The sequence below is a fragment of the Kineobactrum sediminis genome (assembly GCF_002868715.1).
Lineage (GTDB): Bacteria > Pseudomonadota > Gammaproteobacteria > Pseudomonadales > Halieaceae > Kineobactrum > Kineobactrum sediminis.
Genome location: NZ_PKLZ01000001.1, coordinates 57,672 through 173,014, shown reverse-complemented (window position 1 = coordinate 173,014; position 115,343 = coordinate 57,672). Strand labels below are relative to the sequence as shown.

The 115,343-nt window shown below is 57.7% G+C and carries 103 protein-coding genes and 2 tRNA genes (2 of these 105 cut by a window edge); 68 read left to right on the top strand and 37 right to left on the bottom strand.

Annotation, left to right across the window (positions count from 1 at the left end; translation table 11 throughout):
• From secG to CWI75_RS00695, 11 genes are all read left to right on the top strand, one after another.
• On the top strand, positions 1-218 hold the 3' portion of the coding sequence (gene secG, locus CWI75_RS00750) for a preprotein translocase subunit SecG (protein WP_101519558.1). It extends 154 nt beyond the left edge of the window; the window shows 218 of its 372 coding nt (coding positions 155-372); its start codon lies beyond the left edge, outside the window; it ends in the stop codon at positions 216-218.
• Between the two features lie 9 nt (positions 219-227).
• Positions 228-313 (top strand) — tRNA-Leu (locus tag CWI75_RS00745).
• A gap of 289 nt (positions 314-602) precedes the next feature.
• On the top strand, positions 603-1,154 hold the full coding sequence (locus CWI75_RS00740) for a GNAT family N-acetyltransferase (protein ID WP_101519557.1): 552 nt from the start codon (positions 603-605) through the stop codon (positions 1,152-1,154).
• 180 nt (positions 1,155-1,334) lie between these two features.
• Positions 1,335-2,348 carry a virulence RhuM family protein/type II toxin-antitoxin system death-on-curing family toxin gene (locus CWI75_RS00735; protein ID WP_101519556.1) on the top strand — a complete coding sequence of 338 codons (1,014 nt, stop codon included), beginning with the start codon at positions 1,335-1,337 and terminating at the stop codon, positions 2,346-2,348.
• A 546-nt stretch (positions 2,349-2,894) separates the two neighbouring features.
• Positions 2,895-3,851 (top strand): phage integrase N-terminal domain-containing protein, encoded by a 957-nt coding sequence (locus tag CWI75_RS00725; RefSeq protein ID WP_241521025.1) that lies wholly within the window; start codon positions 2,895-2,897, stop codon positions 3,849-3,851.
• Positions 3,852-3,923: 72 nt separating this feature from the next.
• Positions 3,924-4,148 (top strand): helix-turn-helix transcriptional regulator, encoded by a 225-nt coding sequence (locus CWI75_RS00720; RefSeq protein WP_101519554.1) that lies wholly within the window; start codon positions 3,924-3,926, stop codon positions 4,146-4,148.
• An 85-nt stretch (positions 4,149-4,233) separates the two neighbouring features.
• A complete protein-coding gene (locus tag CWI75_RS00715; protein WP_101519553.1) occupies positions 4,234-5,130 on the top strand; it encodes a pentapeptide repeat-containing protein in 897 nt (298 codons plus the stop codon).
• A complete protein-coding gene (locus CWI75_RS00710; RefSeq protein ID WP_101519552.1) occupies positions 5,127-5,798 on the top strand; it encodes a nucleotidyltransferase domain-containing protein in 672 nt (223 codons plus the stop codon). Before CWI75_RS00715 ends, CWI75_RS00710 begins: the two co-directional genes overlap by 4 nt.
• Before the next feature lie 803 nt (positions 5,799-6,601).
• Positions 6,602-6,856 carry a type II toxin-antitoxin system Phd/YefM family antitoxin gene (locus tag CWI75_RS00705; protein ID WP_101519551.1) on the top strand — a complete coding sequence of 85 codons (255 nt, stop codon included), beginning with the start codon at positions 6,602-6,604 and terminating at the stop codon, positions 6,854-6,856.
• Positions 6,849-7,115 (top strand): Txe/YoeB family addiction module toxin, encoded by a 267-nt coding sequence (locus CWI75_RS00700; protein ID WP_101519550.1) that lies wholly within the window; start codon positions 6,849-6,851, stop codon positions 7,113-7,115. Before CWI75_RS00705 ends, CWI75_RS00700 begins: the two co-directional genes overlap by 8 nt.
• A gap of 80 nt (positions 7,116-7,195) precedes the next feature.
• Positions 7,196-8,467 carry an OmpA family protein gene (locus CWI75_RS00695; RefSeq protein ID WP_101519549.1) on the top strand — a complete coding sequence of 424 codons (1,272 nt, stop codon included), beginning with the start codon at positions 7,196-7,198 and terminating at the stop codon, positions 8,465-8,467.
• Between the two features lie 182 nt (positions 8,468-8,649).
• Here the strand turns inward: CWI75_RS00695 and CWI75_RS00690 are convergent, their stop codons facing one another.
• Together CWI75_RS00690 and CWI75_RS00685 are read right to left on the bottom strand one after the other, a co-directional pair.
• Positions 8,650-9,795, bottom strand: coding sequence for an aminotransferase class V-fold PLP-dependent enzyme (locus CWI75_RS00690; protein ID WP_162299958.1), 1,146 nt, complete (start codon positions 9,793-9,795; stop codon positions 8,650-8,652).
• 20 nt (positions 9,796-9,815) lie between these two features.
• Complete coding sequence (locus CWI75_RS00685) at positions 9,816-11,102, bottom strand: sodium-dependent transporter (protein WP_101519547.1); 1,287 nt, start codon at positions 11,100-11,102, stop codon at positions 9,816-9,818.
• Between the two features lie 218 nt (positions 11,103-11,320).
• Here CWI75_RS00685 and CWI75_RS00680 point away from each other — a divergent pair, with 218 nt between their 5' ends.
• Together CWI75_RS00680 and CWI75_RS00675 are read left to right on the top strand one after the other, a co-directional pair.
• The gene (locus CWI75_RS00680) at positions 11,321-12,385 is read left to right on the top strand and encodes a CDGSH iron-sulfur domain-containing protein (protein WP_101519546.1); all 1,065 of its coding nucleotides are present in this window, start codon (positions 11,321-11,323) and stop codon (positions 12,383-12,385) included.
• Between the two features lie 43 nt (positions 12,386-12,428).
• A complete protein-coding gene (locus CWI75_RS00675) occupies positions 12,429-14,702 on the top strand; it encodes a TonB-dependent receptor (protein WP_101519545.1) in 2,274 nt (757 codons plus the stop codon).
• Positions 14,703-14,726: 24 nt separating this feature from the next.
• On the opposite strand, the gene CWI75_RS00670 is transcribed toward CWI75_RS00675, so the two are convergent.
• Positions 14,727-15,386 carry a TetR/AcrR family transcriptional regulator gene (locus CWI75_RS00670; RefSeq protein ID WP_101519544.1) on the bottom strand — a complete coding sequence of 220 codons (660 nt, stop codon included), beginning with the start codon at positions 15,384-15,386 and terminating at the stop codon, positions 14,727-14,729.
• Positions 15,387-15,649: 263 nt separating this feature from the next.
• On the opposite strand from CWI75_RS00670, the gene hppD reads away from it, so the two are divergent.
• From hppD to CWI75_RS00615, 11 genes are all read left to right on the top strand, one after another.
• Positions 15,650-16,732, top strand: coding sequence for a 4-hydroxyphenylpyruvate dioxygenase (gene hppD, locus CWI75_RS00665; RefSeq protein ID WP_101519543.1), 1,083 nt, complete (start codon positions 15,650-15,652; stop codon positions 16,730-16,732).
• 16 nt (positions 16,733-16,748) lie between these two features.
• Complete coding sequence (locus CWI75_RS00660; RefSeq protein ID WP_101519542.1) at positions 16,749-17,744, top strand: fumarylacetoacetate hydrolase family protein; 996 nt, start codon at positions 16,749-16,751, stop codon at positions 17,742-17,744.
• 161 nt (positions 17,745-17,905) lie between these two features.
• Positions 17,906-17,982, top strand: a tRNA-Met gene (locus CWI75_RS00655).
• Between the two features lie 101 nt (positions 17,983-18,083).
• Entirely contained in the window at positions 18,084-18,569 is a 486-nt protein-coding gene (gene rimP, locus CWI75_RS00650) for a ribosome maturation factor RimP (RefSeq protein ID WP_101519541.1), read from the top strand.
• On the top strand, positions 18,570-20,063 hold the full coding sequence (gene nusA / locus CWI75_RS00645) for a transcription termination factor NusA (protein WP_101519540.1): 1,494 nt from the start codon (positions 18,570-18,572) through the stop codon (positions 20,061-20,063).
• Between the two features lie 66 nt (positions 20,064-20,129).
• On the top strand, positions 20,130-22,856 hold the full coding sequence (infB, locus tag CWI75_RS00640) for a translation initiation factor IF-2 (RefSeq protein WP_101519539.1): 2,727 nt from the start codon (positions 20,130-20,132) through the stop codon (positions 22,854-22,856).
• A 15-nt stretch (positions 22,857-22,871) separates the two neighbouring features.
• Positions 22,872-23,273: a 30S ribosome-binding factor RbfA gene (gene rbfA, locus CWI75_RS00635; protein WP_101519538.1), complete on the top strand. Its 402-nt coding sequence runs from the start codon at positions 22,872-22,874 to the stop codon at positions 23,271-23,273.
• The gene (gene truB / locus CWI75_RS00630; RefSeq protein ID WP_101519537.1) at positions 23,273-24,202 is read left to right on the top strand and encodes a tRNA pseudouridine(55) synthase TruB; all 930 of its coding nucleotides are present in this window, start codon (positions 23,273-23,275) and stop codon (positions 24,200-24,202) included. The genes rbfA and truB overlap by 1 nt, the downstream gene beginning before the upstream one ends.
• A 103-nt stretch (positions 24,203-24,305) precedes the next feature.
• A complete protein-coding gene (gene rpsO / locus CWI75_RS00625) occupies positions 24,306-24,575 on the top strand; it encodes a 30S ribosomal protein S15 (RefSeq protein ID WP_101519536.1) in 270 nt (89 codons plus the stop codon).
• Positions 24,576-24,635: 60 nt separating this feature from the next.
• Positions 24,636-26,765 (top strand): polyribonucleotide nucleotidyltransferase, encoded by a 2,130-nt coding sequence (pnp, locus tag CWI75_RS00620; RefSeq protein ID WP_101519535.1) that lies wholly within the window; start codon positions 24,636-24,638, stop codon positions 26,763-26,765.
• Positions 26,766-27,030: 265 nt separating this feature from the next.
• Positions 27,031-28,596, top strand: coding sequence for an acetolactate synthase large subunit (locus tag CWI75_RS00615; RefSeq protein ID WP_101519534.1), 1,566 nt, complete (start codon positions 27,031-27,033; stop codon positions 28,594-28,596).
• Here CWI75_RS00615 and acs read toward each other — a convergent pair.
• From acs to dksA, 11 genes are all read right to left on the bottom strand, one after another.
• Positions 28,593-30,533, bottom strand: coding sequence for an acetate--CoA ligase (acs, locus tag CWI75_RS00610; protein ID WP_101519533.1), 1,941 nt, complete (start codon positions 30,531-30,533; stop codon positions 28,593-28,595). The genes CWI75_RS00615 and acs overlap by 4 nt on opposite strands.
• Positions 30,534-30,613: 80 nt before the next feature.
• Positions 30,614-31,498: a pantoate--beta-alanine ligase gene (panC, locus tag CWI75_RS00605; RefSeq protein WP_101519532.1), complete on the bottom strand. Its 885-nt coding sequence runs from the start codon at positions 31,496-31,498 to the stop codon at positions 30,614-30,616.
• Positions 31,499-31,728: 230 nt separating this feature from the next.
• On the bottom strand, positions 31,729-32,520 hold the full coding sequence (gene panB / locus CWI75_RS00600; protein ID WP_101519531.1) for a 3-methyl-2-oxobutanoate hydroxymethyltransferase: 792 nt from the start codon (positions 32,518-32,520) through the stop codon (positions 31,729-31,731).
• A gap of 8 nt (positions 32,521-32,528) precedes the next feature.
• A complete protein-coding gene (locus CWI75_RS00595; protein WP_101519530.1) occupies positions 32,529-33,212 on the bottom strand; it encodes a deoxynucleoside kinase in 684 nt (227 codons plus the stop codon).
• Positions 33,209-33,736: a 2-amino-4-hydroxy-6-hydroxymethyldihydropteridine diphosphokinase gene (gene folK / locus CWI75_RS00590; protein ID WP_101519529.1), complete on the bottom strand. Its 528-nt coding sequence runs from the start codon at positions 33,734-33,736 to the stop codon at positions 33,209-33,211. Before folK ends, CWI75_RS00595 begins: the two co-directional genes overlap by 4 nt.
• Positions 33,736-34,872, bottom strand: coding sequence for a polynucleotide adenylyltransferase PcnB (pcnB, locus tag CWI75_RS00585; RefSeq protein WP_241521063.1), 1,137 nt, complete (start codon positions 34,870-34,872; stop codon positions 33,736-33,738). Before pcnB ends, folK begins: the two co-directional genes overlap by 1 nt.
• A 607-nt stretch (positions 34,873-35,479) precedes the next feature.
• Positions 35,480-36,910: a sigma-54-dependent transcriptional regulator gene (locus CWI75_RS00580; RefSeq protein WP_101519528.1), complete on the bottom strand. Its 1,431-nt coding sequence runs from the start codon at positions 36,908-36,910 to the stop codon at positions 35,480-35,482.
• A 90-nt stretch (positions 36,911-37,000) separates the two neighbouring features.
• Positions 37,001-39,976, bottom strand: coding sequence for an ATP-binding protein (locus CWI75_RS00575; protein ID WP_101519527.1), 2,976 nt, complete (start codon positions 39,974-39,976; stop codon positions 37,001-37,003).
• The gene (locus tag CWI75_RS18470; protein WP_175580178.1) at positions 39,966-40,142 is read right to left on the bottom strand and encodes a hypothetical protein; all 177 of its coding nucleotides are present in this window, start codon (positions 40,140-40,142) and stop codon (positions 39,966-39,968) included. Before CWI75_RS18470 ends, CWI75_RS00575 begins: the two co-directional genes overlap by 11 nt.
• A gap of 64 nt (positions 40,143-40,206) precedes the next feature.
• The gene (gene gluQRS / locus CWI75_RS00570; RefSeq protein WP_101519526.1) at positions 40,207-41,097 is read right to left on the bottom strand and encodes a tRNA glutamyl-Q(34) synthetase GluQRS; all 891 of its coding nucleotides are present in this window, start codon (positions 41,095-41,097) and stop codon (positions 40,207-40,209) included.
• A gap of 40 nt (positions 41,098-41,137) precedes the next feature.
• Positions 41,138-41,614 carry an RNA polymerase-binding protein DksA gene (gene dksA / locus CWI75_RS00565; protein WP_101520066.1) on the bottom strand — a complete coding sequence of 159 codons (477 nt, stop codon included), beginning with the start codon at positions 41,612-41,614 and terminating at the stop codon, positions 41,138-41,140.
• Between the two features lie 205 nt (positions 41,615-41,819).
• Between dksA and CWI75_RS00560 the strand changes: the two genes are divergently transcribed.
• From CWI75_RS00560 to CWI75_RS00550, 3 genes are read left to right on the top strand one after another with little or no spacing between them, the layout of a single operon-like run.
• Positions 41,820-42,995, top strand: a complete 1,176-nt coding sequence (locus CWI75_RS00560) for a pyridoxal phosphate-dependent aminotransferase (RefSeq protein ID WP_101519525.1) — start codon at positions 41,820-41,822, stop codon at positions 42,993-42,995.
• Entirely contained in the window at positions 42,995-43,723 is a 729-nt protein-coding gene (gene sfsA, locus CWI75_RS00555) for a DNA/RNA nuclease SfsA (RefSeq protein WP_101519524.1), read from the top strand. Before CWI75_RS00560 ends, sfsA begins: the two co-directional genes overlap by 1 nt.
• Complete coding sequence (locus CWI75_RS00550; protein WP_101519523.1) at positions 43,717-44,430, top strand: M15 family metallopeptidase; 714 nt, start codon at positions 43,717-43,719, stop codon at positions 44,428-44,430. Before sfsA ends, CWI75_RS00550 begins: the two co-directional genes overlap by 7 nt.
• On the opposite strand, the gene ppa is transcribed toward CWI75_RS00550, so the two are convergent.
• Entirely contained in the window at positions 44,427-44,972 is a 546-nt protein-coding gene (gene ppa, locus CWI75_RS00545) for an inorganic diphosphatase (RefSeq protein ID WP_101519522.1), read from the bottom strand. The genes CWI75_RS00550 and ppa overlap by 4 nt on opposite strands.
• Before the next feature lie 57 nt (positions 44,973-45,029).
• Entirely contained in the window at positions 45,030-46,292 is a 1,263-nt protein-coding gene (locus CWI75_RS00540) for a 6-phosphofructokinase (RefSeq protein ID WP_101519521.1), read from the bottom strand.
• Between the two features lie 173 nt (positions 46,293-46,465).
• On the opposite strand from CWI75_RS00540, the gene mpl reads away from it, so the two are divergent.
• From mpl to CWI75_RS00490, 10 genes are all read left to right on the top strand, one after another.
• Positions 46,466-47,839, top strand: a complete 1,374-nt coding sequence (mpl, locus tag CWI75_RS00535; RefSeq protein WP_101519520.1) for a UDP-N-acetylmuramate:L-alanyl-gamma-D-glutamyl-meso-diaminopimelate ligase — start codon at positions 46,466-46,468, stop codon at positions 47,837-47,839.
• Positions 47,839-50,457 carry an efflux RND transporter permease subunit gene (locus CWI75_RS00530; RefSeq protein WP_101519519.1) on the top strand — a complete coding sequence of 873 codons (2,619 nt, stop codon included), beginning with the start codon at positions 47,839-47,841 and terminating at the stop codon, positions 50,455-50,457. Before mpl ends, CWI75_RS00530 begins: the two co-directional genes overlap by 1 nt.
• On the top strand, positions 50,457-50,714 hold the full coding sequence (locus CWI75_RS00525; protein WP_101519518.1) for a YkgJ family cysteine cluster protein: 258 nt from the start codon (positions 50,457-50,459) through the stop codon (positions 50,712-50,714). Before CWI75_RS00530 ends, CWI75_RS00525 begins: the two co-directional genes overlap by 1 nt.
• A gap of 14 nt (positions 50,715-50,728) precedes the next feature.
• Positions 50,729-51,331 (top strand): LON peptidase substrate-binding domain-containing protein, encoded by a 603-nt coding sequence (locus CWI75_RS00520; RefSeq protein ID WP_101519517.1) that lies wholly within the window; start codon positions 50,729-50,731, stop codon positions 51,329-51,331.
• A 140-nt stretch (positions 51,332-51,471) separates the two neighbouring features.
• Entirely contained in the window at positions 51,472-53,280 is a 1,809-nt protein-coding gene (gene pdxR, locus CWI75_RS00515; RefSeq protein WP_101519516.1) for a MocR-like pyridoxine biosynthesis transcription factor PdxR, read from the top strand.
• A gap of 119 nt (positions 53,281-53,399) precedes the next feature.
• The gene (locus tag CWI75_RS00510; protein WP_101519515.1) at positions 53,400-54,266 is read left to right on the top strand and encodes a carbon-nitrogen hydrolase family protein; all 867 of its coding nucleotides are present in this window, start codon (positions 53,400-53,402) and stop codon (positions 54,264-54,266) included.
• Between the two features lie 122 nt (positions 54,267-54,388).
• Positions 54,389-56,746, top strand: a complete 2,358-nt coding sequence (locus CWI75_RS00505; protein ID WP_101519514.1) for a TonB-dependent receptor — start codon at positions 54,389-54,391, stop codon at positions 56,744-56,746.
• A 47-nt stretch (positions 56,747-56,793) separates the two neighbouring features.
• Positions 56,794-58,359 (top strand): tetratricopeptide repeat-containing sulfotransferase family protein, encoded by a 1,566-nt coding sequence (locus CWI75_RS00500; protein ID WP_101519513.1) that lies wholly within the window; start codon positions 56,794-56,796, stop codon positions 58,357-58,359.
• Positions 58,360-58,427: 68 nt separating this feature from the next.
• Positions 58,428-59,996 carry a serine hydrolase domain-containing protein gene (locus CWI75_RS00495; protein ID WP_101519512.1) on the top strand — a complete coding sequence of 523 codons (1,569 nt, stop codon included), beginning with the start codon at positions 58,428-58,430 and terminating at the stop codon, positions 59,994-59,996.
• 16 nt (positions 59,997-60,012) lie between these two features.
• Complete coding sequence (locus CWI75_RS00490) at positions 60,013-61,194, top strand: MFS transporter (protein WP_101519511.1); 1,182 nt, start codon at positions 60,013-60,015, stop codon at positions 61,192-61,194.
• Between the two features lie 29 nt (positions 61,195-61,223).
• Here CWI75_RS00490 and CWI75_RS00485 read toward each other — a convergent pair whose 3' ends face one another.
• Positions 61,224-63,194, bottom strand: coding sequence for a tetratricopeptide repeat-containing sulfotransferase family protein (locus tag CWI75_RS00485; protein WP_101519510.1), 1,971 nt, complete (start codon positions 63,192-63,194; stop codon positions 61,224-61,226).
• Positions 63,195-63,271: 77 nt separating this feature from the next.
• A complete protein-coding gene (locus CWI75_RS00480; RefSeq protein ID WP_101519509.1) occupies positions 63,272-65,887 on the bottom strand; it encodes a TonB-dependent receptor in 2,616 nt (871 codons plus the stop codon).
• 322 nt (positions 65,888-66,209) lie between these two features.
• On the opposite strand from CWI75_RS00480, the gene CWI75_RS00475 reads away from it, so the two are divergent.
• Positions 66,210-68,189: a BCCT family transporter gene (locus CWI75_RS00475; protein WP_101519508.1), complete on the top strand. Its 1,980-nt coding sequence runs from the start codon at positions 66,210-66,212 to the stop codon at positions 68,187-68,189.
• Positions 68,190-68,208: 19 nt separating this feature from the next.
• Here the strand turns inward: CWI75_RS00475 and CWI75_RS00470 are convergent, their stop codons facing one another.
• The 9 genes from CWI75_RS00470 to CWI75_RS00430 all read right to left on the bottom strand — a co-directional run bounded on the left by CWI75_RS00470 (position 68,209) and on the right by CWI75_RS00430 (position 79,794).
• On the bottom strand, positions 68,209-69,222 hold the full coding sequence (locus tag CWI75_RS00470) for a dihydroorotate dehydrogenase-like protein (protein WP_101519507.1): 1,014 nt from the start codon (positions 69,220-69,222) through the stop codon (positions 68,209-68,211).
• A 2-nt stretch (positions 69,223-69,224) separates the two neighbouring features.
• A complete protein-coding gene (gene nifJ, locus CWI75_RS00465; protein ID WP_101519506.1) occupies positions 69,225-72,872 on the bottom strand; it encodes a pyruvate:ferredoxin (flavodoxin) oxidoreductase in 3,648 nt (1,215 codons plus the stop codon).
• Positions 72,873-72,899: 27 nt separating this feature from the next.
• Positions 72,900-73,406, bottom strand: a complete 507-nt coding sequence (locus tag CWI75_RS00460) for a DUF1269 domain-containing protein (protein WP_101519505.1) — start codon at positions 73,404-73,406, stop codon at positions 72,900-72,902.
• A 259-nt stretch (positions 73,407-73,665) separates the two neighbouring features.
• A complete protein-coding gene (locus CWI75_RS00455) occupies positions 73,666-74,874 on the bottom strand; it encodes an ABC transporter permease (RefSeq protein ID WP_101519504.1) in 1,209 nt (402 codons plus the stop codon).
• Positions 74,871-75,605, bottom strand: a complete 735-nt coding sequence (locus CWI75_RS00450; protein ID WP_101519503.1) for an ABC transporter ATP-binding protein — start codon at positions 75,603-75,605, stop codon at positions 74,871-74,873. The genes CWI75_RS00455 and CWI75_RS00450 overlap by 4 nt, the downstream gene beginning before the upstream one ends.
• 10 nt (positions 75,606-75,615) lie before the next feature.
• Positions 75,616-76,911, bottom strand: coding sequence for an efflux RND transporter periplasmic adaptor subunit (locus CWI75_RS00445; RefSeq protein WP_101519502.1), 1,296 nt, complete (start codon positions 76,909-76,911; stop codon positions 75,616-75,618).
• A gap of 103 nt (positions 76,912-77,014) precedes the next feature.
• A complete protein-coding gene (gene rnt, locus CWI75_RS00440) occupies positions 77,015-77,650 on the bottom strand; it encodes a ribonuclease T (RefSeq protein WP_101519501.1) in 636 nt (211 codons plus the stop codon).
• Positions 77,647-78,699: a dihydroorotase gene (gene pyrC / locus CWI75_RS00435; protein ID WP_101520065.1), complete on the bottom strand. Its 1,053-nt coding sequence runs from the start codon at positions 78,697-78,699 to the stop codon at positions 77,647-77,649. Before pyrC ends, rnt begins: the two co-directional genes overlap by 4 nt.
• 132 nt (positions 78,700-78,831) lie before the next feature.
• On the bottom strand, positions 78,832-79,794 hold the full coding sequence (locus CWI75_RS00430) for a GGDEF domain-containing protein (RefSeq protein WP_101519500.1): 963 nt from the start codon (positions 79,792-79,794) through the stop codon (positions 78,832-78,834).
• Positions 79,795-80,053: 259 nt separating this feature from the next.
• Here CWI75_RS00430 and CWI75_RS00425 point away from each other — a divergent pair, with 259 nt between their 5' ends.
• Positions 80,054-81,274 (top strand): argininosuccinate synthase, encoded by a 1,221-nt coding sequence (locus tag CWI75_RS00425; protein WP_101519499.1) that lies wholly within the window; start codon positions 80,054-80,056, stop codon positions 81,272-81,274.
• A gap of 79 nt (positions 81,275-81,353) precedes the next feature.
• Here the strand turns inward: CWI75_RS00425 and CWI75_RS00420 are convergent, their stop codons facing one another.
• Positions 81,354-82,616 (bottom strand): cytochrome P450, encoded by a 1,263-nt coding sequence (locus CWI75_RS00420; protein WP_241521024.1) that lies wholly within the window; start codon positions 82,614-82,616, stop codon positions 81,354-81,356.
• Between the two features lie 164 nt (positions 82,617-82,780).
• Positions 82,781-85,909: an error-prone DNA polymerase gene (locus CWI75_RS00415; RefSeq protein WP_101519498.1), complete on the bottom strand. Its 3,129-nt coding sequence runs from the start codon at positions 85,907-85,909 to the stop codon at positions 82,781-82,783.
• Positions 85,910-86,305: 396 nt separating this feature from the next.
• Between CWI75_RS00415 and CWI75_RS00410 the strand changes: the two genes are divergently transcribed.
• Positions 86,306-86,710 carry a DUF2784 domain-containing protein gene (locus CWI75_RS00410; protein ID WP_101519497.1) on the top strand — a complete coding sequence of 135 codons (405 nt, stop codon included), beginning with the start codon at positions 86,306-86,308 and terminating at the stop codon, positions 86,708-86,710.
• Between the two features lie 33 nt (positions 86,711-86,743).
• On the opposite strand, the gene CWI75_RS00405 is transcribed toward CWI75_RS00410, so the two are convergent.
• Entirely contained in the window at positions 86,744-87,013 is a 270-nt protein-coding gene (locus CWI75_RS00405) for a hypothetical protein (RefSeq protein ID WP_101519496.1), read from the bottom strand.
• Between the two features lie 228 nt (positions 87,014-87,241).
• On the opposite strand from CWI75_RS00405, the gene CWI75_RS00400 reads away from it, so the two are divergent.
• Positions 87,242-88,246: a TauD/TfdA dioxygenase family protein gene (locus CWI75_RS00400; protein ID WP_101519495.1), complete on the top strand. Its 1,005-nt coding sequence runs from the start codon at positions 87,242-87,244 to the stop codon at positions 88,244-88,246.
• 30 nt (positions 88,247-88,276) lie between these two features.
• Here the strand turns inward: CWI75_RS00400 and CWI75_RS00395 are convergent, their stop codons facing one another.
• The gene (locus CWI75_RS00395; protein WP_101519494.1) at positions 88,277-88,933 is read right to left on the bottom strand and encodes an NUDIX domain-containing protein; all 657 of its coding nucleotides are present in this window, start codon (positions 88,931-88,933) and stop codon (positions 88,277-88,279) included.
• A gap of 123 nt (positions 88,934-89,056) precedes the next feature.
• On the opposite strand from CWI75_RS00395, the gene CWI75_RS00390 reads away from it, so the two are divergent.
• Positions 89,057-89,959 (top strand): sulfotransferase domain-containing protein, encoded by a 903-nt coding sequence (locus tag CWI75_RS00390; RefSeq protein ID WP_101519493.1) that lies wholly within the window; start codon positions 89,057-89,059, stop codon positions 89,957-89,959.
• Here the strand turns inward: CWI75_RS00390 and CWI75_RS00385 are convergent.
• Positions 89,956-90,150 carry a hypothetical protein gene (locus CWI75_RS00385; protein ID WP_146003521.1) on the bottom strand — a complete coding sequence of 65 codons (195 nt, stop codon included), beginning with the start codon at positions 90,148-90,150 and terminating at the stop codon, positions 89,956-89,958. The genes CWI75_RS00390 and CWI75_RS00385 overlap by 4 nt on opposite strands.
• Before the next feature lie 1,000 nt (positions 90,151-91,150).
• On the opposite strand from CWI75_RS00385, the gene CWI75_RS00370 reads away from it, so the two are divergent.
• The 6 genes from CWI75_RS00370 (at position 91,151) to mscL (ending at position 94,027) form a co-directional block, all read left to right on the top strand.
• Complete coding sequence (locus CWI75_RS00370; RefSeq protein ID WP_101519490.1) at positions 91,151-91,537, top strand: cupin domain-containing protein; 387 nt, start codon at positions 91,151-91,153, stop codon at positions 91,535-91,537.
• Positions 91,538-91,666: 129 nt separating this feature from the next.
• On the top strand, positions 91,667-91,864 hold the full coding sequence (locus CWI75_RS00365) for a CPXCG motif-containing cysteine-rich protein (protein ID WP_101519489.1): 198 nt from the start codon (positions 91,667-91,669) through the stop codon (positions 91,862-91,864).
• 51 nt (positions 91,865-91,915) lie between these two features.
• Positions 91,916-92,308, top strand: a complete 393-nt coding sequence (locus CWI75_RS00360; protein ID WP_101519488.1) for a splicing factor U2AF large subunit — start codon at positions 91,916-91,918, stop codon at positions 92,306-92,308.
• A gap of 17 nt (positions 92,309-92,325) precedes the next feature.
• Positions 92,326-92,577 (top strand): GlsB/YeaQ/YmgE family stress response membrane protein, encoded by a 252-nt coding sequence (locus tag CWI75_RS00355; RefSeq protein WP_101519487.1) that lies wholly within the window; start codon positions 92,326-92,328, stop codon positions 92,575-92,577.
• 39 nt (positions 92,578-92,616) lie between these two features.
• Complete coding sequence (locus CWI75_RS00350) at positions 92,617-93,399, top strand: pseudouridine synthase (RefSeq protein WP_101520063.1); 783 nt, start codon at positions 92,617-92,619, stop codon at positions 93,397-93,399.
• A 223-nt stretch (positions 93,400-93,622) separates the two neighbouring features.
• Complete coding sequence (gene mscL / locus CWI75_RS00345) at positions 93,623-94,027, top strand: large-conductance mechanosensitive channel protein MscL (RefSeq protein ID WP_101519486.1); 405 nt, start codon at positions 93,623-93,625, stop codon at positions 94,025-94,027.
• Between the two features lie 154 nt (positions 94,028-94,181).
• Here mscL and CWI75_RS00340 read toward each other — a convergent pair whose 3' ends face one another.
• Positions 94,182-97,337, bottom strand: coding sequence for an efflux RND transporter permease subunit (locus CWI75_RS00340; protein WP_101519485.1), 3,156 nt, complete (start codon positions 97,335-97,337; stop codon positions 94,182-94,184).
• Entirely contained in the window at positions 97,334-98,452 is a 1,119-nt protein-coding gene (locus tag CWI75_RS00335; protein WP_101519484.1) for an efflux RND transporter periplasmic adaptor subunit, read from the bottom strand. Before CWI75_RS00335 ends, CWI75_RS00340 begins: the two co-directional genes overlap by 4 nt.
• Positions 98,453-98,915: 463 nt before the next feature.
• Here CWI75_RS00335 and CWI75_RS00330 point away from each other — a divergent pair, with 463 nt between their 5' ends.
• The 9 genes from CWI75_RS00330 (at position 98,916) to CWI75_RS00290 (ending at position 105,363) form a co-directional block, all read left to right on the top strand.
• The gene (locus CWI75_RS00330; protein ID WP_101519483.1) at positions 98,916-99,188 is read left to right on the top strand and encodes a TMEM165/GDT1 family protein; all 273 of its coding nucleotides are present in this window, start codon (positions 98,916-98,918) and stop codon (positions 99,186-99,188) included.
• 108 nt (positions 99,189-99,296) lie between these two features.
• The gene (locus CWI75_RS00325) at positions 99,297-100,400 is read left to right on the top strand and encodes an alkene reductase (RefSeq protein WP_101519482.1); all 1,104 of its coding nucleotides are present in this window, start codon (positions 99,297-99,299) and stop codon (positions 100,398-100,400) included.
• 221 nt (positions 100,401-100,621) lie between these two features.
• Positions 100,622-100,930 carry a putative signal transducing protein gene (locus tag CWI75_RS00320; RefSeq protein WP_206604590.1) on the top strand — a complete coding sequence of 103 codons (309 nt, stop codon included), beginning with the start codon at positions 100,622-100,624 and terminating at the stop codon, positions 100,928-100,930.
• Between the two features lie 53 nt (positions 100,931-100,983).
• The gene (locus CWI75_RS00315) at positions 100,984-101,946 is read left to right on the top strand and encodes a calcium/sodium antiporter (protein WP_101519481.1); all 963 of its coding nucleotides are present in this window, start codon (positions 100,984-100,986) and stop codon (positions 101,944-101,946) included.
• 154 nt (positions 101,947-102,100) lie between these two features.
• Entirely contained in the window at positions 102,101-102,340 is a 240-nt protein-coding gene (locus CWI75_RS00310; RefSeq protein ID WP_146003520.1) for a hypothetical protein, read from the top strand.
• Between the two features lie 150 nt (positions 102,341-102,490).
• On the top strand, positions 102,491-103,030 hold the full coding sequence (locus tag CWI75_RS00305) for a DUF305 domain-containing protein (protein WP_101519479.1): 540 nt from the start codon (positions 102,491-102,493) through the stop codon (positions 103,028-103,030).
• 27 nt (positions 103,031-103,057) lie between these two features.
• A complete protein-coding gene (locus tag CWI75_RS00300; RefSeq protein ID WP_101520061.1) occupies positions 103,058-103,594 on the top strand; it encodes a DUF924 family protein in 537 nt (178 codons plus the stop codon).
• 166 nt (positions 103,595-103,760) lie between these two features.
• Positions 103,761-104,405: a class I SAM-dependent methyltransferase gene (locus tag CWI75_RS00295; protein ID WP_101519478.1), complete on the top strand. Its 645-nt coding sequence runs from the start codon at positions 103,761-103,763 to the stop codon at positions 104,403-104,405.
• 154 nt (positions 104,406-104,559) lie between these two features.
• Positions 104,560-105,363 (top strand): amidohydrolase family protein, encoded by an 804-nt coding sequence (locus CWI75_RS00290; RefSeq protein WP_101519477.1) that lies wholly within the window; start codon positions 104,560-104,562, stop codon positions 105,361-105,363.
• Positions 105,364-105,456: 93 nt separating this feature from the next.
• Here CWI75_RS00290 and CWI75_RS00285 read toward each other — a convergent pair whose 3' ends face one another.
• Positions 105,457-105,996, bottom strand: a complete 540-nt coding sequence (locus CWI75_RS00285) for a ferritin-like domain-containing protein (protein WP_101519476.1) — start codon at positions 105,994-105,996, stop codon at positions 105,457-105,459.
• A 223-nt stretch (positions 105,997-106,219) separates the two neighbouring features.
• Between CWI75_RS00285 and egtB the strand changes: the two genes are divergently transcribed.
• From egtB to CWI75_RS00230, 11 genes are all read left to right on the top strand, one after another.
• The gene (egtB, locus tag CWI75_RS00280) at positions 106,220-107,479 is read left to right on the top strand and encodes an ergothioneine biosynthesis protein EgtB (protein WP_101519475.1); all 1,260 of its coding nucleotides are present in this window, start codon (positions 106,220-106,222) and stop codon (positions 107,477-107,479) included.
• A gap of 39 nt (positions 107,480-107,518) precedes the next feature.
• Positions 107,519-108,520 (top strand): L-histidine N(alpha)-methyltransferase, encoded by a 1,002-nt coding sequence (gene egtD / locus CWI75_RS00275; protein WP_206604588.1) that lies wholly within the window; start codon positions 107,519-107,521, stop codon positions 108,518-108,520.
• An 82-nt stretch (positions 108,521-108,602) separates the two neighbouring features.
• Positions 108,603-109,445: a putative RNA methyltransferase gene (locus tag CWI75_RS00270; RefSeq protein WP_101519474.1), complete on the top strand. Its 843-nt coding sequence runs from the start codon at positions 108,603-108,605 to the stop codon at positions 109,443-109,445.
• 59 nt (positions 109,446-109,504) lie between these two features.
• The gene (locus tag CWI75_RS00265; protein WP_101519473.1) at positions 109,505-109,759 is read left to right on the top strand and encodes a DUF2164 domain-containing protein; all 255 of its coding nucleotides are present in this window, start codon (positions 109,505-109,507) and stop codon (positions 109,757-109,759) included.
• A gap of 111 nt (positions 109,760-109,870) precedes the next feature.
• Complete coding sequence (locus CWI75_RS00260) at positions 109,871-110,338, top strand: TM2 domain-containing protein (RefSeq protein ID WP_101519472.1); 468 nt, start codon at positions 109,871-109,873, stop codon at positions 110,336-110,338.
• Between the two features lie 178 nt (positions 110,339-110,516).
• Complete coding sequence (locus CWI75_RS00255; RefSeq protein WP_101519471.1) at positions 110,517-111,614, top strand: alkene reductase; 1,098 nt, start codon at positions 110,517-110,519, stop codon at positions 111,612-111,614.
• A gap of 122 nt (positions 111,615-111,736) precedes the next feature.
• The gene (locus CWI75_RS00250) at positions 111,737-112,096 is read left to right on the top strand and encodes a DUF1622 domain-containing protein (protein ID WP_101520059.1); all 360 of its coding nucleotides are present in this window, start codon (positions 111,737-111,739) and stop codon (positions 112,094-112,096) included.
• Positions 112,093-112,491, top strand: coding sequence for a PaaI family thioesterase (locus CWI75_RS00245; protein ID WP_101519470.1), 399 nt, complete (start codon positions 112,093-112,095; stop codon positions 112,489-112,491). The genes CWI75_RS00250 and CWI75_RS00245 overlap by 4 nt, the downstream gene beginning before the upstream one ends.
• 52 nt (positions 112,492-112,543) lie before the next feature.
• Positions 112,544-113,365: a TlpA disulfide reductase family protein gene (locus CWI75_RS00240; protein ID WP_101519469.1), complete on the top strand. Its 822-nt coding sequence runs from the start codon at positions 112,544-112,546 to the stop codon at positions 113,363-113,365.
• Positions 113,366-113,405: 40 nt separating this feature from the next.
• Positions 113,406-113,693: an encapsulin-associated ferritin-like protein gene (locus CWI75_RS00235; protein ID WP_101519468.1), complete on the top strand. Its 288-nt coding sequence runs from the start codon at positions 113,406-113,408 to the stop codon at positions 113,691-113,693.
• A complete protein-coding gene (locus tag CWI75_RS00230; RefSeq protein WP_101519467.1) occupies positions 113,686-114,231 on the top strand; it encodes a lipocalin family protein in 546 nt (181 codons plus the stop codon). The genes CWI75_RS00235 and CWI75_RS00230 overlap by 8 nt, the downstream gene beginning before the upstream one ends.
• A gap of 26 nt (positions 114,232-114,257) precedes the next feature.
• Here the strand turns inward: CWI75_RS00230 and CWI75_RS00225 are convergent, their stop codons facing one another.
• Positions 114,258-114,605 carry a hypothetical protein gene (locus CWI75_RS00225; protein WP_101519466.1) on the bottom strand — a complete coding sequence of 116 codons (348 nt, stop codon included), beginning with the start codon at positions 114,603-114,605 and terminating at the stop codon, positions 114,258-114,260.
• Between the two features lie 169 nt (positions 114,606-114,774).
• On the bottom strand, positions 114,775-115,343 hold the 3' end of the coding sequence (locus CWI75_RS00220) for a Y-family DNA polymerase (protein WP_101519465.1). Its footprint extends 859 nt past the window's final position; 569 of the gene's 1,428 nt are visible here — the last part of the coding sequence; its start codon lies off the right edge, out of view; it ends in the stop codon at positions 114,775-114,777.

Here is a 115,343-nt window from a genome sequence, read left to right as displayed (position 1 = left end):
TGACTCGCGCAACCGCCTGGCTGGTAGTGTTGTTTTTCGCCACCAGCTTCGGTCTCGCCCTGCTGGCCACCCAGAAAACGCAGGTGGTTGACGATCTGGACCTGTTTATCCCGGAAGCTGAAGAAGGTGTCGCCCCGGCACTGGATTCGGATGTGCCAGTAGTGGATAATACCAGCCCTTCGATGGAGCCCACGGATAACGAAGTTCCAGAGTTGTAAGTTTTATTTGCCGAAGTGGTGGAATTGGTAGACACGCTATCTTGAGGGGGTAGTGAGCAACGCTCGTGCGGGTTCAAGTCCCGCCTTCGGCACCATTATTTGAACAACCGCTCCGCATTGCGGAGTGCTCGTGCGGGCCTGCGCGGCCCGGACAAGTCCCACCTTCGGCACCATTATTTGAAATCAAAATAGCCCTGTACTTGCAGGGCTTTTTTGTGTTCGTCTGTTACGTAGCGGTGCATCCCCAACCGTTGATGTGGGCAAATATCGGCATCTGCGCGGGGCGCGAAATGAAGAACCATCAGATGGCAATGTTATTCGAGCGCGAGAATGAGTGATTGGGTATTTGGGAGCGCAGCCACGCCTGCTCGAACGGGACTTGTTATGAGCATCACTTTTCGACCACTCACCAGGTATGATGATAACTATTCTAAAGTTATCGACCTTTATAAGGGATCATTTCCGGGAGCCCAGCGTATACCGTCATGTTTGCTTCGTTACAAACTGAGACATGGGAAGAAAGGTTTTGATGTTCTTTATGAAGATGATAACTGGGTTGGCCTTGTCTATGCTACCGAGTTTAGAGACATTAATTTTCTACAATTTCTGGCAATATCAGAGTCGCTCCGAGCCTATGGGTACGGGAGCAAGGTAATGGCATCAATGAGGTATATGCAGCCTGGAAAAAGAATAGTACTGAATATCGAAGAACTTGATGAGCAAGCACAAAACTCCCAGCAGAGGGTAAAGCGCAAGGCGTTTTATGAGAAAAACGGCTTCAGTTCGTCCGGGTATATTGTGAGAGAGCCCGATGGACGATACGAGATGTTGATAAAGGGAGGGAGTATCAGCAAAGAAGAAATTGAGGCAATGTACAGGAGCCTCTTTGGTCACATTATTGGTTTTTTCATTCGACCTGAAGTAATAAAGATTTGAGCCAACACATTTGCCAAGATAGTCATAACAAGGCAATGACGAGCGGCGCAAAATGATGCAGTGGTGGGGGAATTGCCTGGACCAGTTGCGCAGCGGGCGCTCTAATGTGGTGCCTGGGAGTTTCGGTGCGGGAAGCTGGGCACAGGCCGACGGCAGCTGGCGCAGTGAGGTGGCGAAGCCATGAGTGATCTACAAGTACAGATATTCACCAGCCAGGATGGCAGCGCTCAGTTGGAGGTGGCCTTAGATCAGGAGACGGTCTGGTTAAGTCAGGCTCAGCTGGCTGAACTGTTCGGCAAAGATGTACGCACCGTAAATGAGCACATCGGCAACGTGTTCGCCGAGGGAGAGCTGGGGAGGGAGGCAACTATCCGGAAATTCCGGATAGTTCGCCAGGAGGGGAAACGCCAGGTAAGGCGCGAGATCGACCACTATAATCTTGATGTCATCATTTCCGTAGGCTACCGGGTCAAAAGCCAGCGCGGTGTCCAATTCCGTCAGTGGGCCAGCCGGGTGCTCAAGGACCACCTGGTCCAGGGCTACACCCTCAACCAGCGTCGCCTTGCCGAGCGGGACATTGATCAGAAGCAGTTATTTGATCTTCTGAGTCGCACCCTCACTAACCAGGGACTAGTTTCTGCGGAAGGCGAAGCCGTGGCCCGGGTCATCAGCGACTACGCCCGCTCCTGGAGTCTACTGCAGGGCTACGACGAGCAGCAGCTGGCCGAGATCGGCATCAAGCAACCCGACATGCGCGTGCTGTTGCTGGATGAAGCGCTGGCGGCCATCGCGAAACTCAAGCAGACCCTGATCTCCAAGGGCGAGGCCACGGAACTGTTCGGCCAGGTGCGTGGTGAGGGGCTGGCGTCGGCCTTGGCTACAATTGAGCAGGGCTTCGGTGACGAGCTGTTCTATCCCAACGTCGCCAGCCGTGCCGCGCACCTGCTGTACTTCGTGATCAAGAACCACCCGCTGGCCGACGGCAACAAGCGCTGCGGTTCCTTCCTGTTCCTGTGGTACCTGCGTCGTAATCAGGCGTTGCTGGCGAAGCCGGTAGAGCAGTTGATCAACGACAATACCCTGGTGGCCCTTGCCTTGCTGGTGGCGGAGAGCCTGCCGGACCAGAAGACCTTGATGATCCGATTGATTGAACACTTCATCCTGCTGCAGGAGCCAGCGGTGGACGAGGACTGAGCGCCTACGTCACTATAAAGCGAAAGCGGGTAGTGACGTAGGCCAGGCAGGACGGGAAAAAAGCCCGCCGCAAGTAGACCGGGTTTATTGTGGCAGCCGCATTATCTGTTGTTCTATAGTTCCCCCAGCAACGGAATTTACCCGTGGCCACTACGGTAAAGTGGCAAGGAAGCCCCCACCTTGGATTCGCAAACGGGGTAGGCGGATTCCGGTGGTATCGGAATCTGCTGAACGCGTCGCCCAGGGCCTTCCTCGACGCAACGGTCAGTGATGACCGGGTCCATCTTCGAACCATCACGGTGCCCCACAGCCTGGGTCGCCGCACCTTCCAATCCATCCCGCTCTTCCAGGGATCTGTCCAAACGCCGCAGTTGCTGTCGGGGGGGCTGTCCTCGGACGCCCACTGTTTTTTTTAACCACGCAAACACTCTGGCGGTCAGAGTGTTCTGCCCGTTTCACTCAGGAGGTAATTCCACCCCAGACTCAGGCTGGCTAACCGTTGGTTTGCACGGGCCAGTTTTCTGCCGAAAACACACCGTGCTCTCTATGGCCAGACACATTCAGGTCAACCGGGATTGGTGTCCCGTGATCGCCCCGCGCAAGCGGTCCCGTCCAGCTGCGGCTGGCAGGAGATCAGAATCACTAACCGAGAGGAACAGCACCATACAGGATCTGAACTACCAACTGAAAATACTGTGCCGTCACAGCCGTGAAGGCAGCTACAGCACCCGCGTGGGCCGCGAGCGGCAGCTAACGGCGATTGCCAACCAGCTGCCCCAGCTCGGTTACCGCAGGATGGGCGCCCGCTCCCTGAAACCCAAACATGTCGAAGCGCTGGTACAGGCCTGGCTGCAACAGGGCCTGAACCCCGGCACGATAAAGAATCAGATGAGCTGCCTGCGCTGGTGGGCGGAAAAGGTCAACAAGCAGAGTGTAGTCGCGCGCGGCAACGACCACTACGGCATACCTGACAGAAAGCTGATAGGGGAGGCAAGCAAAGCGCGCGAACTGACCGCCGGCAAGCTGGAATTGATCAAGGACCCCTATGTGCGTATGAGCCTCCGGCTGCAAGCCGCATTTGGCCTGCGCCGGGAAGAGGCCCTGAAGATCCAGCCGCGCTGGAGCGACCAAGGACACTGGCTGCAGCTCAAGTCCAGCTGGACCAAAGACGGCCGCGCTCGCAGCGTGCCCATCCTTACCGAGCGCCAGCGGGCGGTACTGGCTGATGCCAAGCACCTGGCGGGCTCAGGTTCCCTGATCCCCCGGGAGCGAATGTACATCCAGCAACTACGCATCTATGAACGCCAGACCGCCAATGCCGGGCTCTCGAAGTTACACGGATTGCTCCACGCGTATGCTCAACAACGCTACCAAGACCTGACTGGCTGGGCCTGTCCCCATGCGGGCGGCCCCAGCCGGAATGCCCTCAGCGCAGAAGAATGGGACACGGACGAGCGGGCGCGCCTCAGCATCAGCCAGGAGCTCGGCCACACCCGGCTGTAGATCGTGGCGGTGTACTGCGGTATCTAGACGTGCTGGGAAGCCATAACCAAACGCATAACCAAGGAGCTAACAATGAACAGGCGAATTCTGCGACTGAAAGACGTCAAAGCGATGACCAGGCTGTCCCGGTCGACCATCTATGCTGAAATAGCTAGGGGGCACTTCCCCAGGCAGATCAAACTGACCGGCGCCAGGTCGTTCGGATGGCATGAGAGCGCTGTGATTCATTGGATTGAGACGCGGGAGGGGGTGGTCGCGGGTCTTAAGAACGCCAATCGCGGAGATGCGGATATTTGATCTTAAAACGGTATACTCACTAATGGTGAATTGTAAAAGCTGATGGCCTCGTTCTAGAATGAAGTGGGTTAAGATAGGGTGATTGATGACAGATAATGGAGCTTTCTTAGTAGGTCGTGCAACTGGAGAATGGCCGCAAGCCTCTACTCCCGCCGAGAACTTGCTATTTGCTGCAGAAAGGCTAGACGGAAAAGTTCTTGAAGCGGTAGAGTTTGCGCACTGTACATTTGCCAACGTTAGTTTCAAGGAAGCGCAACTAAAGCAATGTAAGTTCGTCAATTGCGCGTTTCTGAACTGCTATTTTCGCAAGACATCTATACAAGGTTCGGCGTTTTTAGGCTGCAAATTCATTGCATGCGAATTCCCGAAGGCAACAGTCCACTCCTCTGATTTCAAGTATTCGAAGTTCTCGCAGTGTCGCATCGCTTTCGATGAGCTCGAGCACTCATTGCCACGGGAACCAAATTTGCGTGAAGAACTTTGCCATGATTTATCCATAGCTTCTGACGCATTAGGCGACAATCGTGACGCCCGGCGTTATCGCTTAAAAGCAATCGAAGCACGAACGGAGCATCTCAAAGCAGCAGTTCTTGGTCGAAGCACTTGGTACGAAACCCATTACGCTGGTTTAAGGAAGGCAAAGGCATTTTCCGACTTGGTAGGGCATTGGCTTAATGGCTTCGTCTGGGGGCACGGGGAAAAGTGGTGGGTGCTTCTTCGGAATCTCTTCATTCTGGCATTTGTTGTTTTTCCCTCAATTCTTTGGTTTGTTAGAACAGGCCTAACACGAGGTGGAGAAGTGCTAACCCTATGGGAGGTCATCTGGTTAAGTGTTACGACAATTATCCCTGTGGATGGTGTTACCGATGCGGTGCAAGCGACATCATTGATGGCAAGACTGGCACTGGTTGCTGAAGGTTTCGTTGGAATCGTCGCGGCTGGCTTGTTTGTAGCGCTATTTGTAAGGGCGATCGTAAAATGATGAGCTTAGATCAAGCTGTGGTGCTCTATGGATCAGTTGCGAGAGGTGACGCTGATAATTCAAGTGATGTAGACGTCCTTGTAATAAGCCCAAACGCGGAGAGCTATGACGAACAGGCAGTTGTTGGTTACGCCCAGGGCCGGCCGATAAATGTGAGTCATTACACGTGGCCTGAGTTCGAGGCAATGAGCGTGTCAGGTTCGCTGTTCATAAGGCATCTTGCTGCTGAGGCCAAGCCTATTGTTTATGAGGGAAATGGCGAAGAGCACTACCGTCGAACCTTGAATATGGTTACTGAGTATTGTCACGCAGAACGTGACCTGGCATCGTTTCGATTGGGCATTGATGACTGTAGGCGCGGATTCCACGCAGGCTCATCGGGAGAATATGAAATGGCTGTACTAGGAGGAATAGCGCGTCATTCCTCCGTATTGGCGTGCTACTTGGCAGGGGTAATTACATTTGGCCGGATGAGTATCACTAAGGCCTGCCAAGTGTTGGGGATGGAAGACATTGCCGCAACACTAGTTTTGGCACATCGATTTCGATTATTTGAGCAAAGGCAATGCCTTCAGCCTAAAACGATAGATGGGGCTGATGTTACGTTGACGATCGATGCATGCGACAAATTTATAGATGCGGTTTCGGGGCTACTCAATGACAAGTAAGCAAGATTGTCTGGAATTGATAGCTAAGACGCTGAGTTCCGCTCCGGACCCTGCGTCTGCATACGTATTAAGGGCTAGGCTGCATAGATCCCTTTTGATGGTAGGGAGGTGGATTGCCAATGATTTCGGAAATCCGTTACCAGCTTTTCCAGATGAGCTTGTTCGTCTTAGCGTTCAGGACGACGATGCTTCAAGAATTATGATTCTTTGCAATGAAGTATTGGCACAATCAAAGTCGCTTTGTCAGCCTAGCGAGTCCCTTGAGGACCGATGGAAAAGCGGTTGGGACCAAGTTGCAGAGAATTTGGTGTCGCTTGAGGCTGCGCTAAGGCAATACAAGCGTGATTGACACACCACTTCGAGTTGGGTTGCGCTAGGAGGTTTTTGCCGTCCAACTAATCATTGCATCGGACGTTTGGCCCGCCCTAAATTTATCAAATCCACTTTTGGTGCTATAACTCGTGCTATCCGGCTCTTGCGAATTGGAAAAGTAACATATAAAACAATACGATAGTGCTATTATTCAAGTCCCGCCTTCGCACCATCTATTTGAAATCAAAAAAGCCCTGTACTTACAGGGCTTTTTTGTGTTCGGCTGTTGCGGGTCGCGCTGATCACATTTATTGCAAATCCAGAGCCAGCGATTCGGGCAGCCAATGGCATCCCGAAGCGCTCAATGAAGAACCATCAGATGACAATGTTATTACGCATGCTGGCGGCGTTAAGTTACCAGATCGAGCACTTGCACAACATATTGTACGAGTTATACTTGCACAATATGTTGTACACGTGAGGATGAAGCCATGAAAGTGGTTAGTTTTTCGGATGCCCGAAATAGACTTAAAAGTGTTCTGGACCAGGTAGCCAGCGATAGAGATTATACGATTATTTCTCGTCGGGATGCGGATGATGCAGTCGTGATGTCCCTGGACCAATTCAATAGCCTGATGGAAACCGTGCATCTTCTCAAGAGCCCGGCGAACGCGGCGCACCTGGCTAAATCAATCAAGCAGTATCAATCCGGTAAGACTATAAGCCGCTCGTTAATAGATGGCTGACGTATTCTCATGGACTAAAGAAGCCCGGTCGGACTATCTGTATTGGCAGCGGCAGGATCGGAACACACTTCGAAGAATCAACAAGCTGATCGCGGACACTCAACGCAAACCGTTCGAGGGAGTTGGAAAGCCCGAGCCCCTGAAAGAAAATCTTTCAGGCTTTTGGTCCCGAAGAATCGATGACACCAATCGTCTCGTCTATACCATTGACGGTGGCCGGTTAACGATAATTTCTTGCCGGTATCACTATGAAAAATGACTCAAATCGGACTTTCCCTCGCTACGAACGCTTAAGTCCGACAGTCTCTTAGACCCTGCTGATGCACAAGAGGCTATGTAATGATGCGATTTCAATTTGTCAGTTGCCTGTTTGCCTGCTCGTTGGCCACTTTCCCGTTAGCCCATGCGGCTCCCGAGGGGTCGTCGGGTAAGGCCTATCCCGATGGTCATGGCGGTGAGGTGTTCTTTCCCCTTGGTGAAACGTCGTTTGCCGATGAGGTGGTTTCCTATACACCCGGAAAGCCCGATGGGGGCGAGGCTTCGTCCGATCCGTCGGTTAGCCTGGGGATACCCGATTACGTAAAAAACGAAGATGAGAGCTATTTAACCCTGGGTTGTGGGGGCGAGTTGGTGGTCCGGTTTGATGACAACAAGCTGATTGATGTGGCCGGGCCGGATCTCTACGCGTTTGAGGTAGGCCCCGATGTTGAGGCAACCGCCATGGCCGTCTCCGAGAACGGTGAAGACTGGGTGCGGGTGGGCCGTATCTCCGGTGGCAAGGCGGAGGTGGATATAGCGTCCTATGTCTCAGCCGACGATGCCTTTCGGTTTGTCAAGCTGGTGGACCTGAGGCAGGTCTGCAGCACCCGGACTCCGGGGGCGGACATTGACGCCATCGGCGCCATGGGCTCGGCGGCAAAAATTGCGCTGGACAGTGCCGTTTTGTTTGATTCCGGCGAATATCAGCTCAAACAAGGGGGCTTTGAGGCGCTGGATCAAGTGATTGCGCAGATTGACGAGCCCCGCAGCAGCCGTTTGGAGGTTGCCGGCCATACCGACAGTGTCGGCAACGCGGAATCCAACCGCGATTTGTCCAAAAACCGGGCTCGGGCCGTCGCCGATTACCTGAAGGTGAATGCCGACTTCAGTGAGGGGGCAGTGACTACCCGCGCCTATGGGGAGAACCAGCCGGTAGCCAGTAATGATACGGAGAAGGGCCGGTCGCGCAATCGCCGGGTAGAGCTGACTGTCCGGATGACGCCCCAGGTCGATGGCCCAGGGGAGCCTCTGGTGGAGATTCTGGGCATCTGGCACTCCAGGAGTAACGGCATCATTGAGCTGCAACGCCAGGGCGATCAGGTAACCGGGCACTACACCTCATCTGATGGAACGCTGGCAGGTGAGTTTGTCGAGAAAGACGTGTTTGAGGGCGTGTGGATTAAAGACAATTCCCGGAAGGCATGCGCCACTCAAAAGCAGGACAGTGAACACTGGGGTGGTATGCGGCTGGAGTTCGACTCTGCGCAGTTAGACGTTTTTACCGGCTACTGGCGTTATTGTGATGAGGAAAAAGATCGCGGGAGCTGGAGTGAGGCAAGGCGCTTGCTCTAGTCCCGGCAATCGGCGGTGTTCCAATTTCCCCATCGTCCTGCCAGGTACAGGCTGCTGGATCTGGTGATTGCCCGCCGCCAGCGTCCAGTCGTCACCCGGTAGCTCCCACCCACCCAGCTGCCAGTCGCGAATGTCCGCTTGTGGCTGGATGGGGGCAGGCCCTGGATCGTGTAACTCTGGTTTTATTCCCGCACCATCAACTCGCTGTTCTCGTCCAGCGCCTTGAAAAGCGCCTTGATATCATTTTCGTCGTTATAAAAATGCGGTGATATGCGGATATTGCCGTCCCGACAGGAGATGACGACACCGGCATCGCCCAATTGCGTGACCAGTTTCATCATGTCGGTGGAGCGCAGTGCGATCATGGCGCCGTGGGGCCAGTCGCCGGTGGCGGATATCCAGCCCCGCGCGGCGGCTTCGCGCTTAATGGCGTCGGTGACCAGCACATTCTGCCTGGTAATGGCGTCCATCCCTGTGTCATGCAGAATGTCCAGGCCTGCCCGGCAGGCGCCGATGGCGCTTACATTGGGCGTTCCATCCTCGAACCTTCGCGCCGAGTGCGCGGGCACATTGTCGGCAATGGCCATTGCCGATACGTCTTCCTGGGCAAACCAGCCGCTGGTGGTCGGCAGCAGTTTTTCTACCAGTTCGTCTTTCACGTACATATAAGCCATGCCGGCCGTACCCATCAGGTACTTGAGGTAACCGCCCAGCAGCACGTCGGCATCCAGGGCCTTCACATCAACCGGAAAGGTGCCCACCGCCTGGTAGGCATCCACGACCATCAGCGCGCCCTGGGCGTGGGCCAGCTTTGCGATGGCGCCGACGTCAAGCTTGCGCCCGTTGCGATAGCAGATGTAGGGCACGCAAACCACGGCGGTGGTTGCATCGATGGCGTTGGCAAAGAGTTCGAGTACGTTTTCGGGGTCAGTGCAGTCGTCAAGCTCAACCCGCTGAATATTTGCGCCCCGGGGCTTCTGCGCATGCCAGATCTGGGCGGTGGTCGGGAAATCATGCGATGTCACAACTACTTTATTGCGGCTGCCTGCGAAGTCCAGGCAGCTCACAAAAGCGTTGAGCCCCGCCGACAATGACGATACCAGCGCGATCTCTGAAGCCTGTGCACCGAGCAGGGTTGCGGTGCTGTCGCGCAGCATTTCCTGGTCGCCCACCCATTGTTCCCAGCAGGCCCCCCGGCTGTCGCGATCATCCAGGTATTGTTCCATCGCCCGGCGAACGGAATCGGCCAGGGCGCCGTAGGAACAGCTGTTGAGGTAGGTCTTTCTGCTTAATATGGGGAAGTGACTACGCACCGCGTTGATGTCCATGGGGTCTCTATGTCCTTGGGTTAGTGAATATAGGAAATGATCAGGATGGCCAGAATGACGACGGGAACTACCCATTTCAGCCAGATGAACAGGAAATCCGTGAGCGTACTGGCACCGAATTCGCTGACTACCGCCACCTGCTTGAGCCGCCAGGTAAGCCCGATAATGGCCAGCGCACTGCCAAGTGCCAGCATGCCCGATCCGAACAGCAGGTCCATCACCGCCACTGCACCGGGGTTGAAGCCCGGGATGATCATGATCAGCGCCTCTACCACTCCAAATACGATGATAGTGCGTTTGCGGTTCAGGCCGTGGGTGGTTTCGTCGTCGCTGATACTGCCGAAAACGACTTCCAGAGCGGCAAGGCCGGATAAGAAGGCCACCAGCAGGAGTGCCAGGAGGAAAAAGGAGCCGACCATGCGTCCGTTTTCCATCTGCGCGAACAGCTGCGAGAGTGACTCGAACAACAGGGTTGGGCCGGCCGCGGGGCTGATACCGTAAACGAGGATGGTCGGGAAAATAAACATGGCCGCCAGCAGGGCGGCGCTGGTGTCGGCGGTCGCGGTGGCTATCGCGCCACGCCAGAGTGACGCCCCACGGCTGAGGTAACTGCCGTAGATGACCATGATGGTGCCCCCCAGGCCAACGGAGAATACGGCCTGGCCGAGGGCGGCAAATACCGAGGTCGGCGTGATCTGGGAAAAATCCGGTGTCAGGAAGAGCCGCATTTTTTCTGGCGCACCCTCCAGGCTGAGCGTCTGGAAAGTCAGGTAGATGATCACCAGGAAGAAAAAGGGCACGAACAGCTTGCTGACGCGCTCGATGCCCTCGTGCAAGCCCCGGTAAGCCACCCAGAGGATACCGGCAAGCACAGCCAGTGCCAGCAGGTAGCGGGTGGGCCCGTGGTCCAGCTGCTGTACGAAGGCCTGCTGGTGTTCACCGGTAAAGCCGGTTGCGAATGACGTCCAGGTCATCAGCGCAACATTGCCGATCACAACGAGGTAATAAGAGCCGGAGCAGAGCATGCCCAGAACCAGGATGTAGCCCAGCACCCGCCCGCTCCGCGGCCCATAGCAGTCGGCAAAGGCGGTGATGGTGCCGCCGCGGGAGCGCCGCCCCAGGGCCCATTCGCCGGTGAGTGCGGGAACTGCAATCAGCAGTACGAACAGAAGGTAGATCAGCAGGAACGCACTGCCGCCATAGGACCCCATCATGTAGGGGAAGCGCCAGATGTTGCCGAGCCCGATTGCGGCCCCTGCCATCGTCAGGATGGCCGCCAGAGAGGATGAAAATTGCTGCCGCGGCATGTGTCTCCCGGTTTCTTATAGTGAGCTTGCAGGCAAGCGAGTCAGGCAGTAGCTTGTTGGCCAACTTAGCACAGTGGCTTTTTCGGGTAGATTCTTTTTTAGGGCGCGCGCCCTATTTAGAACAAACACCCTAATCTAAAGTTGAAATAAGTTGGGCATTAAGAGATGTTGTTTTAAACATGAAATGATCGAATGTCGGGAGCGCAAGGACAGAACGTATGGATGAGCCGGTAATCGTTCAACCCAAGCCGTATCACGTCACTGTGGAAGCAGGTAAGCGTTACCTGTGGTGCAGTTGCGGCCTTAGCAAGACCCAGCCTTTTTGCGACCAGTCTCATGTCGGGACAACCTTCCGGCCAGTGCTCTACACCGCGACCGATACCCGCTCGATGTTGTTTTGTGGCTGCAAGCATACTCGGGAGCAGCCCTTCTGTGATGGTTCGCACAACAACCTGGTGGATGAGTATATTACCGATGACCGGCCGCGTGAGGTATTGCTGGCCCAGACTGACGTCGCCCCGTTCGACGAGGCTGGCAAGGCGCTGCTCGACGGCGGCTGTTTTGTGCGCCGGCACGACCAGTTGCAATGGGTGACCCGCGGGGGTCTCTCTATGGCGCCGATTATCAGCGGCAGCGATGGTGCTGAATTTATCGCCCAGTCGGCCGTAAAGCTGGAGGTCGGGAAAAGCGAAGTATTCAGTGCCGGCGAGGCGGAAGTCGTGCTTTTTTGCCTGGCCGGAGAAGGCATGGTAACGATTTCAGGCAAAGAGTTCCCCCTGCGACCGAACGGCGGCGCCCTGATCCGCAAGGGCGAGGCGTTCCGCATTACCGGGGACAATAATGCTTCAGAACCCCTGCACCTGCTGATGACATTATGTCCCGGGGACACCAGCCTGGATATCATCGACAGCATGCCGGATCACTTTGATACGCGGTATGCCGAGCGCACGGCGATATACGACGAATCCTCCCGTAAAGCCATGGCCGACCGCTTCTACCAGGTGCTCATTGGCGAAGGCACAGGGAGCGATGAGGTAAGCCAGTTTATAGGCGAAGTCCCGCAGTCCAAGGCGGCGCCGCACCGGCACCTGTACGAGGAAGCCATTGTTATACTGTCCGGCCACGGCACTCTCTGGACGGAAACCCTGCGAGCGCCGGTTCGCGCCGGCGACCTGATTTTTCTGCCCGCCAGGCAGGAGCATTCGCTGGAGTGCGAGAGCCCCGCGGGCATGATGCTGGCCGGACACTTCTATCCGGCCGGAGAGCCCAATATTAATTACTGATACCAGATGCTGATACCACGTCTGCAATTACGGAGAGCGACCAATGACGATAATAAAAGAACCCCGACATACCACCACAAGAAAGCTCGGTTCCGCAGCGATACTCGCTGTCTCGGTAGCAAGCGCAACGCAGTCCCTGGCGCAGGGGCTGGAAGAGGTCGTTGTTACTGCCAGTAAAATGGGTGCAAGCAGTGTCCAGGATCTGGCCAATATCGTCAGTGTGCTGGGCGCCGACGAGCTGAAAACACGGGGCGCCTTCGAATTTACCGAATTCGCCGGTAGTGTCCCGGGTCTCCAGTTCCAGGATCTGGGGCCGGGTGACAAGGAATTCATCATTCGCGGCGTCAATTCCTCGGGGCCGTCAACCGTAGGCTTTTATTTCGACGAGGCAGTGATAACCGGCAGTAACGCGCAGGACGGTGGTGGCCGCAACCCGGATATCAAACTTATCGACCTTGAACGGATCGAGGTGCTCAACGGTCCCCAGGGTACCCAGTACGGCGCCAACTCAATGAGCGGCCTGATCCGCTATGTGCCCGCCAAGCCCAACTTCGACGGGCTCTCGGGCGAGATCGCCATCGACCTCAGCGATACCGACGAAGGCAGTGATAACCAGCTTTACTCCGGGGTGATTAATGTTCCCCTCATCGATAATGTGCTGGCCGCCCGTGCTGTGGCCTGGCGCGTCGACAACAGTGGCTGGATTGACCAGTCGCGCGCTATCGGCGGGCCCTATGAAGATGTCAACGATGAGGAGACCAATGGCGGCCGGCTGATGTTGCGCTACACCCCGACTGACCGCTTGAGTATCGATGCCAGCTACCTGCGGCAGGAGACCGAAGCCGGCGGCAGCTCCCGCTACACGCCAAAAGGTGTCACCAGTTTCGGCAGCGTCGATGCCGGCTTCCCGCCCATCACCGCTTCCTCGGATTATGAGAATACCGATATTACCCGCAGTCCCTGGGACGACGAGATGGACCTGTTCAGTCTCACCGCCTCCTACCGTTTCGACAGCGGCTTACTGACGGCCACCGCAAACCAGTTCAATCGCGACATTCATTTCAACTTTGATTCTTCGCCCATCCTCTTTTTCTTTGGCGTGCCGGTTCCCGGGATTACCTCGCAGCCGCAAAGCCGGGAAATATTCTCTGGTGAAATCCGCTTTGCCTCGACCTTTGACGGCCCCCTGCAGTTCCTGGTGGGTGCCTTCATGCAGCGTGAAGATACCGAATTTGCGGTCAATGTGGTCACGGTTAACGAGAACGGCCTTGCGGATCCGTTCATTCCAGGGCCCAACAATAATGCACTCGGCCCCGACGGCGGCACCACCTTCTTTGGGCGCTATGTCAGTGGCGACCTGGAACAGAACGCCTATTTTGGCGAGATATCCTATGACATCAACGATGACCTTGAGCTGACAGTGGGTGGCCGTTACTTCGATTCTACCCTGGAGTCCACGGAAGGTACGTTACACGATTTCGGCTCCGCCGCGGCGCTGGGGCCATTCAGCAACAAGGATGACGAGGACAAGTTTACCGGTAAGGTCAGCCTGTCCTACCGCCCGACTGATACCCTGAATATCTATGGCACGGTATCCCAGGGGTTTCGTGTGGGTGGCCTTAACCAGGCCGACATCAGCTTTACCGAGAACGTGCCGCCCTCGTATGGGGCAGACGAGCTCATCAACTACGAGCTCGGTGTGAAATCCCAGCTCGCCGGCGGCCGGGTGTCGCTGCAGGGCGCCATCTACCAGATAGTCTGGGAGGACATGCAGGTACAGACGCTCGACGTGCAAAGTGGTATTCCTTTCATCACCAACGCGGGTGAATCCGAGATCAATGGCCTGGAATTCAATGTGAATGCGACCGTCACCGAGGCGCTGGACCTGCAGTTCGGGCTGACACTGGTTGACGCGGAGCTGACCGAAGACCAGCCGTTTGTGGACGAGGGCGAGGATCGCGGTTTTGTCGGTGACAGCATTCCGAACATTCCCGATGTCCAGGGCTTCGCGGCGCTGACCTATACTACTCCACTGTCAATGGGTGAACTCAAGCTGCGCGGCGACGTTACCTACCGTGGCGAGGCTGATACCCGATTTGATACGGCCAGTCAGTTCAACCGCGAACTGGATGCCTACTCGCTGGTTAACCTGAGGGCTTCCCTGACCTTGTCGAACGACATTGAGCTGACTGTTTACGGCAAGAATGTGACCAATGAGCAGGCAGAGTTTGATGCGATTGCGAGCGTACAGGATCCGCTGGCTGTCGTGGGATCGCGGCCCCGCACCCTGGGTATTGGTATTCGCAAGAACTTCTAGCCCGGCGCCGCGCCCGCGAAAAGCTCAGGGGCTTTCTGCGGGCTCCTCTGGCGAGGCCACTGAAAACAGGTGTAGTGAATCCGGGATGGCGCGCAGCGCCGTCTCGGTCATCACCGGTTTGAACACCTGCAATATGAGCTGGTAGCCCTCCTGCATGGTAGCCATGTCCACGGTATCATTTTCTACCCGCACGAAGCTGAGCCAGAAGTCGGAAACGATCCAGGAAATACGGATCAGGTTGCGCAGCTCGTCATCTGTCAGTCCGGGCTGTAGCACTCCCGCTTCTGCCAGCGCTTTGAAAAACCGGAATACCTTGTCCATTCGCTGGCGCCGTACCTGGTTGAAGCGGAATTTCAGCTCGGGATCGTTCGCCAGCAATATGTTGAGTTCCTGGTAAAAGAACCGGTAGCGCCATATAAGACGATACTGGCGCAGGGTCATCCAGGCCATGTGGTCCAGGGTCGGGCGGGTTTCATCATCTGACCAATTGCGAATCTCTGCCTCCATCTGGTTCCAGATATCGAAAACGATCTCTTCCTTGGATGCGTAATGGTAGTGCAGGTTACCTTTGCTGACGCCCGCGGCCTCTGCGATCCGGTTACTGGAAACCCTGGATGCGCTCGCCTCATTGAACAGGTTTATCGCCGCTTCCAGGATTTTTGTCTGTGTCTCGCGTGTAGCCATAAACCGCCAAGCTCCAGTGTCCGGGAAACGAAAGGGATGATAACAACCGGCCGCGGCACGCGACACGAGTGATGCATATCAACGCGCTATAAGGCCGTCTTCGGGGAGTGCAACGATAACGTAGGTGCGGACAGCGGTCGACAGCGGAAAGGGAAATAGCCGATATGGTTTCACTTGAAACTATATCCAGTGGGCCGTTATACTTTCGGGCCTGGTTGTCCCGGCTCCTCCGACGGCATCCGAATTAAAAAGTGAGACAGCTGATGGCAGACCTGTTTGAAAACCCCATGGGCCTGGACGGTTTCGAATTCGTGGAATTTACCGCACCTGAGAAAGGCGTCCTGGAGCCGGTGTTCGAGGCAATGGGGTTTACCCGCGTTGCAGCCCACCGCACCAAGGATGTTGCGCTCTGGCGCCAGGGTGACATCAATTTTGTAGCCAATTACGAGCCTTACAGCCACGCCTGGTATTACGCGCGCGAACATGGCCCCTCTGCCTGTGGCATGGCGTTCCGGGTGAAGGATGCCACCGCTGCTTATAACCGGGCCCTGGAGCAGGGGGCGCAGCCGGTTCAGGTTGAAACCGGCCCCATGGAGTTGCGTTTGCCGGCCATCCGCGGCATCGGCGGCGCCACCCTGTACCTGATCGACCGTTATGTCGAAGGCCAGAGTATCTACGATATCGATTTTCACTGGCTGGACCCATCGGTGCGCAAGCCCGGGGGCCTTGGTTTTCATACCCTGGATCACCTGACCCATAACGTCTACCGTGGCCGGATGAGCTACTGGACCCGTTACTATGAAGAGCTGTTCAATTTCCGCGAGATCCGCTATTTCGACATCAAGGGTGAGTACACCGGCCTGCTGTCCCGGGCAATGACCGCTCCCGACGGCAAGATTCGTATTCCGCTCAATGAGGAGGCCAAAGGTGGTGGCCAGATTGAGGAGTTCCTGATGGCCTACAATGGCGAGGGTATTCAGCATATCGCCCTTGCCTGTGATGATCTCCTGGCCTGCTACGATCGCCTCAAGGCGGCCGGCATGACCTTCATGCCGGCACCGCCGCCAACGTACTATGAGATGCTGGATGAGCGCCTGCCCGGCCATGGCGAGCCTGTTGGGGAGCTGCAGTCGCGCGGTATACTGCTGGACGGAACTACTGATGGTGAGTCGCCCCGGTTGTTGCTGCAGATATTTTCGGCCAACCTGCTGGGCCCGGTATTCTTTGAGTTTATCCAGCGCAAGGATGACGACGGCTTTGGTGAGGGTAACTTCAAGGCCTTGTTTGAATCCATAGAGCGGGACCAGGTAGCGCGCGGCGTTGTCGGTGACAGTTCAACCACTTGAATCAGGAGAAAAACAGGTGAAATTAGCGTCTTTAAAGCAGAATCGTGATGGTGCCCTGGTGGTTGTCGCGAGTGATTTGCAGCGCATGCTGCCCACTGGGCTGACCCTGCAGCAGGCGCTGGATGACTGGGATGAGCACCTGCCGGCCCTGCAAGCGCTGGCGGAACAGGTGAATGGCGGTGCCGGCCAGGCATTTGACCAGCTGCATTGCGCGTCGCCGTTACCGCGGGCTTACCAATGGGCGGACGGTTCTGCCTATGTGAATCACGTGGAGCTGGTGCGCAAGGCGCGTGGTGCGGAAATGCCACAAAGCTTCTGGACCGAGCCACTGATGTACCAGGGCGGCTCGGATACGTTCCTGGGCCCTCGCGACCCGATCATGATGGCGGATGCAGACTGGGGAATCGACTTCGAGGGTGAAGTGGCCGTTATCACCGGCGATGTGCCCATGGGTGCCACCCTCGAACAGGCGGCAGCGTCGATTCGCCTGGTGATGCTGGTTAATGATGTGTCACTGCGCAACCTGATCCCGGCGGAGCTCGGCAAGGGTTTCGGCTTTTTTCAGTCCAAGCCGTCCAGCGCCTTCAGCCCGGTGGCGGTAACGCCGGATGAGCTGGGTTCGGCCTGGGATGGTGGTCGCCTGCACCTGCCCCTGTTGGCTGCCCTGAACGGCCGCCCCTTTGGCATGGCCAATGCCGGTGTCGACATGACCTTTGATTTCCCCACACTGGTAGCGCATGCGGCGAAAACCCGGCCCCTGTCGGCGGGTAGCATTGTCGGTTCGGGTACTGTATCCAACAAGGACGGCGACGGTTCCCCGGGACGCCCGATTGCAGAGGGCGGGCTGGGCTATAGCTGCATTGCGGAAATTCGCATGATTGAAACCATCAGCAATGGCAAGCCGACCACCCCGTTCATGCAGTTTGGTGACAGGGTGCGGCTGGAAATGCTGTCACTGGACGGTAACAGTATTTTTGGCGCCATTGATCAGGAGGTTGTGCGCTACGAGTGAGCGGTTAAAGCGTCGGCGACCTAAAAAGAATGGTTTTAGGGTCGCCGGGTGGTTGACCAATCAATCTTGCGACCCTATAATTCACAACCTCGAATTTGGGCTGCAACAGGAAGCAGCTCATAGTGAAGTGCCAAGGGGCCTTCAGTTCGAGAAAGCTTTGATGCGGGGTGGAGCAGCCTGGTAGCTCGTCGGGCTCATAACCCGAAGGTCGTCGGTTCAAATCCGGCCCCCGCTACCAACATACGTGTCGTCCGCTCCAATAATTGACGTCACGTTTCGCGAAAGCCCCTTTATGGGGCTTTTTCGTTTCTGCAAAGTGCAGTTTTTACGGGAGTAGGTGTGGCAACCAGGCAACAGGAACTATTCGATCTGCTGGAGCCTTCAGTGGTCGCCCTGGGCTATGAGCTCTGGGGCATCGAGTATGTGTCCCAGGGAAAGCACAGCGTCCTGCGCCTTTATATCGACGCGGAGAACGGCATTACCGTGGATGATTGTGCCGCGGTCAGTAGCCACGTCAGTGGCATTCTGGACGTGGAAGACCCCATTCCCGGTGAGTATTCCCTGGAGGTGTCATCCCCTGGCATGGACCGCATACTGTTCCGACTCGAACAATATGCGGCCTATGCAGGTGAAGTGATTGAATTGCGCCTGCGCAGGCCCTTTGACGGGCGGCGTAATTTCAAGGGCGTACTGCAAGGTATTGAGGGTGATGATGTGGTGGTCCGGGTTGACGACCACGAGTATCTGTTACCCTACGACGCGATTGAAAAGGCGCGTATTCATCCCCGCATCGAGGATGCGGTCAGTGATCTGGCGAGGCATTAAATGAGTAAAGAAATTTTATTGGTGGCGGAAGCTGTCTCGAACGAAAAAGGGGTGTCTGAAGACATCATTTTCGAGGCCATTGAGCTTGCACTGGCAACCGCAACCAAGAAGCGCTACGACGAAGATGCCGATATTGAGGTCACTATTGACCGCAAAACCGGCGACTATGTCACGGTGCGTCGCTGGCTGGTGGTTCCCGATGATGAAATGGCCTTGCTGGGCACCCAGCTCACTACTGAGGAAGCCATAGAGAAAGATCCCGGCCTCAAGCCGGGGGACGTTTATGAAGAGCCTGTAGAGAACGTCGGCTTTGGTCGTATCGCCGCCCAGACCGCCAAACAGGTGATTGTCCAGCGAGTACGCGATGCCGAGCGCGACCAGGTGGTTGAGCAGTATCGTCACCGCGTTGGCCAGCTGGTTGCGGGTACGGTCAAGAAGGTGACCCGCGATAATGTGATTGTCGACCTGGGCAATAACGCCGAGGGGTTGTTGCCGCGCGAGCAACTGGTTGGCCGCGAAACATTCCGGGTGAACGACCGGGTGCGCGCAATCCTCCAGGACATCAGTACCGAGAGTCGCGGTCCGCAGCTCATGCTCAGCCGCTCCTGCCCGGAAATGATTATTGAACTGTTCAAGATTGAGGTTCCGGAAATCGCCGAGGAAGTTATCCAGATTCGGGCCGCGGCGCGCGATCCGGGTTCCCGGGCGAAAATTGCGGTCAAGACCAACGACCAGCGCATCGACCCGGTCGGCGCTTGTGTTGGTATGCGCGGTTCACGGGTGCAGGCAGTATCCAATGAGCTCGATAACGAGCGGGTAGATATTATCCTCTGGGATGACAACCCGGCACAGCTGGTTATCAACGCCATGTCCCCGGCGGAAGTGGAGTCGATTGTTGTCGACGAAGACAGCGGCACCATGGATGTTGCGGTAGCCGCGGACAACCTGGCGCAGGCGATAGGGCGTTCGGGGCAGAATGTCCGGCTGGCCAGTGAGCTGACCGGCTGGACCATTAATGTCATGAGTACCGAGGAGGCTTCGGAAAAACACGAGGCGGAATCCGGCCAGATTATCCAGAGGTTTGTGGAGCACCTGGACATTGATGACGATATTGCGGAAATCCTGGTCGAAGAGGGCTTTACCACACTGGAAGAAGTAGCCTATGTGCCGCTTGAAGAAATGACAGCGATTGAAGGTTTCGACGAAGAAATAGCCGAGGAGTTGCGTGCCCGGGCCAAGGATGCGCTGTTGACCCAGGCGATCGCCTCCGAAGAACAGCTCGGGGCCAACGAGCCGGCTGCGGATTTGCTGGAAATGGAAGGCATGGATCGTCACCTGGCCTACATTCTGGCCAGTCGTGGGGTGGTAACCATGGAAGACCTGGCGGAACTGGGTGTAGACGAGCTTATGGATATTCCGGATATGACTGAGGAGCGCGCCGGTGAGCTGATCATGACAGCACGCGCACCCTGGTTTGCCGAGGAGAGTGAATAGGCCAGTGTGATCTGGCGACTCAGCCTCAAGGCATCAGGGCTTCACAGGATTTTAGGAGAATATTGAATGGCGGAAGTGACAGTACAACAACTTGCAGAAACAGTGGGGGCACCCGTTGAACGTCTGCTCACGCAGATGAAAGAAGCAGGCCTGCCTCACGGCTCTGCGAGCCAGGTTGTGTCGGAAGAAGACAAGCAGACCTTGTTGGCGTTTCTCAAGCGTAGTCATGGCGAATCGACCGATGAGCCGCGGCGCATCACGCTCAAGCGCAAGACGTTGAGCACGCTGCGGACATCCGGGTCCCAGGGCAAGAAAACCGTTAACGTTGAGGTACGTAAAAAGCGTACTTACGTGAAGCGCGATGCTGAAGGCCCTGAATCGGAAATGCAGGATGTCGCAGCGGCGGAGGCCGCGGCGCGGGAAGAAGAGCGCGCCGTAGCGGAAGCCCTGGCATCCGCGGAGGCCAAGGTTATAGCCGACGCGGCGGCGGAAGCCGAGCGCCAGCAAGAGGCAGCGGCTGCGGCTGCGGCTGCGGCAGCAGTGCCGGAACCGGTAGTCGAGCCAGAGCCCGAACCTGAGCCCGAGCCCGAGCCGGTAGATGAGAAGGATCTCGATCCCGAGGTTATCCGCCAGCGTGCGGCAACCCGGCGCATGGCCAAGGAAGCTGAAGAGCTGGCGGCACGTAAAGCCGCTGCCGAGGCGCGCACGGCTGAGGAAGAACAGCTCAAGGCTGAGGCTGCGGCCAAGGTGGAACGTGAAAGCGAGGCTGCCAAGCGTCCCAAGCGCCTGCACGAAGCCCCGGCTCCAGCTTCTGCCCAGACCGAAGAACAGCGCAAGAAAGCCGCGCGTGGCCGTCTCGGTCGCAATGCCCCGGCGGGCCGTGGCAAGCAGCGTGGTCACAACCTGTCGCTGTCGGATCTGGAGTCCGCGGAGTCGGGTGTGGGGCGTCGTCGCGGTAGTCGCAAGAAAGTCCGCGCTGGTGGTGGTGCTCATGCCGAGCATTCCAAGCATGGTTTTGAAATGCCGACTGAAAAGAAAACCTATGAAGTAGAGCTCGCCGACATGACGTCGGTTGGCGGTCTTGCGCAACAGATGTCGGTCAAGGCCGGCACTGTAATCAAGGAGCTGATGAAGCTCGGTGTGATGGCCACCATCAACCAGATGATCGATCGCGATACCGCGATCCTGCTCGTTGAGGAGATGGGCCATGTGCCCGTATTGATCAGTGCCGATGCGCTGGAAGAAAAGCTTGAGGAAACTTTGTCCCTGCACGAGGGCACGCTGGAGCCACGGGCTCCGGTCGTCACCGTGATGGGTCACGTCGACCACGGCAAGACCTCGCTGCTGGATTACATCCGCAAGGCGAAGGTGGCATCCGGCGAGGCGGGTGGTATTACCCAGCATATCGGTGCCTACCATGTGGAAACCGGCCACGGCATGATTTCCTTCCTCGATACGCCCGGCCACGCCGCCTTCACCTCAATGCGGGCGCGCGGTGCCCAGGCCACGGATATCGTGATCCTGGTAGTTGCTGCGGATGACGGTGTGATGCCACAGACCGAGGAAGCGGTGAAACACGCGCGCGCAGCCAAGGTACCGTTGATCGTGGCGATCAACAAGATGGACAAGGAAGGCGCAGATCCGGATCGGGTCAAGAACGAGTTGGCGGGCAAGGATGTTATCCCCGAGGACTGGGGTGGTGACACCCAGTTTATTGAGGTCTCCGCCCACACGGGTGACGGTATCGACGATCTGCTGGATGCGGTTTTGTTGCAGGCGGAAGTACTGGAACTGCAGGCGGCACGGGATGTGCCGGCGCAGGGCATCGTCATCGAGTCGCGGCTGGACAAGGGCCGGGGCCCCGTGGCCTCGCTGCTGGTACAGAGCGGCACTTTGCGCCAGGGCGATATCGTCCTGGCAGGGCTGCAGTACGGCCGGGTGCGCGCCATGCTGGACGAAAACGCCCAGCCGGTTACGACCGCCGGCCCCAGTATCCCGGTGGAGATTCTGGGCCTGGACGGTACGCCGGATGCCGGTGACCTGTTTGCGGTCGTCGAAAGCGAGAAGCGTGCCCGTGAAGTGGCTACTTTCCGCCAGGACAAGACCCGGGAATCCAAGCTGCAGCGTCAGCAGGCGGCCAAGCTCGACAATATGTTCGAGAGCATGACCGCGGGCGAGAAGAAAACGCTCAATGTGGTTATCAAGACCGATGTACGCGGCTCGCTGGAAGCTATTCAGTCGGCGCTGCTTGACCTGGGTAATGAAGAAGTACAGGTCAACATCGTTTTTGGCGGCGTCGGCGGTATTGCCGAGACCGACATCAACCTGGCGATTACATCGCGTGCCGTCGTGTTTGGTTTCAATGTACGGGCGGATAACGCGGCCCGGCGCCTGGTCGAAAGCGAAGGCGTCGATATGCGCTACTATAATGTCATTTACGACCTGATTGACGACGTGAAAGCGGCGCTGACCGGGATGCTGGCACCGGAGATGCGTGAGCAGATCCTCGGCATCGCCGAAGTGCGCGATGTCTTCCGTTCACCGAAGTTCGGCCTGATTGCAGGCTGCATGGTAACCGAGGGCACGGTGTATCGTTCGCGGCCGATCCGGGTCCTGCGTGATAACGTGGTGATCTACCAGGGCGAACTCGAGTCTCTGCGTCGCTTCAAGGAAGAAGCCAACGAAGTCCGCAACGGTGTGGAGTGCGGTATCGGCGTCAAGAACTACAATGACGTAAAGGTCGGTGACCTGATTGAAGTCTTTGAAGTGAAGGAGATTGCCCGTTCTCTCTAGACGGGCAAGCAACTTATGGCCAAAGAGTACAGTCGCACCCAGCGCGTTGCGGACTATTTGCAGCGCGAGCTTGCCCAACTGATCCAGCGGGAGCTTCGTGATCCGCGCATCGGTATGGTCAGTATTACCAGCGTCGACGTCAGCCGCGATATGGGTTACGCCAAGGTGTATTTTACCCGGCTGGGCAGCGATTCCGCTGAAGAGGCAAAAGAGACTGCTGAAGTACTTAACAAGGCGGCCGGGTTTTTGCGTAGCCAGGTGTCCCGGGACAGCAGCATGCGCAGTGTGCCGCAGCTGAGATTTTATTTTGACGCCAGTGTAGACCGAGGTCGGGAGCTGGAAGACCTCATCCGTCGCGCTGCCGATTCCGACCGTGACCTGGGTTTGCGCGAAGACGACGCCGGCGAGGAAAAGTAATGGCGAGGCAGCGCCGGGGCCGCCTGGTCGATGGTATTCTGGTGTTGGACAAGCCGTTGGGGATAAGCTCCAACAGGGCACTGCAGTGCGTCAAGCGGTTATACACGGCGGCGAAGGCCGGCCACACCGGCAGCCTGGATCCATTGGCCACCGGGGTTTTGCCCTTGTGTTTTGGAGAGGCGACCAAGTTTTCGCAGTACCTGCTGGATGCCGACAAGGCCTATACCAGTACCTTTGTATTGGGAGAGCGCAGAAGTACCGGTGACGCCGAGGGTGAAGTGCTGGCTGTTCACGATGCCGGCGGTTTGACCGAAGCCGAAGTGAATGCCGCACTGGTGGCATTTCGGGGCGAGATCGAGCAGATACCATCAATGTATTCTGCCATCAAGCACGAGGGACAGCCGCTGTATAAACTGGCCCGCAAGGGCCTGGAAGTGGAGCGCAAGCGCCGCCGGATAACGGTTTTCGAGCTGCAACTGCGGGCATTTCGTCCCGGCGAGAGAGCCGAGATTGATGTGTATATCGAGTGCAGCAAGGGTACGTATGTGCGCTCGATCGCCGAGGACCTGGGCGAAGCCCTGGGTTGCGGCGGCCATGTCAGTGCCTTGCGGCGCACCAGGGCGGGGCCTTTTACACTGGAGGACAGCGTCACCCTGGAAACACTGGAGGCGCTCAGGAATAATGATCAGCAGTCCGCGATGGATGAGCTGCTGATGCCGGCAGACACGGTGCTGGGGGGCTTGCCCCTGGTGCGCCTGACTGAATCCGGTGGGTTTTACCTGCGCCAGGGCCAGCCGGTACTGGTGCCAAACGCGCCTCAAAATGGTATGGTGCGCGTCGCGCTGGAAACTGGTGAGTTTCTGGGTGTAGGAGAAATGTTGGACGATGGGCGCGTTGCGCCGCGTCGACTGATAGTCACCTCGGGGTGACGCGAACCTGTCTGTAAATCTGCACGGACAGGCTCTTTTTATTCATGGTCGCTGGGCTACCAAAGGCTCGGCGGCAAGGGCAGATTAAATAAAGGAAACAGACATGGCTTTATTAGTTGAGAAGAAAGCGGAAATCGTTAAAGAGTACCAGACAAGTGAAGGTGACACCGGGTCTCCGGAAGTTCAGGTTGCACTGCTGACAGCAAACATTATTCAGCTGCAGAGTCACTTTCAGGAACACAAGCACGACCATCATTCCCGTCGCGGTCTGATCCGTATGGTCAACCAGCGCCGCAAGCTGCTGGATTACCTGAAGCGCAAGAACGTTGCGCGTTACACCGATCTGATCAAGCGACTCGGTCTGCGTCGATAAGCGCTACCACATACCGGGGCCATGTGCCCCGGTAGTCATATATAGAATTGGAGAAACATAGTGAATCCAGTAACAAAAACATTTCAGTACGGTGGCCAGACGGTCACTCTGGAAACCGGCCGAATCGCCAGGCAGGCGACGGGCGCGGTTCTGGTGACCATTGAAAATACCGCAGTCCTGGTGACCGTTGTCGCCGAGAGAACCGCCAAGCCGGGTCAGCCCTTTTTTCCGCTCGGCGTGCATTACGGCGAAAAAACCTATGCGGTCGGCAAGATACCCGGCGGTTTTTTCAAGCGTGAAGGCCGCCCCAGCGAAAAGGAGACGCTCACCTCGCGTCTCATCGACCGTCCCATTCGCCCGCTGTTCCCGAAAGGCTTCATGAACGAAGTGCAGGTCATCTGTTCGGTGATGTCCGCGGACAAGCAGGTTGACCCCGATATCGCGGCGATGATCGGCACCTCGGCGGCACTGGCGATTTCCGGTTGCCCGTTCAATGGCCCCATCGGTGGTGCCAGGGTTGGCTTTACCGAAGAACGCGGTTACATGCTGAACCCGACCTATGCCGAACTGGCCGACAGCAAGCTCAACATGGTTGTTGCCGGTACCGCCGACGCGGTACTCATGGTCGAGTCGGAAGCGAAAGAACTGTCTGAAGACCAGATGCTGGGCGCGGTGCTGTTTGCGCACCAGGAAATGCAGGTGGTTGTGCAGGCAATCAATGAACTGACCGCAGAAGCGGGCAAGCCGCGCTGGGACTGGCAGCCCGCCGAGTTTCCGGAAGGCCTGGTCGAAGCGGTTGAACAACAGGTCAAGAACGAGCTGGGTGAAGCGTATCGTATCACTGAGAAAGCCATTCGTTATGACCGTGTGAGCGAAATTCGCAACGCCTGTGTTGAAGCACTGGCAGTAGAAGGCGGCCCGTCCGCTGACGACGTCAAGGATGTCTTCAAAAGCGTTGAGAAGAACCTGGTTCGCAAGCGTATTCTTGCCGGTGAGCCACGTATCGATGGCCGTGATACCCGGACCGTTCGCGCTATCGCCTGTGAAGTGGATATCCTGCCAAAAGTACACGGGTCAGCGCTGTTCACCCGGGGTGAAACCCAGGCGATTGGTGCTGTCACGCTGGGGTCCACCCGCGATAGCCAGATCATCGACGCCCTGGAAGGCGAGCGCCGCGATCCGTTCATGCTGCATTACAACTTCCCTCCCTACTCCGTAGGCGAAGCCGGCCGGGTTGGTTTCACCAATCGTCGCGAAGTGGGCCACGGTCGTCTTGCCCGTCGCGGCCTGGCGGCAGTGCTGCCCAGTGAAGAAGCGTTCCCGTATACCATTCGCCTGGTGTCCGAAATCACCGAATCCAACGGCTCCAGCTCCATGGCGTCGGTCTGTGTCGGCTCCCTGGCAATGATGGCAGCGGGCGTACCTTTGAGCGCCCCGGTTGCCGGTATCGCCATGGGCCTGGTCAAGGAAGGCAACCAGTTTGCTGTGCTGACCGACATTCTCGGTGATGAAGATCACCTGGGTGACATGGACTTCAAGGTGGCCGGTACTGCCGCGGGCGTGACCGCCCTGCAGATGGACATCAAGATCGAAGGTATCAACGAGCAGATCATGGACATTGCTCTGCAACAGGCGCAACAGGCCCGTTTGCACATTCTGGGACAGATGAACACGGTACTGGCCTCTGCACGTACCGTAACGTCCGAGAATGCACCGAGCATGATCACCCTCAAGGTTGATGCGGACAAGATCCGTGACATCATCGGTAAGGGCGGTGCCACCATCCGCGCCATCACCGAGGCCTCTGGTGCCACCGTGGACATCGACGACAGCGGTACCGTGCGTGTGTTTGGCCAGGACCAGGCATCGCGTGATAAAGCGGTAGCAATGATCGAGGAAATCACCGCGGAAGCGGAAGTTGGCGCAGTCTACCGGGGCACCGTTGCCCGGATCGTGGACTTCGGCGCATTCGTCAATATCCTGCCCGGCAAGGATGGCCTGGTACACATCTCCCAGATCGCGAATGAGCGGGTGGAAAATGTGTCAGATCACCTGAAGGAAGGCCAGGAAGTGGACGTGAAGGTTCTCGATGTCGACCAGCGTGGTCGCATCAAGCTGTCCATCAAGGAGCTGCTGGAAGAAACCGACACCGGCAGCGCTGAAGCTACAGAGGAAACCGACGAGAGCTGAACCTCTCGCCGGCACCAAAAAAGGGGGGTACCAAACGGTATCCCCCTTTTTTTTGCTATCGGGTAGAGCAGCAGGCTCCCCCTCCTGGTGGATGCCGAAGAATTGCCGTTATTTTTTGGTGGGGAGTGGTTTCGGTGACGATACAGTACACTGGTGGAAGCCGTCGCAGCTGCATGGTATTGAGTGAACAGTATTGCGTGATGCAATGACGCCCTCTGGAAGCGAGTCGTCAGCGTAACCGGTAACAAGACACGAGGAACGAGCAATGAATGGTGCAGAGAGCTTGATTACGACCCTGGTGAATAGCGGGATAGATACGTGCTTTACCAATCCCGGAACCTCGGAAATGCATTTCGTGGCGGCCCTGGACGAGGTCGAGGGCATGCGTGCCGTGCTGTGCCTGTTTGAGGGTGTTGTCAGCGGTGCCGCCGATGGTTATGCACGCATGGCGGGAAAGCCGGCTGCGACCTTGTTACACCTTGGCCCGGGCCTTGGCAATGCCCTGGCCAATATCCACAATGCCAAAAAAGGCCATATCCCCATGGTCAATATCGTCGGCGATCACGCTACTTACCACCTGGCTTACGATGCGCCGCTCACGTCTGATATTGCCGGTATAGCCGCTACCGTGTCGCACTGGGTGCACTCCTCACCAGGCCCGGAGAAGATTGCCGGTGACGCCGCCGAGGCAGTGCGCCAGGCCGGGCTGGACCGGGTTGCGACCCTTATACTGCCGGCAGACGTGTCCTGGGGGGACAATCCTGCCGGGGCTGCTGCAGCGATAACCATTTCCGGTCCGGAAATGGTGCCGGCGGAGCGCCTGCAGCAGGCGGTTGCAATGCTGCGCTCGGGCAAGCGCACGGTAATCATGATTGGCGGTCGCGAGGTCACCGGCGAGCAGACCCTGCTGTTGAGCCGGATTGGCAAGGCCACCGGCGCGCGGGTGATGACCGAGACATTCCCCTCCCATGTTCGCCGGGGCGCGGGTACCGGGGTCGTGGAGCGCCTGCCCTATCTCGCCGAGCTGGCCATTGACCAGCTCAAGGATACCGAGCAACTTATTTTACTGGGCGCGGATGCCCCCGTGTCGTTTTTTGCCTACCCGGACGTACCCAGCGTCATTGCTCCCGAAGGGTGCGAAGAACTGGTTCTCGCGGAACCCGATGAGGATATTCAGCAGGCACTCGAAGCCTTGCTGGAACAGCTCGACGCGATTCACGTTGCGCCTGACGTTCACCCTCTGGAAGTCCCTGCACTGCCCTCAGGCGCACTCGATGTGAGCTCCATAGCGCAGGCGTTGTCCCATTGCCTGCCGGAAAATGCCATTGTCGTGGACGAGGGGATTACCTCCGGCCTGGCCTGTTTCCCAATGACCGCCAATGCCCGTTCCCATGATTGGCTGAACCAGACCGGTGGTTCCATCGGCTGGGGCCTGCCTACTGCCGTAGGTGCTGCCGTCGCCTGCCCCGAGCGCGAAGTGATCTGCCTTGAAGGTGATGGCAGTGCGATGTACACCATCCAGGCGCTATGGACGATGGCCCGGGAGCAGCTTGATATCACCGTGGTGATCTTCAATAATCGCAAATACAGTATTCTCGAGCTGGAGTTTGCGCGCACCGGCGCGCGTGGCGGCAAACCCGGGCCCAAGGCGGCGAGTTCACTGGATATAGGGTCACCGGATATGGACTTCGTTGCCATGGCGCAGGGGATGGGTGTTACCGCCACTTGCGCCCTGACAGCCGAGGACTTTGGTGCCCAGCTTACTGAAGCACTGGCGGACGCTCGGCCACGGTTGATTGATGCCCGGATAGCGCCGCTGCAATTGGGTTAACTCTCCGGGTGCACGCGATTGGCCACCAGGTGGTCAACCACTGACGGGTCGGCGAGGGTGCTGATATCCCCCAGGTTGCCGACCTCGTTTTCGGCGATTTTGCGCAGGATGCGGCGCATGATTTTCCCGGACCGCGTTTTGGGCAGCCCGGGTGCCCACTGGATCACATCCGGCTTGGCAATGGCCCCGATTTCCGTCGCACAGAGTGCTACCAGCTCAGCGCGCAGCGATTCCGAGGGCTCCACTCCATCCATCGGGGTGACGAAGCAGTAGATGCCCTGGCCCTTGATGTCGTGGGGGTAGCCCACCACGGCGGCCTCGGCGATATCCTCATGTAACACCAGTGCGCTCTCGATTTCGGCGGTTCCCATGCGGTGCCCGGAGATGTTGAGCACATCGTCTACCCGGCCGGTAATCCAGTAGTAGCCGTCCTGGTCCCGGGTGGCTCCATCGCCGGTAAAATAATAACCGGGATAATGGCTGAAATAGGTCTCGACCATGCGTTGATGATCGCCATAGATGGTGCGGATCTGGCTTGGCCAGGAGGACTTTATGACCAGGTAGCCGGCACCGGCGCCCTCGATTTCGGCGCCCCCTTCATCAAGCAGGGCAAGTTCAACACCAAACATGGGCATGCTGGCGGCGCCGGGCTTGAGGTCGGTTGCGCCAGGCAGGGGGGTGATCATCTGGGCGCCGGTTTCAGTCTGCCACCAGGTATCCACGATCGGGCAGCGGGAATCTCCCACGACCCGGTAATACCATTCCCAGGCTTCCGGGTTGATCGGCTCGCCGACCGAACCAAGCAGGCGCAGGCTGTCCCGGGAGCTGCGCTTGACCGGCGCGTCCCCCACGGCATGAAGGGCCCGGATAGCGGTGGGGGCGGTGTAAAAGGTATTTACCTGGTGCTTGTCCACGATCTCCCAGCAGCGGCCCGCATCCGGGTAGGTGGGAACTCCCTCGAACATCAGCGAGATGGCGCCGTTGGCCAGGGGGCCATACAGGATATAGGTGTGACCGGTTACCCAACCGACATCCGCGGTACACCAGAAGACTTCACCTTCGCGGTAGTCGAATGTGTATTTGAAGGTCATCGCTGCCTGTAGCAGGTAGCCGCCGGTGGTATGCAGGACCCCTTTGGGCTTGCCGGTGGAACCCGAGGTATAGAGAATGAACAGAGGGTCCTCTGCATCCATGAGTTCCGGCGAACACTCACGTGCGACCTCTGTCGTGGCCTCGTGGTACCAGATGTCGCGGCCTTCCTGCCACGCCTGTGTGGAACCGGTTACCCGCACTACCAGGCAGGTATGAACGTTGGGACAGGAGGTCAGTGCGGTATCGACATTGGTCTTCAGGGGCACAACCTTGCCACCCCGGCGACCCTCGTCAGCGGTGATGACCGTGCGGCAGTCCGCATCCAGGATACGGTCGGTAATGGCAGTGGGGGAAAAGCCGCCGAATACCACGGAATGGATGGCACCGATGCGCGCACAGGCGAGCATGGCGTAGGCTGCCTCGGGAATCATCGGCATGTAGATACACACTCGATCACCCTTACCGACCCCCCGTGCCCGGAGCACGTTGGCCAGTCGGCAGACCCGCTCGTGCAGCTGGGAGTAACTGATATGTTCGCTGTCGGCGGGATTGTCGCCCTCCCAGATCAGCGCGGTCTGCCCGGCCCGCTCGGGCAGGTGTCGATCGATGCAGTTGTAGCTGACATTGAGTTTGCCGCCGCCAAACCAGCGCGCTTCGCCCTTGCTGAAATCACCCTCAACCACGGTATGCCAGGGCTGGTCCCAGGACAGGAACTCAGTTGCCATGTCGGCCCAGAAGCCGTCCCGATCATCAATCGAACGCTGGTACAGTGCGGCGTAGGTCTTCGCATTGATATGCGCGTCGGCAAAATGGGGGGGAACCGGGTGGATGGGAAACTCGGACATGGGCAACGCTCTCTGCTGTTTTATTACTGGAGAGCGGATAATACTATCCTTGCTCACAGGTGCAAGCGAAGGGCCCCGGTTCAGGGGGAGGCGAGCATGCCCCAGTCCGATACCGGGTTCAGCGCCAGGCGAACATTATCAATCAGGCGGGTAGAGCCCAGGCGTGCCGCGGCCAGGATGGCAATTTCTTCGGTGTTCTCGTTAACCGCGCGCAAAGTACGTGCATCACGTATGGCAAAGTAGTCGGGCTCAAAGCCCGCCTGTAACAACTGCATCCGGGCGTGGGATTCCAGCTGCAGGAAGTTGTCGAAACCACAGGCAATGGCATCCCGACAGCTGAGCAGGGTAGCGTGAATCAAAGGCGCAACCCGTCGCTGTTCGGGGGTGAGGAAGCTGTTGCGCGAGCTTTTGGCAAGCCCGTCAGTATCACGCGCGGTGGCGACACCTTCAATTCGCACGGGAATACACAGGTCCTTGACCATTTTGCGGACAATGGACAATTGCTGGAAATCCTTCTCCCCGAATACCGCTATGGTCGGCTGGACAATGTTGAACAGTTTGTTGACGACAGTGGTAACACCGGTGAAGTGACCGGGACGGCTGGTGCCGCAGAGGGTTTCTGAGAGATCCGGCACCTGCACCTGGGTTTGCAAATCCATGCCTTCGGGATAGATATCGGCCGCTCCGGGTATAAACAGGAACTGCACACCCTCTGCGAACAGTTTTTCCTTGTCGGCCGCTAGAGTTCGGGGGTAGGCATCCAGGTCTTCACTGGGACCGAATTGCAGGGGATTGACAAAAATACTGACCACGACAATGTCGCAAAGGCTGCGAGCGTGGCGTGTGAGATCCAGGTGTCCCTCGTGCAAATTGCCCATGGTGGGCACAAACGCGATGGTCTGGCCCTGTTGCCGGCAGTCCCGGAGTGCTGTCTGCAGCTGTGTAATACTGGTAAAAGTTCTCATATCTATATAACCCCCGCAGTACGGAAAGGGTGACACGAGACCGGAACAATCTGGTCGTCAGGCTTCATCAACTGCTGACAGTATGATGGAAGGTTGGGCAGTATGCCCCATGGGTAGATGGCCAGCAACGGATTTTCGCTGAAAGTTCGCCGCTTTTTGTTACCAAACAACCCGTTACTGATGGTCGTAACATCGTTGTATGTGAGCGCTCACTGCTATGGGAGGTCTTGCTAAAGGTAGGTGTGTTCGTCGCGGGGATACTCGCCCGCTTTCACTGCGGCGACGAAGGCCTGCAACGCGCTCTGGATAGTGTTTTGTCCTTCCATGAAGTTTTGCACGAAGCGGGCACTGTGCTGGGATAGCCCCAGCAGATCGTGCATCACCAGTACCTGGGCATCCGTGCCGGCGCCCGCGCCAATACCGATAACCGGGATATCCAGCTTTTCACTGATGTCGGTCGCCAGGTGGGCCGGGATACATTCCAGCACCAGCAGGCTGGCTCCGGCATCCTGGATCTCCACGGCATCCGCGAGGATGGACTTGGCCTCCTTGGGGGTGCGGCCCTGTACGCGAAAACCACCGAGCGCGTTAACCGATTGCGGAGTGAGACCAAGGTGCGCGCAGACCGGGATGCCGCGCTCAACCAGTTTCGAGATGGTGTCGGATAGCCAGGTGCCTCCCTCCATCTTGACCATCTGCGCACCCGCTTGCATGAGCCGGGTTGCATTGGTCATCGCCTGTTTGGGATTGGCGTAGGTCATGAAAGGCATGTCGGCTATGACCAGCGAGTTGGGATTGCCACGACACACGCACTGGGTGTGATATTCCATATGCTCGACGGTAACCGGGATAGTGCTGTCGTGACCCTGCAGGACCATGCCCAATGAGTCGCCGACCAGAATAGTCTCTGCCCCGGCTTCGGAAACCAGGCGTGAGAAGGTCGCATCATAGGCCGTTATGCAAACGAACTTGTCCCCGGAGGCCTTCATCTTATCCAGGGTACTGATGGTGATTTTGCCCATGCGCTTAACTATCCAAAAAACGTGGGGTTGAAGTAATGGCGACCGCTGCGGATATCCAGCAGGTAATCCACCAGATGCCGATAGTCCTGGTCGTCATTGGCGAGATCTATCTCGCTGGCATTGACTATCAATAGCGGAACGCCATCGTAATACAGAAAAAACTCACTGTACACTTCGTTCAAGCGCTCGAGATAGTCGCGCCCCAGAGCCCGTTCATGAGCTATGCCGCGGTCATTGATGCGCGATAGCAATACATTGGTGGGTGCCTGGAGATACACCACCAGGTCCGGCTGTGGCGGGTCGATCAGTAATTGCCGGTAGACACGCTGGTACAGGTCAAACTCGTCCCGGTCCAGATTGACCCTGGCAAACAGGGGGTCCTTTTCAATCAGGAAGTCTGCAACCCTGACAGGTGAAAAAATATCCGCCTGGCGCATGTCACTGATCTTTTGCGCGCGCTGGAACAGGAAAGACAACTGGGTTGCCAGTGCCGCCTCCTTGGGGTTGCGATAAAATCGTTCCAGAAACGGATTGCGCTCGGCGTCCTCGAGCAGGGTGTCATAGTTGAAGGTGGCCGCGAGACGTTTCGCCAGCGTGGTTTTGCCAACGCCGATGGGGCCTTCTACCGCGATGAATGCCGGTGGTGTGCGTCCCTTCAGGTCAACACTGGTCGGTGTAGGTTCATTTCTCAAGGCCCGGGCTCCGGTCTCTGCTGAAGATGATAATCAAGTACGGTCTGGTCGCGTTCCAGTCCCTGCTTCGGGCAGGCTGCCAACAGGGCGCCAAGAGTAACCCCAGACGGTAGCAGCCGGTGCTTATCGCAGATCTCAGCGAGAGGATAAAGTACGAAGTGGCGTTGTGCCATGGCCGGGTGCGGAACCTGTAGCCTGGGCGTACTGATGGCCTGGTCCCCGAACAGCAGTATATCGAGATCAATTGGCCGTGGACCCCAGCGCACAGTGCGTTCGCGCCCCTGGACTTTCTCTATCGCCTGGAGCGTGTCCAGCAGTTCCTCGGGGCCAAGTTCTGTCGTCATGGCCAGTACGGCGTTGAGATAATCGGGCTGCTCACCGGGGCCGACGGCTGTGCTGTTGTAGACGGAAGAGCCGGCGATGATCCGAGATTTTTCCAACCTTGCCATTGCATTTACCGCAGCCTGCAGCTGCCGGGCCGGATGCCCAAGGTTACTGCCCAGCGCAATGTAGGCGACCGGCATCAGTCTGCCGAGGGGCGGCGCTTGCGGGGCCGGCGGCGTCGGGTACGCTCCGGTGGCGTGTGGTCAACGGTGGCCTGTAATTGCTGCGTCGAAGGGAGTTCCTGGAACTCTGTCCACCAGCTGCCGACGTCACCGGTATCCTCGCCCGCCAGCTCTCGCAGGAGCAGGAAATCATAAGCTGCCCGGAAACGGCGATTCTGCACCAGCTCCTCTGCCTTGCGGCCCTTGCGTCGCTCCAGCTTATGCTGAAACTCCCATATTTCGCGCATCGGCATGCTGAAACGCCGGGGAATTGAGAGTGTGCCCATGGCGCCGGCAATGACCTGTTGGGAGGCATTGTGCATGGCGGCTACCGGGGGGTCGCCGCGGTCGTGCAGCTGGTCTGCCAGGCGGTCTGCCACGGGCCATAACAACGCCGCCAGGAGAAAGGCCGGTGTCACTGTCTTGCCGTCCTGAATGCGTCTGTCGGTGCTGTTCATGGCCGCCTCGACCAGCGCCATTGCCACCTTGTCCTGGCGTATTTCGTAGTCACTGTCGGGGAACAGGTAGCGCAGCAGGTCATGGGCGAGCAGTTGCTCGAGCGTGCGCCCAGCATAGCCCGCAAAAAACAGCTTCAGGAATTCGTCGAACAGGCGCGCCGGCGGTATCTCACCCAGCAGCCGCGCGCAACGCGGAATGGCATCGGCCGTGTCCTGGTCGATATCAAACTGTAACTTGGCCGCAAAGCGCACTGCGCGAAGCATCCGTACCGGATCTTCCCGAAAACGTACCTCCGGGTCGCCAATGATGCGGATGTTGCGACGCTCTATATCCCGCATGCCGTTGACGTGATCGTAGATTTCAAAGGAGGCGGAATCGTAGTAGAGGGCATTCACCGTCAGGTCGCGGCGCACGGCGTCTTCCTCGAGCGTACCAAATACATTGTCGCGCAGCAGCAGCCCCTTGTCGGACTGCCGCGAATGGCTGGAGGCCTTGCCCTTGCCCGGAGTGGAATCGGAGTCGTGATGGCCGCGAAAAGTGGTCACTTCAATGACCTCGCGGCCAAAGCTGACATGCACAATGCGGAAGCGCCGACCGATAATGCGGGAGTTGCGGAAGACGGCGTGGACCTCCTCGGGCGTGGCATCCGTGGCAATATCAAAGTCCTTTGGATGGCCCCCAGCAACAGGTCCCGCACCGCGCCTCCGACAAGGTAGGCCTGGTGCCCGCTGTTGCGTAGTCGCGACATGACCTTGAGGGCGTTGTCGCTGATGTTTTTACGGGATATGCAGTGCTGATCCCTGGGGATGACCTTCAAGCCTTGACTGCCTTGTGAGGAAGCTGAAACTCGGCGCAGTCTAGCACACATGCGTGCCCAAAGTGACGATTTGGGGGATAGCTCATACATAGCAGGGCTCAAACATAAGGAGACAGGGAAAACAGCGTTTTCCCCATCCAGGTCTCACGTGCGGATTATTGTTATGCAGCCATGCTTTTATATTATTGGCGCATTGAGGTCAGGAAATTGAAGGGGAAAGTTTCTTCCCCATCCAGGTCCATAGTGACTCTGTTATTTTTATTGCGGCTGTTTGTTATTCTTATTTAACTTGCCGGTTAATATATTGCAGAGTGCGTGCCAGAAAATGCTTTTTTCAATGAAAACAAATAGTTAAAAATTTCTGGATGGTTTTCAGATGTCGTAAATCAAGGGAGTTGTTACGGTTTTACTCCGATGCCTGTTACATGCGCGCAATGCGGTAACGCTCAGGATACTGCTTTACGGCTACGGCCGGGCAGACCAGAGGTCTTCTTGCGGGGAATTTCAAAGCGCTGGCGTCGCTCCCAAAGACACTTGCGGCTGATCCCGAGTTTCTGCGCCAGCTCTGTTTCACTCATTGAGTCCTGGTGCTCCAGCACAAAGCGCTGGAAATAGTCTTCCAGCGAAAGGTCTTCAGCAGGGTCCGAGGTTATATTGCGCGGCGTATGGTGGGCCACAGTATGAATGCCGTGGCTGCCGCGAATGCGGTTGATATTGACCAGTTCAAGGTCTATGCCCAGGGCCTCATTGTCGATTTCACTGCTGTCCGACAAGACCACGGCACGCTCAATGGCATGCTCCAGCTCGCGTACATTGCCGGGCCACTGGTAGGTGGTGATAGCCTGGATCGCCTTGGGAGAGAGTTCCATTTCGCCTTTGCCCAGACGCTCTGCCTGGACCTGTAGCAGGCGCTCGGCCAGGTGCAGTATATCCTTGCCGCGTTCGCGCAGGGCGGGCAGCATCAGGCGTAGAACGTTAATGCGGTAGTACAGATCCTGGCGAAACAGGCCCTCAGCCGACAGGCTGTGCAGGTTGCGGTGGGTCGCACAAATCAGTCGTACGTTGACCTTGCGGGAATGCACGGACCCGATGCGACGGATTTCGCCTTCCTGAATGAATCGCAGCAGACGGGCCTGGGCCTCCATCGGCAGCTCCCCAATCTCATCGAGAAACAGAGTGCCGCCGTCTGCAGCCTCGATGAGGCCCATGCGACTGGCGTTGGCGCCAGTGAAGGCGCCTTTTTCGTAGCCGAACAGTTCCGATTCAATCAGGGTGTCGGGGATCGCCGCACAGTTGACACAGATAAGCGTCTTGTCGGCCCGTTTACTGTGCTGGTGCACACTGCGTGCCACCAGTTCCTTGCCGGTACCGGTTTCGCCAAGCACCAGTACGGTGGAGTCCGTGGGAGCCATTTTGCGGATATGGGTGGCCAGCGTCATCATCGCAGGGCAATTGCCGATCATTCCGGCGAGCCGGTGTTCGCTTCCCGGAGGAGGGCTTTGCGGGCTGTTGGCCGCGCGCGTGGTGGGGTGGTCGGCGATGATGCGCTCGACCGCGGAGATCATGTCGCCGTGATCGAAAGGCTTGGCGATATAATCAACCGCCCCCATGCGCATGGAGTCTACCGCAGAACGCAGGCTGGCATAGCTGGTCATAATCAGCACCGGCACATCGCCGGCTTTCTTGATCAGGTCCGTACCCGGCGCGCCGGGGAGGCGCAGATCGGAAATGACCAGGTCAAAATCGCTGAGAATATGCTTGGACTCCGCTTCCTGTACGGATGCGGCCTCGGCAACGCTGTAGTCGTTGCGCTCGAGTAGTCGTCGCAGAGCCGTCCTGATGACCGACTCGTCTTCCACCACAAGTATTTTCTGCATAAAGTGTTACCTTCCGGGAACGTACGACACAACATACCCTGCCTGTTACTTTTTTTCCAGTCGCGGTATAGACAGCATGCTTGCCCCGGGTTACACCTGAAACAGGCTGTCGTACTGGCAGACGGGTAATTGCAGGCAGATTCGAGTTCCGGCGGCGGGCGGCGGCCCCAGGGGGCTCTGGATCTGCACGCTGCCGCCCATGTCGTCCATGATGCTGTAAACCAGCGCCAAGCCCAGGCCGGTGCCCTCGCCGGGCTCCTTGGTGGTGAAAAAAGGCTCGAACACCTGGTTTTGCAGCTCAATCGGTATGCCACAGCCCTGGTCCTCTACCTCTATCAAGGCCCGGCTGTCGCTGACTGAAGCGCTGACCACTACCCGACCGCCGTTTTCGCTGGCATCGCGGGCGTTACCCAGCAGGTTGACGAATACCTGCAACAGACGTTGGGCATCGGCGAGTACCAACAGTTCCCGGTCACAGTGATTTTCGAAATCCAGCGCCTTGGCCTGGCGGTCAAGCTGCAGCAGATGGATGGCTTCATCAACGCAGTCGGCCAGGTTGCAGGGCTCCAGTCGAACATCGCCGGCACCGGATCCGGCGTGGGAAAAATTGACCAGCGAGTCCACAATGCGGCTGACGCGTTCAGTCTGTTTGAGAATGTCCCGTGCGGTTTCGTGCACCTCTTCGGGGTCTTCTTCGTATTCCAGATTTTGCGCCAGGCAGGCGATGCCGGTAATGGGGTTGCCGATTTCATGGGCGACCCCGGCCGCCAGGCGGCCTATGGAAGCGAGTCGTTCACTGTGCAGTAATTCCTGTTCCAGTAGTTCGTAGTCCGAGATGTCCTCGATCAGTACGATCTGGTCGCCGTCCTGGTCGCCGCCCGCGCTGGCCTTGTGCATGCTGATCCAGCGCGACCCTCCTTCGCCCAGGGTCACTTCCCGCTTGAGGATCGTATCGGCATCTTCATAGAGGAAATTAGTGATGATCTCCCGCCAGGGCGTTGGCAGCGACGACAGTAATGAGCCGAGCACGGTAGACGAGGCGATGCCCGTGATGCGCTGCATGCTTCTGTTCCACAGCAGCAGCTCACCGTCATTGGTCAGTGAGCACACGCCGATCGGCAAATTGTCCAGGGTCTGGCGATAGTGGCGACGCAGATTGTCCAGCTCAGCGGCGAGCCCGGTAAACTGTCCGCCAGCCTGGTCCAGCCGGCGCTCAATCAGGAAAATGTCCCCACCAGTGCCGCCGGGTTTATTGGCGAAGGGAATGCAGCGATTGACGATACCGAAAGCTACCGCCGGCCCCAGCAGCCCGGACAGGTTTGCCTCAATGCGGCTGCGCAGGCGGCGCAGGGCATAGGGCCGTGTTTCATCCTCGTTGAACTGTAATTCCCGTAGCGCCCGTGCGACTTCGGCATGCGCCGTGGCCTCGCCCAGCCCCGCCGCCAGCTGCTGGCTGAATTCGCCGGCACTATGTACCGTGAGAGTCCGTCTCGACGGCCGGCTGAGTAAATCCATCGAGCAGATTTCCGCGGCCACGCGCTCTTCTTCAGTCGTGGTAGTCAGCAGCGATACCACGATAAACAGTGCCAGATTGGCACCCAGAGCCATGATGCTGGCCACTGCCCAGGCATTGTCGCCGTGACTGAACCATCGGCCGGCGATCATTGCCAGCCACGAAGGCTGCTCAATGCCCATTACCGGCAGCAGCATGAGCAGGAACCATAGTGCCAGGCCCACCACCAGGCCGCTGATCAGTCCCTTGCGGTTGGCGCCAGCCCAGTAGGGGGTGGCGACGATCCCCGGCAGGAACTGTACGGTGCCGGCAAAGGCTACCAGCCCCAGTTCCGCCAGACTCTGCTTACCGTTTACGGCCATGAAAAAGCCGTATCCCGCCAGGATCAGTACGGTAATCAGGCCTCTGCGTAGCCACTTAAGCTGGGAGTAAAGGCTCTGGTCACTGCGAATCGCAAGCATTTGCTGAGGCAGGATAAGGTGATTCAGGCACATGTTGGCGAGCGCCAGGGTGGCGACAATGATGGCGGTACTGGCGGCAGACAGCCCGGCAACAAAGGCCAGCGCAATAAAGCCGGGTGACTCCAGGGCCATGCCTATGGCGAGGCCGGTATAACCTGCTGGCAGGTCGTGCTCAAGACGCATGCCCGCCCAGGCCAGGGGCAATACCGGAATTGCCAGCAATAACAGGTACAGCGGCAGGCCCCAGCTGGCAGCCCGCAGATCCTGGGACTCCTTGTTCTCGGCAAAGGCCATGTGGAAGATGTGTGGCATGCAGACCGCGCCGGCAAAGAAAACCAGTAACAGTACCCGCGCAGCATCGCCGTGTAGTGGCTGCTCAATCACTGCCCTGGCTGTCGGTGTAGTAGCCAGCCAGGCGTCAAGGCCGCCAAAACCACCAAATACCTGTTGTACCGCCAGCCACATCATCACCAGCATTGCGGCGAGTTTGACCAGGGATTCAAAGGCCACGGCAGTTACCAGGCCAATGTTGCGTCGCTCTGATGTCAGGTTGCGGGTGCCAAAAAGAATGGCGAAGACAATAATAATGATGCAGAACAACAGGGCAAGGGTGTCCTGGCGCTGGACCGCGGGCATTAATCGGTCCGGCGCGCCGGCAAGAATATGAATGCTGTCGGCGACTGCCTGTATTTGTAGCGCCAGCAGGGGCATCAGGGTCAGGCACATCGCCAGGGTGATAGCGGCCCCCACCCGGTGGCTGCGAAACCGGAAAGTGAGTACGTCGGCCAGGGAGGCCAGCTGGTAGACCCGGCACAGGCGCAATAATGGCAGCAGCAGCAGTGTGCCGACCAGGAACATCAGCACCACCCCTAGATAGTAAAGCAGGTAACCGTAGCCATAGCGGTAAGCCAGTTCGAAAATGGCGTTGCTGGCCATGGCACCGGCGATGACGGCCAGGGACAGCACGTAGGTTGCCGGATGATGGGTGATACGTCGCGACAGTATGCCGCGCTCCGCAAGATGGGCAACCAGGAACAGCACCAGCAGGTAACCCACGATGGCCAACAGGATTTCGGGGAGACTAAAGCTCATCCGGGTACCTGCGGAACTGGTTCCACCACGCGGCCAGCACTGCCGCGAACCAGAGCAGGAATGGCCGGTACCAGCCGGTATCCGCCTGCCACAACCACTGCTCAATTGCGGGCAGGAAAATAAAAGCCAACCCCATTACAAGGAGCAGGGCCCGGTTAATGTACATGGTGCGAGTTCCCGTTTGCTGTGGCCATGAATACTACTGAAGCGCCGTGAGTGGGTAAAGGATATCAGGGCGCAGCGGCTATCGACATGACATGTGGCACCGCTTCCGGAGCCCAGTGTGTTGTGGCAAATGTGAGCACTGCGTCGACCTCGGTCACTTCAGTGGGGGGAGATGGCTGCTGGAGAAACGCGAGTGCCTTGCGCAGATTGGTGGTGGCATCAACATCCACCAGGGCGGGCGCATGGGTCTGTTTGCTGAGTTTGTGGCCCAGGGAATCGGTGATAAGTGGCAGGTGGCCATAGTCCGGTGCGGGGAGGCCCAGCAGCTGCTGGAGCAGGTGCTGCCGCGGGGTGGATTCCAGCAGGTCCGAGCCGCGCACCACATGGGTGATGCCCTGGGCTGCATCATCCACCACAACCGCCAGTTGGTACGCGTAAAGGCCATCCTTGCGACGCACGATAAAGTCGGTGATCCTGCGACCCAGTGGCCAGTGTTGCGGCCCCTGCCAGCGATCATGCCAGGCACTTGTAAAGTCGGGGGGCACCGCCACCCTCAGTGCACAGGGTGAACTGATCCCGGTTTGCCGCAACCGGCAGTTACCGCGGCAATCGCCGCCCGGCCCCTGTTCCCGCCGACTGCAGCTGCAGCTGAACAGCAGGCCGCTGTGTTGTAACTGCGCCAGCGCTCCGTTGTAGGCGTTGCTGCGTCGATTTTGCCACAAAACATGTTCGTCGTGATGAAGACCATGTTGTTCAAGGCTGGCGAGAATCCTGCCGGCGGCGCCGGCTTGCTCTCGCGGCGGGTCGATATCTTCCATGCGCATTAGCCATTGGCCGTCCACGCTACGCGCATCCAGCCATCCGGCGACTGCGGTAATCAGTGAGCCCAGATGCAGGGGACCGGTGGGGGACGGGGCAAAGCGCCCACGATAGGGCGCCGGGAAGCGTTCAGACATGAAGTGTTGCGACCGGCACCAGGGCCGGTCGCTGCCGTGTCTAGCCCATTTCCTGCTTTTCCTTGATCTCCGCAAGGGTTTTACAGTCAATGCACAAGGTGGCAGTGGGGCGGGCTTCCAGGCGCTTGATGCCGATTTCCACGCCGCAGGCGTCGCAGAAACCGTAGTCGTCCTGGTTGATACGCTCAATGGTGGCGTCGATTTTCTTGATCAACTTACGCTCGCGATCGCGGGTGCGCAGTTCCAGGCTGAACTCTTCTTCCTGGGTGGCACGATCAGCGGGGTCCGGGAAATTGGCTGCCTCGTCTTTCATGTGGCTCACAGTGCGATCCACTTCTTCCATGAGGTCTGATTTCCAGGCGCGCAGGATCTTGCGGAAATGCTCCCGTTGCGCCTCGTTCATGTACTCTTCGCCGCGCTTGGCCTTGTAGGGCTCAATGCTGTTGTAGCCCGTGGCTGCGGGCTTGCTTGCGCTGGCTGTTTTGGCTGACACTTTCTTTTCTGCTGCTTTAGGCATGGTCAGGTTCCCATACGGATCGGGTTTTTGAAACATTACTCACCGAAGTGAGGGCGCTGCGCCTGGGGCGCGGGCAACCAAGCGCGCAGAAACTACCAGATATCCTGCTCCTTCGCCACAAAAATTACAGGCTTTTCAATGGCGGCTAACATGCCTGCGCCGGCGTTGGTAGAATAGTAGCTGATGTGATGGCAGGTGCAGGTTTATGCAGCAAAAAAAGGGAGGCTTCCGGCTCGCAGACCGGGTGGCCGATATTGAGCCATTCCGTGTGGTTGAAGTGCTTACCCGGGCCAGGGAGTTGGCGGCCGCGGGTGGTGACATCGTCAACCTGGCCGTGGGTGCCCCGGACTTCATTACCGCAGCCCCGATTGTGGAAGCGGGTCGCAAAGCGCTTGCCGACGGCCACACCGATTATTCCCAGGCCCTGGGTTTGCCGGAACTGCGGGAGGCGCTCTCACAGCATTATCGCGTCGAGTACGGCCTTGATATTCCCGCTCGCCGCATCGTGATTACGCCGGGCGCCTCGGGTGCCCTGCTGTTGTTAAGTGCCCTGCTGCTGAACCCGGGCGATGGCATGTTGCTTGCCGACCCCGGTTATCCCTGTAACCGGCACTTCATGCGCCTGGTAGAGGGGCGCGGTCAACTGGTGCCGGTCGCGGCCGACACGCGTTACCAGTTAAACGCTGCCCAGGTGGCCGCGCACTGGCAGGCCAATACGGTAGGTGCCATGGTGGCCTCTCCCGCCAACCCCACCGGTACGGCCCTCAGTTTCGCCGAACTCAGCGCCCTGTCGGCGGCGGTGCGCGGGCAGGGTGGCCATCTCATTGTTGATGAAATTTACCACGGACTCACCTATGACGGCCCCAGCCGCTCGGTTCTGGAGGTGGATCCGCAGGCTTTTGTGGTAAACAGCTTCTCCAAATATTTCGGTATGACAGGGTGGCGTCTCGGGTGGCTGGTGGCGCCGGAAGAAGCCATTGCCGGATTGGAAAAACTGGCCCAGAACCTGTTTATTTCCATGTCGACCATGGCGCAGCATGCCGCCCTGGCCTGTTTCGAGCCGGCCACCCGCGCCATTCTGGAGGAGCGCCGGGCCATTTTTGGCCAGCGTCGCGATTTCCTGTTGCCGGCGCTGGAGAATCTGGGTTTTGAGGTGCCCTGCAAACCGGACGGTGCCTTTTACATTTACGCCAACGCTTCCCGTTTTACCGACAATGCCGAGGCCCTGTGCTGGCAATTGCTCGAGGACCATGGCGTGGCGCTGACTCCGGGTATCGATTTCGGCCACGCCGGCGCCCATACCCATCTCCGTTTTTCCTATGCCACCGGTATGGAGCGGCTGGAAGTGGCGGTAGAGCGGCTGGCAAAGGTGCTGCGCTGATGGAATTCGGAGCGTTGCTGGAGGGGCGCCTGGTACGTCGCTATAAACGGTTTCTGGCGGATGTGGCGCTCGCCAGTGGTGAGGTCATTACCGTGCATTGCCCGAATACCGGCGCCATGACCGGCTGCGCGGAAGAGGGCGCCAGGGTCTGGCTATCCCGCAGCGCCGTTGTTACCCGCAAGTATCCCCACACCTGGGAATTGGTGGAAACTGCCAGTGGAATGGCCTGTGTCCACTCGGTGGCGGCCAATCGGGTGGTGCGCGAGGGGTTCACGAGCGGCCGTATCCCCGGCTTTTCCGCTTACCCGCATATTCAGGGCGAAGTGAAATACGGTACGGGCAGTCGCGCCGATTTTCTGTTGTCGGGTACTTCCGGCCGCGTATTCGTGGAAGTGAAATCAGTCACCTTGCACCGCGATGGTGGCTCCGGGGCATTTCCTGATGCGGTCAGCGCTCGCGGTACCAGGCATCTGCGGGAACTGCAAAGCGTAGTGTCCGCCGACACCCGTGCGTTGTTGCTGTTCTGTGTGCTGCATACGGGTATTGACCGGGTGAGTGCGGCGGGAGATATAGACCCCGCCTACCGGGCTGCCCTGGTGGAGGCGATGGCGGCGGGAGTTGAGGTGCAGGCCTGGCGTGCACGCGTAGACCCGACCGGCCTGATCCTCGATTGTGCGCTGCCCTTTACCCCGGACCCGATTCCGGCTGAACAGGAGGGCGTATGCTGACAGCGGCACAACTCACCGGACAGGATGACTCCCTGTTGATTACCCTGGCTGATGGACACCGTTTGTTACCGGAGGCCGCAGTGGCGTTCAGTCGCCTGCAGGACGATGCCGCTGCGGCCGGTTTTGGTCTCGCCATTGCCAGTAGTTACCGGTCCTATGATCACCAGCGGCTCATCTGGAACCGCAAGGCCAGCGGTGAGCGCCCGGTTCACGATGATCACGGGGCGCCTGTGGCGGTGCTGGACCTGCCTCCCGTCGAGCGTGTGCAGGCCATTATGCGGTTCTCTGCCATGCCGGGTAGCTCCCGGCATCACTGGGGTACAGACCTGGATATTTATGACGCGCAGGCGGTACCTGCAGATTATCAGCTGCAACTCAGCCCGCAGGAGGTCGCGGTGGGAGGGCCATTTGATGCTCTGCATCGGTGGCTGGATGCACGCATGGCGGCGGGGCAATCCCACGGTTTTTATCGGCCTTACGGCGTGGACCGGGGTGGCGTGGCGCCGGAACGGTGGCATTTGAGTTACGCCCCGCTGGCCGCACTGTATGGCGGGCAACTGTCAGTGGAACTGCTTGAGCGTTGCTGGGATAGCGATCCGGAGGGTGTGCTGCTGCGGGATATACTGGAGGCACAGCTGCCGGACTTGCTGCTGCGCTATGTTGCGGTCAGCAGCAATTGGTGTCCGGCGCAGCAGGTGCCGGGCTAGCGATCCGCCGGTGTCAGGTTTTCAAAATTCTTCACAGAATCGCGAATTGCCTTGCGGGCTTCGTCAGAGTTGCCCCAACCATCAATCTTGACCCACTTGCCATCTTCAAGGTCTTTGTAGTGCTCGAAGAAATGCTGGATTTGCTGGATCAGCAGCGGCGGCAGATCCTCGATTTCGCGGATGTTGCGGTAGGCTTTGCTGAGCTTGTCAGTGGGCACGGCGATCAGTTTCGCATCGCCGCCCGCTTCATCTGACATGTGCAGAATGCCTACAGGACGACAGGGGATCACACAGCCACTGATTACGGTATGGGGAGTATGCACCAGCACGTCCAGCGGATCGCCGTCATCGGCGAGGGTGTTGGGTATATAACCGTAGTTGCAGGGGTAGAACATGGCGGCGGTCATGAAGCGGTCAACCATAATGGCGCCACTGTTGTGATCGACTTCGTACTTGACCGGATCAGAGTGGGCCGGTACTTCAATAATAACGTTGACCTCGTCGGGAATATTCTTCCCGGCTGGAACAAGACTCAAGCTCATGGGGTTACCTGTTGTAAGTGGTTGTTGTTTCGGGTGGCGGAGTATATCAGGCTCTGGCTAAACCTTGAATGCCGTCTTCAGCTTGCGTGGTACCGGTTCGAGTTTCAGCCGGGTATAGAGCGGCAGGCCGTTGCGGTATTCCGGGTAAGCTTCCCCATTGATCAGCGGTGCCAGGTATTCGCGCGCCGCCTCGGTGATGCCGAAGCCGTCCCTGGAAATGAAGTTGCGGGGCATTTTCTTTTCGCGATTGGCTACGTCTTTCAACGATGCTTCGCCGATATGCCAGCTGTAGCGCTTGCTCTTGCCGCGCATGATGCAGGGCATGACACCATTCTTACCTTCCAGGGCGAATTCAACCGCTGCCTTGCCCACGGCATAGGCCTGTTCGACATCGGTTTTCGAGGCGATGTGGCGCGCCGAGCGCTGCAGGTAGTCGGCGACCGCCCAGTGATACTTGTAACCCAGTTCGCTTTTCACCATGTCAGCCAGAGAGGGCGCGAGCCCCCCAAGCTGATGATGGCCAAAGGCATCGGTAACACCGGAGTCGGCAAGGAAAGTGCCGTCGGCGTGCTGTGCGCCCTCTGATGCCACGATTACGCAGTAGCCGTGACGCTTGACGGTACGCTTCACCCGCGCCAGGAACCTGGTGCGGTTAAAGGCGACCTCCGGAAACAGGATGATATGCGGTGCGTCACCGTCGTGTTCGGCGGCAAGGCCCGAGGCCGCTGCTATCCAGCCGGCGTGGCGACCCATCACTTCAAGAATGAACACCTTGGTTGAGGTCTCGCACATGGAAGCGACGTCCATTGCCGCTTCACGAGTGGAAATGGCCACGTACTTTGCCACCGAGCCGAAACCGGGGCAGGTGTCGGTCAGCGGCAGGTCGTTATCGATGGTCTTGGGAATGTGAATGGCCTGCAACGGATAGCCCATCGATTCGCTCAGCTGGGATACCTTGAGGCAGGTGTCGGCGGAGTCGCCACCCCCGTTATAAAAGAAGTAGCCGATGTTGTGTGCCTGGAACACCTCAATCAGGCGCTCGTATTCGGCGCGATTTTCTTCCAGGCTCTTGAGCTTGTGGCGGCAGGAGCCAAAAGCGCCGGCCGGTGTGGTCAGAAGCCCGTGAATGGCCGCCTTGCTTTCCTTGCTGGTGTCGATCAGGTCTTCGCGCAGGGCGCCGATAATGCCATTGCGCCCCGCATAAACCTTGCCAATCTTCCCCCGGTTGTTACGTGCAGTTTCAATCAGGCCGCAGGCCGAGGCATTAATAACGGCGGAAACACCACCGGATTGGGCATAGAAGGCATTTTTGGCTGGCATGACGAACCTTTGTCGGGGCGAAGGCCTCGGGCATCGGGCGCTTGAATCGCAAAGCTTAAGTGTACTTCAAAGACGCACATTTGTAGAGCGCAATGGGCAGTATTACCGCTTCTGCATTGGGGCATCCGGGGGCTCCATGCTAAACTCGCCGGCGGTATTGAAAGGAGCAGTCGTTGAAAGGTCATATTCATATTCTGGGTATCTGTGGCACCTTCATGGGCGGAATCGCCCTGCTCGCCAGAGAGTTGGGCTACAAAGTGACCGGCTCCGACACCAATGTCTACCCACCCATGAGCACGCAGCTGCAGGCGGCGGGCATCGACCTGATGGAGGGCTACGCAGCAAGCCACCTGCAGCCGGCCCCCGACCAGGTGGTTGTGGGTAATGCAATGAGTCGCGGTAACCCGGCTGTGGAATATATGCTCAATGCCGGGCTTGCCTACACATCAGGGCCGCAGTGGCTGTCGGAAAACCTGTTACACGATAAGTGGGTGCTGGCCGTAGCGGGTACCCACGGTAAGACCACGACCAGTAGTCTGCTGGCCTGGATTCTTGACTACGCGGGGTTGCAACCGGGCTTCCTGATTGGTGGGGTGCCGGGCAATTTCGGCCTGTCGGCCCGTGGCGGCGGCAGCGATTTTTTCGTCGTTGAGGCCGACGAATATGATACTGCCTTCTTCGACAAGCGCTCCAAGTTTGTCCACTACCGGCCGCGCACCCTCGTAATCAACAACCTCGAGTTCGACCACGCGGATATTTTCCCTGACCTGGCCGCCATTCAGCGCCAGTTCCACCACCTGCTGCGCTGTATTCCCGGCGAAGGTCTGGTGGTGCACCGGGAAGGTATTGCCGCTATCGACGAAACGCTTGCCATGGGCTGCTGGACCCCTACCAGCACCTTTGGTATTGGCGGCACGCCAGACTGGCAGGCGGAACTTCTGGCCGATGACGGTGCCTCCTTTAGGGTGCATGCGCCGGATGGCACAGCGCACGCCGTGCAATGGGATTACCTGGGGCAGCACAACGTGGAAAATGCCCTGGCCGCCCTGGCGGCTGCGCGTCACGTTGGTGTGCCGGTGGCAGTGGCTGTGGCGGCGCTGGCCGGGTTCCTGGGGGTCAAGCGACGCCTTGAATTATTGGGTGAAGTGGCGGGCGTTGCGGTCTATGACGACTTTGCCCATCATCCAACGGCGATCGCCACCACCTTGCAGGGCCTGCGTGCCAGTGTTGGCAGTGGCCGGGTGATTGCATTGATCGAACCGCGTTCCAATACCATGCGCCTGGGCCAATACAGGACACAGTTGGCGGCGTGCACTGCAGATGCGAATCAGGTTTACTGGTTCCAGCCCCCCGGGCTGGACTGGTCACTGGAGACCATGATTGCCCAAAGCCCGGTGCCTGCAAGCCTGGGCACGGATGTGAGTGAACTGGCACGACAGGTAACAGCTTATGCGCGGCCCGGTGATCGGGTAGTGATCATGAGTAACGGCAGTTTTGGTGGTATACACCACCTATTACTCAATGAACTGGAAGCGGCGACTCACTGATGGCTAAACACCCCCTTTTGAATGTCTATGATGCGCTGGTCTTGCGGCGCCCGTTTCTGTCCCTGGCGCTGGTGTTGCTGGTACTGGTTGCCAGTGCGTCCCAGCTTGGCAAGATCAGGATTGACGCCTCCGCCGACTCCCTGATGTTGCAGGGGGATCCGGCGCTGGACTTTTACCGCGAAGTTTCCAGGGAATACAGCGCCGAAGACTTTTTGCTGTTGACCTGGCAACCGTCCGCGCCGTTGTTGAGTGATGAATCCCTGTTGCCGTTGAGGCGAATGGCGAACGAGCTGCGTGAGCTTGAGGGTGTGTCGTCGGTTGTTACGGTGTGGGATGTGCCGTTACTGGAAAGCCCGCCGATCAGTTTGTCGGACATCACCTCCGGTGAGCCGCTGCCGAGCCTGGCCAATGCCGATGTTGATCGCGAGCAGGCACTTGAGGAGTTCACCACCAGCCCTATCTACTCGGAACTGCTGGTGAGCCGCGATGGTGAACTGACAGCAGTACAGGTCAATCTCCGTCGCGACGAGCGCTATTTCGAGCTTCTGGAAAAGCGTGAGAGCCTACGTGTAAAAGCGCAGGAGAGTGGTCTCAGCGAAGAGGAAGAGCAACAGCTTGAGCAGGTGACCGAGGCATTCAAGGCCCACACTGCAGCTGCCTTGAAGGCGCAGAGCGAACTGGTGGAGTCAGTGCGCAATATCGCCGCATCCTATCAACAGCATGCACAGATTTTTGTCGGTGGTGTGCCGATGATCGCCGCCGACATGGTGAGCTTTGTGCGCAGTGACCTGATCACTTTTGGTAGTGCCATCCTGGGCATCATGATGGTGGTGCTGGCACTGATCTTCCGTCGTGTACGCTGGACCGTCATACCCCTGGCTACCTGTGCTGCCACTGTAACCATCATGCTTGGCCTGCTCGGCTGGCTGGATTGGCGAATGACGGTTATTTCCTCCAATTTCGTGGCCGTGCTGCTGATTATTACGCTGGCCATTGCCATTCACCTGGTGGTGCGCTACCGGGAACTGCACGCTGAGAACCCCGACGGCGACCTGCACCAGCGGGTGCTGCAAACCGTGGGCTTCATGGCGGTGCCCTGTGTATATACGGGTATTACCACCATTGTTGCTTTTGTCTCCCTGATCGTGTCGGGGCTCCAGCCGGTGATTGATTTTGGCCTGATGATGACAGTGGGAATTGCGATTGGCCTGGTTATGGCATTCGTGATGGTGCCCTGCCTGATCCTGGTCTGGCCCAGGGGCAGGCCCTTCCACTACAAAAAAGAGCACAAACCCTTCACGGTGTATTTTGCCCAGGCGACCGAGCATTTCGGCAATACGATCCTGGTAGTCACCGCACTGCTGGTTCTGCTGATCCTGTTCGGCCTGTCCCGGCTCGAGGTGGAAAACCGCTTTATTGACTACTTCAAGAAGACCACTGAAATCTACCAGGGCATGGAACTGCTGGACTCGCGTCTGGGTGGCACCATTCCCCTGGATATCATTCTTTCGCCACCGGACACCGACGCGCCGCTGCCGGGCCTTGAAAACCTGTCCGCTGGGTCATCAGGCCCCGAAGGCCAGAGTGGCGAAGAGCTTGATGGCGCTCTGAATGACGATTTTGAAGATGACTTCGAAGATGACTTTGCTGATGACTTCGGTAATGGCTTTGATGACTTTGGTACCGATGATGAAAGTTTTGTCCCCAGTTACTGGTTCAGCCTGGCGGGAATGGAAACTATTGATGCGGCACACCATCACGTCGACCGCCAGGGAGAAACCGGCAAGACTTTGTCCCTGTCCACTACTTTTGAAGTAGTGAAGAGCCTGCTCGGAGACGATATCGGCAGTGTAGAGCTGGCGCTGGTGCAAAAGAGCCTGCCGCCGGAGGTTGCCGAGCTGATGGTGGAGCCGTATTTTTCCGCCGACAATGAAGAGGCGCGGATCACGGTGCGGGTGATGGAAACCAGTGAAAACCTGCGTCGCAATGCCTTCCTGGAGCGTCTCCATGACGAGCTGGTAGAAGTGACGGGGCTGGAACCGGAGCAGGTGCAATTTACCGGTATGCTGGTGCTTTACAACAATGTGCTGCAAAGCCTGTTCCGCTCCCAGATTCTCACCCTTGGTGTGGTGTTCCTCTCTATCCTGGTGATGTTCGTGCTGCTGTTTCGCTCTCTTTCTCTCGCTTTTATCGCCCTGGCACCCAATGTGCTGGCGGCGGGCCTGGTACTGGGGGTGATGGGGCTGGTGGGTATTCCCCTGGATATTATGACCATCACCATTGCCGCGATCGTGGTCGGTATCGGCGTGGATGACTGTATCCACTATGTGCATCGGTTCATGCGTGAATTCCCCAAAGACAGGAATTATCTGGCGACGATGTACCGTTGTCATGGCAGCATCGGTCGGGCCATGTACTACACCACGATCACGGTAATCATCGGGTTTTCCATGCTGACCGTATCAAACTTCAAGCCCAGCATTTATTTCGGGCTGTTGACGGTGCTGGCGATGGCGGCGGCGGTGATCGGTGCCCTGTTACTGCTGCCAAGACTGATACTGCTGGTCAAGCCACTGGGACCAGAGGCCGCGCCGGCGGCTGCCGGGAGCGAGACGTAGTGGAGTGTCGGGCAGGATGTGGGGCCTGTTGTACGGCGCCATCGATCTCCACGCCGTTTTACGGTATGCCCGGTGGCAAGCCCGCGGGTGTGACCTGTATTCACCTGACGGGTGATCGTCTTTGCGGGCTGTTCGAAGACCCGCGCCGGCCTGCGGTCTGCGCTGCGTTCCAGGCGGAATATGCCGTTTGCGGCAGCGATTACGACACGGCCCTGGCCAACCTCCGGGAACTGGAAATACTCAGTCTCCCGGACTGAACGAGGTACTGATTATGCAAACAAACCAGCTCCCCCTGTTTCCATTGTCCGCTGTCATGTTGCCCTTTGGACGCATGCCGCTACAGATTTTCGAGCAGCGCTATCTGGACCTGGTGCGGGACAGCATGAGGAGTGACACCGGCTTTGGTGTAGTGTGGATACGCCGCGGCGAGGAAGTTGCGCGGCAGGGTAGTGGCAAGCAGCAGTTTGGCGAAACCGGTACCATTGCCCGGATAGTGGACTTTGACCAATTACCCAACGGTTTGCTGGGGGTCACCATCGAGGGCCGCGAGCGCTTCACGCTGGTGGACACGCGAGTCGCTGCGAATGGGCTGGTGCTGGGGGAGGTCATCGTGCAGCCACCGTTGCCGCCCGCGCCGCTGGAAGGCGACTGGGAGTCGCTGGTGGAGGTGCTGGAAAGTCTTGGGCAGCACGACCATGTCCGTCGTATCGGCCTCGATATCAATGTTAATGATGCCTGGCAACTGGGTTATACCCTGGCGCAACTGCTGCCCATTGACGAGTCCCTGAAATACGACCTCCTTAACGCCAGCAATAGCGAGCACATGCTGGACCAGCTGGATCTGATCCTCAGCGAGATCAGCGGCGAGGGCTAAGCCGGCTCCTGCGGCGTGCCCGTATCCTTCGAGGGTTTCCAGTAAAGCCTTGACTCCGTCCCGCGGCTTTGGTCACTGTTGGCGTGGCCCTGCCTTGCACAAATGCCAGCCCGTACTATTCGGGAAGCACGGAGACAACTATGTTTTATCTGGATCCAGACAGCCCGCTGAGCTTGCAGAGCCAGCTGCGGCAAAAAATTGTCGAGGCCATTATGGTCGGCAGCCTGGCTCCGGCGCGGCGTCTGCCGTCTTCGCGCAAGCTGGCGGCGCAATTGGGCGTAGCCCGAAATACTGTGGTGCTGGCTTACCAGCAACTCATGGATGAAGGCTATCTGCTGACCCGCGAACGCAGTGGTATTTACGTCAACGAAGACGTATTGGCGCGCCGGGTGAGCTATCAGGTAGCGCATACGGGCGCAGCTGCGGGGGCGGCCGACTGGAGCGCGCGGTTGCGCGCCGGCCCGCAGCGTGCTGAATTCCAGGCGCCACCGGACTGGCAAAAGTACCCTTACCCGCTTATCGACGGTTACTACGACCAGACCCTGTTCCCGGTGCATGAGTGGCGCGAGGCGAGCCGGCTGGCCCTCGGTGTGGGCGAGGTCAATGCCTGGATTCACTATCGCGGAGACGCGGACGACCCGCAGTTAATAGAGGCTATTCGCACTCAGCTGCTGCCCGGGCGCGGAATCCAGGCCGGGGACGACCAGGTATTGATCATGCCGGGGATCCAGGCCGCCAGGGCACTGGTCGCACGGCTGCTGGTTAACCGTGGTGATACCGTGGTGGTTGAAGAACCGGGGTCGCCCACATGGAGGGCATTGCTGACAGGCCTCGGTGCGCGCCTGCAGCCCCAGCCGCTTGATCAGGAGGGATTGTGTCTTCCCGAGCAACAGTCCGACTCCCGGCTACTGGTGTTAACCCCCAGCCATCAGCTGCCTACGGGTATTACCATGAGCACCGGGCGGCGCCAGACACTGCTGGCCCATGCCCGGGAAGTGGATGCGCTGCTGATAGAAGATGACCATGCCGGCGAGGCGAATTATCTGGGACAACCTCATCCCGCCCTGTGTGGCATGGACCAGGACGGACGCGTGCTGTACCTCTCCTCCTTGTCCACGGTATTGTCGTCCAGCCTGCAGTTGGCTTTTATTGTTGCACCCGCAGAGGTCATACAGGCGGCCCGAAGGCTGCGCCGCAGTCTGGCCGGTGCCCCGCCGCGCAATAACCAGCGAGCGATGGCTTTTTTCCTCACCCTGGGTCACTACGATGCGTTTCATCGGCGGCTGGATACGGTATTCCGAAAGCGCTGGCTGGCTTTGCGCGATGCCCTGAATCACTACTTGCCGAGCCTGGTGGTTACCGCACCCAGCCAGGGTGGTACCAGCTACTGGGTCAATGGTCCCGAGTGGCTCGATGCCCGGCTGCTGGCGCGCGAGGCCGCACGGCGCGGCGTCCTGGTCGAGCCCGTGGGCTACTATTACAGTGGTTCTGCGCACCCGGAGAACAGTTTTCGTTTGGGGGTGACAAGTCTCGATGAATCGCAGATTCGATTGGGTGTTGCGACTCTTGCGGCAGTAATCCGCGACCTTGCTACCGGCATCAGTGAAACCCTGGATAACTGCCGCGGTGAACGCATTGGTGGCGCGCTTTTAAAGAGCCGCCTGTCCGGCGCGGTCATTCACTTCAATACCGTCTACGGCGATCCGGCCAGCATCCAGTTGCACGCCGCCGGCGGTATGGAAGGGCAGGCCGGTTATGCCGCTGAAGACTGTGACAATGGGGAATGGTGGGTTGAAGGTGACCTCTGGTATCGACGCTGGAATGAGTGGTCCTACGGTAAAACCCTTGCTTTGTACGTCGTGATTGATGGCAGTGAGATCAAGTGGTTCGACGCCGATCACCAGCTGGTTGATGCGGCGCTTATCCAGTGGCCGGCCCAGCCCGGCTGAACTGGTCTCATCCCCGATCCCTAACTGGCGCTAACCTCGCTGTAAGCGTACTTGTACTCTGACGGAAATGAACGGGTGTTTTGCACCCGAACCGGATTATTTTGCGTCGGGAGCCTGAGATGCCACGTTTTGCCATTGCCGGTCTGCAACTGGAACTTGATAACCGGGACAATCTTTTTGTCATCGATGCGGAAGTGAAAAAAGTAGTAGCTCGCTTCCCCTGGGTGAATATGGTGGTAATCGGTGAACTGGCCACTTTTGGCCCCGGGGTTCAACATGCCCAGCCGTTGCCGTCGGACATTGAAGCCCACTACTGCCGCCTGGCAGCGGAGCACGGTATCTGGCTGGTGCCCGGAACACTGTTTGAGCGCGATGGTGAAGAGGTATTCAATACGCTGCCGGTGATCAACCCGGCCGGTGAGGTGGTCGCACGCTATCGCAAGATGTTCCCATTTTTTCCCTACGAGCAGGGCGTTGCCTGCGGCACCGATTTTGTGGTTTTCGATGTGCCGGAGGTCGGTCGCATGGGCGTATCGATCTGTTATGACGGCTGGTTCCCTGAAACCACACGAACCCTGGCCTGGATGGGAGCCGAAGTGATTATTCACCCCACCATGACCAATACCATCGACCGCGATCTGGAGCTCGCCATAGCGCGCACCAATGCGGCGATCAATCAGTGCTATTTCGTGGATATCAACGTCGCGGGACGCCTTGGCAATGGCCGCTCCATTGTGTGTGGTCCCGAGGGCAACGTGATTCACCAGGCCGGTACCGGCTATGAGGTGATTACCTTTGAGGCCGACTTTGAACTCGTGCGTCGCACCCGCGAGCGCGGACTAATGGGCCTGGGGCAGGTATTGAAGAGCTTTCGCGACAGCCCGGTTAAATTTCCGCCGTATATCGAGGGACACTCAAGCCCCGCGTTGCAGCAGCTGGGAAAATTGCAGGTACCAGGGAATGAGTGGCGGCAGCCCGAAGAATAGGACGCTGGACTCATCCGCGGGTGGAAACTGGTTCTATGGCCGGCTACGCCAGGCTCGTAACGTTAGCCTCAATCTAAATATAAGCGGTAGACCGCTACGGTATACATAACGGGGATATCACCATGAAAAAAATCAGTATGCACAAGAAGACACTTTCGATTGCTGTCGCCGCGGGTAGCCTCTTGTTGGTGCCGGACTACAGCCTGGCCCAGGGCGCGGTTCTGGAGGAAGTCCTGGTAACCGCTACCCGCCGCAGTGAGTCTATTCTGGATATTCCCTATAACATTTCCGCCGTTAGCGGCGCCTCGCTGGAAGCGGCCCAGATTACCGACCAGGCGGAATTGTTGCGCTCGGTGGCGGGTGTGGGCGTTATTGATCGCGGTCATCGCAACTCCGGCACGGTTAACACGATACGGATCCGCGGACTTAACGTGGACAGCTCCATCGTGGGTGATTTCGCGACTGCCTCGGCACCGACGGTTTCCACCTATGTGAACGATACCCCGGTATTTGCCAATTTTGTGCTCAAGGATCTTGAACGGGTGGAAGTGTTGCGCGGCCCCCAGGGCACTCTTTACGGGTCCGGTTCGCTGGCAGGGACCGTGCGCTACATCATGCGCAAACCGGAGTTTGAGGAGGTCACGGGTAAAGTGGCCGCCTCCCTCAGCCACACCGAGGGCTCCAGTGGCTTGAACTGGACCACCGATGCCACCCTCAACATACCCTTCAGCGACACCGTGGCCCTGCGCGTATTGGCCGGCCGGAACGATGAGGCGGGGATCACCGACTACCCCAATGTCTATGTGCTGGACAGTACCGGTGTGCCGGTGGCACCCAACGGGGTTTTGGCGGATGACGCGGTGTACAAGCGCGTCAACGATGCCGATGATGTCGATATCCGCTTTGCCCGCGCCGCGCTGCGTTTTCAGCCGAATGACCGCATTGATGCCACCCTCAGCCATCACTGGCAGTCCGACGACGTTGGTGCCCGGCGTGGCACCACCGACGGTACCAACGGCAACGGCGTGCCCTACAATGATTACGAACTGGGCGCAGTCCAGCTTGAGCCGTCGTCACGCGATATCAACCTCACCAGCCTGGAGGCGGATATTGACCTGGGCTTTGCCACCCTGACCTCAAGCACCTCGCACTATGATCACTCCGGTGAGGGTGCCAGTGAAAATACCGGGTTTTACGCCCAGCTGGGCTGGCTCGCCGCTTTTTATTATAACTACCCGCGACCGATGGCCCGGGCGGAGCGCACCTATGACGACGAAGCATTCATCCAGGAGCTGCGACTGGTTTCCAGTACCGACGGCCCGGTGGATTACCTGGTCGGGCTGTACTACCAGGATCAAACCGTAGAGTCCGGGCAGGACAGTTTTCTGCTGGGCTTCAAGAATTGGGCTGATGCCGCCTTTGGCCCCGGCGTAGTAATTGATGACCAGGACTTTCTATACCGGCGTACAGAAGATTTCCGGGATGCATCAGCCTATGGTGAGCTCACCTGGCACATCACCGATAGCGTGCACCTTACCGGTGGTGTCCGTTACTTCGACAACAAGTCGGATATTGACACATTCCAGCAGATCAGCTTTTACGACGGCTTCCGGCCTTCCGCTGCAGCCGCGTTCAGCCAAAGTGATTCCGATGCGTTGTTCAAGGTCAACCTGGCCTGGGACATGAACGACGATACCCTTGTTTACGGTACGGTATCGGAAGGCTACCGTCGAGGTGGCGCCAATGCGGTGCCCACGGTGGGCTTGTTCGCCGAGGACCCCGCCTGGCAGTTGTACGATGCTGATACAGTGGTGAACTATGAGCTTGGCGTAAAAGGTAGTCGCGGCCAGCACACTTACACAGCGGCGCTGTTTTATGTTGATTGGGACAAGGTGCAGCTGAACTCGGCAACCACCAACTGGGCATTTTTCGCCGTGCAGAACGGCGACGAAGCGGCCAGCCAGGGGCTTGAGCTCGAACTGCGTGGTCCGCTGGCTACCGGCTTAGACTATAGCCTGGGCTATGCCTATGTTGATGCCGAGCTCACCGGCGACCTGGTGTCCGCCGACCCGGCGGTCACCACCCCCGTCGCAACCGACGGCACCCGTTTGCCGGGCGCTCCCGAGCACAGCTTCAACATGTCACTTGATTACTCCCGGCAGCTTTCTTCCGGCATGGACTGGTTTACCCGGCTTGACGCGTATTACCAGTCTTCCAGCGAAAACAGTATCAGTTCCTCACCGCGATTTGCCAGGACCCTGGATGGTTTCCAGCTCTGGAATATCGTCTCCAGTATTCGCACAGCGCACTGGGACCTGAGCCTGTTTGCAAAGAATATCTTCAACGAAGAGGGCGTTACCGGCGTTTACAAAGAAGAGTATATGGGTAGCGACGCGTCCCAGAACTACCTGGGCAATGGCGCCAAGGATGTGATTTCACGGCCGCGTACCGTCGGTTTGGCAGCGACTTACCGCTTCTGAACAGGCTAATATAGGCTCATGAGTACAAGCCTGAACAGAGCCGGGGTATGACAGTGGTAACGGATCGTCTGGCCGCGGCCGTTGCAGCTTTTCGGCGCGGTGACCTGGAGCAGGCGTCAGGCCTCTGCCGGCAGGCTTTGCAGGCGCAGCCCGGGCGCACCCAGGCCTGGGTGCTGGAAGCAAAGCTGGCTCAGTCCGGCGCCGATTTTCCGCTCATGCTCCAGGCCTGTCGGCGGGCCGTTGCCCTCGAGCCCAACGATTCCGGCATTGTGTTACTGCTGGCGGAAGCGCTGGTACTGAACGCGCAACTGGCGCAGGCCAGGGTGTTGATTGAAGAGCTGGCGCAAGCGGCTACCCAGGCCGCGGACTGGGCCGCTATTGGCCGTTTTTTCACCTCCTCGACAGACTATCGCGCGGCTCTTGAGGCCTTTCAGCGGGCGGCAGAGCTCGCGCCTGATGACCCTGCTGCCCAGGCCAACCTGGCTTCCGCCCTGGCTACTACCGGCGACGCCGGCGCCGCGGAACGGGTGTTGAACAATTTGTTGGAGAGCCACCCGCTGGATGCTGATGCCCACTACAACCGCGCCGTATTGCGGCGTGTGAGTCCAGAGGATAATCACATTGAGGACATGCGCAGAGCGCTGTCAGCCGGCCCCCGCGAGGAGTCGCCGCTTTGTTACGCCCTGGCAAAAGAGTACGAGGACTGTGGTGACCACACCCGCGCCTGGCAACACCTGGCACGAGGGGCGGGACAGCGCAGGGCCAGGCTGGGTTACGATGTGGCGCGCGATGAAGAGGCAATGTTGCAGATTGCCGAACAGTTCGATGCCCGCTGGTGTCAGCGCGTTAGGAATGGCGATGCCCGACCCGATGGCTTCGAACGAGGCCCGCTCTTTGTGCTGGGTTTGCCGCGTAGTGGTACCACGTTGGTGGACCGGATTCTCGCCAGCCACAGTCAGGTCGCCAGCCTCGGTGAAATTAACGATTTTGCCTTTGCCCTGATGCGTGCAGCCGGACCTCATACGGGCAAGTCAGAACTGATTGCGCGTACCGCTGCGATGGATCTTGCTGCGGTGGGCAAGAGTTATCGAGCCAGCACTGCTCAATATGGCGGAAAGGCAATCTGCCTGGTCGACAAGACGCCGATGAACTTTCTATACCTGGGCCTGATTGCAGCGGCGCTCCCCGGTGTCCGGATAGTGCACCTGCGCCGTCATCCAATGGCCAGCTGCTATGCGCTATACAAAACCCTGTTCAGGATGGCCTGCCCATTCAGCTACGATCTCGAGGATCTGGCCCGCTACTACATTGCCTATGACCGTTTGATGGCACACTGGCGCAGCCTGCCGGGTGTTAACTGGCTTGACCTTGATTACGAGACCCTGGTGCAGCAACCGGAGCCGGCCGCCCGGGAACTGCTCGATTATTGTGGGCTGCCCTGGGAGTCCGGTTGTCTTGAGTTTCACCGCAATAGTGCACCAGTGGCTACGGCCAGCGCTGCCCAGGTCCGTCAGCCCATTCATTCCCGCTCGGTGGATCTTTGGCGGCATCATGGCGATGCGCTGTCGCCTCTGGCCGCCCGGCTGCGGGCAGCCGGTATTGACGTCGACTGAAACTGGCCTCATTGATAACTGGCAATTGGTACTAAGTTCCCCGGGTCGGCCTTGTTAGCGTGGTGCCCATGAACCGATACCCTGTCATTCTCCTGTTGTGGTTTTGCTGCGCTGGCGCAGCAGCGTCTTCCATTTCCGGACACATTGCTGTGCAGTTTGGCGCCGCAGAGCCCCTGCAACTGGCGGTGGATCGGCTGTCGATGGCGCAGAACTACCCGCGTGCCCTGACAACCCTGCCGGATCTTCAACTGGAATTACGCAGTGCGGGCCCGGTACTGATACCCGACAACCGGCTACCATTGGCCAGCGGGCATCCGCTGTGGCAGTTTATCGCAGGCGAGGGTGACTGGAGCCGAAGTGATGACAATACGCTGGAATTGCGCCTGCCCCTTACCCTGATTGAACGCGACGCCAACTGCCTTCACTACGGCATTCTACGGGTGTCGCTACCCGCGAGGGCCAGCAGCGGCGTTGCGGAATTCGACATTACCAGCCAGACCTGTGAGTACCTGAAATTCACTGCTCGCTATCGTGGTACCGTGGCCTGGCAGCCTTCGGCGCGTCCCCGGCTGGAGGCTCATCAAGCCGCGTTTCCGGTGTCTGGTCTGGAACAGCTGCGGCAGGACCATGGTATTGACGCCACCGCCCTGGCGCCACCGCAGGGGGTAAGCACCGAACACCTTACCCTGGCGGGACTACTGCTTGGTGATCGCCATTACCAGTCAGCCTGTGGGACTGTTCACGAGCCTTATCCCTGGTGCGAACGGCTGCCGCTGCCGACATTCTCGCTGTCCAAAAGCCTGTTCGCCGGGGTTGCGATGATGCGTCTCGAGCAGCTCGCGCCGGGCAGTGCCGATCGCAGTATTGGCGAGCTGTTACCCGACTGTGGCGACAGCTGGAAGGATGTCAGTATCCGCCAGGCCGTAAATATGCAGACCGGGCACTACGCCGATCCGGGATATTTCAATGATGAGGACAGCGCCATCGAAAGCCCGCTGTTCCTCGCACCGGGGCACGTGGAAAAACTGGCCTATGCCTGTTCGGCCTACCCCCCACAGGAACCTGCGGGCGGGCGCTGGGTGTATCATACCAGTGACACTTATATTGCGGTGAGCGCCATGAGTGCGTTGCTGCGGGAGTTGCGCCCGACAGCCAATGCGGATATCTACCGCGATCTTCTCTATCATGAGCTCTGGACGGATTTGAAGGTAAGTCCGTTGCTGGCGTTTACCCGCCGCACTGACGATATTTGGGCCCAACCCTACGGTGGCTGGGGGCAGGTGGTAACCGCCGATGACTTGCTGCAGCTGGCGCGTTGGCTACAGCGTGAGGCGCGTGCGCCCCACAGCCTGGCACCGTCCCTGTTACAGCCCACCATATCACCCGCGGGGAGACGCCCGGGGGTGAATGCCGGCACCTCCGGGCTGCGGTACCTGAACGGCTTCTGGTTACTGGATGCAGGCTCCGCGCTGGGTTGTCGCGCACCTTACTGGATTCCGTTTTTATCCGGCCACGGTGGTATCACCCTGGCGCTGCTGAGTGACCAGGCCATCTATTACTACGTGAGCGATAACAATGAATACAAGTGGCTGTCGGCGGTAATAGCCGTGCATCAGCAGACACCTCTGTGCAGCTGAACCCCGAGGACTATCCATGGCTCCAGTAATCATCGAGCAAGCGACCGCCGGCTCCCGTCGGCTTGCACCAAACAGTGAATGGGCCCGTGTGGCGCTGGCCTTTCTGGCGACCGCCGGGCTGTTTTATGTCAACATCATGCCGGCTTTGGTCGAAGGCCTGATCGAGGGCCTTGGGTTTTCCAACCGTGAAGCGGGACTGGTGGGATCAGCCAATATTTACGGTGCTGCGATTGGTGCTCTGGTAGCGGTGTTCCTGGTCAAGCACATTCGTTGGCGCCGAGCCGCCCTGATGTTGCTGCTGACACTTATCGTCCTTGACCTGGTCTCCATGCTGGTAAAGTTACCATTGGTAATGGTCGGGCTGCGCTTGCTGCACGGCTGTGTTGGCGGCTTGTTGGTGGGCATCGGCTTCGCCGTGATTGCACGTACCCTGGCGCCGGATCGTACTTTTGGTTACCTGCTGACCGTACAGTTTGGTCTTGGGGGGTTCGGCGTTATGCTTTTACCTCCGCTGGTGCCGGTCTATGGCACCAGCGTACTGTTCCTGGCGCTTATCGTCTTTAATTTGGCAACCCTGGCGATGTTGCCTTTTCTGGACGACTACCCGGTCGCTGTGCGCAGTGCGGATGCTCCGCCCCCGGCTGCAATCCGTTGGCCGCCCCTGCTGGCCGTACTGTTCGCCCTGTTTCTGTTCCAGGCAGCCAATATGGGTCTCTACGCGTTCATTATCGGCATGGGCAAACACTATGGTCTGGGCATGGGCTTTATCAGCCCGACGTTGGGAGCCGCTGCCTGGGTCGGCATTATCGGTTCAATGCTGGTGGTCGTTATGGCCACCCGCTATGGTCGCCGGTGGCCACTGTTTCTGGGTATGAGCCTGACCATCGTCGGTACCGCGCTATTGCACTGGAGTGATCAGCCCTGGGCCTTTTTGCTGGCAAATTGTGGTGTTGGCATTACCTGGGCTTTCGTCATTCCCTACCTGCTGGGCATGTGTGCACATTTTGATCCGGTGGGACAAATGGCCTCGCTCGGGGGATTTGCCTCCAAGATGGGCCTCGCCAGTGGCCCGCTGCTGGCGGCCATGTTTTTAGGGGATAACCGCTATGACCTGGTGATTAACGCGGCGGTCATTGCGCTGGTGGTGTGTACGGTTGTTACCATGCGCCCGGCCGCACTGCTGGATCGGAGCGCCTAGCGTAATGAGGTCACCCCGCTGCCCTCGTTTCAGGCGAATATTTTGCGCAGAGGTTCCAGCCACGGCGCGTAGTTGCGCCACTGTTCTACCGCATCGCGGTAAATGGGTTTCCTGACCTGTTCCGAGCTGGGAGTGCGTACCGCGCGTTCGGTCTCGTAATAGTGCAGGCAGGATTCCTCGAACGGCACACCAATAAATGCCAGCATCCGCGCCACCTGTCCCTCAAGGTCTTCAAGAACGTCTTCGTGGTTAACCCGCAGCACAAAATCGGGAAGCACAGTGTCCCAGTGGTCCATGAGGGCCACATAGTCACGGTAATAGTGCCCCAGGTCTTCCAGGTCGTAACTGAATTCCTGGCCTTCGGCAAACAGCTGCTTGAAGCTGCTGAAGCAGCAGGCCATGGGCTCCCTGCGGGCATCAATAATCTTTGCATTGGGCAGAATGAGCTTGATCAGCCCGATGTGGCGGAAGTTGTTGGGCATCTTGTCGATGAAGTAAGGCGCACCCTGTCGGTGGATGCGGGTATCGGTAATAAACTGCTCGCCGAGTGCCCGCAGTTCCTCCCGAGGCAATTCCGCCAGCACGTCCGGGTAGGCCGGTGCAGCGCCGTTTTCCCGTTTGCGCCGACGCAGCTGCTGGGCGCAGGACAATATATTGGGAAGTTCCAGGGTGCCGTCGATCTGGCTATGTGATGACAGGATCTGTTCCAGTAACGTTGATCCCGCCCGGGGCAGGCCGACGATGAATATGGGGTCCGGCGCCGGGCAGCCCTCACCCGCGCGTTTGGCCAGGAAACCGGCAGTCAACACCCTGGCCTGGGCTGCCAGCTCCTCGCTGATCTGGCCCGCGTCGTAGCGGCTTTGGGCTTTCTTGAGGGCGTTGCCTCGCGCGTAGTATTCAAATGAAGCCTGGTAGTCAGCGGCGTCTTCGAAGGCCTTGCCCAAAGCGAAGGACACATAGACGCGGTCCATGAAGGACAGGGCGCTGTCGGCGGCCTGGGCCTGCATGGTTGCAATGTCCTGGTCGCTGAAACGGTAGGTTTTCAGGTTGGCCAGGGAGTGCCAGGCCTCGGCGTAGTTGGGATTACTGGCCAGCGCCGCGCGGTAAGAGGCAACGGCGGCATCGAACCTGCCGCAGGTTTTGAGGGCGTGACCCCGTGAGGTCAGCGTGGTTGGGTCCGAGGGTACCCGCTGCAATATGGCGTCGAAGGTGGCGAGCGCAGTGTCGTAATCACCGGTCTGCATGCACTCGATGGCATACAGTGACTGGAATTGCAGATTGTCCGGTGCACTGGCCAGCAGTGCACGCGCCTGCTCAAACGCTTTGCTGAATTTTTGCCGTTTGCGCAGGGCGCGAATGTAATCGATTCTTGCCGGTGTGTTATCCGGCGCAAAGGTCGTCGCGCTCTCCAGCAGAAACTCGGCTTCCTCCAGCGCGCCCAGGCGAATGCCGATGTCGGCCAGCAGGCGCATGGCTTCAATGTGGTGTGGCGCTTTCTGCAAAAACTGCCGGCAGATCTCCTCGGCCTTGACCAGTTTACCCTGGGAGATGAGGTCAGTGACCGCTACCAGTGGTTTGGGCAGGCGTAACAGTGCGTCGAGCTGGGACTGTACCTGTTGCGCGTACTCGCCGGCTCCGCGGCGGTTCAGTATCTCCAGTTGTGCTCGAAAGCTCGCCTCCAGGGCCGGATTGCTCTGGCAAGCCCTGCTGTAGGCGTTCAGCGCAGCATCTTCGTTACCCATTGCGCGCTGCAGGTGGCCTTCTTCCTGGTGTGCACGACCAAAGTCGGGCGATAGTATTTTCAACTGCTCAAGGCAGCGGGCGGCATCGTCAAACTGCCGCAGGTAGCGATGGCATACCGCCGCCATGTACAGCGCATCCGTGTTTTCGGGCTCGGTGCCCAGCAATATCGCCAGATCATCCAGAGCCGGGGAGAACGCCTGTGCAACAATCTTTTCCTGGATGCTGCGCAGGCTTGGTGAGGGGTTTGCCGTACTCATAAATAGTTTACGCCAGATGTAAAAAGCGCCCCGAAAGGAGCGCTTGAGTCATTGGTTAAACGAGCCTCCGGAAAGGGTCAGAAGCTGTAGTTGAACCGGAGCCCTGCGGTCCGTGGCCGCGCCAGTGTGACACGCTCACGATCATAGACAAAGTTGTTTGCAAGCTGCGCCTGTTCATCGCTCAGGTTGTCCACAAACAGTTCGGCCGTCCAGCTGGCCGTGCTGATCCCCGCGGTTATCCCCAGCATCGTCCAGCTGTCAATCTCGATGCGGTTGATGGTGACGATATCACTGTAGGATTTGGCTGAGTAGGAAACATGTGGCATCACATGCGCCCTGAAGCCGGATTCCAGGTCCCATTCGTACCGCGCCCGCAGGTTGCCCTGGAATTCCGGGGCAAAGGCGAGTTCATCGCCCTCGCGAACATCATCGGTTGGGGTGATTACATTGGTGATTTCGGTGTCCAGGACGGAGAAAGAGCCCACGACGACCAGTCCGGATACCGCGGCTGGTGCCCAGGAAACCGTACCTTCCACACCCTTGACTTCAGCGTCTGCCGCATTGTCGGAAAAGAACAGGTTGGCGATGCTGGGATCGAAGATGGTGGTTTGCAGGCGCTCGATATCAACAAAGAACATGCTGCCGTTAAAGCGCAGGCTGTTATCCAGCAGATCGAGTTTCCAGCCAAGCTCCCAGTTGGTTACGTCGTCGGTATCCAGGGCAAAGGGAACCGTGTAGTCACCGGGGCCCTGTGCGCCACCGGGACGATTCAGCAGCCCTGCCCGGAAACCTTCGGACCAGGTGACGTACCACAGCTGATCCATGGTTGGCGTCCAGGAAAAGCTTACCTTGCCGATCACCCCATCGGTAGCCGCCTTGTCGGGGGCATTTCGGAGTGCTGCGGCAACGGATGACGGAGCCTCGTCGATGGTGTCCATCGTATAGGTAATATGGTCATCCGGGTTACAGCTGCCCCTGAAAGTCACTTCGCCGTCACCGTTATAAATGTCGCTGATATCGGTGCCGAAGGCGTTTACGTCAGGCTGGAACAGGTTACAGAATGACGAGTTGGCGCTGCCTTCGAAATCCACTTCAATATCATACCAGCGGGCGCCGACCGTCACTGCGAACTGGTCACTGATGTCAAAGGTCGCTTCACCGAACGCACCGTACTGCTCGTCGGTACGGAGAATGTCATTGCGGAAGATAACGCCCTCGGGGAAGGGGCCCGGATCCGAGACATAACCGGTCGTGAACGGAAAGTTGTCCGAAAACCCGGTCTGGACACCGTAGCCGTCGATCCGGGTTGAGCCGGGGTAGGTGAAGTCATTGAGTTCCGCCAGTTCAAGCTTGCTGTAGAAACCGCCGAATGTTGCCCGCAAGCGGTGCTGCTCTGGGGTATTGAAGCGTATTTCGTGGGTCATCACTTCAGTATCAGTGCTTGACTTGACAAACAGGTCCGGCGGCTGGCAGGTGCCGGAAGGGGCTCCTGAAGGATAGGATACCGAGCTGTCGCAAATGTAGTAAGGCAGGTACTGGCCAACAAAAAGATAATCGGTGTAGTCGACTATCTGGTTGGTTTCCCGGTCGGTGAAGGCACCGGTATAGACGGTTTCCAGTTTGCCGATACGGCCTTCCAGGGTCCAGCTGGTGTTGTCAAAGGTGTCATCGATATTGTCGTCGTGAAACCGGTTGACCTCGTAATCGCCCAGCTCCGGGTCAGAGAAGAAAACGCCATCCGAATCCAGTGACTGCTGCATATGGCTGACCTGCAGGCTCCAGACGTCATTGATGTCCCACAGGCCGCTCATGCGGAAGCCGGCATAGACTGTGTCGTTGATGTCTTCCTCGGTCTTGGTGGAATTGTTCGCTTCGAGGAATTCGACATCGCTCAAGTCGGCAGTGGACTGGAACCCTGCCCGCCGTTCACTGACCGGGACGCCATTATCCCGGACCGTACCAGCCGGACGGAATCGGGCACTCTGACTGGCATCACGGGTGCCGGCCACGTTGTCGATATAGCCGCCCATGCTGTCCAGGTAAACCACGCCGCGCACGGTGAAGGTGTCGGTAACCGGCAGGTTGAACATGGCCTCGGAGTTGTTGCTCATCTCTCCACCCTTGGTGAAGGCGGTGCCCAGTTTGACGTTACCATAAGTGCCGCTGGGATCGGGTTTGTTGGTAATCAGGCGTACAGTACCGGCCTGCGAGCTGCTGCCGAACAGGGTTCCCTGGGGCCCCGCCAGTACTTCCACCCGGTTAAGGTCGGCGGCGTATACGTCCAGGTTACGGCCCGGCTGTGAAATGGGCTGGTCGTCCAGGTACAGTGAAACGTTGGGTGCCAGGCCCGCGACCCCGGCGGTGGTCAGGTTTGGGGTGGTTGATGCCACGCCCCGAATGTAAATGGTATTTTGTCCCGGTCCGCTGCCGCCTGCGGTCACGCCGGGCAGCTGAATCAGGTAATCATTGAAATTGGCGACGCCCATGTTGGTGAGCGACTCCTGGCCCAGCGCCTGCACCGCAATCGGAATATCCTGTGTACTGGCGGCCCGCTTGGTGGCGGTTACAATGACTTCTTCAAGTTGCTGCGCCGAGGCCCCTGAGGCAATGGCGGAGGAGGCGACAACCGAGGCAACTGCGCGGCAAAGCGTCTTACGGTGATTGCTGATGGCTGATCGTGTGTAAACGGACATAATATTATCCCTGCTTTCATTTTTTTGTATTGCCTGCTCGCAGGCAATGCTTGGATGCAGCCAGTCTCTGAAGGTCCGGCTGTTATAATCTTTATAGGACGAAACATTCTACATCAAACTAATTAAACCTGCAGCGCTGCTGGTATTATTGACAGAATATCGAAGATAAAAGCTGATATTTGCTGAAATTAATGAAATTTTGTAGCAGCGATGCGAAGATGCCAGGGAGTTCACGAACAAAATACTGCTATTATTAATTCGTGTCGTAATAACCTGGTGAGCTTAATCCACGTTTTCAGCTAGCAAAGAGGCACTATTCTTGATGTCAATAAAGGAGATGCGCAAACTACCCGAGTTTGCGATCGATAAGGCCGTGTTCTGGCCCGCGAGCGGTATTCTGCTTGCCCTGGTGGCTTTTGCGGCTATCCGCCCGACCCTGAGCGAGGAGTTATTCCAATCCCTGCAACAGGGTATCGTGCTGTACGCCAGCTGGTATTACGTGCTGGTGGTGGCCATTATCCTGGTCAGTATTGTGGTGTTCAGTCTATCCCGGTTCGGGGATATCAAGCTCGGCCCGGACCATTCCGAACCGGCATACTCCTATCCGTCCTGGTTCGCAATGCTGTTTGCGGCGGGCATGGGTATAGGGCTGATGTTTTTTGGCGTGGCGGAACCGGTAATGCATTTCCTGGCCCCCCCTCACGGCGAGGGCGGCACTATTCCGGCGGCGCGGGAGGCCATGCAGCTGACCTTCTTTCACTGGGGTTTTCACGCCTGGGCAATTTACGCCATCGTCGCGCTGATACTCGCCTATTTTTCCTATCGCCACGGTCTCCCGCTAACCATGCGCTCGGCCTTTTATCCGCTTATCGGTGAGCGCATATACGGCCCTGCAGGGGCTACCATCGATGTTTTTGCGATTGTTTGTACCACCTGCGGTATTGCAACCAGCCTTGGTTACGGCGTGCTGCAAATCAATTCCGGCCTGGCTTACCTGTTTGGCGTAGCCATCAGTCCCGGCATCCAGGTACTGTTGATTGCGGTCACCATGATACTGGCCGGGGTCTCGGTGGTATTGGGGCTGGATGCCGGTATCAAACGGTTGTCCGAGCTCAACCTGAGCCTGTCACTGGTGCTGTTGGTTGCGGTTCTGGTGGGTGGCCCCACTGTGCTTATTCTCCAGGGGACGATTGAGAATCTCGGCTTTTATATCGGCGAGCTGGTGAGCAAAACGTTTAATCTTTATGCCTATGATCCTACAGATTGGCTGGGCGGCTGGACGATTTTCTATTGGGGCTGGTGGCTGAGCTGGTCGCCATTCGTTGGCTTGTTTATTGCTCGCATATCCCGTGGTCGTACCATACGGGAGTTTGTTCTGGGCGCGATGGTCGTGCCCTGCCTGTTTACGCTGCTGTGGATGGGGGTATTCGGCAACAGTGCAATCGAGCTTATCCTGCACGGTGAGCAGGTCGCTTTCGGGGCGGCGGTTGAAGAGAACCAGGCAATAGCCCTGTTTCGGTTTTTCGAGTATCTGCCGATGTCTTCCCTGTTATCGGGGATATCCCTGCTGATGGTGATTGTATTTTTTGTGACTTCCGCCGATAGCGGCGCGCTGGTACTGAACATGCTGTCGGCAAAGGGTCGCGACGACACCCCGTCCCTGCAGCGGCTGTATTGGGCGGTCGTTATTGCGATAACGGCTATTGTGTTGTTGCTCGCGGGTGGGCTGGCCTCCCTGCAGACGGCAGCAATCGTAACGGCACTGCCGTTTTCCGTGGCATTACTGGGTGCTATCTGGGGTCTTGGTCGCGCATTGCGGCTGGATGATGCCAAGCGCAGCACCCAGAATGTGTCACCACAGGTGAGTTTGCCGGGTGACTGGCGCGAGCGGCTGTCGAATCTGCTGCAATATCCGGGCGATGACACGGTGCATTCATTCCAGCGCGAATCGGTACTGCCGTCAATGCGCGCATTCGCGGCAGAGTTGCGGACCCACGACGTCAACGCCAAGGTTATCAATGACATTGCGGGTTCTGGTGCGGTGAGGCTGGAAGTCTATCAGGGCGAAGACACCGACTTCATCTATGAAGTGCGTTGTCGCGCCCACGCCCTGCCGCTTGAAGGTGTGCCGGAGAAGTCGCTGGCGGAGTTGCCGGACACAGACAAGTTCTACCGGGCTGAAGTGCACCTGTTCCAGGGCGGCCAGGACTACGACATCATGGGTTGGACCCGGGAGCAGGTGACCCACGATATGCTGTGGCAGTATGAAAACCACCTGCAGTTTTTGCATTCAATTCGCTGAGGGGTTCCGCTATCGTGCGCTAGAACCTCACCCCCGCCGGCGGGCTGTAATTATCCAGGACGTCGATGTAGTTGGCCCGGGCATAATCCGCGGGCCGGGGTGCGTGGCGGCTGCTCATGCTGCCGCGCAATTGCTGCAGGGAGGCGTACTCTTTCTCCTCCAGCCAGTGGGTGATCTCCTCCAGGATGGTGGCGATCACCTGGGGCCCCTGTTGCAGCAGCACGCTGCAGACATGCACGACATCGGCGCCCGCCAATAACGCCTTGAGGGCATCCTCAGCGCGGTGGAAACCGCCGGTGACCGCCAGCGAACAGCGGGTGTGGCCGTGGATCATCGCCACCCAGCGCACCCGCAGCAGGGATTCCACCGGGCTGGACAATTCCAGTCGTGGCACAATATCCAGGGTCTCCAGATTGATGTCGGGCTGGTAGAAGCGATTGAACAGGCAGATGCCCCTGATACCGGTTTGCTCCAGCCTGCGCACCATATCCAGAGGCGCACTGAACTGGGATGACAGCTTGACCGTGACCGGGATAGTGACCTGTGCCGTCAGTGCCGCGGCAACATCCAGGTAGCGCTGCTCCACGCTGGCGGAGGTGTCGCCGGCATCACCTGCAAGATAATAGACATTCAGCTCCAGGGCGTCGGCGCCGCCGGCCTCCAGCGCCAGCGCGCACTCCAGCCAGCCGCCCGGGCTGACACCGTTGAGGCTGGCGATTACCGGAATATCAAGTTTGGCCTTGAGCCTGTGCAGCTGTTCCAGATAGTAGTCCCGGATGGAGCGGTAATTGTCCGGTAGCGGGCGAAAGCTGGTGGCTTCCGCATGGCCCAGTGCCTGTTCATCCAGGAACCGGTCCAGCATCGCGTGTTCCTGCTGCAGTTTCTCTTCAAACAGTGAGGGCATGACAATGGCGGCGGCGCCCGCCTCCTGCAAACGCAACGCACTGTCGCAGTCGCCGGTCAGCGGCGAGGAAGAGGGCACAATCGGATTCTTCAGGCTCAGGCCCAGGTACTCAGTGGTCAGGTCCGCCATGTTCAGGATGCCTCCGGGGGCTTGCTGTTGCTTTCTTGCCGGCGCAGTTGCGCCCGCGGTGCAGACAGGGTTGCCTCTTCACTCCAGTCCAGACCGGTGAGTTGCTTGTAGTGCTGGTAGCGCAGGCTGACATCGTGCTGGGCCTGTTTCACGAAAGCTTCGGCGGCGTCCGGGTGGGTATGCCAGAGCATCGAGAAGCGTGTCTCGGACTGGGCGAACTCGCGGTAGGGTATGCTCGGTGCGGGGGAATCCAGCTGTAGCGGGTTCTGTTGCCTGGCGATGCGAGCGGGGTTGAAGCGAAACAGTGGCCAGTGGCCGCTTTTTACCGCCATATCCTGCTGCTGGTGATTATTACTGAGATCAACGCCGTGGGCGATACAGGGGCTGTAGGCGATGATGAGTGAGGGCCCGTCGTGGGCTTCGGCCTCCAGCATGGCCTTGAGGGTCTGGGTATCCTTGGCGCCGTAGGCCACATGGGCCACATAGACATTGGGATATTCCATGGCCAGCAGGGCGAGGTCTTTTTTCGCCACTGTTTTGCCGGCGGCGGAGAACTTGGCCACCGCGCCCCGGGGTGTGGCCTTGGAGGTCTGGCCACCCGTGTTGGAGTACACCTCGGTATCCAGCACCAGAATGTTGATATTTTCGCCGCTGGCCAGCACGTGGTCCAGGCCACCGTAGCCAATGTCATAGGCCCAGCCGTCGCCGCCCACGCACCAGACTGACTTGCGGCACAGATTCTCGCTCAGTTCCAGTAGATTCCGGGCCGCCTCGTTATCCAGACTCGCGAGTTGCTCGCGCAGCCGTGCCACCCGCTGGCGTTGCTCGTGTATGCCAGCTTCATCGGTTTCGTCCGCGTTGAGGATGGCATCCACCAGCGCCGGCTCAAGCTGTTCGCGCACGCGGGTGAGCAGCGCGCGGGCCTGGCTGGCCTGCTGGTCAATGGCAATACGGATGCCCAGGCCAAACTCGGCGTTATCTTCAAACAAAGAGTTGTTCCAGGCCGGGCCGCGACCCTCGGCATTGGTTGTCCACGGCGTGGTGGGCAGGTTGCCGCCGTAGATGGAGGAACAGCCGGTGGCATTGGCGATGACCATGCGGTCGCCGAACAGCTGGCTTACCAGGCGCAGGTAGGGCGTTTCACCGCAGCCCACGCAGGCTCCGGAGAACTCGAACAGCGGCTGCATCACCATGGCGCCGGGGATGGTGGTGGCCTTGAGCTGTTCACGAGGAAATTCCGGCAGTTTCAGGAAAAACTCCCAGTTGTCTTTTTCCTGTGCCAACACCGGTTCAATCGGTGCCATGTTGATGGCTTTGTGACTGGCGTTGCTCTTGTCACGTATGGGGCAGATATCCACACACAGGGTGCAGCCCGTGCAATCCTGGGGGGACACCTGGTAGGTCATGAAATGATCCTGCGGATAGTCCTTGCTGCGCACTGGTGCTGCCTTGAAGCCTGCTGGTGCCGCCGCCAGCTCGGCCGCGCTGAAGACCTTGCTGCGAATCACACTGTGCGGGCAAACAAAGGCACACTTGCCGCACTGGGTGCACAGTTCCTCATCCCAGACAGGAATCTCCAGTGCCAGCATGCGCTTTTCCAGCGCCGCCGTGCCCAGTGGAAAACTGCCGTCCGCGGGTAGTGCGCTAACCGGTATGAGGTCACCGTGGCCGGCCATGATGCGCGCGGTGACCTTGTCGGTGAAGCGGTCGCTCAACGCATTGTGTTCCCCGGCAGGTGGCGGGGTGTCTCCCGTATCCACCAGTGGTGCCGTAGCTACCTTGTGCAAGCCCGCCAGGGCCGCGTCAATAGCCCTGAAGTTGCGATCAATAATGCTTTGGCCGCGGCGGCCATAGGTTTTCTCCACGGCACCCTTGATCGCCGCAATGGCCTGTTTCCGCGGCAGGATTTTTGAAATGGCGAAAAAGCAGACCTGCATGATGGTGTTGATGCGTTTGCCCAGTCCTGCCTCCGCGGCTACCTGGTAGGCATCGATGCAATAGACTGTCAGTTTTTTGTCGATGATCAGTTGCCGGCAGTGCCGGGGCAGGCTGTCCCACAGACGCTCTGCCGGCAGTGGCGAGTTCAGCAGGAAGGTGCCCCTGGGCGCGGCGTGGCGCAGCATCTCCACCTTGTCGATAAAGCTGGGCTGGTGGCAGGCGATAAAATTGGCGGCATTGTCCTCTATCAGGTAGCTGGAGCGAATTGGCCGGGGCCCAAAGCGCAGGTGTGAGACCGTGGTAGCGCCGGACTTCTTGGAGTCGTAAACAAAGTAACCCTGGGCGTGCAGTTGTGTGCCTTCACCGATAATCTTGATGCTGTTCTTGTTGGCGCTAACGGTACCGTCGCTGCCCAGGCCGTAAAACAGTGCCTGGAAACTCTCTGCGTGGGCATCAGTCCGGAAATCCGGGTCCCAGGGCAGGCTGCTCTGGCTGACATCATCGTATATGCCGATGGTAAAGTGGTTTTTGGGGCGGGCATTGGCCAGTTCCGTAAATACGGCCTGTACCATGCCTGGGGTGAATTCCTTGGAGGACAGCCCAAAACGTCCACCGATCACCAGCGGTAATTGCGGCAGCTGCCGTTCGCTCATGGCGTCCCGGGCCAGGGCGCTGAGGACATCCTTGTACAGCGGCTCTCCGTCCGCTCCCGGTTCCTTGGTGCGGTCGAGCAAGGCCAGCGCCCGGACTGTGCCGGGTAGGGCATTGAGTAAGGCGCCGGCGCTGAAAGGCCGGAACAACCTTACTTTTATCAGGCCGATTTTCTCGCCGTGGCCGACCAGGTACTCCACCGTTTCCTGCGCAGTCTCCGCCCCGGAACCCAGCAGGGCGATCACCCTCGTCGCCCTGGGGTGGCCAACATACTCAAACAGGCGATACTGGCGACCGGTGTGAGTCGCGAATTCATCCATCACACCCTGGACAATACCGGGGAAAGCGGCGTAATAGGGATTAACGGTTTCCCGGGCCTGGAAGTAGACGTCCGGATTCTGTGAGCTGCCGCGTAAAACCGGGTGTTCCGGTGACAACGCGCGCTGCCGGTGCCTGTTTACCGCCTGGTCGTTGATTAACGCCCGCACCACCTCATCGGGCACCTTGTGGATCTTGGCGACCTCATGCGAGGTCCGAAAGCCGTCAAAAAAGTGCAGCAGCGGCAAGCGCCCCTGCAGGCTGGCTGCCTGGGCGATAAGGGCAAAATCCATCACCTCCTGGGGGCAGTTGGAGGCCAGCATGGCAAAACCGGTGGCCCGGGCGGCCATGACATCGCTGTGGTCGCCAAAAATGGACAGTGCCTGGCAGGCCAGGGAGCGTGCCGCAATATGGAATACGGTGGGGGTGAGTTCACCGGCAATCTTGTACATGTTGGGCAGCATCAGCAGCAGCCCCTGGGACGCGGTGAAAGTGGTTGCCAGCGCCCCTGCCTGCAATGCCCCGTGAATGGCGCCGGCGGCCCCGGCTTCGCTCTGCATCTCCAGGACCCGGGGCACACTACCCCAGAGATTGGTGCGGCCCGCCGCCGACCATTCATCTGCCCACTCCCCCATGACTGACGCCGGGGTAATGGGGTAGATGGCAATCACTTCATTGGTCAGGTGGGCGATATGGGCTGCGGCTTCATTGCCGTCGATGGTGACGGTATCGGTTATTGCCATCGAGCTTTATCCTTTCCGCGTGGCACCTCAGGGGATGACGTCGGCCGGCGGCTCAATACCCTCAACGCTCACTTCCGGGTCCAGGGTCTTGATCAGCGTTTCAAACATCTCCACTTCGCTTTTCGGTACATCAACCATCACCAGGATCTGGCCTTCGTCAATGGCGTCCCTGAACTCCTCCAGCCGGGTACTGGGAAAGGCGGCTCCGGCCACGCTTGCCCCAAGGGCACCTACGCCGGCGCCATAGCCGGTGAGCAGTGCCACCAGGCCGCCTCCCACCGCAATACCTGCCGGGGGAAACGCGAGTACGGTCAAGCCCGCCAATAGTCCGGCGGTACCGCCCATGCCAAGGCCGCGCTTGTAGGCCACCATAAAATCATCCGCTTCGGGCCCGGCGTCGGGCATATCTTCAAGCTGGATGTCGTGCCTGGCCACCACATAGATGTGTTTTTCGGCCACGCCATTGTTTTTAAGGTCCTCTACTACCTTGCGGGTATGCTCCACATCAGGTGAGAGAAAGCATAATCTTTTCATTAACTGAAACTCCGTTGCTAGACGAAATAGCGCACCAGCAATGCGGACAGGATGATTATGCCAATGATTGTGCCCCCGACAATCAACAGGTTCCGTAAAGCAGCACTGTCCTTGCGCATGGCGTTGCCCTCCTCGTGACTCTCTTGTCGTAACCATCCTGCCAGCGGTCTGGCCGCATATTATTTGAATGATACTAATAACTTAGCAGATCAGGCGTGTCTGTCCAGCCGCTGAGTGCGGGAACCTTGATGTGGCGCAGTTACTCGTGGCGTAACGCATCGATGGGGTTAAGCCGCGCGGCTTTGCGGGCGGGGAAGAAGCCGAAGGTGACTCCGATCACTACCGAAAATGAAAACCCCAGCAAGAGCACACCGGCTGATACGGCGAAGGGCATGTCGAGTTGTTCTATGGCCAGCCAGCTGCCGCCCAGGCCCAGCCCGAGGCCAATAGCGCCGCCAATGGTCGCGAGAACAATGGCTTCGACCAGGAACTGGGTGAGGACATCGCGGCCACGGGCGCCGATGGCCAGGCGAATACCAATCTCCCGGGTTCGCTCGGTAACTGATACCAGCATGATGTTCATGATGCCGATGCCGCCAACCAGCAAACTGACGGCCGCAATTGCCCCCAGCAGTGCGGTCAGTGTCTGGGTGGTGCGTTCCAGTGCATCGGCAATATCCTGGGTGTCGCGAACGTAAAAATCATCCTCACTATCGGCGCTGCCGGGGCGGCGCTGGCGCAGCAGGAATTCGATATCGCGCTTGACGCGCTGGGTGCTTCCGTCTACCAGCGCCGACACATAGAGTGCCTGCACATCCAGGTTACCGATAAGACGCCGCTGTACGGCCTTGATCGGCATAAGCACGATCTGGTCGCGGTCCTGCCCCATGGATTCCCCTTTTGCCTCCAGTACGCCGATAACCCGGCAGGCGGTGCGTCCGACCCGCAGGGTCGTGCCCAGCGGTTCGGCACCCAGGTAAATGTCCTCAACCACGGTAGGGCCGATAATGCAGACCGCGGCGCCGGCCCTGAGTTCGCTGTCCTCGAATTGGCGACCGCGCGCCACGGGGTGGTTACGCACTGTAAAATAGGCGTTGGTGGTACCTTCAACCCTGATGGTCTGGTTGGCGTTGCCGTAAACCACAGTAGCGCTGGTGGTGACCGCGGGGGCCACGAGAATGCCGGGCACATGTTCGCGGATGGCCATTACGTCATCTCTGTCGAAGGGCTCGGCTGTAGTTCTGATGCCGCCGGGGCCGCGTTGTGAGGTGCCGGGCATGACGAACAACAGGTTGGAGCCGATATCGGCAATGGTTTCGGTAACACTGCGCGTGGCCGACTGTCCCAGGTGGACCATCGCCACCACACTGGCTACCCCGATAATAATGCCCAGGGTGGTCAGGAACGAACGCATCTTGTTGCGGGCAATAGCCTGCAGGGCCATGGTTGTGGTATCGACCGCCCTCATGCCAGGACTTCACGGGGTTCGCCATCCCTTACCAGGGCCCCATCAACAAAATATAATGCGCGCTCGGCGTAGGCGGCAATATCAGCTTCGTGGGTCACCATCACAATGGTAACGCCACGCTCCCGGCGGATACCGGTGATGATCGCCATGATCTCCTGTGCGGTGGCGGTATCCAGGTTGCCGGTGGGTTCGTCGGCCAGCAGCAGGGGAGGCCGGGTTACCAGTGCCCGGGCTATGGCAACCCGTTGTTGCTGGCCGCCGGAGAGCTGGTTTGGGGTAGCAGCGGCGCGGTCGGCAAGCCCTACCGCGTGCAATGCCTCGGTCGCCCTGGCTCGGCGTTGAGCCGGTTTTATGCCCTCATAAACCAGCGGCAGCTGAACATTGTCGATAGCGCTCACCCGTGGCAACAGGTTGAAACTCTGGAATACGAAGCCCATGTAATGTCGGCGCAGCAGGGCCAGCTCATCGCGGTTCAATTTGCCCACATCGACCCCCCCAAACAAATAATGCCCGGTGCTGGGTACATCCAGGCAGCCGAGGATATTCATGCAGGTGGACTTGCCGGAACCACTGGGACCCATTACCGCCACAAACTCGCCGCTGCGGATAGTCAGATCAATACCATTGAGCGCCCGGACCTCGGCAGAGCCCGTGCCGTAGATCTTGAAAATACCCCGCATCTGCAGGATAGCGGGTGCGTTGGTGGTATTGGCAGCAGGTTCCGTGCTCATCACTGCGGCCCTAATCTTGCGCGGATGTGCGTTGTACCCCGATAAGCACCCGGTCGCCCTCTTGCAGCGCATCGCCGAGCAACTCGGTATAGCGCCCGTCACTGTAGCCGGTGCGCACGGCAATGCGTGTGGGCTGATTGTTTCGTAAAACCCACAGCGTGTTGCCCGGCCCCTGTTCCGGCTCCCGGACCCCCGTTCCCGGTGGCCCCGACAATATACCGCCGCGCCTGCCATCAACAGGTGGCTGAAAACGCAGTGCGACGTTGGGCACGCGTAGTGCCTGTTCGCGCGTGCCAGTGATAATGGTAGCGGTGGCAGTCATTCCCGGACGCAGCAGCAGCTCTGTATTATCCACGCTCAGCAGCGTGGTGTAGGTCACCACGTTATTCTCCACCGTCGGGTACAGGTAGACCGTGAGTACCCGCGCCCCGAACTCGCGATCCGGCCAGGCGTCAACGGTAAAGGTCGCCGGCTGGCCGGCCTCGGCCATGGCGACATCCGCCTCATCCAGCGACACATGCAGTTCCATCTGGCGCAGATCCTCGGCCAGTACGAAAAGTTCGGGCGTCTGAAAGTTGGCTGCCACGGTATTGCCCGGTTCGACAGAGCGCAGGAGGACTACGCCGTCAATGGGGGAAGTGATAACGGCCTTTTCCAGCCGGGTGCGAGCGGCCGATACCGCCGCCTCGGCCTCTTTTACCGAGGCACGTGCCAGTGCCAGTTGCGCTGTTGCGCGCTGGTACGTCGCTTCGCGGCTATCAAGATCCGCCTGTGAGGCAGTGCCACGCGCCACCAGTGCCTGGATACGCTGCCTGTTGAGTCGGGCTTCTTCCCGGGTTGCCCGTGCCTCGGCTACCCGTGCCCTTGCCACCGCCAGTCGGGCCTGGGCCTGTTGCAGGTTGACCTGCAGTTCCTCCGTATCAAACCGGGCCAGTACCCTGCCAGCGGTGACCCTGTCGTTCTCGATCACCTTGACCTCCCTGATCAGGCCGGATATTTCGGCGCCCACGGTGACCTCGCTCTTGGGTTCCAGGTTGCCGGTTGCAGTGACGGTTAGCACCATGTCACCGCGATCCACCACGGCTTCCCGCCAGAGATTAGTCTGGTCGGTGGGCCACAGCCACCATGCCAGTACGCCGACTATCGCAATTCCTGCGAGGCTCCAGCCGGCAACGGTCTTTACACTGCGCCTGTTACCCGAGCGGATAGCGGCGCGGACCTGTTGCTCCATGTCGTCAAGTGATGTGTTGTTGCCGGCGGTCATGTCAGTGCTCTCCTCAGCACTGAGGATAGTTGATGCCTGCATTGGCGTCTGTTCTCTGACCAGAGATGGTTTTCGCGGAGGAAGGTATTGATGCCATGTCTAGCCGCCGCATCAGTACTGAAGCGGGCCCCGGAGTGGAGAGCGCCTAGTCGAAGTTGGGTGTCCAGCCCCCGGAGTCTTTCCAGCGGTTGACGATTTCACAAAACAGCTCTGCGGTGCGCTCGGCATCGTAGGCGGCCGAGTGGGCCTCGGCGTTGTCGAAGGTGATCCCCGCTTCCTTGCAGGCCTTGGCGAGTACGGTCTGGCCGTAGGCCAGTCCCGACAGGGTGGCGGTGTCAAAAAATGAGAACGGGTGGAAGGGGTTGCGCTTGATAGCGCAGCGTTCCACGGCCGCGTTCACGAAGCCGGCGTCGAAGTGGGCATTGTGGCCCACCAGTATCGCCCGGGTGCAATCCTGGTCGCGCACTTCCTTGCGAACCACCCGAAACAATTCCTCCAGCGCCTGCTCCTCGTCAACCGCCTCGCGAAAAGGGTGCCAGGGGTCAATCCCGGTGAAGTCCAGTGCCGCCTGTTCCAGGTTGGCGCCCTCGAAAGGTTTTACATTGAAGCTCCAGGTGCGGTGCACCGCCATGTTGCCGTCGTCATCCATGCGTACGATGGTGGCGGCAATTTCCAGCATGGCGTCGGTGGCAGCAATGAAGCCGCCGGTTTCAACATCAATAACCACCGGCAAAAAGCCGCGGAAACGATCGCAGATGCGCTGCCCGCTGGCTTCGCTCAAACCGGGCGGCCCTGGTCTACTACCTGCCAGTATGCCTGTTCACCGGCGCGCAGCGGTGTCAGGTGGCTGTCGCCCATGGCCCGGCTTACCGGTATCTGCCAGCTGTTCTTGCGCAGGGTGATGGTATCGGTGTTGCGCGGCAGCTTGTAGAAGTCCGGCCCGAAATGGGCGGCAAAGCCCTCCAGTGCCGGCAGTGCGTCCGCGGCCTCGAAGACCTCGGCATAAAGCTCAATGGCGGCGTGGGCGGTGTAGCAACCGGCACAGCCACAGGCGGTTTCTTTATTGGCGGTGCTGTGCGGTGCGGAATCCGTGCCCAGGAAGAATTTTCGGCTGCCGGAGCAGGCGGCGCGCACCAGTGCCTGCTGATGGCTGTTGCGCTTGAGGATCGGCAGGCAGTAGTAGTGCGGGCGAATGCCACCCACCAGCATGTCATTACGGTTCAGCAGCAAATGGTGAGCGGTAATGGTGGCCGCCACAGTGGCGGGCGCGGTACTCACAAAATCCACAGCGTCGGCGGTGGTGATGTGCTCAAGTACCACCCGCAGGCCGGGAAAACGCTGCACGATGGGCACCAGGTAGCGGTCAATGAATATCTTTTCCCGATCAAAGATATCCACGAGTGGGTCAGTCACTTCGCCGTGAATCAGCAGTGGCAGGTCCGCGGTCTCCATTGCCTCCAGGGTCGGGAACAGGCTCTCCAGGTCGGCGACGCCCGCCTCTGAGTTGGTGGTAGCCCCGGCGGGGTAGAGTTTAACCGCGTGCACACACTCGCTGTCTGCCGCGCGACGGATTTCAGCAGCATCGGTCTGGTCAGTGAGATACAGGGTCATCAGCGGTTCAAACTGGCGCGGCAGCCCGGTCATGGCCGCCACAATGCGATCGCGGTAGGCGATGGCGGCAGCTACCGTAGTGACCGGCGGAGTCAGGTTGGGCATGACAATGGCGCGACCAAAGTAGCGGGCCATGTCGGCGCAAGTGTCCACCAGGGCGGGGCCGTCGCGCAAGTGCACGTGCCAGTCGTCGGGGCGGGTAAGGGTCAGTTCAGTCACGGCAGGCCAAAACATCAGGAAAACAGTGGTGATGGTAACGTAAAGGCCCGCCTACGGGAACACGGACCTGCGACCAGCCACGGGAACAATCTCCACAAATACGCCATGTCGCAGAACAGGAAATCTGCCCCATCAACGCTTGCGGACCGCTTTATCCTCATACATCAGTGCATCCGCCCGGGAAAGAAGGGCTTCAATATCAGTGTCTTCGCCCACTTGCCGGGTGACAACACCGGCACTGTAATCGAGGTTATAGCCGCGTGCCGCCTCCTTATTGTAAGCCTCCAGCGACGCCCGGAAGCGAGCCAGCAGCTGCTCAATCTGCGTCTCTGGCGTACCGGTGAGCAAGACCACAAACTCGTCTCCACCGATGCGTGCGTAAACATCCGAATCGCGAAAACCTTCGCGCAACAGATTGGCAAAAGCGACCAGTGCCCTGTCACCCTCAGCGTGGCCAAACTTGTCATTGACCGGCTTGAACTGGTTCAAATCGAACATGATGAGCGCCGCCGGCTGGGCATGGCGCTTGCACATGGCCAGCGCATGAGCCGCCAGCGAGGTGAAGCCACGGCGGTTGGAAATCGCGGTAAGCTCGTCCAGGGTGGCCAGCTGCAACGCAGCGATCTCCTGCTCCGCCATCGTGGCCAGGTCTCGCAGCAAGGCCCTGTCCTCATCGTTCATTTCGCGCGGCTTGTCGTCAATCAGACACAAAGTGCCCATTTTGTGGCCGCTGGAGACACGCAGCGGGCAACCCGCATAAAAGCGAATATTGGGCGCCCCGGTTACCAGCGGATTATCGTGGAACCGGGGATCTTCAGAAGCGTTACTCACTATGAACAGGTCTTCATCGAGAATCGCGTGGCCGCAAAATGAGATATCCCGCGGGGTTTCTGTTGCGTCCAGTCCCTGTGCCGATTTAAACCACTGCCGGTTGCTGTCAACGATGCTGACCAGGGATATGGGGACACCAAACATGCGTTTTGCCATGCGCGTCAGGCGATCAAATCGTTCCTCCGGAGCAGAATCCAGGATTTTCAGCGCGCGCAGGGTTTCTAGCCTTGCTGCCTCATCGGCAGGAATTGCCGGTTCTAACATGGAACTCCCTATTTTACAGCCGGGGCCATTGGGCACAGCCTGCCGTCTGCATCTTTCTTTAGTGGTGAGACGCGACGCCTAAAAAACCGTCGTTGTCCCGATAATGTCCAGAATATAGCGTAGGGCGATGATATCAATAAAACCACTTCGACGTGACCAAAAGTACTGATATACCCACAGTTGCCAATACGGGCTGGGCATCGTTCCCCCCCGCGAGTAGAATATGCGCCCTTTCAGGGCCCTGTTAACGGAGCGTGTAATGTCTGACATCAAAAAAGTGGTACTGGCCTATTCCGGCGGTCTCGATACCTCGGTGATCGTGCGCTGGCTGCAGGACAACTACAAGTGTGAGGTGGTGACTTTTACCGCCGACATCGGCCAGGGTGAAGAGGTCGAACCGGCTCGTGCCAAGGCCCGGGCCATGGGCGTACAGGAAATCTACATCGATGACCTGCGGGAAGAGTTCGTGCGCGACTTCGTATTCCCCATGTTTCGCGCCAATACCGTGTACGAGGGTGAATACCTGTTGGGCACTTCCATAGCGCGGCCGCTGATTGCCAAGCGCCTGATTGAAATTGCCAATGAAACCGGGGCCGATGCCATCTCCCACGGTGCCACCGGCAAGGGTAATGACCAGGTGCGTTTTGAACTTGGGGCTTACGCGCTGAAGCCCGGAATCAAGGTAATCGCGCCCTGGCGTGAATGGGACCTCGGCTCGCGCGAATCGTTGATGGCCTATTGCGAAGCCCGCGATATTCCCGTGGATTACAGCAAGAGCAAGAAAAAGTCGCCCTACTCAATGGACGCCAACCTGCTACACATCTCTTACGAGGGCGGTATCCTGGAAGATCCCTGGACCGAGGCGGAAGAGGATATGTGGCGCTGGAGCGTCAGCCCGGAAACGGCGCCGGACACCCCCACCTATATTGAACTGGATTACGAGCACGGTGACATCGTCGCCATTGACGGCGAACGGCTGAGCCCGGCGACCGTGCTGGAAACCCTGAACAAGGTGGGCGGTGCCAATGGTATTGGCCGGCTCGACCTGGTGGAAAATCGCTATGTGGGCATGAAATCCCGCGGCTGCTACGAAACCCCCGGGGGCACCATCATGCTCAAGGCGCACCGCGCCATTGAATCATTGACCCTGGATCGCGAAGTGGCCCACCTGAAAGATGAACTCATGCCCCGTTATGCGGAGATCATCTACAACGGCTACTGGTGGTCACCCGAGCGCGTGATGCTGCAGACCGCCATCGACCAGACCCAGGCCTCCGTGAACGGCAAGGTGCGGCTGAAGCTGTACAAGGGTAATGTGATCCTGGCCGGTCGCCAGTCTGCCGACAGTCTGTTCGATGAGAGCATTGCCACATTTGAGGACGATGCCGGGGCCTATGACCAGAAAGATGCAGAGGGTTTCATCAAGCTCAACGCCCTGCGTATGCGCATTGCCGCCAACAAGGGTCGCAAACTGTTTTGAAGGTGCGCGCCGGCCGCTTGGCCGGCGTACTAACAGGCTGGGTTTCCGCGCTGGTTGATTACCGCGGAAACCTGTGCCTTCAGCTCAGCTGGTACTTCACCGGCATTGATTTCAGGCCGCCCACAAAGATCGCCTTGATCCACTCCGGGTCATCTTTGAACTTCATGTCCTTCAGCCGTGGCAGCAGCTCGCGGAAAAAGCAGGACACCTCCAGTGTTGCCAGGTGTTGTCCCAGGCACATGTGTGAACCATAGCCAAACGCGATGTGCTGCTTCGGGTCTCTTTGCAGATCCAGCCGATTGGGCTGGTCGAAGTGTTCCGGATCGCGGTTGGCGGCGGGATACCACAGGGCGATGTTGTCGCCGGCCTTGATGTGCTTGCCGCGCAGCTCCAGGTCACTGGTCGCGGTGCGCACCATGTGCCGGACCGGAGACACCCAGCGCATCAATTCCTTGGAGGCGTTGATATCAAGGTCCGGACGCTGTCGCCACAGGGCCATCTGCTCCGGGTGTTCCAGTAACGCTTTCATGCCACCGCCGATAACCGCCGAGGTGGTATCGTGGCCGGCGCTGGCGGTAATGATGAAATAACTCATCTGGTCCAGCACGTTCATCGGTTCGCCATCTACCTGGGCATTCGCCAGCACGGTGGCCAGGTCATCCTGCGGCGTCTTTTTGCGCTCGGCAATTACTTCGGTGAAGAAGTCATTGAAGTCATTGAGCACCGCCAGCCCGCCCAGCTCGTTATCACCGCGTTGCAGTGAAGGGTCCTGGCCGCCGAACATCTCCTGGGTGAGGGTGAGCATGGTATCTTCTGCTTCCCGGGGCAGGCCGAGAATGGACAGGATAATGCGCAGCGGAAAGCGCAGGGAAATGTCCTTCACAAAGTCGCATTCGTCGCCCATGTCTTCCATCTTGTCGACGAACTCTTTCGACAGCGCCTGCACCTCGGCGGTGAGGCTTTCAATGCTGCGCGGCAGGAACCACTCACGGGTGACCTTGCGCAGCTTGAGATGCTTGGGGCGATCCATGTGGATCAGGGTATCCAGGCCGTTGGGCGTGCCGAACTTCTCGGTCAGCGCTTGCTCGAAGGCCTCTGGAATCAGCACCGTGCGCGGCGCACTGAGGAACTCGTCATTGCGGCTGCCGATATTCTTGATGTCGTCGTGGCGGCTCAGGGACCAGAACGGGCGGTATTCGGGGTGCTCAACCCAGGCCACCGGGTCATTGGCGCGCAGGTGGTCGAACAGGCCATACATCGTTTGCTCGTTGCCCATGATAGTGGCATCGAGCACGTCCGCAGGCTTGAAGGGCGGTTGTTGAAAGGTGTTTGTAGCGGTCACTGGGTGCTCCTGTTGCGGCCTACTCGGCAGCTTTCAATAATTCGGCTGCCAGTATGCCAAAATTCACCGACCCAAAAAGGGTCATTTATGGCCAGTTTGACGCGCTCCTTGAACAGCAGTTCCATTTCTTTTTAATGCCCCGTTTCTTCTAATGCTCGTTTCCTCTAATGAAAGTCCCGCGAGCTCAGTTGCAGCGACGCCAGCGCATCACTGTAGTCATACAGCGCCCCCGCAATAATATGGGTAACGTTGTCCCGGTGCTCGAGAGTGCCCTTTATCACCAGCAGTCGCCCGCTCATCAGCACCTGCCGAAAGTGTTCCTGGGTGCGGGGCCAGACCACAATATTGCTGTTGCCGGTTTCATCCTCCAGGGTTAAAAACAGCACCCCGGACGCCGTGCCCGGGCGCTGGCGACAGGTGACCAGCCCGGCGATACGCACAAAGCCCTTGTTGTTTACCGTATGCAGGTCCGTGTGACGCTTGCAGCGGTTGAAGGGGTACTGGCTGCGCAGCAGGCTCATGGGATGGGCGCGCAGGGTGAGGCCGGTAGTGCGATAGTCCGCCAGCACTTCCTCTACGACTTCCGGTGCGCGCAGCTGGATATCGTCATTGAAGTAACTGCCCGGCTGCTGCTGTTCCTCCTGCAATAGTGGCCGGGCCTGTTCCAGCGCCATGATTTGCCATTGGGACTGGTGGCGGTGGCCGCTGATGCCGGCCAGCGCATCCGCATCCGCCAGCGCCGACATGTCGCGCTTGTTCAATTGTGCGCGCTGGCGCAACTGGCTCACCTGCCGGAAAGGCTCCCGGCGCCTGGCCTCCATAATACGCTGCGCACCCTCGCGACTCAGGCCCCGTACCAGGCGCAGGCCCAGCCGCACCGGCGGTTGTTCGGCCCCGTTACCGGCCAGCAGGCGGTGGTCCCAGTCACTCTGGTTGATATCAATCGGCAGCACGGCCACCCTGTGGCGGCGGGCATCCTGGATCAGCTGGGAGGGAGAATAAAAGCCCATCGGCTGGCTGTTCAGCAAACCCACATAAAACGCCGCCGGATGGTGGCACTTCAGCCAGGAGGACACCCACGCCAGCAGGGCAAAACTGGCGGAGTGGGATTCCGGAAAGCCATAGCCACCAAAGCCCTTGATTTGTTCGAACAGGCGGTGGGCGAAGGCTTCCTCATAGCCGCGCTCACGCATGCCCTCTATCAACTGCTGCTCAAAGCCGAGCAGCTTGCTGTTCTTGCCCCAGTTGGTGATGGCGCGGCGCAGCTGGTCCGCCTGGCCGCCGCTAAAGCCCGCCGCCACCATCGCCAGCTTGATCACCTGCTCCTGGAAAATGGGCACGCCCAGGGTGCGCTCCAGCACCAAGCGGATCTCCTCGCTGGGGTAGCTGACCTCCTCCAGACCCTGCTTGCGCCGCAGGTACGGGTGCACCATGTCGCCCTGGATGGGGCCGGGCCGCACAATGGCAATCTGGATCACCAGGTCATAAAAGCTGCCGGGCCTGAGCCGCGGCAGCATGGTCATCTGTGCCCGGGATTCAATCTGGAACACGCCAATGGAGTCCGCCTGTTGCAGCATGCGCCAGGTGGCCGGGCAATCCCGGGGAATATCCGCCAGGCTGCGGATGCCAGGGTGATCCCGGTGCACCAGCGCCAGGCTCTTGCGAATGGCGGACAACATGCCCAGGGCCAGGATATCCACCTTGAGCAGCCCCAGGGATTCGATGTCCTCCTTGTCCCACTGGATGATGGTGCGGTCCGCCATGCTGGCATTCTCCACCGGCACCAGGGTGGAGATGGGGCTGCGGGTAATCACAAAACCGCCCACGTGCTGGGACAGGTGGCGGGGGAAACCGAGAATTTCCTGCACCAGTGTGTGGAACAGGACGGCCAGCTGGCTGTGCCCGGCCACGCCCTGTTCCGCGAAGCGTTTGGCGAGATCGGCACTGCGGTCCCACCAGGCGAGGGAGCGGGCCAGGTCATCCACGAATACCGCATCCAGCCCCAGCGCCTTGCCCACATCGCGTACCGCGCTGCGCGAGCGCCAGGTAATGACCGTGGCGGCGAGTGCCGCGCGCTTGCGGCTGTACTTCTCATAAATGTACTGGATAACCTCTTCCCGACGCTCGTGCTCAAAGTCCACATCGATATCCGGCGGCTCATCCCGCTCCCGGGAAATGAAGCGTTCAAACAACAGCGATACCTGCTCCGGCGATACCTCGGTAATGAACAGGCAGTAACACACCACCGAGTTGGCCGCCGAGCCACGGCCCTGGCAGAGAATGCCGCGGTCCCGGGCAAAGCGCACAATGTCGTATACGGTAAGAAAGTAGTATTCGTAATTCAGCTCGGCCACCAGGGCCAGCTCGTACTCAATGCGTTCACGTATAGGCGCGGGTACGCCCTGCGGCCAGCGCACCGTACAACCTTCCTCCACCAGCCGGCGCAGGTAAGCCGTGGCGGTTTGTCCCGCCGGCACCACCTCCTCCGGGTATTCATAGCGCAGCTCGTCCAGGCTGAAATTGCAGCGACCGGCGATATCCAGCGTGGCCGCCAGCAGCTCGGGGGGATAGAGTTGTTCCAGCTTCGCCAGCTGGCGCAAGTGCTGCTGGCTGTTGCCCAGTCGCCGCCGCCCCAGCCGGGCCACGGTGGTATTGTGGCGCAGCGCCGTAAACACATCGTGCAGCCGTTTGCGCCGGGCACTGTGCATGTGCACATTGCCACAGGCCACCATCGGAAGCTCCAGGGTTTGCGCCAGTGCATGCAGGCGCCGGTAACGGGCCACCTCATTGTTGCCCAGCAAATGAGTAACACCCAGCCAGACCCGGCCCCGGCACAGCCGAGCCAGTTGCTGGCCATAACCGAGTTCGACGGCATCGCTTGCCGGTATCCCCCCACCAACTCCCGTTCCTTCACGACACTCGGGCAGCCAGATCAGCAGACAGCGCTTGAGGTGGAAAACCACGTCCCGCAGCGCCACCTGGTATTCTCCCTTCGGGCTGCGCCGCCGGGCGAGGGTGATCAAACCGGAAAGCTCACTGTACGCCGCCCGGGACGGCACCAGTGCCACCAGGCGAATGCCTTCCACCAGGTTGAGCTCGCTGCCGATAATGAGTGGCAGGCCCTGTTCCTTCGCCGCCATATGGGCCTTGACCACGCCGGCCAGGGAGCATTCATCGGTGATGGCCAGCGCCGCATAACCCAGCGCCGCCGCTCGCTCCACCAGCTCGTGCGGATGGGACGCGCCGCGGAGGAAGCTGTAGCAGGTGAGGGTGTGTAGTTCGGCGTAGGGCATGGGTCAGGGAGTGTCCGGTATGGTGATCTGGTTTGGTGGTCGGCTGAGGGTGTCAGGTGAGTGTCGGTTATGTGAGAGTTTTGCTTAAGCTGTATATATATACAGTATAATATTTTGCGAGAATTTCAAGCGGGTTTTGAGCGATTGGGTAATTTTGGGTTGTACGACAGAGGCGCTTCGCATGGCGCGCTGGAGTTGGCAGCTCGGCTGGACCTCCGTTAGCTGCCATGGTCTAAACTATTCCGATGTCGCCGAAGCTACCGTTTTTATTGTTCATGTCATGAGAGAGGAAAGAGAACTCCGCAGGTTTCTTTTAGAGGTTGAGCTGGACAGCTAACAATCAGTTGCACTCGACCAGCATACAGGCGCGTGAATAAGGGTGTCAGGTGATCAGGTATGTCGAAAGAATCACTATTGATATTTTTCGCTGATGCGATTTTAATTCTACATGTGTTATTTGTTTGCTTTGTGCTGTTTGGGCTTCTGGCAATTTACCTGGGGTATTTTCTGAAGTGGCAATGGATCAGAAACAGGGCCTTCCGAATAGTTCACCTGATCGCCATTGGTATCGTAATTTTTCAGTCGTGGGTTGGCGTCATTTGCCCTTTAACAATTTGGGAAATGGCACTAAGAGAAGAAGCTCTTTCAGAGACTTATTCAGGTTCGTTTATCCAGCACTGGTTGCAAAGCTTGCTTTACTATAGTGCTCCGGAATGGGTATTCATCGCTTTATACACAGGCTTTGGTAGTCTGGTTTTGGCAAGTTGGTTTATAGTGCCACCGAAACCACGCGCGAGATAGTATGCATCCAGCGACATTTGGCGACAAAGAAATTCAGACAACCGCCCAGCCCATCACCGCAAGGCCGATGAACCCGCGCAGAACCGGCCCGACAATCCGCCCCCGCCCGAATCCCCGGGCCGCTGAAATCAGCAGGGCAATACCGATAATGAGCGCCGCCCAGTCCAGAAAACCATAGACGCCGGCGCCCTCGCCGACGCCGCTGAAAAAGTCGCGTATTGCCGACGGTATCCCCGCGAGGAAGCCGCCGACATTTTCGCCTGCGGAGCGCAGGAAGCCGTTGGAGTCGGCGGAATCGCTCATTGAAAGCCTCGCGGGATGTGTGCCTGTGTGGCAACTTGTTAAAAAGTCAGTATACCGATTAGTGAGGACGGGAAATATAACCCGTATGTTGAAAGTTGTTCGTGCCGCGGCGGGGCGACTTGGTACTGTTCCGGAAATATGCCACAGTTAGTGTTACGTCCATCTTTTGCCGGGTTGTTCATATCTGCCCTATAGGTGGTGACAAAAAGGCAAACCCTGGGTTTATCTATGTCGACGATACCAACCATTGACCCGAAAAATTCCGCCATTATTCAGAAATTTGGTGGGGATATCACGGCGCTTTCTCCGCTGGGTGCGAGAGTAAAGGGAATTGATTTATCGTGCCAGGAGCCACCACCTGGAGAGCTCATCCAGGCGCTCGAAGTGGAAATGGCGAACCGCGGGTTTCTCGTTTTTCAGAATGAAAAGCAGATTACCGAGGGCGATTTTTTGCGCGTGAGCTGCTGGTGGGGCGGCCGGGAATTACATAGCACCCATGGCGTTCATCCGGCAACGCCTGGTGGAAATCGGCATATCTTTAGATTATCAAACGATCCTGTTCACGGCATCCCGGGTGTGGGGCCGCAATGGCACAATGATGGGAGTTTCATCACAGACACCTTTTCCCACTCGGGTTACCACATCATTCGTCCGGCGGAGAATGGTGGGGGGACAGAGTTTGCTCATCAGGGGGCGGCCTATGACGCGCTTTCGGATCAATTGCAGTCTTTCTGGAGCAGGCTTTCCTCGGTGAATTCAAGCTCGGGCGTAGTGCACCCATTGGTGCATGAACACACGATTTCCAGGCGGAAGTCTATCTGGTTGCATTTGGGAATGACCGGAGCAGTTATTGAAAAGCTGGCGAATGAGGAAAACTTCAGGTTGCTGGAGGCGGATGAGTTAAAAAAGCTATGCCACCAATACAATGACATTCTTAGTCATGGATTGGACAATGGCTATACTATTGCGTTTGAGTATCAGGAAAATGATTGTGTTTTTATCGATAATCTGGCTGTAGCGCATCGTGCTTCAACCGCTGCTCATATGCCAGCCGAAAAACAGGGCCTGCGCATCATGCATCGCAGCACGGTTCGAGGTGTGAAAGATTTTGCGCCTGGCTTTGGGTTGCCACTGGTTCTTGACATTAATGGGCCCAACCCACTTGGCAACGGAGTTTGGCAAAGTGGGGGTGTCGGGTTTCGTTGGGATGACGGCATTCCAATGCAAAACTGATGCGCGAGGCCCCGTCCGATTGGCGGGCCCTCAGTGGTGCTCCAGCAGTTCCTTACCCCATAGCTCCCGGTACAGGGGGATTTGCTCCGGGCTGGCGTCCGGCTGCTCCAGACGCTGCCGCAATAACTCGACCACCAAACGGGTGATGCCGATGAGGGGGAGGTGGTCGATTTCGTCCAGTGGCACCCAGCGCAGGTCCTCGAGTTCACCATTACTTTGCAACTCACCGTGCAGGTGGCGGGCATCGACCAGGAAAAACCGCGCGTCGAAACGTGCCACCGGGTTGGGCGGAGTGACGGCCCGTGCAACGTAGTTGAGATGGTGCAGGGCAGGCATGTAGCCCCGCGCAAGGAAAGGTCTCCAGCCCGGTGAGCGGCTGCGCGAGGCTCCGGCTACGGGTGTTCCCAGGATCAGACCGGTTTCCTCGAAGGTCTCGCGTACCGCCGCCATTGCCAGAGCCCGGGCGCGTGCGGTGGTGACACTGCGCCGCAGACGTGCCTCCACCTGTGCTTCCAGGGGGTGCGGGCAGGCAACCCGGGCGTCGCCGGGATCGACCCGCCCGCCGGGGAAAACATAGTGATGAGGCAGGAAGCGGTGCGCTGAACTGCGGGAGCCCAGGAGCAGCTCCCGTCCGTCGCGAATGATGATCAGGGTTGCGGCGTCCCTGGGTCGCAGTGTTTTATTCATCCGGTGATTATACGTTGATTTGTCTTTTGTGTATCGCTTGCACATGTTGAGCTATGATCGTCTGCAGTTTCCCGTGTGCCGTGTGCCGTGTGATGCGCAATTATAAAAATTGGAGATTGACCAATGGGCGAAAACAGTCTTCCAGCAAAAACGAGAGAACTTCACAGCCATCACTTCGATTCAACCATCTGGAACGACTTCCGTTTCCGGGACGACGATATCGTTATTTCCACCTACGCCAAGTCGGGCACGACCTGGATGCAACAGGTCATCTCGCAGCTACTTTTTTCCGGCGAGGAGGATCTGGAGGTAGCAGAGATGTCCCCCTGGCTTGATTTGCGGGTCCCACCCAAAGAGGTCAAGCTACCCGCTATCGAGGCGCAAACACATCGCCGTTTTTTGAAAACACACTTGCCTGTGGATGCGCTGGTCTTTTCCGATAAAGCAAAATATATCTACATAGGTCGGGATGGCCGGGATGTAGTCTGGAGTCTCTACAATCATCATCTAAAAGCCAATGAAGCGTGGTATGACGCGCTGAACAACACGCCCGGCAGAGTGGGCCCGTCAATCGAGCGGCCTTGCCCATCAATCGCTCAGTATTTCGACGAGTGGCTTGAAAAGGATGGTTTTCCGTTCTGGTCGTTTTGGGACAATGCCCGAACATGGTGGGCCATTCGGGATTTGCCCAATGTGCACCTGGTGCATTTTGCGAACCTGAAAGCTGATATGGCCAGTGAGATTCGTGGTATCGCTGATTTTATTGGCTCACCCATAGATGAGTCAAAATGGGAGCAGATTCTTGAGCACTGCAGCTTTGATTACATGAAAGCCAACGCCGCGAAGAGTGTGCCTCTGGGCGGCGCCTTCTGGGATGGAGGCGCAGAGACCTTTATTCATAAAGGCGTAAACGGGCGCTGGCGTGATGTCCTTTCTGCCGAAGGCATTGCCGGTTACGAAAAACGTGCCGCTTCGGAACTCGGTCCGGAATGTTCGCACTGGTTCGCTACAGGGAAAATGAGCTAGACAATTGCGGTGCTGCGCTGGAATTCGGGGCGGCCCGTCTCCAGTGCCGACTCGGCCGCAACGAGTCGCGCACGTGCCTCGTCGATGAGTGGGCCCCGCAATAGGTCGTCCAGGCGTCCACGGGCCAGGTCGGCGGCGGCTGAAAGTCTTTTCAGGTCGGCTCTGGCGCGACCTGCATCTTGCTTGATCAATATGGCGCCAGCCTTGACCTCTATGGTCGTCAGCAATATACCCGGGAGTCCGTGTATGGAGAGACCCCGGCGAACAGGATAACGATGCCATCATCTGAGCAAATACGTGGCACGTCTACTTCGCGGTTCTCGTTCTGTGGCTCCTTTCTGGCAGGCGGCCGACGAGACGCACCATTGGCATACTGTTAGCGTTTCCGTTTTTCTCGGTGAGCTTCCTGGCGTGGGTCCATGGGAATCCATTCAATGGGGCCTCTTTTGCGCTGACAGGTGTCGTTTTGGTCGCACTCGCCATACGCTTGTCGCCCGGGAAGATAAAAGTTGCGCCAGCGTGGCTAGCCACTCCTGGAACCTTGATGATTGGGTTCGGATGGTTGTATCCCCACTTTCTTGATAATACGACTTCTCTGGTGTATTTGTACGCCGCACCCACTGGGCTCATTCCGTGCCCAACGCTTTCAATCGTGATTGGGTTTACATTGATACTGGGTGGTTTGGGATCGAGGTCGTGGTGTCTGGTGCTTGCCATGATGGGGCTTTTCTATGGGGTTTTCGGTGCCGCCCGGCTTGGGGTCAGGATTGACGGAGTTCTCATCCTCGGAGCATTGGCGGCAGCCTGTGCCGCTGTTACGACAGGATGCAAGCAATAGGCGTTGTTGGCGCCGCACTACGGCTTCGTTGTTTATCACTGTGCTCTGGGGGTTAGAGCTGCAATCAATAAAGGATACGAGGCTGAACGAATACCAGTTATTTGTAGATCTTCATAAGGGCGCAAATCGTCAAGGTCCGGCAGGCGATGAGGAAACAGAGAGAGCCGTTGATCTCGCGTGCGGTAGCTGTTGATATTGTGCAGCTATTGTTTACTTTACCGCGTAGTGGGCTCAAAGTACGTTTAGCTCCCATACTGCGACCAGTCGGTAAACACCGGCGAGGCAGGTAATGCGACATCATATTATTGCCATAAGCCACTACGATGTGGCACGACAACGTAGAGGATAGTGTTATGCGTATAGCAAAAGACGATATTCCCGTTGTAATCTCGGTTCCGGGTGCAACCGCCAGGCAGAAGGTAGATTTTGGCGATGTAACCGGATACGGAAAGATGGGCGCTGAATACTTTTCTTTTGGTGCAGGAACCGATATCACAGAGCTATTGCATGGGCTTGAGAACGATAGTTGCCAGAGTCCCCACTGGGGCTATGTAGTAGAGGGATCTATCACTGCGCTATATACCGATGGCAGAAAGGAAACATCGGAAACCGGCGATCTTTTTTACTGGCCTCCCGGTCACAGCGTCAGGGCGGAGGAAGATACCGATATCGTGATGTTCAGCCCACAGAAAGAGCATGGTGCAGTCATTGATCACATCCGGAAGAAAACAAACAGTTGATATGCCGCCTGCGAGTGCCGGGTCCATAAGTTTTCGGGAATGTGAAAACCTATGATAAATACGCGATCCGTTGGAAGAACTCGTTGGCACGTTGCTTCGCGCCCTGATATCGAGGTTAACTAAAAGACCATGGAACCCTTAGAGGAACACATTGTAGACTGCCCTTATTGTGGGGAACCCCTTGAGGTTCTCATAGATCAGCAGGAGGCAGGAAACCAGTATATCGAGGATTGCCAGGTGTGCTGCAGGCCCATAGTATTTAATCTGGCGGTGGACTCGATGGGAAATTTGTCGGTATCAGTGCGCGATGAAAACGAAGCATACTAGCCAGGCGCTGCCGAATGATTTGCGTTACTATTTAACCAAAGGTAAATTCAAATGAATAAAAAAACAGCACTGTTACTAGGGTTCTTAATGCTGCCAGTTTCCGTGGTGGCCAACGCAGACGATAAGGTCAACGAAGCGCGAGAGCATCACGAAGAACAGCGACATGAATCACGTGAATTCGGTGCAGAGCAGAGTCGTGAAGCTCGCAAGCACAGGGACGAAATGTACCGGGAGGAACGCAAACACAGGGACGAGATGTATCGCGAGGAAAGAAAGGGTCGGGAGGAAGCCGACAGAGAATACCGTAAAGATAGGGAAGAGGCTGATCGCGAATCCAGGAAGATGCATGAGGAGCGGGAACGCGAGTATGCCAAGGAAGCCCGAGAGCTTGATCGCGAAGAAAGGAAAAGGCGCAAGGAGCTGGATAAAGAGTCACGCAAGTAAAACCAAGTGGAGGCACCATGGATATCATTAACTTGATCATATTTTTAGCAATCGGGGCGCTGGTTGGCTGGCTCGCGGGCAATATAGTAAAGGGTGGCGGCTTTGGCATACTGGGCAATGTTGTTGTGGGGATTGTGGGGGCCGTCCTGGGTGGTTTTCTGTTCGGTTTGTTCGGCATAACAACGGGCGGACTATTGGGCTCGATAGTGATGGCAACTATTGGCGCTGTTATATTGTTATACCTGATCAGCCTTGTTAAGAGGGGTTAATTAACCAGTCGAGATCCGGAAGATGGCGGAGTGCCGTTTTTGAATAGTGATGCGGCTGATACCGGATCTTTCCCGGCGGAAAACCCGCTTACTGAGGTTTATCGTGATCAGTGGTTACTGATTGTCCACAAGCCCGCCGGGCTGCTGGTGCATCGTAGCCCTATCGATCGTCACGAAACGGAATTTGCCCTGCAATATGCGCGGTCGTTGAATGGTGGTGCACATGTATATCCCGTGCATCGGCTGGATCGACCCACCTCGGGGTTGCTGGTCTTTGCCCGGGACTCGGACACCGCGAGCGCCCTCGGCAAGGCAATGATGGCTGGGGAGGTGCATAAGACCTACCTGGCCATGGTGCGGGGGTGGACGCCGGAGCAGGGATTTATTGATCACCCGTTACGAGAGGAGCCGACGGACCGACGCCGCAAAGACGAGCCTCAATCTGTGCGCGAGGCCCGTACACGATACCGCCGGCTGGCCGCGACGGAGATTCCGGTGGAAATTGAAGGCCATCCCACCAGCCGCTACAGCCTCGTCGTCCTTTATCCCGAAACAGGTCGTAAGCACCAGCTGCGGCGGCACATGAAACATGTCAGCCATCCCATCATCGGTGACGCCAGCCACGGACGAGGTCGGCACAATCGTTACTTCGCGCAGCGCTTTGGCCAGGGACGGCTAATGCTCGCAGCCACCGGCATGATCTTCCAGCACCCAGTCACCGGGGCGCGGCTGCAACTCAACGTAAAGCCGGAGGCGAGTTTTCTGCAGGTACTCTCATTGTTCGATGATGGCGTGCGTGCGATAGATATGCTCTGCCAATAATAAATATCCCGGTCACTCCTACGACCTGCTATATGGACGAGCCGGCGAGAAAGATGCTGGCGGCCATCTCCCGGCGGCTAAACCAGCAGCAGGAGCCATTTAGGCTTTGGCGGTATCGCATCCCTTTTCTTCATGAATTGTTGGATACACATGAAAAATTATACGCGGCGGCTATTCTGAGATAAGGGCAACCTACACGACCTAATCTCAAGGAGAGCGAAAGATGAGTATAACAAAGGAATTCAAGGCATTTGCAATGCGGGGCAATGTTGTCGATATGGCCGTTGGTATAGTTATTGGCGGAGCTTTCGGAAGAATTGTTTCGTCATTCGTTGCGGATGTCCTTATGCCGCCTCTGGGCATGCTGCTCGGCAATGTCAACTTTGCCGATCTCGCGGTTACACTGAAGGAGGGGACGGACGATGTGGCGGCGGTGACGCTGAACTACGGTAACTTTATCCAGTCCACTGTGGACTTCGTGATTATTGCATTCGCAATTTTCATGGTGATCAAGTGGATGAATTCAATGAAGAAAAAGGAGGAAGCCACACCGGCTGCTGTGCCACCTGTTCCATCAAAAGAGGAGGTATTGCTTTCCGAAATCAGGGATTTGCTGAAGCAGAGATGATTTTCCCGCGGCACCTGAGAAGCGTGGATATGCAGATATGGGGTCAGGTCTCGCATTGTAGCATCGACTGAATATCTGCGTTAACGGCATTGATAATGCATCGGTGCTACCAAGCAAGACCTGGCCCCAGCCATTCACGCGCTATCACCAAATGCTACAATGCGAGACCTGACCCCCGGGCCTCCTTTTTTCGGCGCCACCAGTCGCGCAGCTTTACGCGCGCCATCAGGGCGCAGGGTGTGATGATCAGGGTCAGCACCGTCGCAAATCCCAGGCCGAACACGATGGCAGTGGCGAGGCTTTGCCACCACTGGGTAATGGGCGCGCCAAAGGCGACCTCGCGGTTGAACAGGTCGATGTTCATGCGCAGCATCATTGGCATCAGTCCCAGAACGGTAGTCACGGTTGTCAAAACCACCGGGCGAAGTCGTAGCAAGCCCGTGCGTAAAATCACTTCCCGGGGGTCGGCGATGTCTTTTTGTAATCGATCGTGAGTATCGATCAGTACAATGTTGTCGTTAACGACCACGCCCGCCAGGGCGATGATTCCGGTCCCGGTCACGACAATGGAGAAGGTCTGGCTGGTGAGCAGCAGGCCCAGCACGGCGCCAATTGTGGATACGATCACCGCCGAAAGTACTAAAGCGGCACTGAAAAAGCTGTTGAACTGGGTAACCAGAATCACCGCCATCAAAAAGAGGGAGACGAGCAGGGCACGCGTCAAAAAATCCTCGGCGGCGCGCTGTTCCTCATCCTCGCCCTTGAATTCATAGCGAACGCCAGAGGGGAGCGGGTCGGTGTCCAGCCAGCTGCGCAGTTCCTGTACCTTGTTGTTCGCCAGTACGCCGGGCGCCGTATTCGCGCGCACCGCCATGGCGCGAACCGAGTCTACCCGACGCAGATTGGCCACCTTGGGGGTGGCTTTGCGGTCGACAAAGTTGCTGATGGGCACTGCACCACCCGGCGTCGTTACCCGAAGCCGGTCGAGCTGGTCCAGGGTGCGCCAGCGCTCCGGGTAGCGCACGGTAATATCAATTTCCTCGTCGGTATCATCAGGCCGGTAACTGCCGATCCGCAAGCCGTTGGTGACCAGTTGGGCGGCATTGCCGATGGCGGTCACGTCGAGCCCGAACTTGGCCGCCTGGGCCCGGTCCACCTCCAGCTCCCAGTCAATACCGGGCAGTGGGCGGTCGTCCTCGATATCGGTGAGCCCCTCCATGGACTCAAATTGCCGGCGCACTGTTGCGACCGCTTGTGGCAATTTGGCGGGATCGCGGGCGCTCAACAACAGCTGCACCGGCTTGCCCACGGGCGGTCCCGCCTCCAGCTTGCGTATCTCCACCTCGATACCGGCCAGTTGATCGGTGCGTTTGCGGATGTCCTCGAGAATCTCGTTGGCGGGAGGGCGCTTGTCCCAGTCATCGAATTCCACCGAGATGCGGCCTACTACATCCTCGGCCACATCCTCCATGAAACTGAAGCCCCTGCTGCCGGTGGTGCGTGCGTAGACGCTCTCGAAGTAATCCCCAAAGGCCAGCACTTCCTGTTCCACCTCGCGAACCAGCGCGTCCTGCTGATCCACCGACAGGTTACCCCGAGCATGTACCAGCAAGGTCGCAAAATCAGGTTCCACTTTGGGAAAGAATTCAACACCCTTGCCGAAAGTCCCGTACAGGAACCAGGCCGCCAGTAGCGCGGCTATCGTGGCCGTGAGTATCCGGCCCGGGTAGTCCAGTGCCTTGTCGAGTACATACAGATAGTGCCGTGTCACTCCCTGTACCTTATCCAGATCGCCGTGCTCGGCGGCCTGAAGGTTACGGCGCTGCCAGTCAGATTCCGCGCCGGTGCGGCCCAGATGGGCGCCCAGCGTGGGCACAAAAATCAGGGCCATTAACAGGGACGCAGTGAGGGTCGTGATTAATGTAATTGGGAAGAAACGCATGAATTCCCCCACGATCCCGGGCCAGAACAGCATCGGCAGGAATGCCGCGAGGGTCGTCAGGGTCGCTGAAATAATGGGAGTGCCCATGCGCTGCACTGCCACGGCGTAGGCTTGATGCCGGTTCTGGCCCGCCGCCATCTGGCGCTCGGCATACTCCACCACCATGATGGCACCGTCCACCAGCACCCCGATGGTCAGGATGAGGGCGAACAGCACCACCATGTTCACGGTGTAGCCCATAAGATGCAGTACCAGAATGCTCGCCACGAAAGATCCGGGAATGGAAATGCCCACCAGTAGACCGGAGCGCAATCCCAGCACCCCGACCACCACAATCATCACCAGCACCACGGCGCTCACCACGTGGTTCTCGAGATCCGTGAGCATCATCTCAATGAACTCGGATTGATCCTGGCTATAGGCCACAACCAGATTGGGTGGCCAGTTGACCTTCAATGCGTCCACCTCGGCGCGCACTGCCGCCACGGTATCGATCACGTTTTCGCCGGTGCGTTTGGTGACCTCCAGGGTCACCGCCGGTAGCCCGTCCACCCGGGCGTAGCCTTCGGCATCCTTGAAAGTACGCTTGACCGTGGCAATGTCGCGGAAGCGCACAATGGCATCGCCGTCGACCTTTATCGGCATGTTGAGTACATCCTCGACGTTTTCGAACAGCCCCGGCACCTTGATGGCGAAGCGCCCATCGTCGGTATCCAGGGTTCCCGTGGCCACCAGGCGGTTGGAGCGGCTGAGGTTCTGAATAATCTCGTCGGCCTGCAAGCCATAACTTTCGACCTTAAGGGGATCAATGATGACTTCGACGACTTCCTCACGCTGTCCAGCGATGGTAACTTCCAGCACGCTGGTCAGGGATTCGATCTCATCCCGGGTGATGCGCGCCAATCGCTGGAGAGTGCGTTCGGGTACATCTCCGGCCAGGGTCACCAGCAAGATGGGGAAAATGCTGGTGTTTATCTCCTGGACCACGGGGTCCTCGGCATCGGTGGGCAGCTCGGGTTCCGCCTTGTCCACCGCGTCCTTCACGTCCTGTAATACGGCGTCGGCATCAAACCCGGCATTGAATTCCAACACGATCTCGCCGCCGCCCTCGAAGGCGCTGGCGCGCATTTCCTTTAATCCCTCGATTCCGCGAAGTTCTACTTCCACGGGCCGGATCAGCAATCGCTCGGCATCTTCCGGCAATACCCCCTCCAGTCTCAGGTGCACGAAAATAAAAGGAATATCGACGTCCGGCTCTGCTTCCTTGGCGATATCCAGGTAGGCCCAGGTCCCCGCAATCAGCAACAACACCAGCGCGGACAGTACCGCCCGCTGGCGCTTGAACAACCCCTCGATCCAACCACTCATTCCCGCTCCCCGGGGGGCTCAAGTCCTTCGTAAGGTACGGTCTCTACCCGCTGTCCGGCGCTCACGAACTCGTGGCCTACCGCGATAAGGGGGACCGACTCAGGCAGGCCGCTAAGCCATACACCCTCTGGCGTATCCCGCACTACGTTCACTGCATAGAAAACCACCTTGTCGGCCTCGTTCACTCCCTTCACGCCCAGGGTGCCATCATCGGCCAGCGTCAGCATGGAGGAAGGGAGACGATGCGCGGAAAGCTCGCCTGCAAAGAGGGTAATCTCCGCCGTAAGACCTTCGATGATTGTGCGATCGGTGTTGTCTAGCAGCACCTCCACCGGGAAGGTGCGTGTCGCCGCTCCGGCCACCCGGCCCACAAAGGATACTTCGCCCTCGCGAGTAGAACCATTAACCAGCTGTACCTCGGCACGGCTGCCCGCCTTGATTTGGTTCAGGTAACGCTCAGACAAAAAACCCCTCACCCGGATCGGGTTCAGGTCAACTATCGTGGCTACCGGCGCACCCCGACTCAGGAAATCTCCTACTTCCACATCGCGGGTCTCGATGTCTCCCTCAATGGGTGCCTTGATCTGGGTCCGCTCGGCTTCCAGCACAGCCATCTTCAATTGCGCCCGGGCCGATTCCAGCGCCGCCCTGGCTTTGGCCAGCTCCGTTTCCGAAATCGAGTTCTGTCTGTATAACGACTGTGCCCCCCGAAAATCGATCTCTCGCTGTTCCAGTAGCGAGCGCGCTTCCAGCAATCGGGCATCCCGGCTCTCCATCGCCAATTCCAACAGCAAGTCTCCCTCGGCTACTCGATCTCCACGCTCGAAATTCATTCTCCTGACCACGCCGTCCGTTTCTGCCTTCACGGCCACACTGCGATCCGCCAGGGTGCGGCCGCTAATCATGACCTGATCCTGAATGACCTGCCTGCGCGACTCCAGTACCCGCACCGACATCGCTTCATCAGCCTGCTCTATAGCAGTCTCCTCGCTCTGGGTTGTCTCCGGATCGTCCAGTGCGCCCGAAAGCATCCAGATCACCACGGTGAGGAAAATAAGGCCGGCAATCAGGGTTGAGCGCTGGCGGAACAGCGATTTTTTTTGGGCTCTTTGCATTGGTTTATCTGGATCGGTTGAGTTGGCTCTCTAGGGTAACGACTTGGGTCGAATTGGCGTTGATTAAGGTCAACGGCTATCACCTTCCCCGACTACGGTTTTGCCGCCAGGCCCCTGGCGAGGTTTGCGGAGTTCATTGCTGAGCTCGCCTGAACTGCCGTATCTGCTCATGGAGTTGGACGCCTGGCGTCATATTTTCGAGGTCAGTATCTTCGGGGTCATATCTTCGGGGTCAGGTCTCGCATTGTAGCGCCAGGCGCATGCCAACAAATAATAGGCACTCTCGATGACCCTATGGAAATAATCCGATTCGTGGCGCTGCCTGCATTGTTCACCAGCGTGTAGAATAGGCCGGAGTTGCCAATAGCTGGAAGCAGAAATTTATGGAAGGCACTGATATCGCTCCATGCTCCTGGCATCGCAGGATTTGGCACACATTTGAACCCCGTAAAGAGTCATTTTAATGGAATATAAAGTACTGGTTACCGTATTCATCGCCGTTTTCATCGCGGAGCTTGGCGACAAAACCCAATTGGCTACGATGCTTTTCGCCGCCGATAAGGATGTGAGCAAGATGACTGTCTTCATCGGCGCCTCTTTGGCATTGATTGTGGCATCTGGAATTGGCGTACTCGCAGGCGGCGTCATTTCCCAGTATGTAAGCGAGAAAAACCTGAATTACATTGCCGGCATCGGTTTTGTGGGTATAGGGGTGTGGACTCTCTTAAGAGCTTGAAATGAACTGGGCAGAATAGCGCCAGGCAGTAAGTTCACAACCTGTCTTTTCTCAAGCTTCTAATATACTGATGTAGTCAATTATCTTTTATCGCCAGGAGGATGTGGAATGACAAATTCCGATGATCCCTTGTTCCAGCCTTACAAATTGGGTTTATTAACATTACCCAATCGCGTGCTTATGTCGCCGCTAACCCGCTCCCGCTCCAGCCAGCCCGGTGACATTCCCAATGAGATGAACGCAGAGTATTACCGGCAACGGGCGAGCGCGGGCCTGATTATCAGCGAGGCTACCCAGGTGTCGCCGCAAGGCAAAGGTTACGCATTCACACCGGGGATTCATTCGCCAGAACAAGTGGAGGGCTGGCGCAAGGTTGCGGACGCAGTTCACAGTGCCGGCGGCCGGATTTATATGCAATTGTGGCACGTGGGCCGTATTTCTCATACGGCACTACAGCCAAACGGTGAGAAGCCGGTGGCACCGTCGGCCATTGCACCGAAAGGTGCCCAGACCTACATCAGCGCCGATTCTGGTATGGTCGATATACCAGAGCCAAGAGCGCTTGAAACCAGTGAGATGCAGAACATCGTCGACCAGTTCCGCGACGGTGCGCGTAACGCCAGGGATGCAGGCTTCGACGGCGTTGAGGTTCATGCTGCGAACGGCTATTTGCTGGATGAATTCCTCAAAAGCGGCACTAACCATCGTAGAGACCAGTTTGGTGGTTCAGTGGAAAACCGCGTCCGGCTGCCATTAATGGTGGTTGAAGCAGTGGTCGATGTCTGGGGCAAGCACAGTGTTGGTGTTCGGGTCAGTCCCACCGGCAGCTTCAATGACATGTACGACGATAATCCCGTAGAAACGTTTGGCGAGTTCGCAAGGCGCCTGAACGATCTCGATATCGCCTTTATTGAAGTGGTAGAGGATTCGTTCCAGGGTAATCTCGCCGATGGCCGCCCTGAAAACGTTATAGATGCCATTCAGGCCGGCTTCAAGGGCACCTACATCGCCAACGGTGCTTACAGCGCGGAAGAGGCACGCAAACGTCTTCGTGCTGGTCGCTGTGACCTCGTTACCTTTGGACGTTTGTTCATCGCCAATCCTGATCTGCCTGAACGTTTTCACCAGAACGCACCACTTAATGAATGGGACGACAGTACCTTTTATGGCGGCGACGAGCACGGGTATATTGATTATCCACCGTTGCAGTAGGACGAGAGGGCTTTGACCAGGTGTTGACCGTACAGGAGCCAGCATGGGTATAGCAGCGTTCGACGGTGCTTATGTCGGCGCCAGTGTGCTTGAAAAGGTGACTATTGGCGCTGTGTAAATGAGCGTATCTTTGCTTTCGGTCATGATCGCGCCGGGGCTTATTATCGATGTATTGTTAAATGCCTTATTATGGCCACGTGAATCCTTCGGAATCACCGTATATGAACCTGAATCTTACAGAAAATCCTGGTGGGGACATGCAAATCATCTACAGAGCAGCCAATATCATTGAAGGCCATATCGTCGCGGGTATGCTGGAGGCTCATGATATAGAGTCGTATGTAGGCGGGCATTATCTACAGGGAGCCATTGGCGAGCTGTCTCCTCTGGGATTTGCAAACGTTTTTGTCGAAGATGCCGATATTGACAGGGCCCTGCCGATCATCAAAGCTTACGAACAGGATACTCGTGTTAAGGCTGAAGCCACTGATTCCGATGATTCTCTATTGAGCGACGATCTGGCGTACTGAAGGCTACAGCGAATGTTTCTCCTATAAACATCAAGATTAGGGATTATTGAGCGATGGTAAATATTCTCTTGCTGGCCCTGGGGATCATGCTTTTGGTGGCGGGGGGCGAAATGCTAATCCGGGGTGCGCTGGCGGCAGCGGTGCGCCTGCGTGTCTCGCCTTTGCTTAGTGGCCTACTCATCGTCGGTTTTGGAACCTCGGCCCCCGAATTGGTCGTCTCCATAGAAGCGGCGATTGGCGGGCAGCCGGATCTTGCGGTAGGCAATATCGTTGGCAGTAACATTGCGAATATCCTATTGATTCTAGGTGTCTGTGCCCTGATCTCGCCGATGCTGGTAAAGCCACTGGTATTGCGTCGGGATGCAATTACAGTGGTTTCCGCTACTATTCTTTTCCTGCTTCTGGCCGGCGACCATGCTCTTGGCAGGCTGGATGCGTCTATTCTATTGGCAGCTTTCGCGGCCTACCTGATATGGGCATATTGGACAGAACGTTTCGGTTCAGCTCCTTCCGCTGACTTGCATAAAGCCGAAGGAGAGGAAGTTACGATCCTACCCAGGAATTCGGTATGGATCATGGCGTTCGTATTGTTCGGACTGGCCCTCTTGATTGGTGGCGCGCAGGTGTTGTTGAAAGGCGCCGTGGGTATAGCAGAATATTTTTCAGTCTCTGAAGCGGTAATAGGATTAACGCTCGTCGCTGTAGGCACCTCATTGCCTGAGCTGGCGATCTCGATAATCGCAGCATTCAGAAAGCATGCTGATGTCGCCATCGGAAATGTTCTCGGCAGCAATATCTTCAATCTCCTTGGTGTCCTGGGCGTCTCTGCTTTATTACAACCACTCCCGGTCCATGTGAGAATTATTCAGTTTGATCAATGGGTCGTACTGGGCGCATCAGTGGTTTTATTGCTATTTTTATATACGGGTAAGCGCCTTAGTCAGGGTGAGGGCGGGATTCTACTGCTCGGCTATATAGCTTACCTGGCGCTTGGATTCACAACCTTTATGGCGTGACACGCCAGGAAGATCGTGCCGATGCATTAACTGTTGTAGCCTCGGGGAACCCACGTCGTCAAAATCAATTACTGAAGCTCGGCTTATTTGGATTTTATGCATCTTGAATGGATCCATGCTGAATCAACGAAACGATTATCAGGGAGCCAAGGCAATGACTAAACCGGTTAATGGCACCGAGCAGTTGACGCCCGGCGAGACAGCCACTATTGAGAATACACTTTCCACCCCTATGCGCATCAGCCTGGTCAGTGGAAACGATTGCCAAGTGGACATTGAGCTCTTGCCGGGTCAGGTAGTGCGATTCTCTAGCGGTAAGGCCCACGCGAAGATAGCCGTGCAGGACGGGGACCCATCAGGATTGCTGGTGGTCAAGCCCGAGCTCCCTTCCTGAGCCAATGCGAAAGCCGGGATTATGCACTACCCTGATTTAATCGAACGTTAATATTTGAGGTTGCCAGTAACTACCACAATAGCTGCAGTCCGTTTTTTAATTCATTTGTTGCTGTGTATGCATAGCGATAGTGCCGGAGCACCAGATACCATGGAAAAAGCGAAGAATCAGGGCTATACAAGATTTCTCTTGATGATAGCGACAGCGATTGTGGTGATGTACCTGTTGATGTATTTGAATTCCTACGAGATTTTCGGTCATGCCAGGCTCAGCGAAACACGCATATTCATGACATTGATTATGGGCGCTGCCATGATGGTCATCATGTTGGCGTTCATGTTGGGGATGTATCAGAACACGAAGCTAAACCTGGCGATCTTCATTGGCGCTGGCCTGTTGTTTTTGTCCGCTCTCGGTCTGGTGCGCAGTCAGATAACCGTTACCGGCGTCGATTATATGGAAGCGATGATTCCGCATCACTCTATTGCGATTCTCACCAGTGAGCGGGCCAAGATTATGGACCCACGTGTGCGCAGGCTGGCAGATGAAATTTTGCTGACCCAGCGAAAAGAGATCAAGGAAATGTCCTGGTTGATTGCCGATATCAAGGCAAATGGAATAGCCATTACGCCCGCGGATGTGCGGTTGAGGGCAGTCCCGGAGTTCTCGGGACTTCCGGATCAGCTGTAGATTGCGCCAAACCCCACGTAGTTGACTATGTATAACGCAGTCCTCGCATTCTGGTTTGAAGAAATAGAAACGAAGCAATGGTGGGTTGCTGATCCGGAACTTGATGCTCTCATCCAGCGTAAGTTTGAGCATCTTATAGTGAAGGCCATGCAGGCTGAACTGTTCTCCTGGCGGGAGCATGTCAGGGGGCGGCTGGCTGAAATCATTGTTCTCGACCAGTTTTCGCGCAATATTTACCGGAATACGCCAGCGGCTTTTTCCCAGGATTCCCTTGCGCTGGTATTGGCGCAGGAGGCGGTGGCGGCAAACCTGCTTTCGCAACTCACCCAGGCGGAACGCACATTCCTCTTGATGCCCTACATGCACAGTGAATCAGCGTTAATTCACGTCGAGGCAGAAAGGCTTTTCCGTGACTATACGGCTCCGAAGAATTACCAGTTCGAACTTAGGCACAAGGCCATAATCGACCGCTTTGGTCGATATCCTCACCGAAACCGGATTCTTGGCCGTGTTTCCAATGCGGACGAAGAGTCGTTTTTATTGCAGCCCGGATCAAGCTTCTAGCCCGCGATCAGGGGTAGCTTCGCCGCTTTTTTCGGGCGTCGAGGATCTACGCCCTGTTTTTCGAATTTTTACAATCACCACCAGAATCCCGGGAATCTTCTATAGTAATTCATAGCATCATGTTGCTGATCACATCCCACGTACGCATTACAGGAGATTCTGTCAAATGGCCAAAACTGCCGCCTTTGAAAAACATCCCGAGCGCTATGAAAGCTGGTTTGATCGACATAAAGAAGCATATATTTCAGAGCTGTTGGCTCTGAGACCCTTTGTTCCCCTGACAGGTAGAGGCCTTGAAGTCGGCGTAGGCACCGGACGATTTGCCGCGCCGCTGGGAATTCAGGTGGGTATTGATCCCTCTCCCGCGATGCTGGCTGTTGCCAGAAAACGGGGGATTGAAGCGGACGAAGGCGTCGCCGAAGCACTTCCGTATCCGGATGACAGTTTCGATCATGTCCTGGTTGTAACCACCCTTTGTTTTGTTGACTCTCCCGCCACTATGTTTACCCAGATACGACGGGTGTTGAAGCCCGGCGGTATTTTCGTTATCGGGTTCATTGACCGCGATAGCGCCATGGGGCTCGATTATGAAGCACGCCAGTCTGATAGTACCTTTTACCAGGAGGCGACTTTTTACAGTGCTGATCAGGTTGAAAATTTCCTCATGGACGCGAGCTTTTCCCTACATGCCCGGGTGCAGACACTGTCCCAACCGCTGGCATTGATAAAAGAGGTTGAGCCCCTGCGTCTGGGGTATGGGGTTTGTGGGTTCGCTGTGATCGAGGCAATCAACGAAAAACCCGGGCCATAACCCAGTGTCACGCCACGGGGGTCAGGTCTCGCTTTGTAGCACATTGATGTTCTATTCTGGGCGCGCCTCGCCCTGGATCGCGATAATTTGGTCAAGCCGCTGTTTGTATTAGCCAGACACATCGCTGTAGAACTATAGACGACTGGATATTTTAATGGATGCTACAAAGCGAGACCTGACCCCGGGGCTGGTTGCTCCGTTATTTGATAGCCATTTTCATATCATCAATTACGAATTTCCACTGGTAAGCAATAACGCCTACATCCCGGACCAGTTTACCTGCGCTGATTACCTCAAAAGAATGGCGTCCTGGGACCTGTGCGGTGGTGTTATTGTATCCGGCTCCTTTCAGGCGTTTGATCAGGACTATTTACTCGATGCGCTACAGAGGCTTGGGCCTTCTTTTGTCGGTGTTACCCAATTGCCGGCCAGCGTGACCGATGTCGAAATTTTGCGCCTGCATCACGCAGGCGTAAGGGCTGTTCGCTTTAATCTCAAGCGTGGCGGCTCAGCCGATGTCGGTAGTCTGAGCGTAATGGCGGCGAGGGTATATGAAGTGGCCGGCTGGCATGTGGAGCTATATATCGATTCTGCGGGAATAGCGGAGCTGTATTCCCGGATTCTCGAGTTGCCGTCGGTCAGTATAGATCATCTTGGGCTTGATAAGGCCGGGCTGCCGTTGTTGGTAAAACTCGCCGAAAAGGGAGTCAGGGTCAAAGCCAGTGGCTTTGGCAGGGCTGATTTTAACGTCAGCCATGCATTACGAGAACTCAATGCGGCGAACCCTGGCGCATTAATGTTCGGTAGCGACCTGCCATCCACGAGAGCACCGCGGCCTTTCAGCGATAAGGATGTCCTGCTCATAGTCGAGGCTCTGGGAACCGATAAGGCGGAGAAGGTACTGAGCGGCAATGCGCTTGAGCTGTATAAGCTTTCTGGTGCAAGCCAGTCGGGGTAGTAGTTGTCCATGGCATGCTACAAAGCGAGACCTGACCCCAGCTCTCTTGACCCCAGCTCTCTGGCCACCCCCATTGGCTTCGGCAAACCTCTGTCAGCTATTCATCCTTGCTGTCAGGCTAACCAGGTCATCTGCGTGTTCTTCTTCTGTCGCGAGTATATCTTCCATCATACGACGGGTCACAGGGTCATCATTGCCAAGATAGACGATGAATTCGCGATAGGACTCAATGGCGATGCGTTCCGCAATCAGGTCCTCCTTGATCATATCCGCCAGGGAGTTACCTTCTTTGTACTCTGCATGACTGCGTGAAGTCAGGTTGTCCGGATTGAAGTCGGGTTCACCTCCAAGCTGGGTGATGCGCTCGGCTATCTGGTCAGCATGCTGCTGTTCCTCTTCAGCGTGTTCAAGGAACTCATGCTGTGCAGCCTGGGCATTCAGGCCTTCGGCCATATAGTAGTGGCGCTTGTAGCGCAATACGCAGACCAACTCTGTTGCCAGTGCTTCGTTCAGGACCTTGAGGACCGTTTCACGATCAGCGCCGTAGCCTTGCGTTACGGCGCCTTCTTCAATGTGCTTTCGCGCGCGTTCACGCAGGGTTTTAACATCGGTCAGGAATGGTTGGTCAGACATTAGCGCGATCCTCTTTTTCTTACCGGGTACTGATTCGGCCAGATACCTCTGCCTGTATTCAGGCGGGCAGCTGACTCACTTCCATAAAAAAGTGTAGACACTCGGAGCAGGATTGGCAACCCGGCTGGCCCCCCGGTTAAAAGTTCAAACAGGAGGCAGGTTGCAAAATCGATTCAGTTCTACAATCATAAAACACTCAAATACTGTGAAACAGGACGCCCGGATGCTTTCAGCTCCACAGCTAAGACGCGAATTCCAGCGAGTACGGCAAAACTCCGTACGATTGTGCGAGTCCCTGGAGACAGAGGACTACGGGTTGCAGGCGATGGCTGATACCAGTCCACCCAAATGGCATCTGGCTCACACCACCTGGTTTTTCGAGACATTTATTCTCAAGCCGCTTGGCGAGTCATATCGGGAATGGAACCCGGCGTTCGAGCATCTGTTCAATTCCTACTACAACGGTGTTGGGAAACCCTTTTCGAGACCCCAGCGAGGGCTTTTGTCGAGGCCGACGGTAAGCGAGGTCTATCGTTATCGAGAGGCCATAGATGGGGAAATTGAAGCACTGCTGGATAGAGTGGATGCCGGCCCTGATGCGGCGGAGATTCTCACACGTCTTGAACTCGGCCTGCATCACGAGCAACAGCATCAGGAGCTGCTTCTGACCGATCTCAAGTACAGCTTTCACGTCAATCCATTGCGGCCGGTCTATCGCCCTGCAGATCCCGAGCAAGCCTTTCCCCCGCGGGCTTCGGCGCCTGTCTGGCATGAATTTGCTGGCGGGGTAGTCACCATTGGTGCCGGGGAAGATCGATTTCGTTTCGATAACGAGACACCGCGACACAGGCAATTTCTGGAGCCCTTTGTCCTGGCGTCAAGACCAGTCACCAATGGCGATTATCGGGCGTTCATTGAAGACGGCGGCTATCGTCGCTCAGAACTTTGGTTGGCGGAAGGCTGGGATCTCATTGACAAAGAGGGCTGGACCAAACCATTGTATTGGTACCAGAGAGATGATGAATGGTGGCAGTATAGCCTTCGTGGCGATATGGCGCTCGATGATCTCTCTCCGGCCTGCCATCTGAGCTATTATGAAGCAGACGCATTTGCACGCTGGTACGGAGCTCGACTTCCCACCGAGGCAGAGTGGGAGCACGCCGCCTCGGGTTATGCCGTCGAGGGCAACTTCGCTGGCTGTGAGCACTTCCATCCACGGCGGCAAACTCAGTCTGACGACCTTTGCCAACTGTTTGGCGATGTATGGGAATGGACCGCCAGTAGCTACCTGTCCTATCCGGGATTCATGCCCGCGTCAGGTGCACTGGGCGAATATAACGGTAAATTCATGAGCAGCCAGATGATTCTTCGCGGTGGTTCCTGTGTCAGTGATGCGGCGCATATCCGCGCAACGTATCGCAACTTCTTTTATCCCGGTGATCGCTGGCAATTCTCGGGTGCGCGCCTGGCCCGATCACTATAATGGTTCTTCCCAACTACCGATGATCATGGAGATACTGCAATGGCTTACATGAACGCACCGGCTGCCCCGATACCCCTCGACGGCGAAGGCGAGAGCCGACTGTCATTTGTTCGGCAGCCACGCAGCTCCGTGAACGCAGTCAGTGAGATCCTTGCCGGGCTTGCCAGCCAACCGAAATCGCTGTCGCCCAAATTTTTCTATGACAGTTTGGGTGCATCCTTATTTGATCGTATTACAGTCTTGCCGGAGTATTACCTGACCCGGTCGGAGCGCGATATTTTTAAGCGCTATGAAAGTCACATCGCTGCAGCGCTGGGTACCGGCCGTATATTGATAGAGCCCGGAAGCGGTAGCAGCGAGAAAGTGGAATTATTGCTGAATGCGCTTAGACCAGGCGCTTATGTACCACTGGAGATTACCGAAAGTCATGTACTGGAAGCGTCCCGAAATCTGGTGAAGCGCTATCCCTGGCTTACCGTGCATGCGATATGCGCTGACTACACCGGTGGCATGGACCTGCCCGCTTCGCTACCTCCAGGGCAGCGGTTGTTATTCTTTCCCGGTTCGACAATCGGTAACTTTGAGCCCGCTGACGCCAGCCGTTTTCTTCGCGAAATGCACCGCGTCTGCGGTGACGGCGGGTCCCTGCTTATTGGGGTTGATTTACGCAAAGACGAAGCGGTTTTGAATGCGGCGTATAACGATAGTGAGGGAATCACCGCACGGTTCAATCGTAACATCCTCACACACGTTAACCGACTCGCCGATGCCGATTTTGATATTGAGCAGTTTCAGCACATGGCTTTTTTCAACCCGATTGAAAGCCGTATCGAGATGCACCTCGAGAGTCTGAAGGATCAGTGTGTCCGCGTGGGAGCGCGAGAAGTCCAATTGGAAGCCGGTGAACGCATCCATACCGAAAACTCCTACAAGTATACTGTGGAGGGATTTCAGGACGTTGCCCGATTGGCAGGATTCACTCCGCGCGAGACCTGGTATGATGAGGCCGGCTGGTTTAGTGTCCAGCTACTGGACGCATGAGCACATCTTTGGGGTGACCCCATTTCTGCTGTATGCTACACAGCGCGACCTGACCCCTTAAGTTTTTGACCCCGCAGGCGTTATGAGCATAGCCCCTTTTCAGGCCCTGGCCTGCCCTCTTGATGGCGATCCTTTACTGCGCGATGGTGCGGTATGGCGTTGTGCTGCGGGGCATAGTTTTGATGTTGCGCGGCAGGGTTACACGCATTTGCTGCCGGTGCAGAACAAGCGTTCCCGGGATCCGGGGGACAGCAAGGAGATGGTGGCGGCCCGTCGACGTTTTCTCAATGCTGGGTTTTATCAACCGGTTGCCGATGCGGTAAGCCAGGCCGTGCTGGGGCACCCGCAGCCAGGGACGGTAATCAATTGCCTGGATGCCGGGTGTGGTGAGGGCTACTACCTGCGCGAGCTGGCGGCAGCGGCGGGGGAGCGGCTGTCGATGTTCATGCTGGGTGTTGATATCTCACGCTGGGCTGTGTTGGCGGCGGCCAAACAGGATTTACGGCCGAACTGGGTCGTGGCCAGCAATGCCGGGCTGCCGGTGCTTCCACAGACTATTGACCGGCTCCTGTGCCTGTTCGGGTTCCCGGTATATGCGGAATTTGCCCGAGTATTGAAGCCCGGTGGCGAATTACTACTGGCCGAAGCCGGAGCGGATCATTTGCGTGAGCTGCGGGAGATCATTTACCCCAGTCTCAAGCCGGGACGCGCACCGAGCAAAGCGGCTCCCGAAGGTTTCTTCCATCTGGGAACTGACACGGTGCGTTACACTCTGGACCTCGTCGCAGTCGAGCAGGTCACAGATTTGCTGGCAATGACACCACATCTATACCGCGCAGGAGCCGTCGGCCTGGCAAAAGCTGCTGCGCTAAAGACGCTTGCGGTTACTGTGGATGTGCGGCTGCTGCGATTTGGCCGACAATAGCGACACCCGCGGCTGCAGGTTAAGCCCCTTTCAATCTCTTATAAAACAGGAATATCTCCATGTCCGAAGTGAACTTCAGCGACGGTGAAAAGGAACAGATCGTCAGCAAGGTTAAACTATACTTTCGCGAGGAGCTGGATCAGGATATTGGCAGTTTTGACGCGGAGTTCCTGATCGATTTTTTTACCCGGGAGCTGGGTGCCTATTTTTACAACAGGGGCCTCTATGATTCCCAGACAATTCTGGCATCGAAGCTGGAGGACCTTGCGGATTCAATTCTCGAACTTGAAAAGCCCACTACCTATACGCGATAAAGTCCGCGCCAGGGCTGCAATATTTACCCGCAGGCCTTTTGCCGGCCATAAAAGTCTGCGAAGCTCTGTCTGCCCGGGCGGGCCGCAAGCGGTAATAATACGGAGACAATAATGAAAGGACAGGTGCTAGATTATTCAGTGCAGGCCAACAACGGCCTCATTTCGGGAGCTGACGGCAATCGCTATACCTTTACAGGGGCAGAGTGGAGAGACGATGTCGCGCCACTACGGGGCATGAGTGTGGATTTTGAAGTCGAGGGTGAGAGGGCATTGGCCATTTACCGGGCCGTGGGCGCGGGTGGGTCGATTATCCCCGGATCCAAAAACAAGATCGCTGCGGGCCTGTTGGCTATTTTCCTGGGTGGCCTGGGGATCCACAAGTTCTATCTGGGTTATACCGGCCCGGGCCTGGTATATCTTTTGACCAACACAATAGGCTGGGTGATCACCATCTTCCTGTTGGGAGTCCCCAATATGATCCTTGGGGTGATTGCGTTGATAGAGGGCATCATTTACCTGACCAAGACCGACGAGGATTTTGAACAAACCTACGTCGTCGGCCGGAAACCCTGGTTCTGAAGCGGCCGTCCCCGACCAGCGTGAGTCGTTAACCCCTCGCCCAACCTCTTTCGCCCAACCCCCTTCAATCTATTAAACCAGCCACTGGCTATCGGCGCGACCTTGCAGAAACTCGACAGGGGTCCGTATACCATGGCCGGTAAATCCACATTTTACAAAATCATAAGAGGAGATTGCCGTGCCAAAGGCCCTGCTGAGCCCCACCCAACTGGGCGCCATAGCGCTGAAAAACCGGGTGGTGATGGCGCCAATGACCCGGGCTCGTGCCCCTTTTCGCCTGGCCACCGCCTCAATGGCAGAGTATTACCGCCAGCGTGCCAGTGCCGGTTTGATCATCACTGAGGCCACCCAGATATCGCAACAGGGTACCGGAACCCTTGCTACCCCGGGTATTCACACGCCCGAGCAAATCCGGTGCTGGCAGCAGGTGACCTCGGCCGTTCACCAGGCGGGCGGTCGTATTGTGTGCCAGATCTGGCACTCGGGACGAGTATCGCACCGGGTTTTCCAGCACAATGAAGAGCCGCCCGTTGCTCCCTCGGCCGTCCAGGGTAAAATCCGCACCTTTACCGAGCAGGGCTTCGTGCCCACCTCAGAGCCGCGAGCGCTGGAACTGGAGGAGATCCCCGGAGTGGTCGCTCAGTATGCCCGGGCCGCCTCCAACGCCATGGAAGCGGGCTTTGACGGTGTCCAGATCCATGCGGCCAACGGCTACCTGATTGACCAGTTTTTGCGCGATGGGGTTAACCGGCGTACGGATGCCTACGGTGGTAGTGTCGAGAACCGCTGCCGGTTCCTGCTGGAAGTCACCGACGCAGTGATTGATGCCATAGGGGCCGATGTCACCGCCGTGCGCCTGTCACCTTTTTCGAGCACCTGGGACTGCCACGACAGCCAGCCGGCGCCGCTGTTCCGGCATGCCGTGAGCGAGCTTGATCGCCGCGAGCTGGCTTTCCTGGAAATTGTGGAGAAGATCAATGAATCCTCTGTCAGTGGCAGTGGGGCGGAGCTGCAGGCCGGCTTTGATACCGACGATATAGGCCGTGTCTATAATGGTCCGCTGGTGTTGAACGGAGGCTATGACATGGCCAGAGCTGACACAGTGGTGGCCAGTGGCACTGCCAGTGCCATATCCTTTGGTCGCCCCTACCTCAGCACACCGGATCTGGTAGAGCGCTTTGTGGTGGACGCGCCACTGAACGCGCCAGGTGATCCCGCCGCCGTTTACGGTGGCGGGGATGCGGGGTATATCGATTTCCCCATCATGAGTCCGTAAATAGTTCTTTCCGCTTCCCACGTTCGATCCGGTGCCCAATACGTCTCGCCCGGCATATTTGCCGGGCGTGCTATCCTCAGGGGCTATCAACGTCTCCGGGACTGGACAGGGAGGAAATGATCATGCAATTTACCGATGCAATATCGCTGGTGGTCTACGCCATTGAAGGCGCAGGTGTGGCAGTGGTGATAATTGGCGCGATGTACGCCACACTATCTTTTGTGCGCAACTTCAGGCGGATGACGGAGGGCTTTGCGTACCAGGTATTTCGGCGACAATTCGGGCGCGCCATAATCCTGGGGCTGGAATTTTTGATTGCAGGCGATATCGTCCAGACCATTATTGTGACGGCAAGCATGGAAAATGTTCTTATCCTGGGCCTGATTGTTATTATTCGCACCTTTTTGAGCATGACATTGCAGCTTGAGGTTGAGGGTCACTGGCCCTGGCAAAAAAAAGCATTTGGAGAGCATAATAAATGACACAATCGTTACCCATTCCTTTACACCATCCCTTTGCCGACCACGTAAAGCTCGAGATTGTCAGTCAGGAGCCCGGCTCCAGCACCTGCCGGATTGAGGTAGAGGCAGACCTGCACCACAATCCCCACGAGGTGGTGCACGGTGCAGTATTATACGCCCTGGCGGACACCGGTATGGGCGCGGCCTTGTATCCGACCCTAGATAAGGGCGAGTCCTGCGCCACCATTGAAATCAAGATGAACTATTTCCGGCCGGTGTTTGCAGGCACCGTTACCTGTGAAACCAGCCTGTTGAACCGGGGGCGCTCGGTGGCAAATCTGGAGGCCCGCGTGTACTGCGGCGACAAGCTAGTGGCCCAGGCCAACGGCAACTTCGCGATTACCCGGCGCCAGTAGCGGGTAGCCGGGTGAAAATGAATGATCTTATGGCGCCGCGAGAGACACTCTGATGTCCGCTGTCATCGTCGGACCACTGAGCTTTAGCCCAACATATATTTTATTGGCATTGGCATTCCTGGCCGCCGTCCTGGTGGGCGGCCTGATGGGACGGGTGAGTGGAGTGCCGGTAGTCGGCAAGCTGATCGATATCCTGGTGATAACCGTCTTCAGTGCCCGCCTGGGCTTTGTCCTGATTTATTTTGATCACTATCGCGATAATCTTTTTGATATTATTAATATTCGTGACGGCGGCTTTCACCTTGTGTCGGGCATCTTCGGTTTTGGTCTGGTGTGTGCCTGGAAGCTCAGACGCTACCCCCGGGACAGGCGGGTATTGGGGGGTGCCCTGGCGGTCGGCTTGGTGGTATGGCTTGGCGGTATGGGATTGTTCCGGGTCCTGGAAGCGCAGTCGCTCGGCTTGCCGGCGCTCGCGCTGCGGCAACTGGACGATACCCCGGTATTACTGTCAGAGATTGTCGGCAGCAAGCCTGTGGCGATAAATCTATGGGCTACATGGTGCCCGCCCTGCATACGTGAAATGCCGGTACTTCTGGAGGCGCAGCAACGGCACCCTGAGATCATGTTCCTGTTTGTTAATCAGGGTGAGCAGGCAGCGACGATAATGGAATTCCTGGAGCGGCAGCAGCTGGAGCTTGAAAATGTATTACTGGATCCACATACGATCCTGGGCCGGGAGACCGGGCATAGAAGCTTGCCGGTCACTTTGTTTTATACTGCTGACGGCCGGATGGTAGACACCCATCTCGGTGAATTATCCAGTGCCACCCTGGCCTACCGGCTGCAGCGGCTGGCGACAAAGCCGCTGCCCTGATAAGCAGTGGGTCCGATAAATTATCAGAGGAACATGAAACATGTCGAATGAAGGTTATCACGAGCCAGTGGCTGAACTCAGTGATGAAACACGGGATATGCATCGTGCCATCGTGTCATTGATGGAGGAACTTGAAGCTGTGGATTGGTATAACCAGCGTATGGATGCCTGCAAAGACCCTGAGCTCAAGGCCATCCTCCGCCATAACCGCGATGAGGAAAAAGAGCATGCCGCCATGGTGCTGGAGTGGATCCGACGCCGTGACCCGGTGCTTGATGAGGAAATGAAAGACTACCTGTTTACCGATAAACCAATAGCACATGAGTAGCCTTGTTACCCTGCGAGTCGCCGCGATTGCCGCGATGCTGTTACTGACCGGCTGCCTGGGCAAGCCGGCGGGTGTGAAGCCGGTAAAAGACTTCGAGGTGCAGCGCTACCTGGGTACCTGGTATGAAATTGCCCGGCTTGATCACAGCTTTGAGCGGGGGCTGAGCAATGTTACCGCTCACTACAGCCTCAACAATGACGGCAATATTCGTGTGCTCAATAAGGGCTATGATGCCGAAGAGGGAGAGTGGAAAGAGGCGGAAGGGCTGGCAAAGTTCGTCGGCGACGACAGTACCGGCCACTTGAAAGTATCCTTCTTCGGGCCGTTCTACTCATCCTATGTGGTCTTCGAGCTGGACCATGAGGGCTATCAATATGCCTTTGTATCTGGCTTCAATACCAACTATCTGTGGTTACTGGCCCGAAGCCCTGAAGTCAGCGACGATCTGCAAGCGCACTTTGTTGAGAGTGCCGATCGCCTGGGGTTTGATGTGGATAAGCTGATATTTGTCGAGCATGACCGGCAGGTGCAACCCTGAGGCGCCACCTGCCGTTATTGAAGACTTCAGGCGCCCTTGTTGGGTGCTGACACGCCAAGCAGTTTCCACTTGCCCTGCTGGTTGTCTTCTTCAGTGTAGCGATATTTTACCTTGGCGCCGTGAGGGGCGCTTTCAATCGTCGCATTTTTGGGTTCCTTGAACTGAACCCGGTTGCGGCGATTGAGGTTACACTCGCTGTTGCGCTCTGCGCGACCGGCAGAGTGAAAGGCAACATAGACATCGCGGCCCATCTGCTCCGCTTTTTCCTTGTCCACAGTACCTTCAAGGATGCAGTCCTGGGTGACTTCCGCCCAAGCGCCGCCAGCTATCAGGGGCATCGCGGCTACTAATAAAGCCCTGGCCAATGTTTTCATGGTACACCTCCGGTGTGAGCGTCTCTCGACGTTGCTTTTATCAGGTCGGTATTCTGCAGGTATTTACTCCAACATGGGGTAATCTTAGAACCTGGGTGCAGGCGCGTCCATCGCTGACATGTAAATGTCATAATAAGTTCACAATTATGGTGTATACGCCTTTTGGCCTTCAGGCAAACAGGCCATGGATATACCACTGCCTGTTCAGGCGATCGTGAAATACCCAATAGTGTTGCCCAGCCGGGCCCTGGGCCACGTAATAATCCCGGCTGACCGGCGTCTGCCACCAGTTATCCTCTATCCGTTCCGGGCCGCGCACCAGTTGCAGGGCACCGTTCCAGTACAGTCGGCCGCTGCGCTGCTCAAGGTGTCGTGGCTCGGGCATCAGCCAGAAAGGTCGCTGACCGCAATCTGAATGGGCGGCGGTAGGCTGCGGCAAGTCATCGCTGCCGACATGAAGTGCGAATTCCGGCAGGTGTTCGTCCCGGCAGCCAATTTTCCTGATGGCCTGCAATCCCAGGCGGCCACGCAGGCGATCAAGCAAAGCCTGCAGGGGCTCACGCTGGTTGTGCGGGCTGAACAGGTCGATGCTGGCGCCGTGCCCGCTAGCCAGTTGGTTACATTCCAGAATGATGCTTTCGACACCCGTGCGCAGTTGCAGCCGTTCAAACTGCAGTCTGGCCAGTCGATACCAGTTACTCCAGTCACTGTGCCGGGTACTGCTACGCACCTGTAACC

Coding starts and splice junctions, on each gene's coding strand:
- panC (WP_101519532.1), bottom strand. CDS start 31,498: ATGAGAACTTTTACCAGTATTACACAGCTGCAGACAGCACTCCGGGAC.
- CWI75_RS00310 (WP_146003520.1), top strand. CDS start 102,101: ATGACTAAACCGGTTAATGGCACCGAGCAGTTGACGCCCGGCGAGACA.
- CWI75_RS00530 (WP_101519519.1), top strand. CDS start 47,839: ATGGCTAAACACCCCCTTTTGAATGTCTATGATGCGCTGGTCTTGCGG.
- CWI75_RS00675 (WP_101519545.1), top strand. CDS start 12,429: ATGACGATAATAAAAGAACCCCGACATACCACCACAAGAAAGCTCGGT.
- CWI75_RS00485 (WP_101519510.1), bottom strand. CDS start 63,194: ATGAGTACGGCAAACCCCTCACCAAGCCTGCGCAGCATCCAGGAAAAG.
- CWI75_RS00405 (WP_101519496.1), bottom strand. CDS start 87,013: ATGAGCGATTCCGCCGACTCCAACGGCTTCCTGCGCTCCGCAGGCGAA.
- nusA (WP_101519540.1), top strand. CDS start 18,570: ATGAGTAAAGAAATTTTATTGGTGGCGGAAGCTGTCTCGAACGAAAAA.
- CWI75_RS00325 (WP_101519482.1), top strand. CDS start 99,297: ATGACAAATTCCGATGATCCCTTGTTCCAGCCTTACAAATTGGGTTTA.
- panB (WP_101519531.1), bottom strand. CDS start 32,520: ATGGGCAAAATCACCATCAGTACCCTGGATAAGATGAAGGCCTCCGGG.
- CWI75_RS00410 (WP_101519497.1), top strand. CDS start 86,306: ATGTCGAAAGAATCACTATTGATATTTTTCGCTGATGCGATTTTAATT.
- dksA (WP_101520066.1), bottom strand. CDS start 41,614: ATGCCTAAAGCAGCAGAAAAGAAAGTGTCAGCCAAAACAGCCAGCGCA.
- egtD (WP_206604588.1), top strand. CDS start 107,519: ATGGCTTACATGAACGCACCGGCTGCCCCGATACCCCTCGACGGCGAA.
- CWI75_RS00285 (WP_101519476.1), bottom strand. CDS start 105,996: ATGTCTGACCAACCATTCCTGACCGATGTTAAAACCCTGCGTGAACGC.
- CWI75_RS00395 (WP_101519494.1), bottom strand. CDS start 88,933: ATGAATAAAACACTGCGACCCAGGGACGCCGCAACCCTGATCATCATT.
- egtB (WP_101519475.1), top strand. CDS start 106,220: ATGCTTTCAGCTCCACAGCTAAGACGCGAATTCCAGCGAGTACGGCAA.
- CWI75_RS00470 (WP_101519507.1), bottom strand. CDS start 69,222: ATGGCGGACCTGACCACTGAGTACCTGGGCCTGAGCCTGAAGAATCCG.
- CWI75_RS00480 (WP_101519509.1), bottom strand. CDS start 65,887: ATGTCCGTTTACACACGATCAGCCATCAGCAATCACCGTAAGACGCTT.
- CWI75_RS00490 (WP_101519511.1), top strand. CDS start 60,013: ATGGCTCCAGTAATCATCGAGCAAGCGACCGCCGGCTCCCGTCGGCTT.
- CWI75_RS00430 (WP_101519500.1), bottom strand. CDS start 79,794: ATGTTAGAACCGGCAATTCCTGCCGATGAGGCAGCAAGGCTAGAAACC.
- ppa (WP_101519522.1), bottom strand. CDS start 44,972: ATGAGCTTGAGTCTTGTTCCAGCCGGGAAGAATATTCCCGACGAGGTC.
- CWI75_RS00725 (WP_241521025.1), top strand. CDS start 2,895: ATGGCCAGACACATTCAGGTCAACCGGGATTGGTGTCCCGTGATCGCC.
- gluQRS (WP_101519526.1), bottom strand. CDS start 41,097: ATGTCTGAACGCTTCCCGGCGCCCTATCGTGGGCGCTTTGCCCCGTCC.
- CWI75_RS00700 (WP_101519550.1), top strand. CDS start 6,849: ATGGCTGACGTATTCTCATGGACTAAAGAAGCCCGGTCGGACTATCTG.
- nifJ (WP_101519506.1), bottom strand. CDS start 72,872: ATGGCAATAACCGATACCGTCACCATCGACGGCAATGAAGCCGCAGCC.
- sfsA (WP_101519524.1), top strand. CDS start 42,995: ATGGAATTCGGAGCGTTGCTGGAGGGGCGCCTGGTACGTCGCTATAAA.
- CWI75_RS00360 (WP_101519488.1), top strand. CDS start 91,916: ATGAATAAAAAAACAGCACTGTTACTAGGGTTCTTAATGCTGCCAGTT.
- CWI75_RS00400 (WP_101519495.1), top strand. CDS start 87,242: ATGTCGACGATACCAACCATTGACCCGAAAAATTCCGCCATTATTCAG.
- CWI75_RS00245 (WP_101519470.1), top strand. CDS start 112,093: ATGACACAATCGTTACCCATTCCTTTACACCATCCCTTTGCCGACCAC.
- CWI75_RS00300 (WP_101520061.1), top strand. CDS start 103,058: ATGTATAACGCAGTCCTCGCATTCTGGTTTGAAGAAATAGAAACGAAG.
- CWI75_RS00290 (WP_101519477.1), top strand. CDS start 104,560: ATGGATGCTACAAAGCGAGACCTGACCCCGGGGCTGGTTGCTCCGTTA.
- CWI75_RS00260 (WP_101519472.1), top strand. CDS start 109,871: ATGAAAGGACAGGTGCTAGATTATTCAGTGCAGGCCAACAACGGCCTC.
- CWI75_RS00685 (WP_101519547.1), bottom strand. CDS start 11,102: ATGCCGCGGCAGCAATTTTCATCCTCTCTGGCGGCCATCCTGACGATG.
- CWI75_RS00365 (WP_101519489.1), top strand. CDS start 91,667: ATGGAACCCTTAGAGGAACACATTGTAGACTGCCCTTATTGTGGGGAA.
- CWI75_RS00335 (WP_101519484.1), bottom strand. CDS start 98,452: ATGCAAAGAGCCCAAAAAAAATCGCTGTTCCGCCAGCGCTCAACCCTG.
- CWI75_RS00520 (WP_101519517.1), top strand. CDS start 50,729: ATGCAAACAAACCAGCTCCCCCTGTTTCCATTGTCCGCTGTCATGTTG.
- CWI75_RS00690 (WP_162299958.1), bottom strand. CDS start 9,795: ATGGACATCAACGCGGTGCGTAGTCACTTCCCCATATTAAGCAGAAAG.
- CWI75_RS00270 (WP_101519474.1), top strand. CDS start 108,603: ATGAGCATAGCCCCTTTTCAGGCCCTGGCCTGCCCTCTTGATGGCGAT.
- CWI75_RS00425 (WP_101519499.1), top strand. CDS start 80,054: ATGTCTGACATCAAAAAAGTGGTACTGGCCTATTCCGGCGGTCTCGAT.
- infB (WP_101519539.1), top strand. CDS start 20,130: ATGGCGGAAGTGACAGTACAACAACTTGCAGAAACAGTGGGGGCACCC.
- CWI75_RS00495 (WP_101519512.1), top strand. CDS start 58,428: ATGAACCGATACCCTGTCATTCTCCTGTTGTGGTTTTGCTGCGCTGGC.
- CWI75_RS00575 (WP_101519527.1), bottom strand. CDS start 39,976: ATGAGCTTTAGTCTCCCCGAAATCCTGTTGGCCATCGTGGGTTACCTG.
- acs (WP_101519533.1), bottom strand. CDS start 30,533: ATGTCCGAGTTTCCCATCCACCCGGTTCCCCCCCATTTTGCCGACGCG.
- CWI75_RS00615 (WP_101519534.1), top strand. CDS start 27,031: ATGAATGGTGCAGAGAGCTTGATTACGACCCTGGTGAATAGCGGGATA.
- CWI75_RS00315 (WP_101519481.1), top strand. CDS start 100,984: ATGGTAAATATTCTCTTGCTGGCCCTGGGGATCATGCTTTTGGTGGCG.
- folK (WP_101519529.1), bottom strand. CDS start 33,736: ATGCCGGTCGCCTACATTGCGCTGGGCAGTAACCTTGGGCATCCGGCC.
- rbfA (WP_101519538.1), top strand. CDS start 22,872: ATGGCCAAAGAGTACAGTCGCACCCAGCGCGTTGCGGACTATTTGCAG.
- rpsO (WP_101519536.1), top strand. CDS start 24,306: ATGGCTTTATTAGTTGAGAAGAAAGCGGAAATCGTTAAAGAGTACCAG.
- CWI75_RS00680 (WP_101519546.1), top strand. CDS start 11,321: ATGGATGAGCCGGTAATCGTTCAACCCAAGCCGTATCACGTCACTGTG.
- CWI75_RS00720 (WP_101519554.1), top strand. CDS start 3,924: ATGAACAGGCGAATTCTGCGACTGAAAGACGTCAAAGCGATGACCAGG.
- pdxR (WP_101519516.1), top strand. CDS start 51,472: ATGTTTTATCTGGATCCAGACAGCCCGCTGAGCTTGCAGAGCCAGCTG.
- CWI75_RS00670 (WP_101519544.1), bottom strand. CDS start 15,386: ATGGCTACACGCGAGACACAGACAAAAATCCTGGAAGCGGCGATAAAC.
- CWI75_RS00370 (WP_101519490.1), top strand. CDS start 91,151: ATGCGTATAGCAAAAGACGATATTCCCGTTGTAATCTCGGTTCCGGGT.
- CWI75_RS00340 (WP_101519485.1), bottom strand. CDS start 97,337: ATGAGTGGTTGGATCGAGGGGTTGTTCAAGCGCCAGCGGGCGGTACTG.
- CWI75_RS00460 (WP_101519505.1), bottom strand. CDS start 73,406: ATGAAAAGATTATGCTTTCTCTCACCTGATGTGGAGCATACCCGCAAG.
- CWI75_RS00235 (WP_101519468.1), top strand. CDS start 113,406: ATGTCGAATGAAGGTTATCACGAGCCAGTGGCTGAACTCAGTGATGAA.
- CWI75_RS00540 (WP_101519521.1), bottom strand. CDS start 46,292: ATGCCAGCCAAAAATGCCTTCTATGCCCAATCCGGTGGTGTTTCCGCC.
- CWI75_RS00355 (WP_101519487.1), top strand. CDS start 92,326: ATGGATATCATTAACTTGATCATATTTTTAGCAATCGGGGCGCTGGTT.
- CWI75_RS00445 (WP_101519502.1), bottom strand. CDS start 76,911: ATGCAGGCATCAACTATCCTCAGTGCTGAGGAGAGCACTGACATGACC.
- CWI75_RS00695 (WP_101519549.1), top strand. CDS start 7,196: ATGATGCGATTTCAATTTGTCAGTTGCCTGTTTGCCTGCTCGTTGGCC.
- CWI75_RS00740 (WP_101519557.1), top strand. CDS start 603: ATGAGCATCACTTTTCGACCACTCACCAGGTATGATGATAACTATTCT.
- CWI75_RS00320 (WP_206604590.1), top strand. CDS start 100,622: ATGAACCTGAATCTTACAGAAAATCCTGGTGGGGACATGCAAATCATC.
- CWI75_RS00295 (WP_101519478.1), top strand. CDS start 103,761: ATGGCCAAAACTGCCGCCTTTGAAAAACATCCCGAGCGCTATGAAAGC.
- CWI75_RS18470 (WP_175580178.1), bottom strand. CDS start 40,142: ATGTACATTAACCGGGCCCTGCTCCTTGTAATGGGGTTGGCTTTTATT.
- CWI75_RS00225 (WP_101519466.1), bottom strand. CDS start 114,605: ATGAAAACATTGGCCAGGGCTTTATTAGTAGCCGCGATGCCCCTGATA.
- CWI75_RS00390 (WP_101519493.1), top strand. CDS start 89,057: ATGGGCGAAAACAGTCTTCCAGCAAAAACGAGAGAACTTCACAGCCAT.
- CWI75_RS00705 (WP_101519551.1), top strand. CDS start 6,602: ATGAAAGTGGTTAGTTTTTCGGATGCCCGAAATAGACTTAAAAGTGTT.
- CWI75_RS00735 (WP_101519556.1), top strand. CDS start 1,335: ATGAGTGATCTACAAGTACAGATATTCACCAGCCAGGATGGCAGCGCT.
- CWI75_RS00500 (WP_101519513.1), top strand. CDS start 56,794: ATGACAGTGGTAACGGATCGTCTGGCCGCGGCCGTTGCAGCTTTTCGG.
- CWI75_RS00505 (WP_101519514.1), top strand. CDS start 54,389: ATGAAAAAAATCAGTATGCACAAGAAGACACTTTCGATTGCTGTCGCC.
- CWI75_RS00240 (WP_101519469.1), top strand. CDS start 112,544: ATGTCCGCTGTCATCGTCGGACCACTGAGCTTTAGCCCAACATATATT.
- CWI75_RS00230 (WP_101519467.1), top strand. CDS start 113,686: ATGAGTAGCCTTGTTACCCTGCGAGTCGCCGCGATTGCCGCGATGCTG.
- CWI75_RS00330 (WP_101519483.1), top strand. CDS start 98,916: ATGGAATATAAAGTACTGGTTACCGTATTCATCGCCGTTTTCATCGCG.
- CWI75_RS00250 (WP_101520059.1), top strand. CDS start 111,737: ATGCAATTTACCGATGCAATATCGCTGGTGGTCTACGCCATTGAAGGC.
- mscL (WP_101519486.1), top strand. CDS start 93,623: ATGAGTATAACAAAGGAATTCAAGGCATTTGCAATGCGGGGCAATGTT.
- CWI75_RS00560 (WP_101519525.1), top strand. CDS start 41,820: ATGCAGCAAAAAAAGGGAGGCTTCCGGCTCGCAGACCGGGTGGCCGAT.
- CWI75_RS00715 (WP_101519553.1), top strand. CDS start 4,234: ATGACAGATAATGGAGCTTTCTTAGTAGGTCGTGCAACTGGAGAATGG.
- hppD (WP_101519543.1), top strand. CDS start 15,650: ATGGCAGACCTGTTTGAAAACCCCATGGGCCTGGACGGTTTCGAATTC.
- CWI75_RS00475 (WP_101519508.1), top strand. CDS start 66,210: ATGTCAATAAAGGAGATGCGCAAACTACCCGAGTTTGCGATCGATAAG.
- CWI75_RS00265 (WP_101519473.1), top strand. CDS start 109,505: ATGTCCGAAGTGAACTTCAGCGACGGTGAAAAGGAACAGATCGTCAGC.
- CWI75_RS00710 (WP_101519552.1), top strand. CDS start 5,127: ATGATGAGCTTAGATCAAGCTGTGGTGCTCTATGGATCAGTTGCGAGA.
- CWI75_RS00455 (WP_101519504.1), bottom strand. CDS start 74,874: ATGAGGGCGGTCGATACCACAACCATGGCCCTGCAGGCTATTGCCCGC.
- CWI75_RS00305 (WP_101519479.1), top strand. CDS start 102,491: ATGGAAAAAGCGAAGAATCAGGGCTATACAAGATTTCTCTTGATGATA.
- CWI75_RS00450 (WP_101519503.1), bottom strand. CDS start 75,605: ATGAGCACGGAACCTGCTGCCAATACCACCAACGCACCCGCTATCCTG.
- truB (WP_101519537.1), top strand. CDS start 23,273: ATGGCGAGGCAGCGCCGGGGCCGCCTGGTCGATGGTATTCTGGTGTTG.
- CWI75_RS00580 (WP_101519528.1), bottom strand. CDS start 36,910: ATGCAGAAAATACTTGTGGTGGAAGACGAGTCGGTCATCAGGACGGCT.
- CWI75_RS00415 (WP_101519498.1), bottom strand. CDS start 85,909: ATGCCCTACGCCGAACTACACACCCTCACCTGCTACAGCTTCCTCCGC.
- CWI75_RS00510 (WP_101519515.1), top strand. CDS start 53,400: ATGCCACGTTTTGCCATTGCCGGTCTGCAACTGGAACTTGATAACCGG.
- CWI75_RS00550 (WP_101519523.1), top strand. CDS start 43,717: ATGCTGACAGCGGCACAACTCACCGGACAGGATGACTCCCTGTTGATT.